The 115,343-nt window shown below is 61.6% G+C and carries 98 protein-coding genes, 4 pseudogenes and 1 riboswitch (2 of these 103 cut by a window edge); of the genes and pseudogenes, 58 read left to right on the top strand and 44 right to left on the bottom strand.

Translation table 11 applies throughout. The features are described from left to right. A protein-coding gene (locus tag BA011_RS17460; protein WP_065281388.1) for a methyl-accepting chemotaxis protein crosses the window boundary here: on the top strand, positions 1 to 6 show its 3' portion. It extends 2,517 nt beyond the left edge of the window; only the last 6 of its 2,523 coding nucleotides appear in the window; its start codon lies beyond the left edge, outside the window; it ends in the stop codon at positions 4 to 6. 224 nt (positions 7 to 230) lie between these two features. Continuing rightward, positions 231 to 1,043: a hypothetical protein gene (locus tag BA011_RS45120; protein WP_151343492.1), complete on the top strand. Its 813-nt coding sequence runs from the start codon at positions 231 to 233 to the stop codon at positions 1,041 to 1,043. 95 nt (positions 1,044 to 1,138) lie between these two features. Here the strand turns inward: BA011_RS45120 and BA011_RS17450 are convergent. From BA011_RS17450 to BA011_RS17395, 12 genes and pseudogenes are all read right to left on the bottom strand, one after another. Then, positions 1,139 to 4,284 (bottom strand): annotated as a pseudogene (locus tag BA011_RS17450) (efflux RND transporter permease subunit). Positions 4,285 to 4,325: 41 nt separating this feature from the next. Then, entirely contained in the window at positions 4,326 to 5,522 is a 1,197-nt protein-coding gene (locus BA011_RS17445; protein ID WP_065281386.1) for an efflux RND transporter periplasmic adaptor subunit, read from the bottom strand. A 226-nt stretch (positions 5,523 to 5,748) separates the two neighbouring features. Then, positions 5,749 to 6,513 carry a DUF4239 domain-containing protein gene (locus tag BA011_RS17440; protein WP_065281385.1) on the bottom strand — a complete coding sequence of 255 codons (765 nt, stop codon included), beginning with the start codon at positions 6,511 to 6,513 and terminating at the stop codon, positions 5,749 to 5,751. 130 nt (positions 6,514 to 6,643) lie between these two features. Beyond that, positions 6,644 to 7,777 carry a calcium:proton antiporter gene (locus BA011_RS17435; protein WP_065282580.1) on the bottom strand — a complete coding sequence of 378 codons (1,134 nt, stop codon included), beginning with the start codon at positions 7,775 to 7,777 and terminating at the stop codon, positions 6,644 to 6,646. Positions 7,778 to 8,013: 236 nt separating this feature from the next. Further along, positions 8,014 to 8,721, bottom strand: coding sequence for an SDR family NAD(P)-dependent oxidoreductase (locus tag BA011_RS17430; RefSeq protein ID WP_065281384.1), 708 nt, complete (start codon positions 8,719 to 8,721; stop codon positions 8,014 to 8,016). A gap of 166 nt (positions 8,722 to 8,887) precedes the next feature. Then, entirely contained in the window at positions 8,888 to 9,238 is a 351-nt protein-coding gene (locus tag BA011_RS17425; RefSeq protein WP_065281383.1) for a ribbon-helix-helix domain-containing protein, read from the bottom strand. A gap of 25 nt (positions 9,239 to 9,263) precedes the next feature. Beyond that, complete coding sequence (locus BA011_RS17420; RefSeq protein ID WP_065281382.1) at positions 9,264 to 9,860, bottom strand: DJ-1/PfpI family protein; 597 nt, start codon at positions 9,858 to 9,860, stop codon at positions 9,264 to 9,266. A 106-nt stretch (positions 9,861 to 9,966) separates the two neighbouring features. Further along, positions 9,967 to 10,359: a DUF779 domain-containing protein gene (locus BA011_RS17415; protein ID WP_065281381.1), complete on the bottom strand. Its 393-nt coding sequence runs from the start codon at positions 10,357 to 10,359 to the stop codon at positions 9,967 to 9,969. A 212-nt stretch (positions 10,360 to 10,571) separates the two neighbouring features. Continuing rightward, a complete protein-coding gene (gene adh, locus BA011_RS17410; protein WP_062945029.1) occupies positions 10,572 to 12,080 on the bottom strand; it encodes an aldehyde dehydrogenase in 1,509 nt (502 codons plus the stop codon). 157 nt (positions 12,081 to 12,237) lie between these two features. Next, entirely contained in the window at positions 12,238 to 13,197 is a 960-nt protein-coding gene (locus tag BA011_RS17405) for a helix-turn-helix domain-containing protein (RefSeq protein WP_065282579.1), read from the bottom strand. A 186-nt stretch (positions 13,198 to 13,383) separates the two neighbouring features. Continuing rightward, entirely contained in the window at positions 13,384 to 14,592 is a 1,209-nt protein-coding gene (locus BA011_RS17400; protein WP_065281380.1) for a TIGR03862 family flavoprotein, read from the bottom strand. A gap of 69 nt (positions 14,593 to 14,661) precedes the next feature. After that, positions 14,662 to 15,084, bottom strand: a complete 423-nt coding sequence (locus BA011_RS17395; protein WP_065281379.1) for a MerR family transcriptional regulator — start codon at positions 15,082 to 15,084, stop codon at positions 14,662 to 14,664. Between the two features lie 71 nt (positions 15,085 to 15,155). Between BA011_RS17395 and BA011_RS17390 the strand changes: the two genes are divergently transcribed. The 6 genes from BA011_RS17390 to BA011_RS17365 all read left to right on the top strand — a co-directional run bounded on the left by BA011_RS17390 (position 15,156) and on the right by BA011_RS17365 (position 23,478). Continuing rightward, positions 15,156 to 17,393: a heavy metal translocating P-type ATPase gene (locus BA011_RS17390; RefSeq protein ID WP_065281378.1), complete on the top strand. Its 2,238-nt coding sequence runs from the start codon at positions 15,156 to 15,158 to the stop codon at positions 17,391 to 17,393. Positions 17,394 to 17,630: 237 nt separating this feature from the next. Further along, positions 17,631 to 17,855: riboswitch (cobalamin riboswitch) on the top strand. Positions 17,856 to 18,115: 260 nt separating this feature from the next. Further along, positions 18,116 to 18,337 carry a glutaredoxin-like protein NrdH gene (gene nrdH, locus BA011_RS17385; RefSeq protein WP_017968025.1) on the top strand — a complete coding sequence of 74 codons (222 nt, stop codon included), beginning with the start codon at positions 18,116 to 18,118 and terminating at the stop codon, positions 18,335 to 18,337. A 9-nt stretch (positions 18,338 to 18,346) separates the two neighbouring features. Then, positions 18,347 to 18,751: a class Ib ribonucleoside-diphosphate reductase assembly flavoprotein NrdI gene (gene nrdI / locus BA011_RS17380; RefSeq protein WP_065281377.1), complete on the top strand. Its 405-nt coding sequence runs from the start codon at positions 18,347 to 18,349 to the stop codon at positions 18,749 to 18,751. A 101-nt stretch (positions 18,752 to 18,852) separates the two neighbouring features. After that, positions 18,853 to 20,934: a class 1b ribonucleoside-diphosphate reductase subunit alpha gene (gene nrdE / locus BA011_RS17375; protein ID WP_420493432.1), complete on the top strand. Its 2,082-nt coding sequence runs from the start codon at positions 18,853 to 18,855 to the stop codon at positions 20,932 to 20,934. 234 nt (positions 20,935 to 21,168) lie between these two features. Next, positions 21,169 to 22,143, top strand: a complete 975-nt coding sequence (gene nrdF, locus BA011_RS17370) for a class 1b ribonucleoside-diphosphate reductase subunit beta (protein ID WP_065281375.1) — start codon at positions 21,169 to 21,171, stop codon at positions 22,141 to 22,143. 102 nt (positions 22,144 to 22,245) lie between these two features. After that, positions 22,246 to 23,478: an adenylate/guanylate cyclase domain-containing protein gene (locus BA011_RS17365; RefSeq protein WP_065281374.1), complete on the top strand. Its 1,233-nt coding sequence runs from the start codon at positions 22,246 to 22,248 to the stop codon at positions 23,476 to 23,478. A gap of 18 nt (positions 23,479 to 23,496) precedes the next feature. Here the strand turns inward: BA011_RS17365 and queE are convergent, their stop codons facing one another. The 3 genes from queE to queC are packed head-to-tail and all read right to left on the bottom strand — an operon-like array spanning position 23,497 to position 25,288. Then, positions 23,497 to 24,225, bottom strand: coding sequence for a 7-carboxy-7-deazaguanine synthase QueE (gene queE / locus BA011_RS17360; protein ID WP_065281373.1), 729 nt, complete (start codon positions 24,223 to 24,225; stop codon positions 23,497 to 23,499). Next, positions 24,222 to 24,578 (bottom strand): 6-carboxytetrahydropterin synthase QueD, encoded by a 357-nt coding sequence (queD, locus tag BA011_RS17355; RefSeq protein ID WP_025396142.1) that lies wholly within the window; start codon positions 24,576 to 24,578, stop codon positions 24,222 to 24,224. Before queD ends, queE begins: the two co-directional genes overlap by 4 nt. Further along, a complete protein-coding gene (gene queC / locus BA011_RS17350) occupies positions 24,578 to 25,288 on the bottom strand; it encodes a 7-cyano-7-deazaguanine synthase QueC (RefSeq protein WP_065281372.1) in 711 nt (236 codons plus the stop codon). The genes queD and queC overlap by 1 nt, the downstream gene beginning before the upstream one ends. Positions 25,289 to 25,692: 404 nt before the next feature. On the opposite strand from queC, the gene BA011_RS17345 reads away from it, so the two are divergent. From BA011_RS17345 to BA011_RS17330, 4 genes are all read left to right on the top strand, one after another. After that, on the top strand, positions 25,693 to 26,952 hold the full coding sequence (locus BA011_RS17345) for an ABC transporter substrate-binding protein (protein ID WP_065281371.1): 1,260 nt from the start codon (positions 25,693 to 25,695) through the stop codon (positions 26,950 to 26,952). A 127-nt stretch (positions 26,953 to 27,079) separates the two neighbouring features. Next, on the top strand, positions 27,080 to 28,033 hold the full coding sequence (locus BA011_RS17340; protein WP_012759101.1) for a carbohydrate ABC transporter permease: 954 nt from the start codon (positions 27,080 to 27,082) through the stop codon (positions 28,031 to 28,033). Further along, positions 28,030 to 28,977, top strand: coding sequence for a carbohydrate ABC transporter permease (locus BA011_RS17335; RefSeq protein WP_065281370.1), 948 nt, complete (start codon positions 28,030 to 28,032; stop codon positions 28,975 to 28,977). Before BA011_RS17340 ends, BA011_RS17335 begins: the two co-directional genes overlap by 4 nt. A 3-nt stretch (positions 28,978 to 28,980) precedes the next feature. Beyond that, positions 28,981 to 30,096, top strand: a complete 1,116-nt coding sequence (locus tag BA011_RS17330; protein ID WP_065281369.1) for an ABC transporter ATP-binding protein — start codon at positions 28,981 to 28,983, stop codon at positions 30,094 to 30,096. A gap of 110 nt (positions 30,097 to 30,206) precedes the next feature. Here BA011_RS17330 and BA011_RS17325 read toward each other — a convergent pair whose 3' ends face one another. The 3 genes from BA011_RS17325 to BA011_RS17315 all read right to left on the bottom strand — a co-directional run bounded on the left by BA011_RS17325 (position 30,207) and on the right by BA011_RS17315 (position 34,568). Beyond that, the gene (locus BA011_RS17325) at positions 30,207 to 32,450 is read right to left on the bottom strand and encodes a glycoside hydrolase family 2 protein (protein WP_065281368.1); all 2,244 of its coding nucleotides are present in this window, start codon (positions 32,448 to 32,450) and stop codon (positions 30,207 to 30,209) included. A 102-nt stretch (positions 32,451 to 32,552) separates the two neighbouring features. Further along, complete coding sequence (locus BA011_RS17320; RefSeq protein ID WP_065281367.1) at positions 32,553 to 33,551, bottom strand: LacI family DNA-binding transcriptional regulator; 999 nt, start codon at positions 33,549 to 33,551, stop codon at positions 32,553 to 32,555. A gap of 9 nt (positions 33,552 to 33,560) precedes the next feature. Further along, positions 33,561 to 34,568, bottom strand: a complete 1,008-nt coding sequence (locus tag BA011_RS17315) for a Gfo/Idh/MocA family protein (protein WP_065281366.1) — start codon at positions 34,566 to 34,568, stop codon at positions 33,561 to 33,563. A gap of 203 nt (positions 34,569 to 34,771) precedes the next feature. On the opposite strand from BA011_RS17315, the gene BA011_RS17310 reads away from it, so the two are divergent. From BA011_RS17310 to BA011_RS17290, 5 genes and pseudogenes are all read left to right on the top strand, one after another. Beyond that, the gene (locus BA011_RS17310; protein ID WP_065281365.1) at positions 34,772 to 36,064 is read left to right on the top strand and encodes an ABC transporter substrate-binding protein; all 1,293 of its coding nucleotides are present in this window, start codon (positions 34,772 to 34,774) and stop codon (positions 36,062 to 36,064) included. Positions 36,065 to 36,170: 106 nt separating this feature from the next. Further along, positions 36,171 to 37,054, top strand: a pseudogene (locus BA011_RS17305) (carbohydrate ABC transporter permease). 1 nt (position 37,055) lies between these two features. Further along, positions 37,056 to 37,967 (top strand): carbohydrate ABC transporter permease, encoded by a 912-nt coding sequence (locus BA011_RS17300; RefSeq protein WP_065281363.1) that lies wholly within the window; start codon positions 37,056 to 37,058, stop codon positions 37,965 to 37,967. A 19-nt stretch (positions 37,968 to 37,986) separates the two neighbouring features. Beyond that, positions 37,987 to 39,069, top strand: coding sequence for an ABC transporter ATP-binding protein (locus tag BA011_RS17295; protein ID WP_065281362.1), 1,083 nt, complete (start codon positions 37,987 to 37,989; stop codon positions 39,067 to 39,069). A gap of 57 nt (positions 39,070 to 39,126) precedes the next feature. Next, on the top strand, positions 39,127 to 39,876 hold the full coding sequence (locus BA011_RS17290; protein ID WP_065281361.1) for a ThuA domain-containing protein: 750 nt from the start codon (positions 39,127 to 39,129) through the stop codon (positions 39,874 to 39,876). A gap of 1 nt (position 39,877) precedes the next feature. Here the strand turns inward: BA011_RS17290 and BA011_RS17285 are convergent, their stop codons facing one another. The 3 genes from BA011_RS17285 to BA011_RS17275 form a co-directional block, all read right to left on the bottom strand. Further along, positions 39,878 to 40,789: an SMP-30/gluconolactonase/LRE family protein gene (locus tag BA011_RS17285; RefSeq protein WP_065281360.1), complete on the bottom strand. Its 912-nt coding sequence runs from the start codon at positions 40,787 to 40,789 to the stop codon at positions 39,878 to 39,880. A 95-nt stretch (positions 40,790 to 40,884) separates the two neighbouring features. Then, the gene (locus BA011_RS17280) at positions 40,885 to 41,706 is read right to left on the bottom strand and encodes an SDR family oxidoreductase (protein WP_065281359.1); all 822 of its coding nucleotides are present in this window, start codon (positions 41,704 to 41,706) and stop codon (positions 40,885 to 40,887) included. 94 nt (positions 41,707 to 41,800) lie between these two features. Then, positions 41,801 to 42,988: a phytanoyl-CoA dioxygenase family protein gene (locus BA011_RS17275; protein ID WP_065281358.1), complete on the bottom strand. Its 1,188-nt coding sequence runs from the start codon at positions 42,986 to 42,988 to the stop codon at positions 41,801 to 41,803. A gap of 95 nt (positions 42,989 to 43,083) precedes the next feature. Between BA011_RS17275 and BA011_RS17270 the strand changes: the two genes are divergently transcribed. Next, positions 43,084 to 44,109: a LacI family DNA-binding transcriptional regulator gene (locus BA011_RS17270; protein ID WP_065281357.1), complete on the top strand. Its 1,026-nt coding sequence runs from the start codon at positions 43,084 to 43,086 to the stop codon at positions 44,107 to 44,109. Between the two features lie 65 nt (positions 44,110 to 44,174). Next, entirely contained in the window at positions 44,175 to 45,392 is a 1,218-nt protein-coding gene (locus tag BA011_RS17265) for an adenylate/guanylate cyclase domain-containing protein (protein ID WP_065281356.1), read from the top strand. Positions 45,393 to 45,414: 22 nt separating this feature from the next. Here BA011_RS17265 and BA011_RS17260 read toward each other — a convergent pair whose 3' ends face one another. The 4 genes from BA011_RS17260 to BA011_RS17245 all read right to left on the bottom strand — a co-directional run bounded on the left by BA011_RS17260 (position 45,415) and on the right by BA011_RS17245 (position 48,795). Continuing rightward, on the bottom strand, positions 45,415 to 46,194 hold the full coding sequence (locus BA011_RS17260) for an SDR family oxidoreductase (RefSeq protein WP_065281355.1): 780 nt from the start codon (positions 46,192 to 46,194) through the stop codon (positions 45,415 to 45,417). 81 nt (positions 46,195 to 46,275) lie between these two features. Then, on the bottom strand, positions 46,276 to 46,671 hold the full coding sequence (locus tag BA011_RS17255; protein WP_065281354.1) for a DoxX family protein: 396 nt from the start codon (positions 46,669 to 46,671) through the stop codon (positions 46,276 to 46,278). 153 nt (positions 46,672 to 46,824) lie between these two features. Continuing rightward, positions 46,825 to 47,973, bottom strand: a complete 1,149-nt coding sequence (gene dgoD / locus BA011_RS17250) for a galactonate dehydratase (RefSeq protein ID WP_065281353.1) — start codon at positions 47,971 to 47,973, stop codon at positions 46,825 to 46,827. A 66-nt stretch (positions 47,974 to 48,039) separates the two neighbouring features. Continuing rightward, positions 48,040 to 48,795, bottom strand: a complete 756-nt coding sequence (locus BA011_RS17245) for a FadR/GntR family transcriptional regulator (protein WP_065281352.1) — start codon at positions 48,793 to 48,795, stop codon at positions 48,040 to 48,042. Positions 48,796 to 49,004: 209 nt separating this feature from the next. Between BA011_RS17245 and BA011_RS17240 the strand changes: the two genes are divergently transcribed. The 10 genes from BA011_RS17240 to BA011_RS17195 all read left to right on the top strand — a co-directional run bounded on the left by BA011_RS17240 (position 49,005) and on the right by BA011_RS17195 (position 62,146). Next, entirely contained in the window at positions 49,005 to 49,988 is a 984-nt protein-coding gene (locus tag BA011_RS17240; protein WP_065281351.1) for an arabinose ABC transporter substrate-binding protein, read from the top strand. A gap of 69 nt (positions 49,989 to 50,057) precedes the next feature. After that, positions 50,058 to 51,563, top strand: coding sequence for an L-arabinose ABC transporter ATP-binding protein AraG (gene araG, locus BA011_RS17235; RefSeq protein WP_065281350.1), 1,506 nt, complete (start codon positions 50,058 to 50,060; stop codon positions 51,561 to 51,563). Between the two features lie 17 nt (positions 51,564 to 51,580). After that, positions 51,581 to 52,531, top strand: coding sequence for an L-arabinose ABC transporter permease AraH (gene araH / locus BA011_RS17230; protein WP_065281349.1), 951 nt, complete (start codon positions 51,581 to 51,583; stop codon positions 52,529 to 52,531). Continuing rightward, positions 52,528 to 53,418, top strand: a complete 891-nt coding sequence (locus tag BA011_RS17225) for an aldose 1-epimerase (RefSeq protein ID WP_065281348.1) — start codon at positions 52,528 to 52,530, stop codon at positions 53,416 to 53,418. Before araH ends, BA011_RS17225 begins: the two co-directional genes overlap by 4 nt. After that, a complete protein-coding gene (locus tag BA011_RS17220) occupies positions 53,419 to 54,198 on the top strand; it encodes an SDR family oxidoreductase (protein WP_065281347.1) in 780 nt (259 codons plus the stop codon). It abuts the gene before it with no gap. Positions 54,199 to 54,406: 208 nt separating this feature from the next. Next, complete coding sequence (locus BA011_RS17215; protein ID WP_017962203.1) at positions 54,407 to 54,838, top strand: OsmC family protein; 432 nt, start codon at positions 54,407 to 54,409, stop codon at positions 54,836 to 54,838. 212 nt (positions 54,839 to 55,050) lie between these two features. Then, the gene (locus BA011_RS17210) at positions 55,051 to 55,659 is read left to right on the top strand and encodes a TetR family transcriptional regulator (protein WP_065281346.1); all 609 of its coding nucleotides are present in this window, start codon (positions 55,051 to 55,053) and stop codon (positions 55,657 to 55,659) included. A gap of 48 nt (positions 55,660 to 55,707) precedes the next feature. Then, positions 55,708 to 56,847 (top strand): efflux RND transporter periplasmic adaptor subunit, encoded by a 1,140-nt coding sequence (locus BA011_RS17205; protein WP_065281345.1) that lies wholly within the window; start codon positions 55,708 to 55,710, stop codon positions 56,845 to 56,847. Between the two features lie 26 nt (positions 56,848 to 56,873). Then, positions 56,874 to 60,020: an efflux RND transporter permease subunit gene (locus tag BA011_RS17200; RefSeq protein ID WP_065281344.1), complete on the top strand. Its 3,147-nt coding sequence runs from the start codon at positions 56,874 to 56,876 to the stop codon at positions 60,018 to 60,020. Positions 60,021 to 60,235: 215 nt separating this feature from the next. Then, positions 60,236 to 62,146, top strand: coding sequence for a beta-N-acetylhexosaminidase (locus BA011_RS17195; RefSeq protein ID WP_065281343.1), 1,911 nt, complete (start codon positions 60,236 to 60,238; stop codon positions 62,144 to 62,146). On the opposite strand, the gene BA011_RS17190 is transcribed toward BA011_RS17195, so the two are convergent. Beyond that, positions 62,143 to 63,060 carry an ROK family protein gene (locus tag BA011_RS17190; RefSeq protein ID WP_065281342.1) on the bottom strand — a complete coding sequence of 306 codons (918 nt, stop codon included), beginning with the start codon at positions 63,058 to 63,060 and terminating at the stop codon, positions 62,143 to 62,145. The genes BA011_RS17195 and BA011_RS17190 overlap by 4 nt on opposite strands. Positions 63,061 to 63,463: 403 nt before the next feature. On the opposite strand from BA011_RS17190, the gene BA011_RS17185 reads away from it, so the two are divergent. The 9 genes and pseudogenes from BA011_RS17185 (at position 63,464) to BA011_RS17145 (ending at position 73,399) form a co-directional block, all read left to right on the top strand. Next, on the top strand, positions 63,464 to 64,042 hold the full coding sequence (locus tag BA011_RS17185; protein ID WP_186806451.1) for an exopolysaccharide biosynthesis protein: 579 nt from the start codon (positions 63,464 to 63,466) through the stop codon (positions 64,040 to 64,042). A 150-nt stretch (positions 64,043 to 64,192) separates the two neighbouring features. Further along, positions 64,193 to 65,145 (top strand): annotated as a pseudogene (locus tag BA011_RS17180) (sugar-binding transcriptional regulator). A gap of 146 nt (positions 65,146 to 65,291) precedes the next feature. Beyond that, positions 65,292 to 66,602 carry an ABC transporter substrate-binding protein gene (locus tag BA011_RS17175; RefSeq protein WP_065281340.1) on the top strand — a complete coding sequence of 437 codons (1,311 nt, stop codon included), beginning with the start codon at positions 65,292 to 65,294 and terminating at the stop codon, positions 66,600 to 66,602. 138 nt (positions 66,603 to 66,740) lie between these two features. Continuing rightward, positions 66,741 to 67,613 carry a carbohydrate ABC transporter permease gene (locus BA011_RS17170; RefSeq protein ID WP_017989489.1) on the top strand — a complete coding sequence of 291 codons (873 nt, stop codon included), beginning with the start codon at positions 66,741 to 66,743 and terminating at the stop codon, positions 67,611 to 67,613. 1 nt (position 67,614) lies between these two features. Next, positions 67,615 to 68,445, top strand: a complete 831-nt coding sequence (locus BA011_RS17165) for a carbohydrate ABC transporter permease (RefSeq protein ID WP_065281339.1) — start codon at positions 67,615 to 67,617, stop codon at positions 68,443 to 68,445. 18 nt (positions 68,446 to 68,463) lie between these two features. After that, positions 68,464 to 69,462, top strand: a complete 999-nt coding sequence (locus BA011_RS17160; RefSeq protein WP_065281338.1) for an ABC transporter ATP-binding protein — start codon at positions 68,464 to 68,466, stop codon at positions 69,460 to 69,462. Between the two features lie 86 nt (positions 69,463 to 69,548). Next, on the top strand, positions 69,549 to 71,030 hold the full coding sequence (locus BA011_RS17155; protein ID WP_065281337.1) for a mannitol dehydrogenase family protein: 1,482 nt from the start codon (positions 69,549 to 69,551) through the stop codon (positions 71,028 to 71,030). Positions 71,031 to 71,126: 96 nt separating this feature from the next. Then, positions 71,127 to 71,816, top strand: a complete 690-nt coding sequence (locus tag BA011_RS17150) for an HAD family hydrolase (protein ID WP_065281336.1) — start codon at positions 71,127 to 71,129, stop codon at positions 71,814 to 71,816. Further along, the gene (locus BA011_RS17145; RefSeq protein ID WP_065281335.1) at positions 71,816 to 73,399 is read left to right on the top strand and encodes an FGGY-family carbohydrate kinase; all 1,584 of its coding nucleotides are present in this window, start codon (positions 71,816 to 71,818) and stop codon (positions 73,397 to 73,399) included. Before BA011_RS17150 ends, BA011_RS17145 begins: the two co-directional genes overlap by 1 nt. A gap of 55 nt (positions 73,400 to 73,454) precedes the next feature. Here the strand turns inward: BA011_RS17145 and BA011_RS17140 are convergent, their stop codons facing one another. Further along, positions 73,455 to 74,309 (bottom strand): MurR/RpiR family transcriptional regulator, encoded by an 855-nt coding sequence (locus tag BA011_RS17140; RefSeq protein ID WP_065281334.1) that lies wholly within the window; start codon positions 74,307 to 74,309, stop codon positions 73,455 to 73,457. A gap of 235 nt (positions 74,310 to 74,544) precedes the next feature. Here BA011_RS17140 and BA011_RS17135 point away from each other — a divergent pair, with 235 nt between their 5' ends. Then, the gene (locus BA011_RS17135; RefSeq protein WP_065281333.1) at positions 74,545 to 75,252 is read left to right on the top strand and encodes a sulfate transporter family protein; all 708 of its coding nucleotides are present in this window, start codon (positions 74,545 to 74,547) and stop codon (positions 75,250 to 75,252) included. Between the two features lie 3 nt (positions 75,253 to 75,255). Here BA011_RS17135 and BA011_RS17130 read toward each other — a convergent pair whose 3' ends face one another. Continuing rightward, the gene (locus BA011_RS17130) at positions 75,256 to 75,681 is read right to left on the bottom strand and encodes a VOC family protein (protein ID WP_065281332.1); all 426 of its coding nucleotides are present in this window, start codon (positions 75,679 to 75,681) and stop codon (positions 75,256 to 75,258) included. Between the two features lie 82 nt (positions 75,682 to 75,763). On the opposite strand from BA011_RS17130, the gene BA011_RS17125 reads away from it, so the two are divergent. Then, positions 75,764 to 76,342 carry a TetR/AcrR family transcriptional regulator gene (locus BA011_RS17125; protein WP_065281331.1) on the top strand — a complete coding sequence of 193 codons (579 nt, stop codon included), beginning with the start codon at positions 75,764 to 75,766 and terminating at the stop codon, positions 76,340 to 76,342. On the opposite strand, the gene nth is transcribed toward BA011_RS17125, so the two are convergent. Next, positions 76,307 to 77,113 carry an endonuclease III gene (gene nth / locus BA011_RS17120; RefSeq protein WP_186806450.1) on the bottom strand — a complete coding sequence of 269 codons (807 nt, stop codon included), beginning with the start codon at positions 77,111 to 77,113 and terminating at the stop codon, positions 76,307 to 76,309. The genes BA011_RS17125 and nth overlap by 36 nt on opposite strands. Here nth and BA011_RS17115 point away from each other — a divergent pair. Continuing rightward, entirely contained in the window at positions 77,112 to 77,609 is a 498-nt protein-coding gene (locus BA011_RS17115) for a DUF2244 domain-containing protein (RefSeq protein WP_065281330.1), read from the top strand. The genes nth and BA011_RS17115 overlap by 2 nt on opposite strands. A 79-nt stretch (positions 77,610 to 77,688) precedes the next feature. Further along, on the top strand, positions 77,689 to 78,561 hold the full coding sequence (locus BA011_RS17110) for a methylated-DNA--[protein]-cysteine S-methyltransferase (RefSeq protein WP_065281329.1): 873 nt from the start codon (positions 77,689 to 77,691) through the stop codon (positions 78,559 to 78,561). 33 nt (positions 78,562 to 78,594) lie between these two features. On the opposite strand, the gene BA011_RS17105 is transcribed toward BA011_RS17110, so the two are convergent. Then, positions 78,595 to 79,620, bottom strand: a complete 1,026-nt coding sequence (locus BA011_RS17105) for a sugar-binding transcriptional regulator (protein ID WP_065281328.1) — start codon at positions 79,618 to 79,620, stop codon at positions 78,595 to 78,597. 426 nt (positions 79,621 to 80,046) lie between these two features. Between BA011_RS17105 and tal the strand changes: the two genes are divergently transcribed. The 3 genes from tal to BA011_RS17090 all read left to right on the top strand — a co-directional run bounded on the left by tal (position 80,047) and on the right by BA011_RS17090 (position 82,269). Continuing rightward, a complete protein-coding gene (gene tal / locus BA011_RS17100; RefSeq protein WP_003543075.1) occupies positions 80,047 to 81,012 on the top strand; it encodes a transaldolase in 966 nt (321 codons plus the stop codon). Positions 81,013 to 81,104: 92 nt separating this feature from the next. Beyond that, entirely contained in the window at positions 81,105 to 81,773 is a 669-nt protein-coding gene (locus BA011_RS17095) for a DUF1345 domain-containing protein (protein WP_065281327.1), read from the top strand. A 49-nt stretch (positions 81,774 to 81,822) separates the two neighbouring features. Then, a complete protein-coding gene (locus BA011_RS17090; protein ID WP_065281326.1) occupies positions 81,823 to 82,269 on the top strand; it encodes a DoxX family protein in 447 nt (148 codons plus the stop codon). A 293-nt stretch (positions 82,270 to 82,562) separates the two neighbouring features. Here BA011_RS17090 and BA011_RS17085 read toward each other — a convergent pair whose 3' ends face one another. From BA011_RS17085 to BA011_RS17055, 7 genes are all read right to left on the bottom strand, one after another. Next, positions 82,563 to 82,736 carry a DUF1328 domain-containing protein gene (locus BA011_RS17085; protein ID WP_065282577.1) on the bottom strand — a complete coding sequence of 58 codons (174 nt, stop codon included), beginning with the start codon at positions 82,734 to 82,736 and terminating at the stop codon, positions 82,563 to 82,565. A gap of 150 nt (positions 82,737 to 82,886) precedes the next feature. Then, entirely contained in the window at positions 82,887 to 84,314 is a 1,428-nt protein-coding gene (locus BA011_RS17080) for a gamma-aminobutyraldehyde dehydrogenase (RefSeq protein ID WP_065281325.1), read from the bottom strand. Positions 84,315 to 84,326: 12 nt separating this feature from the next. Next, positions 84,327 to 85,139, bottom strand: a complete 813-nt coding sequence (locus tag BA011_RS17075) for an ABC transporter permease (protein ID WP_065281324.1) — start codon at positions 85,137 to 85,139, stop codon at positions 84,327 to 84,329. After that, a complete protein-coding gene (locus BA011_RS17070; RefSeq protein WP_065281323.1) occupies positions 85,129 to 86,091 on the bottom strand; it encodes an ABC transporter permease in 963 nt (320 codons plus the stop codon). Before BA011_RS17070 ends, BA011_RS17075 begins: the two co-directional genes overlap by 11 nt. Next, positions 86,088 to 87,074, bottom strand: a complete 987-nt coding sequence (locus tag BA011_RS17065; protein ID WP_065281322.1) for an ABC transporter ATP-binding protein — start codon at positions 87,072 to 87,074, stop codon at positions 86,088 to 86,090. The genes BA011_RS17070 and BA011_RS17065 overlap by 4 nt, the downstream gene beginning before the upstream one ends. Before the next feature lie 217 nt (positions 87,075 to 87,291). Further along, positions 87,292 to 88,452, bottom strand: a complete 1,161-nt coding sequence (locus BA011_RS17060) for an ABC transporter substrate-binding protein (RefSeq protein ID WP_065282576.1) — start codon at positions 88,450 to 88,452, stop codon at positions 87,292 to 87,294. 116 nt (positions 88,453 to 88,568) lie between these two features. Continuing rightward, positions 88,569 to 89,477 carry a LysR family transcriptional regulator gene (locus BA011_RS17055; protein ID WP_065281321.1) on the bottom strand — a complete coding sequence of 303 codons (909 nt, stop codon included), beginning with the start codon at positions 89,475 to 89,477 and terminating at the stop codon, positions 88,569 to 88,571. A gap of 179 nt (positions 89,478 to 89,656) precedes the next feature. On the opposite strand from BA011_RS17055, the gene BA011_RS17050 reads away from it, so the two are divergent. Then, a complete protein-coding gene (locus BA011_RS17050) occupies positions 89,657 to 90,397 on the top strand; it encodes a hypothetical protein (RefSeq protein ID WP_065281320.1) in 741 nt (246 codons plus the stop codon). A 66-nt stretch (positions 90,398 to 90,463) separates the two neighbouring features. Here BA011_RS17050 and lysS read toward each other — a convergent pair whose 3' ends face one another. From lysS to BA011_RS17025, 5 genes are all read right to left on the bottom strand, one after another. Further along, positions 90,464 to 91,960, bottom strand: a complete 1,497-nt coding sequence (gene lysS, locus BA011_RS17045) for a lysine--tRNA ligase (protein WP_065281319.1) — start codon at positions 91,958 to 91,960, stop codon at positions 90,464 to 90,466. A gap of 22 nt (positions 91,961 to 91,982) precedes the next feature. Beyond that, positions 91,983 to 93,449: a glutamate--tRNA ligase gene (gene gltX, locus BA011_RS17040; RefSeq protein WP_065281318.1), complete on the bottom strand. Its 1,467-nt coding sequence runs from the start codon at positions 93,447 to 93,449 to the stop codon at positions 91,983 to 91,985. Positions 93,450 to 93,693: 244 nt separating this feature from the next. Then, entirely contained in the window at positions 93,694 to 94,443 is a 750-nt protein-coding gene (locus BA011_RS17035; RefSeq protein WP_025396086.1) for a TerC family protein, read from the bottom strand. A 218-nt stretch (positions 94,444 to 94,661) separates the two neighbouring features. Beyond that, positions 94,662 to 95,501, bottom strand: a complete 840-nt coding sequence (locus BA011_RS17030) for an AraC family transcriptional regulator (protein ID WP_065281317.1) — start codon at positions 95,499 to 95,501, stop codon at positions 94,662 to 94,664. A gap of 93 nt (positions 95,502 to 95,594) precedes the next feature. Beyond that, complete coding sequence (locus BA011_RS17025; protein ID WP_065281316.1) at positions 95,595 to 96,278, bottom strand: TetR/AcrR family transcriptional regulator; 684 nt, start codon at positions 96,276 to 96,278, stop codon at positions 95,595 to 95,597. A 150-nt stretch (positions 96,279 to 96,428) separates the two neighbouring features. Between BA011_RS17025 and BA011_RS17020 the strand changes: the two genes are divergently transcribed. From BA011_RS17020 to xylA, 5 genes are all read left to right on the top strand, one after another. Next, the gene (locus BA011_RS17020) at positions 96,429 to 97,640 is read left to right on the top strand and encodes an HlyD family secretion protein (protein ID WP_065281315.1); all 1,212 of its coding nucleotides are present in this window, start codon (positions 96,429 to 96,431) and stop codon (positions 97,638 to 97,640) included. 27 nt (positions 97,641 to 97,667) lie between these two features. Beyond that, positions 97,668 to 99,266, top strand: coding sequence for a DHA2 family efflux MFS transporter permease subunit (locus tag BA011_RS17015; protein ID WP_065281314.1), 1,599 nt, complete (start codon positions 97,668 to 97,670; stop codon positions 99,264 to 99,266). Between the two features lie 209 nt (positions 99,267 to 99,475). Then, entirely contained in the window at positions 99,476 to 100,501 is a 1,026-nt protein-coding gene (locus BA011_RS17010; protein WP_065281313.1) for a LacI family DNA-binding transcriptional regulator, read from the top strand. Positions 100,502 to 100,522: 21 nt separating this feature from the next. Further along, positions 100,523 to 101,977 carry a xylulokinase gene (gene xylB / locus BA011_RS17005; RefSeq protein ID WP_065281312.1) on the top strand — a complete coding sequence of 485 codons (1,455 nt, stop codon included), beginning with the start codon at positions 100,523 to 100,525 and terminating at the stop codon, positions 101,975 to 101,977. Between the two features lie 180 nt (positions 101,978 to 102,157). Beyond that, positions 102,158 to 103,468: a xylose isomerase gene (gene xylA / locus BA011_RS17000; protein WP_003552938.1), complete on the top strand. Its 1,311-nt coding sequence runs from the start codon at positions 102,158 to 102,160 to the stop codon at positions 103,466 to 103,468. Positions 103,469 to 103,545: 77 nt separating this feature from the next. Here the strand turns inward: xylA and BA011_RS16995 are convergent, their stop codons facing one another. Then, on the bottom strand, positions 103,546 to 104,577 hold the full coding sequence (locus tag BA011_RS16995; protein ID WP_003543025.1) for a LacI family DNA-binding transcriptional regulator: 1,032 nt from the start codon (positions 104,575 to 104,577) through the stop codon (positions 103,546 to 103,548). A 169-nt stretch (positions 104,578 to 104,746) separates the two neighbouring features. Between BA011_RS16995 and BA011_RS16990 the strand changes: the two genes are divergently transcribed. The 5 genes from BA011_RS16990 (at position 104,747) to BA011_RS16970 (ending at position 111,101) form a co-directional block, all read left to right on the top strand. Then, a complete protein-coding gene (locus BA011_RS16990) occupies positions 104,747 to 106,273 on the top strand; it encodes a sugar ABC transporter ATP-binding protein (RefSeq protein ID WP_065281311.1) in 1,527 nt (508 codons plus the stop codon). A gap of 78 nt (positions 106,274 to 106,351) precedes the next feature. Beyond that, entirely contained in the window at positions 106,352 to 107,356 is a 1,005-nt protein-coding gene (locus BA011_RS16985) for an ABC transporter permease (RefSeq protein WP_065281310.1), read from the top strand. Between the two features lie 112 nt (positions 107,357 to 107,468). Further along, positions 107,469 to 108,416: a substrate-binding domain-containing protein gene (locus BA011_RS16980; protein ID WP_065281309.1), complete on the top strand. Its 948-nt coding sequence runs from the start codon at positions 107,469 to 107,471 to the stop codon at positions 108,414 to 108,416. Between the two features lie 249 nt (positions 108,417 to 108,665). Beyond that, on the top strand, positions 108,666 to 109,721 hold the full coding sequence (locus tag BA011_RS16975) for a sugar phosphate isomerase/epimerase family protein (RefSeq protein WP_029871833.1): 1,056 nt from the start codon (positions 108,666 to 108,668) through the stop codon (positions 109,719 to 109,721). Between the two features lie 192 nt (positions 109,722 to 109,913). Continuing rightward, positions 109,914 to 111,101: a Gfo/Idh/MocA family protein gene (locus tag BA011_RS16970; RefSeq protein WP_003543019.1), complete on the top strand. Its 1,188-nt coding sequence runs from the start codon at positions 109,914 to 109,916 to the stop codon at positions 111,099 to 111,101. 71 nt (positions 111,102 to 111,172) lie between these two features. Here the strand turns inward: BA011_RS16970 and BA011_RS16965 are convergent. Beyond that, a pseudogene (locus tag BA011_RS16965) lies at positions 111,173 to 111,576 on the bottom strand (DoxX family protein). Positions 111,577 to 111,826: 250 nt separating this feature from the next. On the opposite strand from BA011_RS16965, the gene BA011_RS16960 reads away from it, so the two are divergent. Together BA011_RS16960 and BA011_RS16955 are read left to right on the top strand one after the other, a co-directional pair. Further along, on the top strand, positions 111,827 to 113,200 hold the full coding sequence (locus BA011_RS16960) for a GH1 family beta-glucosidase (protein WP_065281308.1): 1,374 nt from the start codon (positions 111,827 to 111,829) through the stop codon (positions 113,198 to 113,200). 202 nt (positions 113,201 to 113,402) lie between these two features. Beyond that, positions 113,403 to 115,343 carry the 5' portion of a putative bifunctional diguanylate cyclase/phosphodiesterase gene (locus BA011_RS16955; RefSeq protein ID WP_065281307.1) on the top strand. It continues 276 nt past the right edge of the window, so the window shows 1,941 of its 2,217 coding nt (coding positions 1-1,941); it begins with the start codon at positions 113,403 to 113,405; its stop codon lies off the right edge, out of view.

The raw sequence follows: 115,343 nt of genomic DNA, 5'->3' as shown, positions 1-115,343 counted from the left end.
GCATGAAGGCAGCATGTATTCGCAGAACCTGTTAACTTGCTTTGCGGTGTATGGTTTTTCAGGTGCACGATAGTTGCTAAGATAGAAATATTCTAATATACGTGGAGCCGGCGGTTTAATATTTTCGCAGTGGCAAGCAACGTCCCTCCAATTGGCGGGCGTTTATTATCCTATTCAGCAGGGCGTTCGATTTCATGAAGTAGATTAAATATTTATAGGGGGGAGGAATAATGCGAAAATGGGCATCTTCTCTGCTGACGGCTCCGCATGGACGGCGTCGTCTTCTGTTTGGTATCTCGGGATTGCCAGCGCTCTGCGCAATGGTGCTCTTTGCAGGTGTCGCGTCCGCGCAGGCGCCGACTGAAGAGCAGCGCAATGCGATCAGGGCGGAGTGCCGATCCGATTTCATAGCACAATGTTCAGGGGTGACACCGGGCGGCATCGAGGCGCTCACTTGTCTGCAACAGCATAGCGCCACGCTTTCGGCTGGTTGCCGGAAGGCGGTGTCGGCGGTGAGCAAACCCAAGTCGACATCCGCGGAGCCGGCCCCGGCGGTGCCCGCAACTACCGCGGCGACGACGCCAGCGCCAGCGCCGGCGACGGGCACACCGGTGCATCAGCCGACGCAGGCACAGCGCAACGCCGTCAAATCGGCCTGCCAACGCGATTTCATGACGCAATGCTCCGGCGTCACACCGGGCGGCACTGAGGCACTCAGCTGCCTGCAGCAGCACAATGCCGCTCTATCGGGGCCGTGTCAGCAAGCCGTTGCGGCCTTGGGAGGATCAGCGGGGGGAGGATCAGCCGGATCAACCCCAGCCACCGGCGCTGCGACGGTTGCGACCACGCCTGCTCCTCGAGCCATGATGCCGGCGTTCTCGCCGCGCGAGGAACTGATGATCCTGCGCGAAACCTGCGGATCGGATTTTCAGGCCCTATGCCGCATGGTGCCTTTGGGCGGAGGGCGGGCTATGGCTTGCTTGCGGGACAATTTGCAACGCGTGTCGCCTGCATGCCACCGGGTCCTGACCTCGGGATTATAGCGTCTGTTCGAAACTTGCGCTGTGAAGAGACCTCAACAACAACCTGCCTCCGCGCGAAACCACAGGCGATTGCGCAACAGACTGTTGCAACAGCCTTACTGAACCTTCGGCATCTCCGCCTCCGCGACGCCTGCTATCTTTGTGCGTCCTTTCCAATATTCCTCGAGGCGCTGCAACACGACGTAGAAGGACGGTACAAAGAGCACGGCGAGGCAGGTCGAGGCGATCATGCCGCTGAAGACCGATATGCCGATCGATTTGCGGGCGGATGCGCCGGCGCCCGTCGCCAGCACGAGCGGCAGGACGCCGAGGATAAAGGCGAAGGACGTCATCAGAATTGGCCGGAAACGCAAGCGGGCGGCCTCGACGGCCGCATCCAGTATTTCCATGCCTTCCGCCCGCCTTTCCCTAGCATATTCAACGATGAGGATGGCATTCTTCGATGCAAGCGCGATCAGCAGGATAAGGCCGATCTGCGTATAGAGATTGTTGGCAACGCCGGCTGCCATAAGCGCTGCCACCGTGCCGAGCAGAGCGAGCGGCACGGCGAGAAGGACTGCCAGCGGCAAGATCCAGCTTTCATACTGGCCGGCGAGCACGAAATAGACGAGGAGCATGGCAAGCGCGAAGATGAAATAGATCTGCCCGCCCACGGCCTTCTCCTGATAGGACAGCGCCGTCCATTCGAAGCCTGTACCCGGCGGTAATGTGCGATCGGCAATCTGCTCCATGACGTCGAGCGATTGGCCGGAACTGAAGCCGGCGGCAGGCCCGCCAACGATCGTTGCGGACGGGTAGAGATTGTAGAGGCCGATCAGGGAGGGGCCTTGTGTCGTCGTGACATCGACGACCGTGCCGAGCGGCACCATCGTCCCATCGCCGGCCTTGACCTTCAGGTTGCGGATGTCTTCAGCGCTGACCCGGAAATCGGAAGCGGCTTGCGCATAGACCTGGAAGGTACGGCCAAATTTGTTGAACTGGGTGACATAGCTCGATCCGACATAGCCGGAGAGAGCGGAGAAGACCTGGCCCACCGTAATTCCCAGTGTCTCCGCCTTGATCCGATCGACGGAAACGGCAAGTTGCGGCACGTTCGAGCGAAAAGGCGTGCTCAGCCTCTGCAGCGACGATTGGGCACTGCCGTTCTTGACGATCGTATCGGCAAGCGATTGCAGCAGCGGGTAGTCGGAAATGCCGTTCCTGATCTCAACCTGCATGGTAAAGCCGCTGGCATTGCCGACGCCCTGGATCGGAGGCGGCACGACCACCAGCGTCTTGGCGGCCAGCACGCTTTGCAGCGCGCCGTTCAAATGCTGGTAGATCGACAGCAGATCCTGCCCCTTTTCCTTGCCGCGCTCGTCCCAGTCCTTCAGCACGACATAGGCGACGCCGGCATTCTGCAGGCTGGCATTGTTGTCGAGAACGGAGATGCCGCTGATGGTCAGCACTTGATCGACGCCAGGCGTGGCTTCGGCGATCTTGCCGACCTCTTCCATCACCGTGTCCGTGCGCTCCTTCGATGCGCCGTCGGGCAGCTGCGCACTGATCAGCACATAGCCTTGATCCTCGATGGGCAGAAACGCAGTCGGCAGACGGGCGAGCCCCCAGACGGCGAGACCGATCAGCGCAAGTGCTGCTATGACCATGATGCCGCTGTGGCGGGTCATCGATCCGATCAGCCCGGCATAGCTGCGTTCACCCCTGTCATAGACCCTGTTGAAGCCGCGATAGAAGATGTTGCGTTTCTCGGGCGGGGCCGGCGGCCGCAGCCAAAGGGCGCATTGCGTCGGTTTCAACGTGACGGCATTGATCGCGCTGATCAGTGCCGTGGCGGCGATGACGAGCGCGAATTGCCGGTAGAGCTGTCCGGTCAGGCCGGGCAGGAAGGCGGCCGGAATGAAAACGGCCATCAGCACCAGCGTGATGCCGATGACCGGGCCGAGCAGTTCCTCCATCGCCTTTTCGGCCGCCTTTCGGCCGGACATGCCCGCCTCGATGTGTCGGGCGACCCCCTCGACGATAACGATGGCATCATCGACGACGATGCCGATGGCGAGAACGATGGCAAACAGTGTCGACAGGTTGACGGTGAAGCCCAGTGCCGCCATGGCCGCGAAGGCGCCGATGATGGTGACCGGAACTGTGGTCGCCGGCACGAGCATCGCCCGCCAATCCTGCAGGAAAACGAGAATGACGATGAGAACGAGAACGCCGGCCTCGATCAAGGTGACGTAAACTTCGTCGTGTCGAACGGCACGTGATATTCGAGGCCCGGCGGGAAGCTTTTTGAAAGCTCCTGCATTTTCGCCTTCACTGCCTGTGCCACCGCAATGGCATTCGCCTCCGGCAGCTGAAAAATGCCGATGCCGGCTGCCGGCCGGCCGTTCTGCATGAAAGACTGGCTGTAGGTCTGGGCGCCGAGTTCGACGCGGCCGATGTCGCGGATCCGCGTAACGCGGCCGCCCTGTCCGCTTTCGACCATGACGACGATGTTTTCGTAGTCGGCCGCCTCGTTCAGTCGGCCATTGACGTTCAGCGTATATTGGAAGACTTGCCCCTTCGGCACCGGCGGAATGCCGATCTGGCCGGCGGCGACCTCCTGGCTCTGCTGCTGCACGACGCTGACCACATCCTGTGGCGTCAGGCCGCGTGCCTGCAGCAGGTTCGGATCCATCCAGATGCGCATGGCATACTGGCCGGCACCGAATACGGTGACATTGCCGACACCCGGCAGGCGGGCGAGTTCATTCTGCAGATTGATGACGGCGTAGTTCGACAGGAACAGGCTGTCATAGCGGCTATCGGGCGAGGTCAGGCTGACGAAGCCGAGGATCGCCGTCGATTTCTTTTGCGTCGTCACGCCCTGAAGTTGCACTGCTTCGGGTAGCGATGACATTGCTATGGCGACGCGGTTTTGCACCAGAACCTGGGCCTGGTCCGGATCCGTTCCGATGGCAAAGGTCACGGTCAGGGAATAGGTGCCGTCGCTGGCGCTCGTCGACTGCATATAGAGCATGTCCTGCACGCCGTTGACCTGCTGCTCGATCGGCAGCGCGACGGTATCGACGAGGGTCTGGGCGCTGGCGCCCGGGAAGCGCGTCGTCACCTGCACCGTCGGCGGAACGACATTCGGATATTGCGCCACAGGCAGCTGGAACAGGGCCACCGCGCCGATGAGCACGAAAACCAACGCCAGAACATTGGCGAGTATCGGTCGCTCGATGAAGAAACGCGAGATCATGCTGTTGTCCTTAGACGTTCAGATGAAGCATGGCGGCGGATTCATTGCGTGGTGGTCTTGGCCTTGGCATCGCCGGCGGCAGCTGCCGGCGGGTTCATTTCCATCTTCTCGGGCGTGACCTTGCTGCCGGGGATGGCCTGCTGGATACCTTGCGTCACGACCCAGTCGGCCGGATCGAGGCCGGAGTCGATGACGCGGAGCGAACCTTCGCGCTGACCGGTCTTGACCTGCTTCTGCTCGACGACGTCGTCCTTGCCGAGAACGAGCAGATAGCTTCCCAGCTGGTTTGTTCCGATGGCGTCGTCGCGCACCAGCAGCGCCTTGTCGTTGTGGCCGACCGGCACCCGAACGCGCACGAAGAGACCGGGCAGCATGGCATGGTCCTTGTTGTCGAACAGGGCGCGCACCTGAAGGGTGCCTGTGGAGGCATCGAGCTGCGGCGAGACGTAATCGAGATGTCCCTTGTGCGGGTAGCCTTCCTCGGTCTGCAGGCCGAGTTCCGCCGGAATGCTTGGAAGGTCCGTCTGCTTGAAGGTGCGCCCCTGCCTTACCAGCGTTTCCTTGATCATCAGCACCTGGGTTTCGCTGACGTTGAAATAGGCATAAAGCGGATCCGTCTGAACGATGCTAGCGAGTTTGGTGGGGCCGGATACGCCGACAAGCGCGCCGATATCGACGAGGTGATCGGTGACGGTGCCGTCGAACGGGGCAAGCACCTCCGTATATCCGAGGTTGATCGTCGCGAGATCGAGATTGGCCTGGGCATTGAGGATGGACGCATTCGCCTCGTCGAGCGTTGCCTTGGCGCTGTCGACGGCAGTTTGCGTGGTGACCTGTTGCTTCGATAAATTGCGCTGCCGGTCGTATTCCTGCTGCGCGCCGACCTGAGATGCCTGTTGCGAGGCGAGGGACGCCTTCGCCTGATCCAATTGCGCCTGATAGGTGTCGCGCTCGATGCCGAAGAGCTTGGTGCCCTTCATCACCGTCATGCCGTCCTGGTAGTCGATCGATTGGACGTAGCCTTGGACGCGTGCCTCGATATCGACGGAGTTGAGCGGCGCCGTATTGCCGGTGAGTTCGAAATAGAGCGTCACCGGTTGCTGGATCGGCTGGGCGACACGAACCGGAGGTGGAGGAGGGGCAACGTAAGTATTGCCGCTTTCCTCACAACCAGCGAGAATTGCCATGCCGACGAGCACCACAGACAGGTGCAGACCCCGATACAATCTCACACGCATTGCCGCCGCCCCGATGTTTACGAGCTCTTTCAAAGGCATACAGCGTCCCTTTGCGCGTCTGAAAAGACGCGCGGCGCTGTAGTCTTCATGCGTGCCTCGGTGGAGACGACCCCTCTCCGAAAAGTTCCGGGCATGCGATATTATGTCGCGGCATTGCTAAAAATTGCAATAGCTGCTGGGGCACAATTAAACTGTGAGCTCGTCCTCGACGGATGCCATGATGCGGCTACGGTTTCCCCAGCCGTTCGATGGCAAACTGTAATGGTGCATCCGAAACACGGATCAGCCCGACATATGGGTTCGCCATGTCCGAAACCAGGAAGATGGCGCCGGCGACCGACAGGGCGCAGACGAGCAGAATTGACAGCACCGTCGGATTGGTCGGGACCTGCAGCCCGAAGGTCGCAAAGAGCAGCGAAAGCCAACAGACTAGAACGGTGAGGAAGGCCCAGGGCAAACCCTCTTTGCCGGATTCGACCAGCAGCCAGTGAGTCTCGGCCAACATGCCGCTCACTTCCAGCGCACGCGCCTGGAGAGAGTGCTGCACGGCATCCCTCGGCGCCAGGGATCGAAGGTCGGCCTGAACCGCCTCGATGTCCTGATATTCCCCCGGCGCATTGCCGGATGTTTCGTCGGTGGTCTCGGCAGTCCAGCCGCGGCTCAGCCGTTTCTCGATGAGTTCACGCAGCAATTGACGCGCCTTGTCGGTTTCCTGCCCGTATTGCGCCATGACGCGATCAAGCAGGAGTACCCGAGCCGCCGCCGTTCTCATTTCCACTTCGGCATTGTCATAGGACGACTTGGCGGATGCGATCAGAAGGCCGAGCGCCAGCGCCGACAGCGTTCCCACCACCGCAGTCGCCAGCCTGATGACGTCCTTGGATTCTGCATTGAGATGGTGATCCGGCAAGCGGCCGCGCACCACCAATCCTATCGATGTTGCCATCGACAGAAAAACAAATACAAGCCCGCCAACCAACAGTGAGCCCAAGTCCGGTCTCCGTATCGCCACGTAGGGTCCTGCAGCCACCTTGCAAGCTGTGCTGCTACCATAGCGGAAGACGGACCAAGCGCGGAACTCTTTACTTTTCTGATCTTGTGCGGCCGCAATCGAGGCGGTTTCATTGCTGGAAAATAAGCAGCACGTAAGCCAGGAAAAGCACCAGATGGACAGCGCCTTGCATGAGATGCGTGCGGCCGCTGGCAAAGGTGATGATACTGACGGCCAGAGTGAGCAGGAGCATCACCAGATCTCCATGTTCCAGGCCGAGGGTTACCGGGTGCCCGTAAAGACGGCTGATGACAAGCATTGCCGGCACGGTCAGCCCGATCGTCGACAATACCGAACCCAGGAAGATGTTGACGGCGCGCTGAAGATTGTTGGCGATGGATGCACGCACGGCGCTGATTGCCTCGGGCGTCGCGACAAGGATGGCCATGACAACACCGCCAAATGCGGTTGGGGCATGCAGGGTTTCGATAATGTAATCGATCGGCCGGGCAAGCTGTTCGACTAGAAAGACGACAGGTCCCATATAGGCGAAAAGCAGAATGGCATGAGGCCAGACCCGCCCGCGGGGAGGAGCATGTTCACCATGATGCTCGTGGCGATTGCTGTCGTCGGTGAAATAGTCCTGATGGCGGCCGGCCTGGAGAAACAGAAAAGTGGCGTAAAGGCCGACCGAGATTATGCCCAATATTAATTGCCTCGGTGCGGATGGATGCTGTCCGTCCGGGCCTGCCAGAAAAGTCGGCATCACCAGGCTCAGGGTCGCCAGCGGCACGATGACGCCGAGATAGGCGTTGGCGCCCTGCAGGTTATGCTGCTGTTCCGGTCGCCGCCACGCACCCAGCAGCAAGGACAGGCCGACCATGCCGTTCAGGATGATCATAACGACAGCAAAGAGCGTGTCGCGCGCAAGCGTGGGATTGTTCTCACCGTGGATCATGACGGCGGATATTGCCATCACCTCGATCGAGGTGATGGCAAGCGTCAGAATAAGCGTGCCGTAGGGCTCCTTCAGCCGCTCAGCCAAATGATCCGCGTGCCGCACGACCGACAGAGCGGAGCCAAGGACGGCGGCGAAGAGCCATGCGAAAACGACAGTGAACCAAAGCGGATCGGAAAGCCGGCCGAAGAGCTGTTCCTGGAAGGCAAGAAACGCCAGGCTGGTCGCGACGCTGATGCCCAGGAACCATTCCTCGCGCACCAGGCTGGTTGCGCCGACGGCGCGCACTGCCGGACCCTCCGTCATCGAAACCATCCGCCTTCTGGAAAGTGCCGCCGCAATGCGATCATCAACACCATGGTGTCCGTCCGCTGTTCTTTTGCCTGTCCCTTGAGCAGGCACAGACGACGCTGCCTCAAGGCGAACCGAAGCTCAAGTCAGATCGTAAATCACTGATTAAAACTTGTAGGGCTCTCTCGTTCATCACCCACGGATCTCGACAAGGGAGCAGTCGCCGACGGTCGATCACGCCGCGCCTTGCGTCATTCGCGGCCGGTTGCCGGGATCGCCGCGCCGGTGACGACGGCTGCGGCCGGCGAAATCAGGAAGGCGATGAGGCGGGCGATCGATTGCGGCGATACCCAGCCGTCCGTCTTCGCATCGGGCATAGCCGCGCGGTTCTCAGGCGTGTCGATCGTCCCGGGCAGGATGCAGTTGGCGGTGATGCGGTCGTCGCGGCATTCGGCAGCGATCGCCTCGGTCAGCCGGATGACGGCGGCTTTGGAGGCGGCGTAAGCGGCCTGCTTGGCGCCAGCCTTCAGGCCGGGCGCAGCAGCGACATGAACGATGCGGCCGTAGCCGGCCGCCTTCATCGTCGGGAGAACCGCGGCACTGATTGTCAGGGCAGTGCGGGCGTTTGCGGTCATCATCGTCTCCCACTGCGCGGGCGCCTCCGGCCCGACCGGCCCCATCTGGAAACCGCCGACGGTATTGACCAACGCGCTGACGCCGCCAAAGCGCTTGACGGCCCGGGCGACAGCGGCAGCGCAGGAAGCATAATCGGTGAGGTCCGTTCCCGCGATCGACAGAAACTCGGTAGAGGCAGGAAGATTGCCGGCCAAGGCTTCCAGCTCACTGCTCGAACGGTTCATGCAGACGAGTTTTGCGCCGGCGCTGGCAAGCTCGCGGACAACGGCGCTGCCGAGGTTGCCGCCGGCTCCCGTGACGATCACGACTTTCTGGTCGTTCATGGCAATCGATCTCCTGACGGTGCCCTCGTTCGAGGGTGCCGCACATTGTTGATCCAGGCTGCGCGGTAGTGCAAGCCCGCCGCCCAAGACAAGGTCAGATGTCTACGAAACGGCCCGCGGAGCGATCCGCGGGCCGTTCGTCTTTGATCGTCTGTCGGACGTGACTTCAGTGATATTTCGCCCGTTCGCGGTCGAGGATGACAGGCGCGTCGAGGCCTGAGATCGGACGGCTGACATCGGCCGGGATGTCGCCGGTGAGCTGCAGGTCGAGATAGCGGGCACAGCAGACCCGCAGGAAGGACGTGAAGTTGCCGAGATCGTGGCCGGCATCGATCGATTCATGATGCAGCCGGGTGATCAGCTGGACGACATTCATGCCGTCGCGCCGGGCGATCTCCTCAAGCTTCGCCCAAAAGAAGTTCTCCAACCTGACGCTGGTGACCATGCCGTCGATGCGCAGCGACCGGGTGGCGCTTTCCCAAAGCCGCGCATCCGCCTTGATGAAGAGTTCACACATATCGTCCTGCCCAGTGCAGCCCTCCTCAGGCGGCGTTGGTTTCGAGCAGTGCCGCGGCATCGAGCACGGCCATGAACTGGCGCAGCCACGACGGATGCGCCGGCCAGGCGGGCGCCGTGACCAGATTGCCGTCCGAGACTGCATCGCTGATTGATATGTCGGCATAAATGCCGCCGGCAAGTTCGACTTCCGGCCGACAGGCGGGATAGGCCGAGCAGGTTCGGCCCTTCAGCACACCGGCAGCGGCAAGCAGCTGGGCGCCGTGGCAGATGGCGGCAACCGGTTTTCCGGCGTCGAAGAAGTGCCGGACGGATTTGATGACATCGGCGTTGAGGCGCAGATATTCGGGCGCACGGCCGCCGGGAATGACGAGGGCATCGTAATCTTCGGCCCGCACGCTGTCGAAGGTGGCGTTCAGCGCGAAATTATGGCCGCGTTTTTCGGAATAGGTCTGGTCGCCCTCGAAATCGTGGATGGCGGTGGCGACGGTGTCGCCGGCCTTCTTGCCGGGGCAGACGGCGTCGACCGTGTAGCCGCAGGCGAGCAGCGCCTGGAACGGCACCATCGTTTCGTAATCTTCGGTGAAATCACCGGTGATCATCAGGATCTTTGAGGCTGGCATCGTTTCCTCCCTTTGAAACCAACTGGCGGAGATTAGCAAAGAGCTGCTGCGACCAGGTACTATGGGAATACTACAAGCGAAATTCGCACCCGATAAGGCAACGGCATCAGATCGCCCTGACCTTCACGTCAGGCACTGCGCAAGCCTCGCCGTCGCCGAAGAGGCGGGAACGGGTGAGAAAGCGCTTCTCGCGGCCATTGTCGAGCGAGAACATGCCGCCGCGGCCGCGCACGACGTCGATGATCAGCTGCGTATGCTTCCACGCCTCAAACTGGCTGGCGCTGATATAAACAGGCACGCCGCCGATCTCGCCGAGCTTGACGTCGCTGTCGCCGATCATGAATTCGTCAGCCGGATAACACATCGGCGAGGAGCCGTCGCAGCAGCCGCCGGACTGGTGGAAGAGGATATCGGGATGATCCCGTTTGATTTCCAAGATCAAATCGAGGGCTGCGTCGGTTGCGAGAACACGCGGTTCGCCGTTGACGGTGGTTTCCATGGTTCTTCCTCCAATTTGGAGAGGAGAATTCCCCTCCCCAACCCCTCCCCACAAGGGGGAGGGGCTAAGCTGTGGCACCGGCTCGCAAGCCAACAAGCCGGCTGCATATGCTGCGCTCAAGAGTGATACGGCGAGGGCCGCATGTTAAGCCCCTCCCCTTGTGGGGAGGGGTTGGGGAGGGGTTTGAGACCCTCCCGTCATGCCGAAGCTTCTCAGAAGAAGCCAAGGGCCTTCGGGCTGTAGCTCACCAGCATGTTCTTGGTCTGCTGGTAGTGGTCGAGCATCATCTTATGGGTCTCACGGCCGATGCCCGACTGCTTGTAGCCACCGAAGGCGGCATGGGCCGGGTAGGCGTGGTAGCAGTTGGTCCAGACGCGGCCGGCCTGGATCTCGCGGCCGAAACGGTAGCAGCGATTGGCGTCGCGGCTCCAGACACCGGCGCCGAGGCCGTAGAGCGTGTCGTTGGCGATTTCGAGCGCTTCCTTCTCGTTCTTGAAGGTCGTGACCGAAACCACCGGTCCGAAGATCTCCTCCTGGAACACACGCATCTTGTTGTGGCCCTTGAAGATCGTCGGCTTGACGTAGTAGCCGTTTGCCAGCTCGCCGCCGAGATCGTTGCGCGAGCCGCCGGTCAGCACCTCGGCGCCTTCCTGCTTGCCGATGTCGAGATAGGCGAGGATCTTTTCCAGCTGCTCGCTAGAGGCCTGGGCGCCGATCATCGTCGCGGTATCGAGCGGGTTGCCCTGCTTGATCGCCTCGACGCGTTTGACGGCCTTTTCCATGAAGCGGTCGTAGATCGATTCCTGGACGAGGGCGCGGCTCGGGCAGGTGCAGACTTCGCCCTGGTTGAGGGCAAACATCGCAAAGCCTTCGAGCGCCTTGTCGAGGAAGTCGTCGTCTTCGGCCATCACATCGGCGAAGAAGATGTTCGGCGATTTACCGCCGAGCTCCAGCGTCACCGGAATGAGGTTCTGGCTGGCATATTGCATGATCAACCGGCCTGTCGTCGTCTCGCCGGTGAAGGCGATCTTGGCGACGCGCTGGCTGGTCGCCAGCGGCTTGCCGGCTTCGAGGCCGAAACCGTTGACGATGTTGAGCACGCCGGGTGGCAGGAGATCGCCGACGAGTTCGGCCCAGAGCAGGATCGAGGCCGGTGTCTGCTCGGCGGGCTTGAGCACGACGCAGTTGCCGGCGGCAAGTGCGGGCGCCAGCTTCCAGGTGGCCATCAGGATCGGGAAGTTCCACGGAATGATCTGGCCGACGACGCCGAGCGGCTCATGGAAGTGATAGGCGACGGTATCGTGGTCGATTTCGCCGATCGAACCTTCCTGGGCGCGGATGCAGGAGGCGAAGTAGCGGAAGTGGTCGATCGCCAGCGGAATGTCGGCCGCCATGGTTTCGCGGATCGGTTTGCCGTTGTCCCAGGTCTCGGCCTGGGCGAGCAATTCCAGCTTGTCTTCCATGCGCTGGGCGATCTTCATGAGGATATTGGAGCGCTCGGCAGCGGAGGTGCGGCCCCATTTTTCCTTCGCCGCATGGGCGGCGTCGAGCGCGAGATTGATGTCCTTTTCATTGGAGCGGGGAATGTCGCATAGTTTGCCGCCGGTGACGGGTGTCAGGTTTTCGAAGTATTTTCCCTCGACCGGCTCGCGCCATTCGCCGCCGATATAGTTGCCGTATTTCAGCTTGAACGGCGACTCGACGATTTTCTGATGAAGCATGTCATCCTCCCTTGATGATCCAGGTTCCCAAGCGAACCAGTGGGAGGAAAATGTGCATGTTTTGGCGGAGTGGATAGGGCTGGTCTTCCATACCGCAGTGCACAGTGTCGCAGACCTGCGACAGCATCGCTTCACGATTGCGGGCGGCGAACCTTGATCAGTGGAGATCGAGCTTTTTCATCTTCCTGTGCAGTGTGGCGCGGCTGATGCCGAGGGTGATCGCCGCCTGCGAGACATTGCCGCCGGCACGCGACAGCGCCCGAAGCAGGGCCGCCTTTTCCGCCTCGACCATCTCGTCCTGCTGGGCGACGCCAGCCTCGTGCAGGGCATCGGCGGCGGGAATGCCTGCGGCGATGCGCCTGTCGTCGAGCTGCAGCGCGATGCGGGCGGCGCGCGTCGCACCGAGCACCAGATCGTGCCTGTCGACGGCAAGCAGGGCGGCGGCGGAATTGGCGCCGGCCGGGACCATTAGGAAACGGGCGCCAGCAAAGGCTGAGCGGAAAAGATTGAGCTCGATGCGCATTGCCGCATCGCGGACGGTCTGCGTCAGGATCGCCAGCGTCATCTCGTTGACGTCTTCGCGGCATGTGGAGATGTCGAGGGCTGCTGCCACCCGACCACGATGATCGCGGATCGGCGCGGTCGTGCAGCTCAGGCTGGTATTCGAGCTGAAAAAATGCTGATCGCGGAAGATGGCGACGGCACGCTCGTCGGCAAGTGCGGTGCCGATGCCGTTGGTGCCGATGCTGGCCTCGGTCCAGACCGAGCCGGTCCAGAGGCCGAGTTCACGGAATTCCTTGTCGTCGCCGGCAGCCCCACGGCGCTCCAGCGCGATGCCGTTCTTGTCGGTCAGAAGCAGGCAGCAGCCCGCCCTGCCAACGGTGGTAAAGAGACGATCGAGCTCATCCGTCGCGCTGGCAATCAGCTGTTCCGACTGCTCGCGCGCACGGCGGAATTCCTGGTCGGTGAGGCGCAGCGGCGTGCGTTCATCCTCGGGGGCAAGCTGGTGCATGGTCATGCATCGCCGCCATGAGGCAACGACAGGAGAACTGGCTGCCGCAGAATCGCGCTGGGCAGACGTGTAGACGCGCTCGGCATGCGCTGAGTGTTCGTGCATCGGCTCCTCCCACCGAAGTTCAGCATAGTCTGATGGAAAAGCGGCCGGTTTGCAATTGCGCGCCTCGCCGGCCATCCTCCCCTTCGCCCCAAGCGATCAGGGCACGATGCTGAAAAGCGTCAACGATCTCTGCATCACATCATGCGCCATTTCATTGATCTAGATCCGGTTTGAGATCATCGGCGCCTAGCGCGCCAGCCAGGCCTCGATGCCGCCCGCGGCGGCCCGGCCGGTCGCAAGGCAGGCGGTGAGGAGATAACCGCCGGTCGGCGCTTCCCAGTCGATCATCTCACCGGCGACGAAAGTGCCGGGCAGTGCCTTCAACATGTAGTTGTCGTCGATGCCGCTCCAGCAGATGCCGCCGGCCGAGGAGATCGCCTCGCCGATCGGCCGGGTTTCGATCACCGGCACCGGCAGCGCCTTGATCATGCCGGCGAGACGCTCGGGATCGGTGCGGTCGCGCTCGGGAGTAAGTTCGCGCAGCAGCGCCGCCTTGACGCCGTCGAGGCCGGCGCCCTTGCGCAGGCGGTTTGAAAAGCTCGATTTGGCGTCCTGCCGCGCAAGGTCGCGGCTCAGCCTCTCGATGGTGCGGCCGGGTGCGAGGTCGAGCGTCAGGACGGCGCTGCCATGGTTCAGCAGCCGGTCGCGCAACGCGGCCGTATGGGTATAGACGAGGCTGCCTTCGATGCCGCTGCCGGTGATGACGAATTCGCCGGGAAACGTGCCGGCCTCGGACGTGGCGGTGACTGATTTTGCCGGCTCGCCGGCGAAACGCTCGCTGAAGTTGCCGCTCCATCCGACGACGAAGCCGCAATTGGCGGGTTGAAAAGTATCAATTTCCACACCCCTGGCGGCCAGCCGGGGCACCCAGGCAGCATCGGAGCCGAGGCGCGGCCAGCTTGCGCCGCCGAGCGCCAGCAGGGCCGCGTCGCAATGGACGATGCTGCGCCCTTCGGGCGTTTCGAAAACATAGCCATCTTCGGCAAAACCGGTCCAGCGGTGGCGGGTGCGCAGGGTGGCGCCCTGCGTCTCCAGTCGCTTGAGCCAGGCGCGCAGCAGAGGTGAGGCCTTCATCACCTTCGGGAAAACCCGGCCGGACGAGCCGACGAAAGTCTCGGTCCCGAGCCCTGCTGCCCAATCCCTGATGTCATCAGGGGTAAAGGCATCAAGAGAGGGGCGTAGATGGGCGGAAGCCGCGCCGAAGCGTGTGGTGAAACGGGCGTAATCCTCGGAATGGGTAATGTTGAGACCGGATTTGCCGGCTAGCAGGAACTTGCGGGCAAAGGTCGGCATGGCGTCGTAGACCGTTACCGCGTGACCGGAACGGGACAGCAGTTCGGCAGCCGCGAGACCCGCCGGGCCGCCGCCGATGATTGCGATCTGCTTCTGGTTCATGGATGTCTTCGCCCGATTCTCTCTGCATGCAGTTTTGGCGCGGGCATGGATTGCCTGCAAGGGTAGAGATCAGTGTTGCGGATGCGTGCACTGGCCGTGGTCGGCGAGAACCTCGATGACGCGGCATTGGTCGACGCGGCCGTGGCCGCAGCCTTCCACCATGGTTTCCAGCTCGGCCTTCAGCGCCATCAGGCTGCGGATGCGCTGCTCGACCTCGACGAGGCGGGCCTTGGCGATGGCGTCGGCCGAGGCGCAGGACTGGTGCGGATCATCCTGCAGGGTCAGCAGCGTGCGGATCGCGTCGATCTCGAAGCCGAGTTCGCGGGCGTGGCGGATGAAGGCGAGGCGGCTGATATCGGCGGGCTCGAAGGAGCGCTGGTTGCCCTCGCTGCGGCTCGGGGCAACGAGCAGGCCAATGCTTTCATAGTAGCGCACCGTCGGCACCTTGACGCCGCTCTGGCGGGCGGCTTCACCAATGGTGATCTTTTTCATGATTTTCCTCTTGCACCTCTAGTCGCTAGAGGATGTAGGAGGGATGCTTCTGTTTGACAAGGAAGCGGATCATGGCTGAGAGCGAGACACGATACCGGGTTGGCGGCATGGATTGCGCCTCCTGCGCAACCAAGATCGGTTCGGCGGTCAGACGCGTGGCGGGTGTCGCCGATGTTTCCGTCTCGGTGATGGCGGGCACGATGACCGTCCGGCACGATGGCAGCAGCGATCTCAAGGTGATCGAGAAGAAGGTGACGGGGCTCGGCTATTCCGTCGCGCCGCTTGCCGGAACCGCTGCGCCTGCGCGTACCCAGGGCTCGCAGCATCGTCACGACCATGGACATGATCACCGCGATCACGCGGGCCATAGTAATGACCTCGACCATACTGACGATCGTGGCGAGAAGGAAATCGAGGGGTTGCAAGGGCACGATAATGCGCAGATGGCCGGTCCCTGGTGGCAGAGCAGGAAGGGCCGGCTGACCATCCTTTCGGGTGCGGCACTCGTTGCCGCCTATGCCGTCGGCCATCTCGTGCCGGCGATTGCATCCTATGCCTTCATCGTCGCCATGCTGATCGGGCTGGTGCCGATCGCTCGGCGCGCCGTCATGGCCGCCTTCTCAGGCACACCGTTTTCGATCGAGATGCTGATGACGATCGCCGCCGTCGGCGCCGTCATCATCAATGCCGGCGAAGAGGCGGCAACCGTCGTGTTTCTGTTCCTCGTCGGCGAGCTGCTGGAAGGGGTGGCGGCGGGCAAGGCGCGCGAAAGCATCCAGTCGCTGATGGGTCTGGTGCCGAAGAATGCGCTGCTCGAAGACAATGGCCAGACGCGGGAAGTGCCGGCAGAAAGCCTTGCCGTTGGCGCCATCATCATGGTTCGCCCTGGCGACCGTATCTCTGCGGACGGCATCATCATCTCAGGCGAGAGCGCGATCGACGAGGCGCCGGTGACGGGTGAGAGCACGCCGGTGCGCAAGGGCGTCGATGCCGTCGTTTTTGCCGGCACGGTCAATGGCGATGCGGTGCTGAGGGTTCGCGTCACGGCGGCTGCCGCCGACAATACCATCGCCCGCGTCGTCAAGCTGGTGGAGGAGGCGCAGGAATCGAAGGCGCCGACCGAACGTTTCATCGATCGGTTCTCGCGCTATTACACGCCCGGCGTGGTCGTGGTCGCAGCGCTCGTCGCGGTCGTTCCGCCGCTGCTGTTCGCCGGGCCGTGGGGCGAATGGATCTATAAGGGCCTTGCCATCCTTTTGATCGGCTGCCCCTGCGCGCTCGTCATTTCGACGCCGGCGGCAATCGCCGCTTCGCTTTCGGCAGGGGCGCGGCGCGGCCTCTTGATGAAGGGCGGCGCTGTGCTGGAAACGCTCGGCAAGGTGACGATGGTCGCCTTCGACAAGACAGGCACGCTGACAGAAGGCAAGCCTCAGGTGACCGACATCATTTCCTTTGGCCTGAGCGAGGCGCAGGTGCTGTCGCGCGCCGCGGTGCTGGAGCAGGGTTCCAGCCATCCGCTGGCGCTGGCGATCCTCAACCGCGCCAAGGCGGACGGCGCTCCCGTGCCGCCGGCCTTCGAGCTGGAAGCGCTGCCGGGCAAGGGTGTCAGCGGCAAGGTCGGTGGTGAGACGCTGGATCTGCTGTCGCCGCCTGCCGCCCGCGAGCGCGGGACGCTCAGCGCGGAACAGGATGCACGCATCGCGGCGCTGAACGACGAGGGCAAGAGCGTGTCGGTGCTGCTCGTCAACGGTGTTGTGGCCGGCCTGATCGCCATGCGCGACGAGCCGCGCGAGGATGCCGAGGCCGGGCTCGCTGCCCTCAAATCAGCAGGCGTCAAGGCGATGATGTTGACCGGCGACAACAAGCGGACGGCGGCAGCCGTTGCCGGCATGCTCGGCATCGACTGGCGCGGGGAGATGATGCCGGAGGACAAGCAGCGGGTCGTCGGCGAATTGAAGCGCCAGGGCTTCATCGTCGCCAAGGTCGGCGACGGCATCAACGATGCTCCGGCACTGGCAGCGGCCGATATCGGCATCGCCATGGGCGGCGGCACTGATGTGGCGCTGGAGACGGCGGATGCCGCCGTGCTGCACGGACGCGTTGGCGACGTGGCGCGGATGATCGAACTTTCCAAACGCACGATGCGCAACATCCTGCAGAATATCACCATCGCACTCGGGCTGAAGGCGGTGTTTCTGGTGACGACGATCATAGGCATCACCGGGCTCTGGCCGGCGATCCTCGCCGATACCGGCGCCACCGTGCTGGTGACGATCAACGCGCTGCGGCTGCTTCGGATAAAGATATAACATTCCTACTTCCTCCCTCCGGCGTTCGTCACCGGGGGATGTCCTATCGACGATTCGGGCCTGATCTTGAATCGAAACGCGGACCGGCCATAGGGTCGGCTCTCTTCGTCGGGGCTTTCTCCACAGCCTGCTTTCCTTAAGCTTTCGTTATCCATGTTTTTCACAGGAACGTAGCGATTTCAAACCTGTCGTAACGCAATGCACAAACCATCCGTTGACGCGAATTTGGATTGGCGTACTATATCTAGTGTTCGAGGTTCCATCGATTCGTAGGGATCGATGGCTAAGACGGGAATTCGGTGCGTTTCGCCATCATGGCGCGGCAATGCCGGAGCTGCCCCCGCAACTGTAAGCGGCGAGCAACTGTCCGATTTCAGGTCACTGGAGCATGATGCTCCGGGAAGGCTGGGCAGGAGCTTTGACCCGTGAGCCAGGAGACCTGCCTCGAACGAAACGTCCACGGGCGGGGTGTCCGGAAGGTCGCGTTGCATGGCTGCGGGGAATCTCCGCATCGCGTTTCGCAGGCCGAGCCTCCGCATAAGCCACTTCGGGGTGAAGTCATGTCAGTATCTCAGTTCAGGCCGCCACCCGTGCTAGGTAGAGGGCGGAGTATGCCCAGCGGCTAAACAGCCGCATAGCTCACATCACCGGAGACTTTCCACGGATGTCGACAGATTTCCGATCGATGTTCTGTGCCCAATCGCGTCGTCACGAGGAATATCATGACCATTACCGTCTACAGCAAGCCTGCCTGCGTCCAGTGCACTGCCACTTACCGCGCCCTCGACCGCCTGGGCGTGGATTATGACATCGTCGATATCTCTGAGGATGCCGAAGCGCTCGATCGCGTCCGCAGCCTCGGCTACATGCAGGCGCCCGTCGTCATCGCCGGCGAGCAGCATTGGGCGGGCTTCCGTCCCGACATGATCAGCGCGCTTTCCTGAGGAAAAGCGATGGGTCTGATCGTCTATTATTCCAGCCGATCCGAGAACACCCATCGGTTCGTCGCCAAGCTCGGACTGCGCGCGGCGCGCATTCCGCCAAGTGGCGCAGACGCGTTCCATATCCGCGAACCCTTCGTGCTGATCGTGCCGACTTATAGCGGCGACGGCGGCAAGGGTGCCGTTCCCAAGCAGGTGATCCGTTTCCTCAACGATGCGGAAAACCGAGGACACATCCGCGGCGTGATCGCTGCGGGCAACAGCAATTTCGGCGAGACATACGGGCTCGCCGGCGACGTGATCTCAATGAAGTGCCAGGTGCCTTACCTCTACAGGTTTGAGCTGCTGGGCACAGAAGCGGATGTCGCCAACGTCAAACACGGAATGGAACGGTTTTGGACACGGGAACAAATCTGACGCGGGATGCGGGCGCAAAACCGCATCACACTGTTGCTCATCCTGTCGTGGAAAGGCCGCTGAAGGCAGCCGAAACGCTCGACTATCACGCGCTGAATGCGATGCTGAACCTCTATGACGATGAGGGGCGGATCCAGCTCGACAAGGATCGAATGGCCGCCAAGCAATATTTCCTCCAGCATGTGAACCAGAACACGGTGTTCTTTCACAATCTGAGGGAAAAGCTCGATTACCTCGTGACCGAGGGCTATTACGAGCAGGAGGTTCTCGACCAGTATTCCTTCAATTTCGTGCGGGATTTGTTCGACCAGGCCTATGCCAGGAAATTCCGTTTCCCGACCTTCCTTGGCGCCTTCAAATATTACACCAGCTATACGCTGAAGACTTTCGACGGAAAGCGCTATCTCGAGCGCTACGAGGACCGCATCTGCATGGTAGCGCTTGCCCTCGCGCGCGGCGACGAGGCCCTTGCCCGCGACATGGTCGACGAGATCATTTCCGGCCGTTTCCAGCCGGCAACGCCGACCTTCCTCAACGCCGGCAAGAAGCAGCGCGGCGAACTGGTTTCCTGCTTCCTGCTGCGCGTCGAGGACAATATGGAATCGATCGGCCGGTCGATCAATTCGGCGTTGCAATTGTCAAAGCGCGGGGGCGGCGTGGCACTGTCGCTGACGAATATCCGCGAGGCGGGCGCGCCGATCAAGCATATCGAGAACCAATCCTCGGGCATCATCCCCGTGATGAAGCTGCTCGAAGACAGTTTCTCCTATGCCAACCAGCTCGGGGCGCGGCAGGGGGCGGGTGCCGTCTATCTCAATGCCCATCATCCCGATATCATGCGCTTCCTCGACACCAAGCGCGAAAATGCCGACGAGAAGATCCGCATCAAGACACTGTCGCTCGGCGTCGTCGTGCCCGACATCACCTTCGAACTCGCCAAGAACAACGAGGATATGTACCTGTTCTCGCCCTATGATGTGGAGCGCGTCTATGGCGTGCCTTTCACCGAGATTTCGGTGACGGAAAAGTACCGCGAGATGGCTGATGACGCCCGCATCTCCAAGAAGAAGATCAAGGCGCGCGAATTCTTCCAGGTGCTTGCCGAAATCCAGTTCGAGAGCGGCTATCCCTACATCATGTTCGAGGACACGGTGAACCGGGCGAACCCGATCGCCGGGCGCATCTCGATGAGCAATCTCTGCTCGGAAATCTTGCAGGTGAGCGAGGCAAGCGAATATCATGACGACCTTTCCTACAAACATCTCGGCAAGGACATTTCCTGCAATCTCGGCTCGCTGAACATCGCCGCGGCAATGGATTCGGCCGATTTCGGCAAGACGATCGAAACCTCGATCCGGGCGCTGACAGCCGTTTCCGATATGAGCCACATCTCCTCGGTTCCTTCGATCGAGAAGGGCAATGACGAGAGCCATGCGATCGGCCTCGGCCAGATGAACCTGCACGGTTACGTCGCCCGCGAACGCATCTTCTACGGCTCCGAGGAAGGCGTCGATTTCACCAATATCTATTTCTACACGGTGACCTATCACGCGATCCGCGCCTCGAACCTGCTGGCGGTCGAACGCGGCACAAGCTTCAAGGGCTTCGAGGACTCGAAATATGCCTCCGGCGAATATTTCGACAAATATACCGGCCGGCTCTGGGAGCCGGCGACGGAGACGGTGAGGGCGCTGTTCGAGACGTCAGGCATTCACATTCCGACGCAGGAAGATTGGGCCGCGTTGAAGAAGGCGGTGATGGCCTCCGGCCTCTATAACCAGAACCTGCAGGCGGTGCCGCCGACAGGCTCGATCTCCTATATCAATCACTCGACCTCCTCGATCCATCCGATCGTCTCGAAGATCGAGATTCGCAAGGAAGGCAAGATCGGCCGCGTCTATTATCCGGCGCCGTTCATGACCAACGACAATCTCGACTATTATCAGGATGCCTACGAAATCGGTCCGGAGAAGATCATCGACACTTATGCGGCGGCGACCCAGCATGTCGACCAGGGCCTGTCGCTGACCTTGTTCTTCCGCGACACGGCAACGACGCGCGACATCAACAAGGCGCAGATCCATGCCTGGAAGAAGGGCATCAAGACGATCTACTACATCCGCCTTCGCCAGATGGCGCTCTCCGGCACCGAGGTGCAGGGCTGCGTTTCCTGTACGCTGTAATTTGATATTTCGCTCCGGAGCATTTGCCCCTCACCCTAACCCTCTCCCAGTTCTGACGGGGAGAGGGGACTTGCCACACGAACCGGCAATAAAGGCGGAAAAGGGTGCGGCATATCCCCTTCGCCCCGCTGGTGGGGTCCGAAGGACGGGTCGAGACCAGTGGCTCGACCCAGGCAACGGGGCCGGCAGGCGGATGAGGGGCAACTCTGGACACATTTCTCAAGAGGGAACACAATGAACATGCAATTGAAGCCCGCCTCCCGCGTGCGCGCCATCAACTGGAACCGCATCGAGGACGAGAAGGATCTCGAAGTCTGGAATCGGCTCACCGGCAATTTCTGGCTTCCGGAAAAGGTGCCGCTTTCCAACGACATTCCCTCCTGGGCAACGCTGACGGCCGCCGAGCAGCACCTGACCATCCGTGTCTTCACCGGATTGACGCTGCTCGACACGATCCAGAACGGCGTCGGTTCCATCCGGCTGATGGAGGATGCGGTGACGCCGCATGAGGAGGCGGTGCTTTCCAACGTCTCCTTCATGGAGGCTGTGCATGCCCGCTCCTATTCCTCGATCTTCTCGACGCTGTGTTCGACGCCCGATGTCGACGATGCCTATCGCTGGTCGGAGGAGAACGAATTCCTGCAGCGGAAATCGGCGCTGATCATGGAGCGGTATCGCTCCGGCGACCCGTTGAAGAAGAAGGTTGCAAGCGTTTTCCTCGAAAGCTTCCTGTTCTATTCCGGCTTCTACCTGCCGATGTACTGGTCGAGCCGGGCCAAGCTCACCAATACGGCCGATATGATCCGGCTGATCATCCGCGACGAAGCGGTGCACGGCTATTATATCGGCTACAAATTCCAGCGCGGGCTGGAACGCCTCGGCGACGAGCGGAAGCAGGAGATCAAGGATTTCGCCTTCGAGCTGCTGCTCGAGCTCTATGACAACGAGGCAAAATATACCGAAGCGCTCTATGACGGTGTCGGGCTGACCGAGGACGTCAAGAAATTCCTGCACTACAATGCCAACAAGGCGCTGATGAACCTCGGCTATGAGGCGCTGTTCCCGGCAGAGGCTTGCAAGGTCAATCCGGCGATCCTGTCAGCGCTTTCGCCGAATGCCGACGAGAACCACGATTTCTTCTCCGGTTCCGGTTCCTCCTATGTCATCGGCAAGGCTGTCGCGACCGAGGATGAGGATTGGGATTTCTGAGGTTTTATCGAAGTCTGCCCCTTATCATTTGCTTCCCTGTCGCCCACATTCAGCGGAACTGAATTCGATCCTCGCCGATGACGCGGCGTCGCGGAGTTTTTGATGTCGTCTTTTCCAACCAAGGCCGGGACTGCCGTCGAAGCGGACGAAGGCGTCTGGCCGATCCGCAGAAGACGGATTCTCGACTGGCTGGTGAACGAGACGCGTGGCGAGCGTTTCATCGACAACATCCTGGTGGAAATGTGCGAGAAGCTGCTTTCGGCTGGTGTGCCGGTGGCGCGGGCAACCTTGCATTTCAGGACGAACCATCCGCAATGGGTCGGTGCCCGCCTCCTCTGGGAGGAGGGGCTCGCTGAGGCGAAGATCAATACATTTGCCTACGGTGTCGAGAACACGCCGGAATTCCAGCACAGCCCGATCAACGCGATCCATAGTGGTGTAGAGGAGGTGCGCAAACGACTGGAAGGTGCCGCCGACGAGGACCAGTATCCACTCTTTCAAGAACTGCGGGACGACGGGCTGACGGAGTATATCGCCTGGCCGCTCGAACATACCTTCGGCAAACGCCACGTCGTGACATTTTCCACCAACCGGCCGGGCGGTTTTGCGAGCGAGCACGTCGATTTCCTGCGCGATCTGTTGCCGGCCCTGACCCTCGTCAGCGAAATCAGGCTGAAGAATATCATGGCGCGCACGCTGCTGCAGACCTATGTGGGGCCGCATGCGAGCGAACAGATCCTGTCGGGCGTCACGACGCGCGGCAGCGGCGCGACCGTTGGCGCGGCGATCATGATCTGCGACCTGCGCGACTTTACCGCAATCTCCGATCTCTGGCCGCGCGACGACGTCATCCATCTGCTCAACGACTATTTCGACGCCATGTCCGACCCGATCGAACGGCATGGCGGAGAGATCCTGAAGTTCATGGGCGACGGATTGCTGGCGATCTTCCCGTTAGCCAAGGAAACCGCCTGCCTCGATCTGCTGCAGGCGATCCGCGAAGGGCAGACATTGATGGCTGAGCTGAATGAGCAGCACGTGCGCATGGGGCGCGAACCGCTGCGTTATGGCGTCGGCGTGCATGTCGGCGACGTGATGTACGGCAATATCGGCTCGCGTCGGCGGCTGGATTTCACCGTCATCGGCCCGGCGGTCAATGTCGCCTCGCGGCTGGAAAGCCTGACCAAGGAGGTCAAGCGTCCGGTGCTCCTGTCGCGGGCCTTCGTCGAAATGGCGGGCTGCGCGAAAGATATGGACAGTCTCGGCACCTTCCCGCTGCGTGGGCTTGGGGAGCCCGTCGATGTTTTTGCCTTTCCGGAGCGTGTTGCTGCATAATTTTCAGTGCAGGCGAACTCATACTCCTCGTTTGTTTCCCCAGAGCAGCACGTGCAATTGCGGTAGTACGCGGACTTCAAACCATTGGTCGGCCGTCACCCTTTCGACAAGCCAATGCATCCGATCCATCACGCCGTCGATATCAATGCGAGCGTCATCGTTATCGGGTGGCGGCGGCGTGTGATTGCCCGGCTGAAGGAACAACGGAATTTGGGGATAGCGCTGACCCGCCCGTTGGGCGAATGCGTAGTCGGATTCGTCGAAGACGACGATCTTCAATGCGACCTCCGGTCCGCCGGCCGCCAGTTGAAGGCAGTTATCGACCTGATCCCAATCCGTCAGCATGCCGCTTGATGGCGGTTTGGGGCTGATGACCAGGGTGTCGAGATCGCGAAACCAGCCCTGGGCGACGCTCCCCTGTGTCTCCAGGGCAAAGCGATATCCTTGGGAATGACCAAGCTCGATAAGCGGCCTTAAGGGCTGGATTGCCGGATTGCCTCCGGAAAGGGAAACCGTCAGCGGCTTGCCTCCGGAGAGTTTCATGACCTCGTGCCAGATTGCCTCAGTGGACATGGGAATCCATTGATCCCGGAAGGCGCTGTCGACTGCGTGAAGGCTGTCGCACCAGGAGCACCGATAATCACAGCCGCCTGTCCTCACGAACACCGTCGGCAGCCCGATCAAGGCGCCTTCACCCTGTATGGTCGGGCCAAAGATCTCGCTGACGCGAATGGTTCCGCCACTCACGGCCTGTACTCCGCCCAGGTTTTCGGCGTCTCGCTGACGCGAACGGATGATGTCTCCGGGAAGCGCTGCTTGCACCAGTCGTAGAAGTGCCTTGCCAGGAACTCGGAGGTGACTTTCGAATGACCGAAGACGTCGTTCAGGTGACGATGATCGAAAGTTTCGTCGATATAGCGCTTGAGCGGCGAGAGGTCGTGATAGTCACGAACGAAGCCGTCGTCATTCAGGCTTTCCGCAGCCAACTCGACGACGACGATGTAGTTGTGACCGTGGAGCCGGGCACATTGATGCTCGGCCGGCAGGTGATCCAATTGATGGGAGGCGGAGAGATGAAACTCCTTGGTGATGCGATACATCAACGCACCTCCGTGGCCGAGTGTCGCGACACGGCCGCCTTCCAGAAATCCCGGTCTTCGTACTCCGTGGGATCGGGAACGCCGGCAAGATCGAACGCTTCGCGACGTTCCACGCAGGTACCGCAGCGCCCACAGTGGAGCTTGCCGCCTTTGTAGCAGGACCAGGTTTCCGAGAACGGCGTGCCGTGTTTTTCGCCGTCAACCACGATCGCCGCTTTAGGAACATCGACATAGGGTGCAAGCAGTTTCACGCTGGCATAACCTTCCAGCGCTTCGTTCTGCATGCGCTGGAAGGCCTCGATGAAGCCCGGCCGGCAGTCCGGGTAGATGAAGTGGTCGCCGCCGTGCACGGCGACGGCAACGGCATCTGCTTTTTGCGCGGCCGCCAAACCGAACGCGATAGCCAGCATGATGGCATTGCGGTTGGGCACGACGGTGGCCTTCATGGTCTCCTCGGCGTAGTGGCCATCCGGAACCTCGACATTGTCAGTCAGGGCCGATCCGCTGAGATAGCCGCCGATACTGGAGATGTCGATGACATGATGGGGAACGGAGAGCCGAGCGGCACAGCTGGCGGCGAAGTCGAGTTCCTTGCGATGCCGTTGGCCGTAGTCGAAGGAGACGAGACCGATAAGCTGTTTTTCCGCGGCTACCTTGTGGGCAAGCGAAACGGAGTCCAGTCCGCCGGAGCAGACGACGATGGTTTTCATATTTTGGATCCCTTGTTTTGACCGGGTGGGCTGCGACCGGATTACGCGGTGCTTCTAAGACAAATCACGGGTCATGCAAACAGTTTTAAAATGTCGGCCATCACAGCCGAGCGGCTACCCGACCGGAAAGTTGATCTGCGGTGACAGCAGGAGCTGCAGATCCTCGGCCTCCGGATCGTTGCCGTCGTTCCGTTAGCAATCCAAAAATTCGTATGAAATTCAAGCGGATGTCCTAGTAGTCATATTTTTCTCGGGAGTCGAGAAAGGACTTGACGGCAGAAGGCTTATAACGCTTTAAATTGTTAACCGCGCGGAGGAGCGCGGCCGCGTGTTGCCCACTGCAAGGTGGTAAACATCGGGCGGCGGGGAGGGTCCTGCCGCCGATTTTCAATGGGAGGAAATTCATGCGCAAGTTTTTGAGCTCGGCAGCTGTTGCTGTCGTGATGATGGCTGGCCTCAGTGCGGCCCACGCCGCTGACGTGAAGGAAGTGCAGATGCTGCACTGGTGGACGTCAGGCGGCGAGGCAGCGGCACTGAACGTATTGAAGGAGGATCTTTCCAAGGAAGGTTTTGCCTGGAAGGATGTTCCGGTTGCCGGCGGTGGCGGCGATGCGGCGATGACGGCGCTGAAGGCGATGGTGGCGGCAGGCACCTATCCGACGGCCTCGCAGATGCTCGGCTATACCGTGCTCGATTATGCTCAGGCCGGCGTCATGGGCGACCTGACGGAGACGGCCAAGAAGGAAGGCTGGGACAAGTCGGTTCCGGCGGCCCTGCAGAAGTTCTCGGTCTATGACGGCAAGTGGGTTGCAGCCCCGGTCAACGTCCACTCGGTCAACTGGCTGTGGATCAACAAGGCGGTGATGGACAAGATCGGCGGCACTCAGCCGAAGACCTTCGAGGAGCTGATCGCGCTGCTCGACAAGGCCAAGGCTGCCGGCGTCATCCCGCTGGCACTCGGCGGCCAGAACTGGCAGGAAGCGACGATGTTCGATTCCATCGTGCTGTCGACCGGCGGGCCGGAGTTCTACAAGAAGGCCTTCAACGACCTCGACGATGAATCGCTGAAGTCCGACACGATGAAGAAGTCCTTCGATAATCTGGCGACGATCATCAAATATGTCGACCCGAACTTCTCGGGCCGCGACTGGAATCTGGCGACCGCCATGGTCATCAAGGGTGACGCGCTGTTGCAGGTGATGGGCGACTGGGCCAAGGGGGAATTCGTCGCCGCCAAGAAGACGCCGGACACCGACTTCCTGTGCTACCGCTTCCCGGGCACCGACGGCAGCGTGGTCTACAACTCCGACATGTTCGGCATGTTCAACGTCCCCGACGACCGCAAGGCGGCCCAGGTGGCGCTGGCAACGGCAACGCTGTCGAAGAGCTTCCAGTCGGCCTTCAACGTCGTCAAGGGTTCGGTGCCGGCCCGTACCGACGTTCCCGATACCGACTTCGATGCCTGCGGCAAGAAGGGTATCGCCGATCTGAAGGCAGCCAACGAAGGCGGCACGCTGTTCGGCTCGCTGGCGCAAGGTTACGGCGCACCGCCTGCCATCGCCAATGCCTATAAGGATGTCGTCTCGAAGTTCGTCCATGGCCAGATCAAGACCTCCGACGAAGCCGTCAAGCAGCTCGTCCAGGCGATCGACGACGCCCGCTGAGACCATTTGTGATGACAATGCTTCCCCGCCTGCTGGCGGGGAAGCTTCAGGCTCCGCGCCGATCATGCAGGGATGATCATGCAGGGCCGATTGCCCGGACGATTATGCAGGCAGGAGATGACATTCCATGAGCACTGTTGCGACCACCGATCCGGTTCTGACACCGAGGCAATCGACGGGGATCTCGTTGAGGGGGCGGCTGCAGGATGCGCTGCCGAAGATCGTGCTGGCGCCGAGCTTCGTCATCACCATCATCTTCGTCTACGGCTTCATCGTCTGGACGGCCTATCTGTCGTTCACCAATTCCAAGACCTTTCCCTCCTATGCGCTGACCGGAGCACGCGCCTATCAGCGGCTGTGGCGCTGGACCTTCGAGAGCGATCCGCCGTCGTCCTGGTATACCTCGATCACCAACATGGCGATCTTCGGCTTCCTCTATATCGGCATCTGCCTGGCACTCGGTCTGTTCCTCGCCATCCTGCTCGACCAGAAGATCCGCGGCGAGAGCGTGTTGCGGCCGATCTTCCTCTATCCGATGGCGCTCTCCTTCATCGTCACAGGCGTTGCCTGGAAATGGTTCCTCGATCCCGGCCTCGGGCTGGAACAGACGCTGCATCATTTTGGCTGGACCAGCTTCCACTTCGACTGGATCAAGAACAAGGACTTCGTCATCTACACCGTCGTCATCGCCGGTGTCTGGCAGGCGTCCGGCTTCGTCATGGCGATGTTCCTGGCGGGACTGCGCGGCATCGACGGCGAGATCATGAAGGCCGCCCAGATCGATGGCGCTTCTGCCTTCCAGCTCTATCGGCGCATCGTCATTCCGCTGCTGCGGCCGATCTTTCTCTCCGCCTTCATCGTGCTCGCCCATATGGCGATCAAGTCCTACGACCTGGTGGTGGCGCTGACCTCGGGCGGCCCCGGCGGCTCGGCCTGGCTGCCGTCCAATTTCATGTATGAATACACCTTCAAGCGCAACGAGATGGCCGTCGGCTCGGCCAGCGCCATCATCATGCTGATGACGATCTCGGCGATCATCGTTCCCTATCTCTATTCCGAACTGAAGGAGAAGGCGCGATGAGTGCGATCTTCTCACCGACAGCCGACAGGGCGCAGAACAGCAACAACACCCGCTGGATCGGCCGCACCGTCATCTACGGCCTGCTGCTGATCTTTGCCGTCCTTTATCTGATGCCGCTCTTCGTCATGCTGACCACCTCGTTCAAGACCATGGACGAGATCCAGAACGGCAACATGCTGGCGCTGCCGCAAGCGCCGACCTTCGATCCCTGGATCAAGGCCTGGGGCGAGACCTGCGTCGGGCTCACCTGCGCCGGCATCAAGGGCTACTTCTGGAACTCGATCAAGATGGTGGTGCCGGCAGTGGCGATCTCCACCATTATGGGCGCGCTCAACGGTTATGTGCTGACCAAATGGCGCTTTCCCGGCCATACGCTGGTGTTCGGGCTGATGCTGTTTGCCTGCTTCATTCCGTTCCAGTCGGTGCTGTTGCCGATGGCAACGATCCTCGGCTCGCTCGGCCGCTTCGGCATGACGCTGCAGAATGCCACGGGCCTGAGCTTCGGCTTCGGCAATCCGACGGTCAATCTGGTCTTCGTGCATGTCGTCTATGGCCTCGGCTTCACGACGCTGTTCTTCCGCAACTTCTACGAGGCCTTTCCGACCGAGCTGGTGCGGGCCGCCCAGGTCGATGGCGCCAGCTTCTTCCAGATCTTCCGGCGCATCATGCTGCCGAACTCGTTGCCGATCATCGTCGTCACCGTCATCTACCAGTTCACCAATATCTGGAACGACTTCCTGTTTGCGTCTGCCTATGCCGGCACCGGTGAATCGATGCCGATGACGGTGGCGCTGAACAATGTCGTCAACACCTCGACGGGCGTCGTCGAATACAATGTCAACATGGCGGCGGCGATGATCGCCGCCGTGCCGACGCTCATCGTCTATATCCTCGCCGGCCGCTACTTCGTGCGCGGTCTGATGGCGGGCGCTGTCAAAGGGTAATCCATGGCCTTCCTCGAAATCTCCGGTCTCAAAAAACGCTTCGGCGCCGTCGACATTCTCAAGGGGATCGACCTCGAACTCGAAAAGGGCGGCTTTCTCGTGCTGGTCGGCCCGTCCGGCTGCGGCAAGTCCACCCTGCTCAACACCATTGCCGGGCTGGAGACGATCACCTCTGGCGATATCAGGATCGACGGGCGCGATATCAGCGGCCTGCATCCCTCCAAGCGCGACATCGCCATGGTGTTCCAGTCCTATGCGCTCTATCCGAACATGACGGTGGCGGGCAACATCGCCTTCGGCATGGAGATCCGCGGCGTTCCGAAGGAGGAGCGTGCCAGGGCGATTGCCCAGGTCTCCGACATGCTGCAGATCGGCCATCTGCTCGACCGCAAGCCGAGCCAGCTCTCCGGCGGCCAGCGCCAGCGTGTCGCCATGGGGAGAGCGCTGGTGCGCAATCCGCAGGTCTTCCTGTTCGACGAGCCGCTCTCCAACCTCGATGCCAAGCTGCGCGTCGACATGCGCACCGAGATCAAGCGGCTGCATCAGCGCATGGGCACCACCTTCGTCTATGTCACCCATGACCAGATCGAGGCGATGACGCTGGCGACCAAGATCGCCGTGCTGAAGGACGGCGTGCTGCAGCAGTTCGGCACGCCGGCCGAGATCTATAACAGCCCGTCCAATATCTTCGTCGCCGACTTCATGGGATCGCCGGCGATGAACCTCTTGAACGCCACGGTCGAAAACGGCGCCGGCGGGCTGGAAGTCTCGCTGGAGCGGCCGAATGCTGCCCCGCTGAGATTGCCCGTCATCTCAGGCAATGACGGCCTGACCGCCTATACCGGCAGACAGGTGATCTTCGGCATCCGCCCGGAGGCGCTGACCGATCCCGATGGCGCCGACCGCAAGGCGCGCTCGCTGACCGAGGGTGATTGCCTGATCGAGGTGGTGGAACCGGCCGGCTCCGACACCTTCGCCGTCACCAAGCTCGGCGGCAAATCCGTCGTCGCCCGCCTGCGCGCCGATACCGGCATCGCTCCAGGACAAAACACCCGCCTTGCCTTCAATCTCGACAAGGCGGTGTTCTTCGATCCCAATAGCCAAGCGCGGATCGCTTGACGACCGTTAGAGCGCCGCGCGTCTCGAAAGATGCGCTAAGGACGCTCTAACACTTTGAGTTTGCGCATAATTCCTTTCCGAAAATCGATTTCGATTTTCGGGGTTATGCGCTAGGCAGCCGTCACGCCGAGCGTCACCGGCGCGAAACGCGTGGAAACCGCTTCGACGGTGATCTCGCCGGTGAACCCCGTCGCCTCCAGCCAGAAGCCGGCGGTGCCGCCCTGCAGTGGCACATTGGTCGGGCCGACGATCTTTGCCGGGCCATGAACCTTCAGCGAAATACTGTCGTTCATGAAGGGCAGGCGCTGGCCGCGCTGGTCGAGGGCGCGGATGACGACGCGCGTGCTGTCGCGTTCACGGGCTTTCAACGTCGAGCTATCGGCAACCACTTCCAGGGTCGTCGGCAACGGATCGGCTGCCAGCGTCAGGCTGGCCACCGGCTCGCCGCCGATATAACCGGTGAAGGTGCCGTCGATCCATTCGAGACCCCAGGTGCCAAGCTCATCGGCGGTAAAGTGCCGATGGTCGAGTACGACCGGCGGATGCGGCAGATGCGGGTAGTTCTCGCGGTCCGGACCGATGCGCTTGCTAAGCGAGCCATATTGCAGCTCCACCTCGTCGCAGTTGGTCAGGATGATCAGCGGCAGCACGCCGCCGATATTGCGTTCGCCGCGCGCCCAGAAGGTCGCCGGCTTCATGACGATCTCCTCGGAAGGGTCGCACTGGCTGATATAGGCATAGGCCGCAAATTTCGGCTCGCGGAACATGTCCATGACGCCGTGATAGCAAATGCGGTCGCCGGAGCCGAAATCCTTGTGGGTGTTGTAATCGAACATGCACCAGCCGATGGCGCCGGAGATATCGGGATCGCCATAGGCGGCATTCAGCACTTCCAGGTGACGGCGCACATGCTCGGCCTGACGCTGCTCCTGGTCATAAATCTTCGTCGGGTGCATGTGGCCGTTGAACTCGGTGATGAGGTACGGCACCTTGTGCGACAGTCCGGTATTTTCCTGCTGGGCGCGCAGTGCGGTGCGCGGGCGGTTGGCGCCCGGCAGTTCCTCGTTGCCGAGGATGAAGTCGTTCATCGTATAGACGTCTTCGAGCAGTTCGCTCTCGGTGAGATAACGGACGCCACCGGTCTGGCGGGTGCTGTCGAGTTCGCGGGCCAACCGATTGGTCTCGGCGTAGAAATCGTGATTATCCTGCGATTCGTTGATGCGCACGCCCCAGATGATGATCGAGGGATGGTTCCAGTCGCGCTCGATCATGCGGCGGACGTTTTCGATCGATTCCTGTTGCCAGTCGGCATCGCCGATATGCTGCCAGCCCGGGATCTCCTCGAAAACCAGCAGACCGATAGCGTCGCATCGGTCGAGGAACCATTTCGACTGCGGATAATGCGAGGTGCGGACGATATTGCACTTCAGCACCGTCTTCATGATGTCGGCGTCGCGCTCCTGGGCGGAGCGGCCGGCGGCATAACCGATATAGGGGAAGGCCTGGTGGCGGTTGAGGCCGCGCAGCTTCAGCGGCTTGCCGTTGAGGAGAAAACCTTCCGGCGTGAATTCGGCGGTGCGGAAGCCGAACCTGGTCGAGACACGGTCGGAGCCGTGTTCGGTCCTGAGCTCGACGGTGACGTCATAGAGCGTGGGATCGGTGATGTCCCAGAGGGCGATGCCGGTGAGGCCGCCAAAGGAGAGCGTGGTGCGGCTGCCGATCGTTTCGGTCGCGGCGGTGGCGACCACCGTGCCGTCGGCCTGCTTCAGCGTGGCGGTGACGGTCGCCGAGAAGCTGCGGCCCTCGGGATTGGCGATGTCGACGCGTATGGTCGCCGATTTCTCAGGGCGGAGAACGTCTGTGGTTTCGATCTTGAGATTGCGGATCGAGACCGGGTCGGTGACCTTCAGCCAGACATCGCGGTAGATGCCGGCATAGGTCAGATAATCGATGCGGCCGCCGAAAGGCGGAATGTCGGGGTTTTCGCTGCCGTCGATCTTGACGGTGACGAGGTTCTCGCCCTTGACGAGCTTGCCGGTGAGGCGGGCCTCGAAGGGGGTGTAGCCGTCCTTGTGGGCAATGATTTCTTCGCCGTTCAGATAGACGACACTGTCGGCCATGGCGGCGTCGAAGACGAGCGAAACCTCGCGGCCCTCGAATTCTGGCAGCCAGCGCAGCACCTTCTGATAGGTGAAGGCGCGCTGATAACTGGTCTCGTCGAAATAGCTGAAGGGCAGTTCGACGGCGGTATGCGGCAGGCTGACCGACTTGGCCGCATCGAAAGCTTCGAGCAAACGCTGGCCGAAGCCCTCGTGGAAACTCCAGCCTTCATTGAAGGAAACGACGGAACGCATTTCAGGCTCTCCCGGTTCCGGCATCAGGGACGGTGCGGCGCCTTTCGGCGCGTGAAAATTGAGTCATCGTATTCCTCCTTGATGCAATGGGTATGCGAGCTGTCAGGCGGTCGAGCCCCAGCGGGCAGTGCAGGTGAGCGTGATGCTGTGCGGGCCTTCGATCTCGGCGTCATGGCGTTCGATCAATTCGACGACGGCATCGATGAAGGCGACGTGGTCGAGGCTCAGCGTGGTGAGGTCGTTGCAATCCCAGGCGGCCATGGCGATGCCGTCCTGGCCGACGATGGCGATATCATCAGGCGTGTTCTTGCCGAGCACCCGCCGGGCCGCATCGCGTGCGCCGATCGCCATGACGTCGTTGCCGCAGATGATGGCGTCGACCTTGTCCCGGTGCAGCAGCAGCACAGCTTCCTTGAAGCCGGAATCATAGGAGTAGTCACCGAAGGCCTGCGCCTCGAAGGCGAGGCCGCGCCTGGTTAGCGCATCGGCGAACCATTTGCGCCTGAGCTTGTCGATCCAGCTGGAATTGGTGCCGGAGAGGTAGGCGAAGCGCTTCTTACCGTCGCGGACGATCTTGTCGATGATCTCGTCGGCGGCCTCAGCGCCTTCGATGCGGATGCTGGAGACGTTTTCGTTGTCGAGCGGTTCGAAGGAGACGATGATCGGCTTCGTCGTGTGGAAGATATCGACGGCATCTTGCATCGACACCATGTCGGAGAAGACGACGACGTGATCGACCTGATAGGTGGAGGCAAGGCGCATCAGCTGCAGCCGGTCGGAATGATCGGCGCAGCAGAGGATGATCGGCAGCAATTGTCTTGCCTGCAGGCGGTGGACGAGAAGCTGTTGTTCCTCGGCCTCGCAAGGGTTGCCGATCGCATTGACGACCAGGGCGACGAGCCGCGAGCGCTGGTTGTTCAGCGAGCGGGCGATCGCGTTCGGCTGGTAGCCATGTTCACGGGCGACGGCGAGGATGCGGTCGCGGGTGGCGCTGCCGATGCGTGAATCCGGCGAGAAGGCGCGGGAAATGGTGGCGGAGGAGACGCCGGCGAGTTTCGCCAGTTCCTTCGAAGTGATCCGCCGTCTGTTCATTCCGCTCATCTTCAGCGCCTATTGGGCGACGATCCTGACGGAAGCGCCGTCGGCCGCTGCCGATTCCTTAATTGCATCCCATAGCCTAGCGAATCTGAGGCCCATTTCAACGGAGCCGGAGTTTTCCATCTTTCCCTCGCGAATGGCGAGGAAATTCTTCATCGGGTTGCCGAGAATCTCGGCTTCCTCGCGCGGCTCGGCGGTACGGCCGACACTGATCTCGCGCCAGCCGCCCCAGGCGTCGATGCGCACGATCGCCTTCGAATAGAAGAAGGTGATGTAGGAGGCGCAGCCCGGAGGGCCTTCGCCGGCGGCCGTCAGTGTCACCAGCGCGCCGTTCTTCAGCCGGGCGGAGACGGCGGTGGCAATATCGACCTGTCTGCCGTGATTGTTCATATAGGCCGAGACGCTGTCGAAATCGGAATTGGCGAGCAGGCAGACGGTGTTCATCATATGGGCGCCGGTATCGAACATGAAGCCGCCGCCGGAGATGTCAGGCTGCTGCTTCCAGTGGCCGTCATAATTGGACGACCAGCTTTCCCAGATCATGCCCGATATGGCGATCAGCTCGCCGAATTCGCCGGCGAGCGCCCGCCGGCGCGTGTCGAGCACCAGCGGCGACAGGCCGCCCTGGAAGGCGGTGACGATGGTGACGCCGCTCTTTTTCTGTGCGGCGATCAGCCTCTCGGCCTCAGCAACCGTCGTCACCATCGGCTTTTCCAGGAAGAGGTCGAGGCCGGCCTCGGCGACGGTGGTTGCCTGCTCGGCATGGAAGGCGTGCGGGGTCGAGACGTAGACGATGTCGAGTTCGCCCCGGCATTCGGCAAGCATCTGGCGATAATCCTCGAAGCCCTTCGGTTCGGGTGCGCCGGCGGCGAGGCAGACGTCGATCAGGCGCTGGCGCGACGCCGCCGTGGTGTCGGCGAGTGAAGCAAATTCGATCTCCGGCATCTTGACCCAGCTCTCGGCATATTCCGCCGCCTTCAAGCCAGCGCCGATGACGCCGAGGCGCAATTTCCTAGTCATGAAAATTCCTCCCTGAATATACTGTGCACACGATTACACAAACGGTATGGTGATAGCAATATATAAATAAATAAGTAAAATCAGCATATTAAAACTTGAGCGCGAATCTTTTAAAAAACCGTCTTGTCAGTATTTGGAATGCGTGTACATTTTCACGACCGGTGCTGGAGGGCGCCGTGTCTCTACAAAAGGGAGGACTTCCGTTGAAGAAAATGGTTCTTGGCGGCCTATGCGCCATTCTGCTGAGCGCGGTTTCGACGCTGGCACAGGCAGAAACAATCCGAATTGCAAATCATGGTCAGGCCGGCATCGATGCGATGAAGTCGACGGTCGAGCGGATCGAAAAGAAATATGGCGTCACCGTCGAGGTCATCGAATATCCGGCACCCGACAAGGATTATCTGACCAAGCTCCTGACCGAGCTCGGCGCCGGCAACGCGCCCGACCTGTTCTCCATCCCGACGACGGCTGCCGTCGCCGACATGGTGGAAGCCGGTTACCTCGCGCCTGTTACCAAGGAGTTCAAGGCCTGGGACGGCTACGCCAACCTTTATGACGTCGCCAAGGAGCTTGCCGTCAGCCCGGATGGCGAAACCTATGTGATGCCGTTCATGCTCGGCATTCAGGAAATCTATTACCGCAAGGACGTTCTCGAAAAAGCCGGCATCTCCACCGAGCAGCCGAAGACCTGGCAGGAACTTCTCGACCGCGCGGCCGAGATCAAGCAGAAGACCGGCGCCTACGGCCTACTCTTTCCGGCCGGCGTTTCCTGGGGAAGCGGCGCCTTCGACGAAGGCTTCCAGCACCTGCTCGTCGGTTCCAAGACGCCGCAGCTGGTCGATGCCGACGGCAAGCTCGATCTGAATGGCGAAGGCATCAAGGATGTCTTCAACGTCTACAAGGAACTGATCGACAAGGATCTGATGCCGACGCAGCCGTTGCTCGGGCCCGAGCCCTGGGTCGTGCCGAAGTACCAGATGTTCCCGGAAGGCAAGCTCGCCGCGACCACCTGCGGCTCCTGGTGCTATATTTTCGATTGGGGTCGCGAAAGCAAGAACCCGATCCCTGACGTGACGAAGGTGGTCGGCACCTGGACGGTTCCCGGCCAGAGCAGCGGCCAGTATGTGCTTGCCAATCTCGCTGCGCCGTGGGCCGTCAATTCCAAGTCAGACAATACGGAACTGGCGATCAAGGCGCTGATGGAGATCGGCTCGATCGAGACGCAGGTTTCCTACGCCGCCCGCATCGGCAACATCCCGGCCAGCAAGGATGCGGCTGACAATGCCGAGTTCCAGAAGCTGACGGAACTGGTTCCGATCCATGCCGCGGCCGGGAACGGCGTCTTCCTGAAGCAGGCCTCCGGTTTCGGTACGGTCTCGGAAGGTGTCGCGCGCGCCACCGAAGCGCTGCTGCGCAAGGAAACCGATGCCGCCGGCGCCCAGAAGATCCTTGTCGACTACGTCAAGGAAACGCTCGGCGACGACATGGTCAAGTAAGCTCCGGCACCCTCTCTTCCGCCACGACGGGGACGCGGCGCCAACGCCCGCGTCTTCCCACTTTCATTCGATAAGCCGGTTCCATCGATAAGGTTTGTGAGCTTCCATGGCCCGAAACTCTCATGAAAAGCGCGCCGAGCGGCAATGGCTGCTGATCTGCCCTCGCTGGTGCTGCTTCTGGCCTTCGTCATCTATCCGGCCCTCTATTCGATCTATCTGAGCTTCACCAACGAGGCGCTGACCGGGGCCGCGGCCCTTCGGCCCCGTTTCGTTGGTTTCAGGAATTACACGCGGCTTTTCAACGACGCGAAGTTCTGGAATTCGCTGCTCGTCACCTTCGTCTTCGTCATCGGTTCGGCGGTGATCGGCCAGTTCGTGTTCGGCCTGATCTCGGCAATTGCGCTGCGCCGACCGATCCGCTTTCGGCGGGTGTTTTCGTCGATCATCCTGTTGCCGAATGCAGCCCCTGAGGTCGTCGCCGGTTTCATGTGGATCTCGATGCTGGCAGGCGGCGACAATGCCACACTCAGCCGCATCGTCAGTTTTTTCGGCATCACGCCGGCCGACTGGCTGCAGGTCTTCCCGCTGTCGATGATCATCGTCGTCAACACCTGGCGCGGCATCGCCACGGCGATGATCCTGCTGACGGCCGGCCTCAGCACCATTCCAGCGGAGATCTACGAGGCGGCGCGCATGGACGGCGCCACCCCGTCGCAGATGTTCCGCCGCATCACCCTGCCGCTGATGATGCCGACGATCCTGCTCTATATGCTGATCTCGGCTGTCTCCACCATCGCCGTCTTCGGCCTCGTCTATGCGCTGACGCGCGGCGGGCCGGGCGGGGCGACCGAGGTCGTCAGCATCTATATCTACAACCAGTCCTTCACGTCGTTCCAGCTGGGTTATGGTGCTGCGGTCGCCGTCGTCGCGCTCGTCATCTCGCTGATATTAGGCATCGCCTATGTCCGGGCTATGAAGGTGGAGGTTTGACATGGCCGTCGTTTCCCCAAGCGAAACTGCAAACAAGGGTCGATCCGATCTCATCGCCTATGCGATCCTGTCGCTGATCTCGATCTTCTGCGCGATACCCTTTTTCTGGGTGCTGATCGCCTCGTTCGACGGCAATGCCCAGCTCTTCCTGCGCTGGCCGGAACAGTGGACCTTCGCCAACTATATCAGGGTTTTTACCAAGGAGGACGGGGCGAAGTGGCTGTTCAACTCGCTCTTCGTGGTCGCTAGCGCGACGCTGCTCGTCATGGTGCTTTCGGGGCTCGGCGGTTATGCGCTGTCGCGCACCCGGGCATGGTGGAAGCTACCCTTCCTCTACGCAATCCTGCTCATCCGCGTGCTGCCGCCGACCGCACTTATCGTGCCGCTCTACAAGTTCCTGCTGACGCTGAACAATGCGGAGGCGGCGCTGCTGCGGCCGATCTTCGGCAGCTATACCCGCGACATCATGCGCTGGACCGGCTTCATCGACGGGTATCTCGGGCTGATCTTGGTGCTTGCGACAATGCAATTGCCGCTGGCGCTCTGGATCATGAAGACCTTCTTCGACGGGCTGCCGAAGGACTACGAGGAGGCGGCGCTGATGGATGGGGCGACACTCATCCAGCGCATCCGCCGGGTGTTGATCCCGCTGGCGCTGCCCGGGCTTGCCGCTGCCGGGCTGTTCGCCTTCATGTCGGCCTGGGGCGATTTCCTGCTGCCGCTGATCTTCCTGTCGTCGCCGGAGCTGCAGACGCTGCCGCTCGGTCTTTTCCGCGCCTTCCTGCGCATCAACGAGATCGATTACGGCCTGCTGACGGCGCTGGCATTCATCTATCTGCTGCCCGCCGTCGTCGCCTTCGGTTTTGCGCGGCGCTTCCTCGTCCAGACGTTTTCGGGCGGCGTGAAGGGCTGAGATCAAGAAAGAGAAACAGATGATCAATCTCAGAAACGTTCGCAAATTCTACGGCGCGCTCGAGGTCATCAAGGGCGTCGACATCACCGTGGAAGATGGCGAATTCGCGGTTTTCGTCGGTCCGTCCGGCTGCGGCAAGTCCACGCTGCTGCGGATGATCGCCGGCCTCGAAGGCATCGACGACGGTGACCTCATCCTCAACGGCAAGCGCATCAACGACGTACCGCCTGACAAGCGCGGCATCGCCATGGTATTCCAGTCCTATGCACTCTATCCGCATATGAGCGTTGCCGAAAATATCGGCTTCTCGCTCAGCCTGAAGAAGGTCCCGGAGGCGGAGATCCGCCGGCAGGTGGAGGGTGTCGCCGAAATCCTGCAGCTTACCGACTATCTCGACCGCCGCCCGGCCGCCCTTTCCGGCGGCCAACGCCAGCGCGTGGCGATCGGCCGCGCCATCATCAAGAAGCCGGCGCTGATCCTGTTCGACGAGCCGCTGTCGAACCTCGATTCGGCGCTGCGCGTGCAGATGCGCGCCGAGCTGCAGCGCCTGCATCGTGAGCTGAAAGCGACGGTCGTCTACGTCACCCACGACCAGGTGGAGGCGATGACGATGGCGGACCGCATCGTCGTGCTGAACAAGGGCGTGGTGGCACAAGAGGGTGCGCCGATGTCGCTCTACCATGCGCCGGACAACGAATTCGTCGCGACCTTCATCGGCTCGCCGAAGATGAACGTCATTCCCGTCACGATAACGCGGCCCGCGGCCGGCAAGGTGCATCTCGACAGTCCGATCGGGCTTTCGCTCGATCTCGCCGATGCCAACGGCGCGGTGCCGCAGGGCGAGGCCAAGCTCGGTATCCGGCCGGAGCATCTGAAGATCGCAGCCGAGGGCCAGGACCACTTTACCGCCGAAGTCGTCATCGTCGAGCGCCTCGGCGTCGAGACCTACATGACCGTCGGCTCGCAGGAGCAGCCGATCGTCGTGCGCGCCGAGGGCGATATCGCGGTGCGGCCGGGTGATCGCGTGTCGCTGACGGCCGATCCCGCCGCCTGCCATCTGTTCGATTCCGCCGGCCGGGTCATTCGTCCGGCAACCGCCTGACAATTTTGCCCGACACATCAAGACCTAAACATCAAAGCCTAGACATTGAGGAATGCCATGACAATCAAGGTCACCATCTGGAACGAGGGACGCCACGAGCAGCTCCACAGGCAAGTTCAGGAGATCTACCCTGATCGTATCGACGGAGCGATCGCGTCAGGCATTGCCCATGCCGATTTCGAAATTCGCCGCGGCACGCTGGATGATCCGGATGAAGGGCTGCCGGATTCCGTGCTCAATGATACCGACGTGCTGCTCTGGTGGGGGCATATGGCGCATGAGGAAGTCAGCGACGGGCTGATCGACCGCGTGCAGCAGCGCGTGCTGAAGGGCATGGGCCTGCTGGTCCTGCATTCCGGCCATCATTCCAAGCTCTTCCGCCGGCTGATGGGCACCAATGCCAACCTGTCCTGGCGCGAGACGCCTGATGGCGACCTGGAGCGCGTCTGGGTGGTCAATCCCTCGCATCCGATCGCCGAGGGGCTGCCGCCCTATTTCGAGGTCAATGCCTCGGAAATGTATGGCGAGCCCTTCGGTATTCCGCAGCCGGACGAGCTGGTGTTCATTTCCTGGTATTCCGGCGGCGAAGTGTTCCGCAGCGGCTGCACCTTCCAGCGCGGGCGTGGGCGCATCTTCTTTTTCAGCCCCGGCCACGAGACCTACCCGATCTATCACGACAAGACCGTGCATAAGGTGATCTCGAACGGCATCCGCTGGGCGCGGCAGAAACACACCGATGGCCGCATCCTGGAAAACTGGCACCGGGCCGAGCCGCTGCACGGCCGCCCCGATAGAGCGAAGGCCTGATCTATGGATATTGTGCGCCGGTCGTCTTGATATAAATCGAATAGACCGAACGCGTCGCGGTGATGAAGAGCCGGTTTTTCTTGGGGCCGCCGAAGGTGAGGTTGGACACCGTCTGCGGCACCCTGATCTTGCCGAGCAGCGTTCCTTCGGGCGAAAAGCAGTGCACGCCGTCGGAGGCACTCGTCCAGAGATTGCCGGCGACATCGAAACGGAAGCCGTCGGGATGGCCGACATCGAGGCTGCAGAAATAGCGGCTGTTCGCGAGCCGTTCGCCGTCGATGACGTCGAAAACGCGGATATGGCGCGGCACTTCATGTTTTGCGGAGCCGGAATCGGCAATATAGAGTTTCGTCTCGTCGGGCGAGAAGGCAAGGCCGTTCGGCTGGATGAAATCCTCGACGACGGCGTCGACCGCGCCGCTTACGGGGTCGATCCGGTAGACATTGCGCGTCGGCTGCTCGGGCTCGGCCTTGTGGCCCTCGTAATCCGACAGGATGCCGTAGGTCGGATCGGTGAACCAGACCCCGCCGTCGGAGTGCACGACGACGTCGTTCGGCGAGTTCAGCCGCTTGCCCTGGTAGCTGTCGGCGAGAACGGTGATGGTGCCGTCCGTCTCGGTGCGGGTGACACGGCGGCCGCCATGTTCGCAGGAGACCAGCCGGCCCTGCCGATCGCGGGTATTGCCGTTGACGTAGTTGGAGGGCGAGCGGAAGACGGAGATCGTACCATCCGGTGTCCAGCGCATCATGCGTTCATTCGGGATATCGCTCCAGAGAAGGCAGTTCAGGTCGGAAAACCAGACCGGACCTTCCGTCCAGCGGCAGCCGGAATAAAGCTCCTCGAGGCCGGCGCTGCCGATGACCATTGCACCGAAGCGTTCGTCGCGGATCTCATAAATCGGATTGTCGCCCATGCCAGTTTCCTCCCTGAATGCTGCGGTTCTTTTCCTAGCGGCAAAAAGCTGGAGGTACCAGAGCCCGGCGATGGAAATGCCGGGCTCCGGTTTCGTCAGAGGGCGGCGACCGGATGCGGCGAGCCGTCATAAGCGCCCCAGATCGACTGGTCGAAGCAGATGACCGAGCCGGTCATCAGGCCGGATTCGGAAGACGACAGGTAAGCGCAGGCGCGCGCCACCTCGTGCGGATCGACGAGACGGCCGAAGGGCTGGCTTGCCGCCGCCTTCTCCAGCCAGTCGGCGGGGGCATCGTGATATTCGCGCTGAATGCGGTCCTCACCTTCGGAGGCCATCCAGCCGATGTTCAGACCATTGACGCGGATGCGGTTGCGCAGGAGCGCATAAGCGGTGTTCTTCGTCAGCGTTTCCAGCGCGCCCTTGGAGGCACAATAGGCGGCGATGAAGGGCTGGCCGGCTTTGGCCGACATCGAGCCGATGTTGACGATGGTGCCCTCGATCTTTTCCCGGCGCATGACCTTTATCGCTTCCTGCATCAGGAAAAACGGCGCGCGCACATTGACGGCGAACATGGCGTCGAAGAGCTCCGGGCTGGTATCGAGAATGGTGCCGCGATCGGTGATGGCGGCGGCGTTGACCAGCGCGTCGACGCGGCCGAAGGTCTCGTCACAGGCGCGCACGACATGCTGTGCATCCTCGACCTTGCCGAGGTCGGCTTTGACGTAGACGATCCTGGCGCCGGTAGCAGCCGAAATCTCCGCCGCCTTTGCCTTACCTTTGGCTTCGTTGCGGCCGCAGATGACGATGCCTTCCGCGCCGCGTTCGGCGAAGAGGCGGGCGATGGTCGCGCCCAATCCTTGCGTGCCGCCGGTGACAATGGCGATCTTGCCGTCGAGGCGGCCGTGGTCTGTGCTCATGTGGTTCCTCCCATTGTGATGATGTGCGAATAGCCTCCCGCGGGGGCAGGAGGCTTTTATGTCCGTGCGGATGTAAGAGGCTCAGGCTTCCAAATCAGCTCAGCTTCTTGCCCGCCTGCTCGGCAAGTGCTGTCGTAAAGGCTGCATCGCTCCAGCCTTCCCGCAACGCCTCGTGCATCAGTTGCGCTTGTGTTTTCGGCGCCAGTCCGCCGAGCGGCGGGTCGCGGTCGAGGTTCGTCGGGAAGGAGTAGCCCTCGGCGCAGGCGGCGACGGCGTTGGCGATTTCGTCAGGCGAGAGCCTTCCCTGCAAGGCCTTCAAGGCGGGAAACAGCCTGGCGCTCATCCTCTCGCGGTTGACGGTTTCCATTGCCCGGCCGAAGGCGGAGGAGACCTGCAGGAGGTTGGCGACACGTTTGATGTCGGCCGAGCGGTTGGTGCCGGCGGCGTGGAAGAGGGCGGGATTGAAGAAGACAACGTCGCCTTTTTCGAGCGGCAACTGGACATGGTTGGTCTCAAAATAATCCCGGAACTCCTGCCGCTTCAGCGCGAGATAGCCCGGCACATAGGTCTGGCTGTGCGGCAGGAAGAGCGTCGGGCCGCTTTCGAGCGGCATATCGCAATGGGCGACCGCACCCTGCAATGTCAGCACCGGCGAGAGCCGATGCACATGTGCCGGGAACTGCTCGATCACCTTTGAGGACTGAAAGCCGAGATGGTAGTCGCGGTGCGCCGACTGCGCCGAACCGCCCGGATTGACGCGGTTGACCTGCGCCGTCATCTGGTAGCTCGGGCCGAGCCAGGCTTCGCTTGCCAGCGCGACTATGGCGTTGCCGTAATATTCGGCGAAATTTGCCGGATCGGCGAGGCAATGTTTTTCCAGCGAATTCCAGATACGGTCGTTGGCGCCAGGCTTGGCGAAGTGGTCGCCACCGCCGGTCGAGGTGCGGTGCTGTTCCTCGATGATCGCATCGAAGATCGTGCTGGCGCGGTCGACGATGCCGGTGTCTTCGTAAGCGCGCTTGAACACGACGACACCAGGACCCTCGCCGAAGGCCTCGCAGATTTCCGCCAACACGGCGCGTCGGCCTTCTGGCGTTGCAGCCGCCGTCATCACCTTGCGGCTATCATAGATCAGCACGTTTTTTTCGACCGCAGACGCCGCGGGGTAATCGGCAAGCGCTGTCGTCTTTTCCGCAAGGGCGCGAAACTCATCGAGATCGCAGGCGTCTTCGCTCAGCCAGACGCGGTCGGCGCGCAGTTTCTGCTGGTTGTCGGTTTTCATGGCGGGCTCCTCCCTCTTTCCAATGGAGGCACTATACGCCGCGATGCCAGGTGATATAGATCAGAAATCCATCAAAAAACCATCAGGCCGATCGCATGGCGCACCTCTTTCTCGTCAAGGACATTGCCTTCCAGGCAGGGCTCAGCACCGCGACCGTCGACCGGGTGCTGAACGGCAGACCGGGCGTGCGCCGGCAGACCGAGATGCGGGTGAAGGCGGCGATCGCGGAACTGGAGAAGCAGCAGGCCGGGGCGATGGGCAGCGGCCGCATGCTGGCTATCGATATCGTCATGGAGACGCCGCAGCGTTTCAGCGATGCGGTGCGGGCCGCCTTCGAGGCGGAGATGGCGACCTTCCTGCCGGGCGTTTTCCGCTGCCGGTTCCATTTTACCGAGGTGATGAAGCCGGCCGAGCTGGTGCAGCTTCTCGATCGCATCCGGCTGCGCGGCACGCACGGCATCGTGCTCAAGGCGCCTGACGTCGCCGAGGTGGCCGCCGCCGTCGCGCGGGCGGATGCGGCCGGCATTCCCGTCGTGACGCTGGTGACCGACCTGCCGAATTCGGCACGCATTGCCTATGCCGGCGCCGACAACCGGGCGGCGGGAGAGACCGCCGCCTATCTGATAGGCGAATTCCTCGGGGCTGGCGGCGGCAAGGTGCTGGTGACGCTGTCGAGCGGACGCTTCCGTGGCGAGGAGGAGCGCGAAATCGGCTTTCGCCGCGTCATCCGCGCCCGTTATCCCGATATCGGCATTACCGAAATCAGCGAGGGGCACGGCACCGATGCGGCTACGGGAACGCTTGCCGCGGCAGCGCTTGCGGCCGACCCTGCCATCAACGCCGTCTATTCGATCGGCGGCGGCAACCGGGCGGTGCTTGCGGCCTTCGACATGGCCAAACGTCCCGTGCGCGTTTTCGTCGCCCATGATCTCGATGCCGATAATCGCGCCCTGCTTGCGGCGCGTCGGATCGGCTTCGTGCTGCATCATGATCTCAGAACCGATGCGCGTTCGGCCTTCCGGGCGATCATGAGCCGGGCGACCGCCTTGCCGCGCGCGGTTACGCCCTCGCTTTCAACAGTCGAAATCGTCACGCCCTACAATATGCCCGCGGCCGATTGAGCCAATTGACTTTCCTTCGATGCCGAATTCGGGCTACAGCTTTGATAGGAGCGAAGGTGAGCGGCATGGATTACAGCGACGTCAGCACGATTGCAGCCTGGGTGACCGAGCAGGGACTGAAGGGTGTTTCCGAATCCGAGCTCATGACCGGCTTCTGCTCGGCTTGCCGGGATGCCGGCCTTCCGCTCGACCGCGGCCTGGCGCTGATGGATACGCTGCATCCGGTGCATGAGGGCCGCGCCTTCCGCTGGGACAGTATCGAGGAGATCCAGGCCGAGTTCGAATATGGTCCGACGATTTCGGGGGAAGCGGCGTCGAACTGGCAGCGTTCGGCCTTCTATCATCTTTGGTCTCGCAACGAGCGGGAGATACGCCGGCGTCTCGGTTTCGGCGATCCGATCGATTTCTCCATGCTCGATACGATTGCCGAAGCCGGCCACACGGATTTCGTGGCGATGATGCATCGTTTTTCCGAGGCCGGCACGATCGGCGAGATGGATTGCTTCTTCTCGCATTTCGCGACCAAACATCCGGACGGCTTTTCCGATCACGACCTCGCCATCCTGCGCAAGCTGGTGCCGGTGCTGGGGCTGGCGATCAAATGTATTGCGCTCGGGCGTATCGCTCGCACCATCGCGGAGGTCTATCTCGGCGAGGACGCCGCGCGCCAGGTGATGGAAGGCAAGATCAGCCGCGGCAAATCGGAGCGGATTTCCGCGGCACTCTGGTTTTCCGACCTGCTGAACTACACCAAAATTTCCGACAGCGTGCCGCCGGAGGAGATCATCCCGCTGCTCAACGATTACAGCGAGGCGGTGATCACGGCGATCCACGAGTCCGGCGGCAATGTGCTGAAGCTGATCGGCGACGGTGTGCTCGCCATCTTCAAAGGCGAGGTGCCGGCCGAAACGTGTCGTGCGGCGCTGAGCGCCGAGTCGCTGCTGAGGGAAAAGCTAATCACGCTGAATGCGGCGCGCGCGGCCGACGGCCGGGCGACGACCGACGTCTATATCGGCCTGCATATCGGTGATGTCTTCTACGGTAATATTGGCAGCCAGGACCGGCTCGACTTCACTGTCATCGGTCCTGCCGTCAACGAGGTCAGCCGGATCGCCTCGATGTGTCGTTCCGTCGATCTCAATCTCTTGATCTCCTCCGATTTTGCCGCAGCCATACCGGAGGAAGAGCGCACCGCGCTCGCCTGCGTCGGACGTTATGCCCTGCGTGGCGTTCAGCGTGCGCAGGAACTCTATACGCTCGATAGCGCCCGGCTGAACGGCTGATACGCCGCGAGACGTTCAAGGGTCATCGCAACAAGCCTTGGCCGCCGTCGATCCAGATCGGTGTACCGGTGATGTGTCGGGCGCGGTCGGAGGCAAGGAAGAGGATGGATTCGGCAACATCCTCGCTCTTGCCCGCCTTTCCGCCGGCAATAGGGATGTCGCCCTCAGGCCAGATGACCGGAACCTCCGTCTCCTCGCGATGGCGGCTGTCGGTATTGGCGCTGATATTGGTCTCGATCTCGCCGGGGCAGACGGCATTGACGCGGATCCCATGCCGACCGAGTTCTAGGGCAAGCTGCTGGACCATGGCGACCTGGCCCGCCTTGGTTGCGGTATAGGCGGTGGCGCCCGGCGTGGTGAAGGTGCGGGTGCCGTTGATCGACGAAACGACGACGATCGAACCGCCGCGACGCTTCAGATGCGGAACCGTCAGATGCAGGGTCAGATAGGTGCCGCGGAGATTGACGGCGATGGTCTTGTCCCATTCTTCCGGTTTCAGATCGTCGATTGGCGCCCAAACACCGTTGATCCCAGCGTTGGCGACAACGATGTCGAGGCCGCCGAAGGTGTCGGTCAGTTGCGCTACCGCGCCCCGCATTTGCGCTTCGTCGCTGGTGTCTGCCGTCAACGCGATCGACCCGCCGCCGGCGGCCTTGATCTCGGCGCAGGTTTTTTCGACCTCGTCGGCGGTGCGGCTCAATGCTGCGACGTTTGCACCCTCGGCAGCGAGCCGCAACGCGGCCGCTTTGCCGATGCCGGAACCGGCGCCTGTTACCAATGCGATCTTTCCCTTCAGCTCCATGGATGGGCCCTCCTTGCCGTTTTGCCGGTAAGCCAACTGTTCGGCGTGGCAGTTGGTTCCGGAAGAGGCGGGTCGCCGCGATTATCTTAGAAGCGGTTGCTTCAACGCCCATCTCTCCGGTCCGTGGACGGCGGCAAAGAGCAGACCGGCGAGGAAGGTAAAGTGATCGATGAAGAAGCCGAATTCGGCCTGGTTTTGTTGCCAATGGGACAGGCCATGGAAGGCGAAAGCGAGGAAGATCACATAGATGGCTGCGAGCAGGCTAGCCTCGGTGAAGAAGGCCCCTGATATAAAGGCGAGCGCCAGCGCGATCTCGAAAAAGGCGGCGACCCAGGTAAGAAATGTCGCCATCGGAAAGCCGGCAGCGGCGATATAGCCCGCTGTTGCGCCGATATCGGCGAATTTGAAGCCGGCGGCCATGAAGAAGACGAAGCTGAAGATGATGCGGGCGACGATGATTGCGATTGCTCTGGCCATGCCGAAATCTCCTCTTTGAGCTTCCACTATGACGGACGAGATCCCCGACATCCTACACGGCGAATGAAAAAGGGCCGCCTGCGCGACCCCATCACTTTGAATTGCGCATAATCCTTTCCGAAAGTCGATTTCGATTTTCGAGGTTATGCGCTCTCACCATTCGGCGAAGCTGCCGTCGGCATGCCGCCAGATCGGGTTGCGCCAGCGGTGGCCCTCCTTGGCGCGTTCGATGACATAGGCCTCGTCGACCTCGATGCCGAGCCCCGGCCCCTGCGGGATCGAGACGAAACCATCGGCATATTGGAACACCTCCTTGTTGGAGATGTAGTCGAGGATGTCGTTGCCGGTGTTGTAATGGATGCCGAGGCTCTGTTCCTGGATGAAGGCATTGTAGCTGATGGCATCGACTTGCAGGCAGGCGGCAAGCGCGATCGGACCCAGCGGGCAATGCGGCGCCAGCGCCACGTCATAGGCTTCGGCCATTGCCGCGATCTTGCGGCATTCGGTGATGCCGCCGGCATGGGAGAGATCCGGCTGGATGATGTCGACGTAGCCGTCCGAAAGGACCTGCTTGAAGTCCCAGCGCGAAAAGAGCCGCTCGCCGAGTGCGATCGGCGTGGAGGTATGATTGACGATATCGCGCAGGGCTTCCTTGTTTTCGGAAAGCACCGGCTCTTCAATGAACATCAGCTTGTAGGGATCGAGCTCCTTGGCGAGAACCTTGGCCATTGGCTTGTGGACGCGGCCGTGGAAATCGACGCCGATGCCGATATGGGGACCGATCGCCTCGCGGATGATGGCGATGGTCTCGACCGCCTTTTCCACCTTCTCATTGGTGTCGACGATCTGCATTTCCTCGCAGCCGTTGAGCTTGATCGCCTTGAAGCCGCGGGCGACCACCTCCTTGGCATTGTTGGCGACATCCGAGGGACGGTCGCCGCCGATCCAGGAATAGACCTTGATACGATCACGAAGCTGGCCGCCGAGCAGAGAATGGATCGGCTGGCCGAGCGCCTTGCCCTTGATGTCCCACAGCGCCTGGTCGATGCCCGAGATCGCGCTCATGTGGGCGGCGCCGCCGCGATAGAAGCCGCCGCGATACATCACGGTCCAGTGGTCCTCGATCAGGAAAGGATCCTTACCGATCAGGTAGTCTTCCAGCTCATGGACGGCGGCCTGAACGGTGAGCGCACGGCCTTCGACGACCGGCTCGCCCCAGCCGACGATGCCTTCATCGGTCTCGACCTTCAAAAACAGCCAGCGCGGGGGAACGATATAGGTGGTGAGTTTGGTGATCTTCATCGCTGTTCTTTCAGTCTCTTCCCGGGTTTGCGATCGGCGGCGCGTCCGCAGATTTGTCGTAATCGGTCATTTCGTTCTGCCGATCGCTTTTTCGGCGGCGGCAAGATCGCGCACCGCTAAATCGAGCATGCGGTTGGCGCATTCGCGGGCGGCCGCCTTGTCGCGCATGCGCAGGGCCTCGACCAGCTGGCCGTGAACGAGCACAGCATCCTCGCGATTCTCGACGCCGATATTGGAGGCATGCAGCGCATATTTCAGCGCCGCGTGAATGGCGCTCGACAGGCGGCGGAAAACCTGATTGTGGCTGGCGGTGAGCAGCACCGTGTGGAACATGACATCGGCATCGGTGAAGCTTTCCGGGTCGCGGGCGCTGTCGCGCATCTGCCGCCAGGCATTGTCGAGATCGGCGATCTCCTGGGCGCTGGCGCGCTCGGCGGCATATTCGGCGGCTGCCGGCTCGATGGTGCGGCGGGCTTCGAGAATGCAGCCGAGCAGGTCGAAATCCTTGATATAGGGACCCATCCATTCAAGCACGTCGGCGTCGAGGATATTCCAGTCATCCTTGTCGCAGACGGTGGTTCCGATGCGCGGCTTGCCGCGGACAAGGCCTTTGGATTCCAGCACTTTCAGCGATTCGCGAATGACGGTGCGGCTGACGCCGTAGAGTTCGCAGAGATCGTTTTCGCGGGGCAGCGGCGAGCCCGCTGGATAGCGGTCCGCACAGATATCCTGAGCAATCGCCGCCGTGACGTTGCGGCGTACGCGCGGGCGGCGCTCGATGCGGCGGCTTTCGGCCCCGCTCTGTCGCTCGATTGTTTCCAACTCACCTCTCCGCTCTGTCTCGCGTAGGCAACCGAACCTGATTATCCGAATTCGATCCGCTTTGCGACGCTTCCTCCCGGCACCTCGTCAATAATCCTATTATTCCAATCATCATACATTGGCAATTGACTGGTATGATGATTTATCATAATTCAGTGGACGTTGCCTGGGAGGCAGCTGCTCGGTTTTTGAAAGTTAGGGAGAGAGACATGCGCTTGTTCAAAGCAGCCATTTTGGCTGGCACTTTCGCCATTCTGGCAGCCGGCTCGGCATTTTCCGCGGACGTCAAGATAGGGTTCATCGTCAAGCAGCCTGAGGAGCCGTGGTTCCAGGACGAATGGAAATTCGCCGACCAGGCCGCCAAGGAAAAAGGCTTCACCGTCGTCAAGATCGGCGCCGAAGATGGCGAGAAGGTCCAGTCGGCGATCGATAATCTCGGCGCCCAGGGTGCGCAGGGCTTTATCATCTGCACGCCTGACGTCAAACTCGGCCCCGGCATCGTCGCCAAGGCCGAAGCCAACCAGCTGAAGCTGATGACGGTCGACGACCGCCTCGTCAGCGCCGACGGCAAGCCGCTGGAAGAGGTGCCGCATATGGGCATTTCAGCCACCAAGATCGGCGAGACCGTCGGCCAGGCGATCGTCGACGAAATCAAGAAGCGCGGCTGGGTCATGAAGAATGTCGGCGCCGTGCGGGTCTCCTACGACCAACTGCCAACGGCCGTCGACCGCGTCGAAGGTGCGATCTCGGTGCTGAAGTCCGCCGGCTTCCCGGCCGAAAACATCTATGACGCGCCGCAGGCGAAAACGGATACGGAAGCGGCGCTCAACGCGGCGACCACCGTTCTCAACAAACATGCCGACGTGAAATACTGGGTCGCCTTCGGCCTCAACGACGAAGCCGTCCTCGGCGCCGTCCGTGCTTCTGAATCGGTCGGCATTCCGGCGGCCAACGTCATCGGCGTCGGCATTGGCGGCGCGGAATCGGCGATCAACGAGTTCAAGAAGCCGGCGGCGACGGGCTTCTTCGGGACCGTCATCATCTCGCCGAAGCGTCACGGCTATGAGACGGCGCTCAACATGTACGACTGGATCGCCAACGACAAGGAGCCGGCAAAGCTGACGCTGACCTCCGGTTCCCTGGCGCTGCGCGACGATTACGAAAAGGTCCGCAAGGACCTTGGCATCGAGTGATCGTCCTTCCAAGATCATATCGTCCGGCGGCCGCTCAGCGTGCCGCCGGTCTTTCTCGACGGAGCGATGATGGCTTTCCTCGAATTCAGCAATATCTCCAAGGGTTATCCCGGCGTGCAGGCGCTGGCGAACGTGTCCTTCACCGTCGAGAAGGGCGCCGTCCACGGCCTGATGGGCGAAAACGGCGCCGGTAAATCGACGCTGATCCGGGTGCTATCAGGCGATCAGGCCGCCGATGGCGGCAACATCCTCATCGACGGCGAGGAGCAGAAATACGGGTCCGTCCGCGACGCCTTCCATGCCGGCGTCATCGTCATCCATCAGGAACTGCAGCTCGTTTCGGAGTTGACGGTCGCCGAAAATCTCTGGCTCGGACGCTTTCCCGCCAAGGGCGGCATCATCCATTCGAAGGCGCTGACCGAGACGGTGCGGTCGAAGCTCCGGGAGATCGGCATCGATGTCGATCCGTCGGCCAAGGTCGCCTCGCTTTCGATCGGTGCGCGACAGATGGTCGAGATCGCCAAGGCCGTCATGCTCGATGCACGGGTGATTGCGCTCGACGAGCCGACCTCCTCGCTTTCCTCCCGCGAAAGCGAAATCCTGTTTTCCCTGATCGACAGGCTGAAGACGAAGGGAACGGTCATTCTCTACGTCTCGCATCGTCTCGACGAGATCTTCCGTCTTTGCGACAGCCTGACGGTGCTGCGCGACGGCAAGCTCGCGGCCCACCATCCCGACATCGCCGAAACCACGCGCGAGCAGATCATCTCGGAAATGGTCGGACGCGAGATCAGCAATGTCTGGGGATGGCGCGAACGTCCGCTCGGCGGCATCCGGCTGGAGGTCAAGGGCCTGTCGGGGCCGAGGCTGCGCCATCCGATCAGCTTTTCCGTCCGCCAGGGCGAGATTCTCGGCTTCTTCGGTCTAATCGGCGCCGGCCGCAGCGAGATGGCGCGGCTGCTTTACGGCGCCGATGCCAGGCATCAGGGCCAGGTCACGATCGACGGCGTTGCCGTTTCGCCAAACAATCCGAAAGCGGCGATCAATGCCGGCATGGTGCTTTGCCCCGAGGACCGCAAGTTCGACGGCATCATCCAAGGGCGATCAATCGAGGAGAATATCGCGATCTCATCGCGCCGGCATTTTTCGCCTTTCGGCATTCTGAGCCCGAGACGAGAGGCGGCGCTGGCAGATCGCTTCATCGCCAAGCTTCGAGTGCGGACGCCGTCGCGCAAGCAGGACATCATCAATCTCTCCGGCGGCAACCAGCAAAAGGTCATTCTCGGCCGCTGGCTGTCCGAGCAGGGGATCAAGGTTCTCGTTATCGACGAGCCGACGCGCGGCATCGATGTCGGAGCGAAATCGGAAATCTATGAAATCCTCTACGAGCTTGCGGCCGGCGGCATGGCGATCGTGGTGATATCAAGCGAGTTGCCCGAAGTCATGGGCATCTCCGATCGCATCATGGTGATGTGCCAGGGCAGGGTGGCGGCCAATGTCGCCCGCCAGGATTTCGACGAGCGCGGCATCCTGACGGCAGCGCTTCCCGACAAGAATGCCGCAGGCACCCGTTAGGACCAGGAATACGGACGATGATTTCGTTGAAAAAAATTCTTCTCGGCGAACAGGGGCTGGTGGTGATCTTTGCTGCCGCCTTCGTGATCGTCTCGCTCTTCGTTCCGAACTTTCTAACCGAGCGAAACATGCTGGGGCTGCTGCAGTCGGTCGTCACGATCGGCATCGTCGCCTGCACGATGATGTTCTGCCTGGCATCGCGCGATTTCGACCTTTCGGTCGGATCGATCGTCGCCTTCTCCGGCATGATCGCGGTGATGGTCTCGAATGCGACAGGCTCCATCCCCGTCGGGCTGCTCGCCGCCCTGCTGTGCGGCGCCGTCGTCGGTTTCGTCAATGGTATCGTCATTGCGCGGTTTCGCATCAATGCGCTGATCACCACGCTTGCGACCATGCAGATCGTCCGCGGGCTGGCTCTGATCGCCTCCGATGGCCGGGCCGTCGGCATCAATGATCCCGATTTCTACCAGCTTGCCCTGTCGCGATTTCTCACCGTGCCGACGCCCATCTGGATCATGCTGATCCTTTTCATTCTCTTCGGTTTCGTGCTCAATCGCACCGTCTTCGGCAAGAACACGCTGGCGATCGGCGGAAATCCCGAGGCCTCGCGGCTTGCCGGCGTCAATGTCGTCAATATGCGGGTCTGGATCTTTGCGCTGCAGGGGCTTGTCTGCGGCATTGCCGGAATTCTGCTTGCCTCCCGCATCACCTCCGGCCAGCCGAATGCCGCGACAGGGCTTGAGCTTTCGGTGATTTCGGCCTGCGTTCTCGGCGGCGTTTCGCTGGCCGGCGGCCGGGCGGCGATGAGCGGCGTCATCGTCGGCGTGCTGATCATGGGCATCGCCGAAAACGTCATGAACCTCTTGAATATCCAGGCGTTCTATCAGTATGTGGTCCGTGGGCTGATCCTGCTGATCGCAGTGTTGCTCGACAATTTGAGGTCTTCGGCTGCGGGACGGCGCGGATGAACCAGGGACAAGCCGGCGATGACATCGAACTGAGGCACGGCGATCTCGCCGTCCGGGTCAGCCGTCGGGGTGCGGCCGTCACCGCCGCGACCTATCGAGGCGTGCCCTTTCTCGTGGCGGCCGGCGGCCCTGAAGGAATGATGGCGAATTTCGCGATGGTGCCGTTCGGCAACCGCGTGGAAGGCAATATCATGTCCTTTGCCGGACGCGACTATGCCTTCCAGCCGAATACTTCCGATCCGCTCTATCGGCACGGCGACGGCTGGCTCAGCCTCTGGCAGCTTGAAGATGTCAGCGCGGAGCATGCGCAGTTCTGCTTTTCCCGGAGCGCCGACGGGGTTTCACCCTATGCCTATCTCACCCGGCAGGAGATCCGTCTCGTCGGCGATGCTCTGGTGCTGACACTTTCCGTGGAAAACCGCGGCGAAGCGGCTCTTCCTTTCGGGCTCGGTCAACATCCCTTCTTCGCGCGCACACCAAAGACGCGACTGACGATTGCGGCTGATCGTTATTGGAGCGAGCGGCCGGATCATCTGCCAGAGATGCCTGGCCCTGTGCCGGACTATCTCGATTTCAGATCCGAAAAGCTCTTGCCGCAGAGATGGATGAACAATGCCTTCGAGGGCTGGAATGGGCGGGCTGCGATCGTCTGGCCGGAACTTGGAATTCAGGCGGCGTTGGAAGCCGGCGGTGCGCTCGATCGCTTCATGCTGTATATGCCGGTCAACCGGAGCGATTTCTTCTGCCTCGAGCCGATGAGCCACCTGCCGAACGGCCACCACCTTCCCGATTTCGGTGGACTCACGCCGCTTGCGCCGGGTGAGGCGCTTGCCGGCACGGTGACGATCCTGATGTCGGCGCTGCCGGTTCAATCGGAGGAGGGATAAATGGGCGGCCGTCTGCGGGGCAAGAACATCCTGATAACAGGTGCTGCGCAGGGTATCGGCCTTGCGATCGCAAAGGCTTTCATGCGGGAGGATGCCGCCGTCTTTCTCGTCGATCGCGATGCAGCGCTGCTGGCGCGGGCGGCGAAAGAGCTTCAGAGCAGCGGTGACCGGCTTGGTTATCTGCCGGCCGATATTACCGATGCCGGAACGATCACGACATTGGTCGCTCAGGCGAATGAAGAAATCGGACAGCTGAACGCGCTCGTCAACAATGCCGGGGTGAATGTCTTTTCAGAGCCGCTCGAGACGACGGACGAGGAATGGAACCGCTGCTTCGACATCAATCTGAAGGGCGCATGGAATTGCTGTAGGGCGGTGCTGCCGGGCCTCATCGAGCAGGGCGGCGGCGTCATCCTCAACATCGCCTCGACGCACGCTTTCACCATCATCCCGCACACATTTCCCTATCCGCTGGCAAAACACGCCCTGCTCGGAATGACGAAGTCCTTAGGGCTCGAATATGCCGCCCGCAATATCCGCGTCAACGCGCTGGCGCCGGGTTATGTCTCGACGCAGAAGGTGATCGACTACTGGAACAGCTTTCCCGATCCGGAGGCGGCTAAGGCCGAGACGATGAAGCTGCATCCCGGCGGACGCATCGCGACGCCGGAGGAGATCGCCATGGCGGCCGTGTTCATGATCTCCGACGAATGCCCGTTCATCAATGCCACCTGCCTGACGATCGACGGCGGCCTCAGCGTGCTGCAGCATCCCGCCTGAAGGGCTTCGATCCCGCTATTTTTACAAGCCTGTCGTCTTCTCGGGATAGAGCATTATATTGCCCATCGGGAAGGCTATCTGATCTCCCGCAGGCACGGAGCGGCGGCCTGCCGCTTTCTGCAAACAGTTGGAGCATGATGTTGTCCGAAAACCGCGCACACTTTTCGGCATCATGCTCTGAAAGCACAATCGAAAACAGGAGGACGGCATGCAGATCAATCGCACGGCTTCGGCCCATTGGACCGGTGGCCTCAAGGACGGCAAAGGCCTGATCTCGACGCAGAGCGGCGCCCTGAAGGACTATCCCTACGGCTTTGCAAGCCGCTTCGAAGGCATCCCCGGCACCAACCCGGAAGAGCTGATAGGTGCCGCCCATGCCGGCTGCTTCACGATGGCGCTGTCGTTGATCCTCGGTGAAGCCGGCTTTACCGCCGAGCATATGGAAACCTCCGCCAAGGTGACGCTCGAAAGCGTCGAGGGCGGCTTTGCCATCACCGCCATCCATCTCTCGCTCTCCGGCCGTATTCCCGGGGCCGATGAAGCGACCTTCACCGAACTTGCCAACAAGGCGAAAGCCGGCTGCCCGGTTTCCAAGGCTCTCGCCTCCGTTCCGATCACGCTCGACGTCAAGGTCGTCTGACTCGTCACTCCATGAACGAAGTGCCGCGGCGCTTTCCATTTGGTGCACCCATTGTCGGCGTTCCCTATTCCGGCTCGAGTTGTTGCTTCCGCCGGACTGCGCTCGTTGCGCAAAGCCTTATGCTACGCTACAGCCTGTTGACAAATAACGCCTGATATTTTACGACTGACGAAATTCGAAAATCGTCAGTCGTAATTCAGGTCCCGAAACTTATGAACGACATCGCGGAAAATACGCTGGACATCGCGCGGCAGGAGAATGTCACGCGCATTCTCGATGCGGCCGAGCGGCTGTTTCGGCACTATGGCTACAGCAAGACAACCGTGGCCGACATTGCCCGCGATCTCGGCATGTCGCCGGCCAATATTTATCGTTTCTTCGCCTCCAAAGTCGAAATTCACCAGGCGCTCTGCGGGCGCATGCTCGCGACTGCCTATCAAATCGCCTACGACATCCGCCATCAGCCGATCAGCGCCAGCGAGCGGCTGCGCCGCTATGTCGAGACCCAGCATCAGTTGACGCTCGATCTGATGCTGGACGAGATGAAGGTACACGAGATGATCGTCGTCGCCATCGAGCGCGACTGGCATGTCATCGAAAAACACATGGATCGCGTTCATGACCTGATCGCCGAAATCATCGCCGAAGGCATTGCAGCCGGGGAATTTGCCGAGCAGGACCCGGTCGTTGCCTCACGCTGCTTCGGCGCGGCGACGAACACACTCTGCCATCCGCAGATGGTGGCGCAATGTCTTGCCAAAACCAACCGCGCGAGCGTCGACGAACTGATCAATTACGTGATCAGGGCGCTGAAGAAATAATGGGCGGCAGAGGCCGCCGAAACCCCAAACGATCCAGGAGTGCGGAAGATGTTTTCGCTCGAGACCCTCAGCCATCGCATGCCGTCCGTCGCCAGTCTCGTGCTCTTCGGCGCCATCGGCATCGGCGTTTCCGCCTGCTCGGAAGAGAAGGCTGAGGTCAAGCAGGTCATCCGGCCGGTGAAGGTCGTCGAGATCGCCAAGGCCGGCGACACCCGCAAGCTCGACTATTCGGGCTCGGTCAAGGCGCGCACGGAGATGAACCTCGGATTTCGCGTCGCCGGCAAGATCACCGAACGCCTCGTCGATATCGGCGACAAGGTGAAGCCGGGCGACGTGCTCGCTCGGATGGACTCCATCGATTACCAGCTGGCGGTCAAGACGGCGGAAGCCAATCTCGCAGCCGCTGAAAAAGGCGTCGAAACCGCGGATCTCGTGAACAAGCGCAATCAGCAGCTGTTCGACAAGAATGTTTCGCCGAAATCCCAGCTCGAGCAAGCATCGCTCAGTTACGATCAGGCCGTTTCAAGCCGCGATGCCGCCGTCTCGGCGCTCGATCAGGCGAAGAACCAGGTGAGTTATGCAGAGCTGAAGGCCGACCACAACGGGATTGTCACGACGATCAATGCCGATGTCGGCCAGGTCGTTGCATCGGGCACTCCCGTCGTCGCCGTTGCCGTCGACGGCGAAAAGGAAGTGCAGATTGCGGTTCCGGAAAACGACATTGCCGAATTCAAGCCGGGCAAGACAGTCAAGGCCAGCTTCTGGGCCGACGACAGGCTGGTGCTCGACGGCAAGGTGCGCGAGGTTTCCGGCAGCGCCGACCAGCAGTCGCGTACCTTTGCGGTTCGGGTGAGCCTGCCGAACGATCCGCAGGTGTTGCTCGGCATGACGGCGACGATCGAGGCCGATGTCAGCAACGGCAACAGCTATGTCTCGATCCCGCTCAGCGCCCTGGCTGAAAAGGACGGTAAGCAGATGGTCTGGACCGTCGACCGCGACACGGCGACTGTGCATGGCCGCGACATCAAGGTGGCCGATTTCACCGGCGACGGCGTGCATGTGACCGAGGGTCTCGATACCGGCGATCTCGTCGTTTCGGCCGGCACGCAGTTCATGAGCGAAAACCTGAAGGTGAAGGTGCCGGACCAGCAGTCGGCCCTGGCTGCCACGGACCAGACTGTCCGCTGAACGCGCGATAAAGAGAGAACAGGACCATGGACGCCACCACCACCGAAAAGCGGCCCTTCAATCTGTCGCGCTGGGCGATCGGACATCCGAGCATCGCCCGCTTCCTCTTCGGGCTGATCATCATTACCGGCGTGCTCGGCCTGATGCGCATGGGCCAGCGCGAGGATCCCGAATTCACCTTCCGCGTCATGGTCGTTCAGGCGATCTGGCCGGGTGCTTCCATCCAGGAAATGGAAGATCAGGTCGTCAACAAGATCGAGCGCAAGCTGCAGGAAACGCCGCATATCGACTGGGTCAAGTCCTATACGCGGGCAGGCAGCGCGATCATCACTCTACAGGTCAAGGGCGACACGAATTCGCAAGAGGTGGCGGATGCCTTCTACCAGGTACGCAAGAAGGTTGGCGACATCTCCAACGAGCTGCCGCAGGGCCTGCTCGGCCCCTATTTCAACGACGAGTTCGGCGATACTTTCATCACGCTGCATTCGATCAGCGGCGACGGTTATTCCTATCCGGAACTGAAGAAATTCGCGATCCAGGCGCGCGACATGCTGCTGACGACGCCGGGCGTCGAGAAAGCCGTCATCATCGGCGACCAGCCTGAGAAGATCTATATCGACGTCTCATCCAAGGCGCTCGCCGAGCGCGGCCTGACGATCCTCGATCTGCAGAACGCCATCAAGGGCCAGAACAATGTCGATCCGGCCGGCTCGGTTGATACCGGCCTGCGCTCGGTGCGCATATCGGTCGAAGGCGACGTGAAGAAGGCAGCCGATATCCGCGAACTCAGCCTTCGCGCCGGAGGCCAGGTGACGCGCCTCGGCGATATCGCCACCGTCAGTTCCGGGCTCGAAGATCCCTACCAGCGCAAGTACCGTTTCAACGGCCACGACAGCGTTCAGGTCGGCGTCGTGATGGCCAAGGGCTTCAATGTGACCGATGTCGGCAAGGGCGTGGAGACGACCTATCAGCGCTTCGAGGAGGCGCTGCCCTATGGCGTCGCCGTCGATCAGATCGCCAACCAGCCCGACGTGGTGACGGATGCGGTCAGCGAATTCATGCATGCGCTCGGCGAAGCTCTCATCATCGTGCTGGTCGTCTCCTTCGTGTCGATCGGCTGGCGATCGGGCCTCGTCATCGCCATCGCCATTCCACTGGTGCTCGCCGCCACCTTTGCGCTGATGTACGAACTCGGCATCGACCTGCAGCGCATCTCGCTCGGCGCGCTGATCATCGCGCTCGGCCTGCTCGTCGACGATGCAATGATCGTCGTCGAGATGATGGAGCGAAAGCTGGAGGAGGGGCTCGTCAAGATCGAGGCGGCAAGCTTCGCCTATTCCTCGACCGCCTTCCCGATGCTGACGGGTACGCTGATCACCACGGCCGGCTTCATTCCGGTCGGCTTCGCCGCCTCGACGGCCGGCGAATATGTGCGGTCGCTGTTCTACGTCGTCGGCATCGCGCTTGTCACCTCGTGGTTCGTCGCCGTCTACTTCACTCCGTGGCTCGGCTATATGATCCTCAAGCAGCGCCATCACGCCGGCAAGCATCACGACGCCTTCGACACCGGCTTCTACCGTCGGCTGCGGGGCACGGTCGGCTGGGCGGTGCGCCACCGGGTCATCGTGCTGCTGCTGACGCTCGGCACCTTCGTCACCAGCCTCTGGGCCTTCCAGTTCATTCCGCAGAATTTTTTCCCACAATCATCGCGGCCGGAAATCCTCGTCGATCTCTGGCTGCCCGAGGGCACCAGCATCAAGGAAGTCGAGGTGCAGGCAAAGGCGCTGGAAGCCAAGATGATGGATGATACCGACAAGCGGTTCATCGCCACCTATATCGGCGAAGGCGCGCCACGCTTCTTCCTGCCGCTCGACCAGCAGCTGCGTAATCCGAACTTCGCCCAGCTGCTCGTCATGGCCAATGACGAACCGGCACGCGAGCGGCTGATCGTCAAGCTGCGGACGATCCTTGCGGAAGACTTCCCCGACATTCGCGGCAAGGTCGACCGCCTCTTCCTCGGTCCGCCGACCGGCTGGCCGGTGCAGATGCGGGTCATGGGGCCTGACCGCCAGGAAGTCAGGGAGATCGCCGATCAGGTAAAGGCACGCTTCCAGGCCAATCCCATGCTCGGCGCCATCCATGACGACTGGCTGGAAGAGGTGCCGGGAATGAAGCTGGTGATCGACCAGGACCGCGCCCGAGCACTCGGCGTCACGTCGCAGCGCGTGCGCCAGATGCTGCAGACCGCCATGTCGGGGGCTGCGCTCGACGATTTCCGCGATGGTGAGGAGACGGTCTCGATCGTCGCCCGCGAGCCGGATGCCAGCCGCTCGCTGCTGTCGGCGGTCAACTCGGTCTATGTGCCGACGGATTTCGGCGGCTTCGTGCCTGTCTCGCAGGTCGCCAAGGTCGTGCCCGTCATGGAGCAGGGCATCGAATGGCGGCGCAATCGCCTGCCGACGATCACCGTGCGCGCCACGCTGCCTGACGATGTGCAGCCGAACGACGTGGTAATGAAGATGTATGCCGACATGAAGGACCTGCGCGACAGCCTGCCTGCCGGCTACAATGTCGAGATCCAGGGCGGCGCCGAAGATGCGGCGGAAAGCCAGATGTCGATCGCCGCCAAGGCGCCGATCATGCTCGCCGTCATCATCGTGCTGTTGATGATACAGCTGCAGCATTTCGGCAAGGCGATGCTGGTGCTCGCCACCGGTCCGCTCGGGATCATCGGTGCTGCTGCCGCATTGCTGATCAGCGGCGCGCCCTTCGGCTTCGTGGCGATCCTCGGCGTCATCGCGCTGCTCGGCATCATCATGCGCAACTCGATCATCCTGGTCGATCAGATCGACCAGGATATCAAGGCCGGCATGCACCGGCAGGAGGCGATCGTCGGCGCGGCCGTGCGGCGTTTCCGGCCGATCATGCTGACGGCGCTGACGGCAGTGCTGGCGCTGATCCCGATCTCGCGCGGTGTCTTCTGGGGTCCGCTTGCCTACGCGATGATGGGCGGCATCCTGGTTGCGACCGTGCTTACCATTCTGGTTCTGCCCGCCGGTTACGCCCTTTTCTTCGGCCGGGAGCCGAAGGCTAAGGACGAGCCAGGCCAGCATGCCGACGCCATCCAGGAAGAGGCGGATGACAGACATCCGCCGGCGTTGGCAGCAGAGTGAGGACGGCGCGGCGAAAGCCGCGCCGTTTTCCTTGCAAGTGACAGCTTCCTCATCAAAGTGCGTCACTGCCTACAGCGCCGCGCAGTCTTTACTGCCTGCTCCGTCTTGGAGTTGCGCGCCGATTTCCATTGCCGCCTCGAAAAAGCTAAGCTGCGAAAGCATGCCGGGAGACCAACCGCGATCCCGGCCACTCAGCGACGAGGCAGCGCACGACCATGGCCGATTATCATCTGGAAGCAAGCTGGAGCCCGATCGAGGGCAGTTTCGGGCGCCTCACCTTCACGCTTTTCAATCTTTCGACCGAGCCGCTGTCTGGCTTCTCGCTCGGCTATACGTCAGAGACGCGGGTTGCCGACAAACATGTCTGCGATGGCGGCAGCCTCAAGCGGCAGGTCGCGCATTTCCATGAATTCCTGCCGCCTGAAGACCTGAGCGTGCCGCCCGGCGGGCGCTGGCGGTTCAGCGTCGAGGGGCTGACCAGGGAGCCGAAACATATGACATCAGGCGTCAAGTCGGCCTATCTGACACTTGGCGACGGACGCCACGTTTCTGTTGGTTTCGGCGATCTCGTGCTCGAAGGCCGGGATGGCGGCGTGGCGCCGCCGCTTCTGCCGCCGGGCCGGGCCGAGGAACCTTATTCGCTGCTGCCCTGGCCGCTGGCGCTCGGGCTGAAGGCGGGAGAGCTGCCGGTCGTCCTCTATCCGGCCGTGCGGACGCGGCCCGATGCGGTCAAGGCGCTCTCGCTGGTTCTTGCGCTTTACCAACGGCTCTACCTGGCCGACGACGTGCCGTTTTCCCTCAGTGCCGTCGAAGGCGGGCGGGCTATTCGTTTCGTCACCGAATCGTCGATCGCCGCCTTTGCCTATGAATTGCGTTTTACGGCGCATGAGATCGTGCTTTCCAGTGCGGATGCCGCCGGGCGGCATTACGGGCTGATCAGCCTGGCGCAACTGCTCCACGGCGCCCGCGCCGATCGCGAACGCTTCAAATTCCCCAGTTTCGGCACGGTCGCCGACCAGCCGCGTTATGACTGGCGCGGCTGCCATCTCGATGTGTCCAGGCAGTTCTATCCGGTGGCGGACGTCGTGCGGCTGATCGATATTCTCGCCTGGAACAAGCTCAACATCTTCCACTGGCATCTGACGGATGACGAAGCATGGCGGCTGGAGATCAAGGCCTATCCCGCGCTGACGGAGATCGGCGCCCGGCGCGGGCCGGATGAAGTGCTCGTGCCGCAGCTTGGCGACGGGGCGCAAACGCGCGCCGGCCACTACACCCAGGAGGACGCCAAGCGGATCGTTGCGCATGCAGCCTCGCTGCATATCGAAGTGGTGCCGGAAATCGATATTCCGGGCCACAGCATGGCGACGCTGTTCTCACTGCCCGAGCTCGTCGACGGGCAGGAGGCGCCGGACAGCTACCGCTCGGTGCAGGGTTATCCGAACAACGCCCTCAATCCGGCGGTGGAATTCACCTATGAATTTCTCGGCAAGGTGTTCGACGAGATGGTGACCCTGTTTCCCGGCGAATATCTCCATATCGGCGGCGACGAAGTGGCGCATGGCTCCTGGCTTTCCTCGCCGCTTTGCAAGGCACTGATGGAGCGGGAGAACCTGGCCGGCACCGCCGAGCTGCAATCCTATTTCCTGAAACGTATCAAAGCCATGCTGTCGGAGCGCGGCAGGAAACTCGTCGGCTGGAACGAGGTCTCGCATGGCGGCGGCGTCGACCGCGACGGCACGCTGCTGATGGCCTGGGAAAGGTCCGAGGTCGGCATCGAGCTCGCGCAGGAGGGCTATGACGTGGTAATGACGCCGGGGCAGGCCTACTATCTCGACATGGCGCAGGCAGAGGCCTGGGCCGAGCCCGGCGCCAGCTGGGCGGGCTACGCACCGCCGGAACATACCTACGCTTACGAGGCCGAGGGCGAGCTGCCGGAGGCGCTGCAGGAGAAGATGCGCGGCATCCAGGCCTGCATCTGGACCGAGAACTTCCTTTCCCGCGCCTATTTCAACCGGCTGGTTTTTCCGCGGCTCCCGGCAATCGCCGAGGCTGCCTGGACGCCTTCTGCACGCAAGGACTGGAATCGGTTCGCCGCGATCGTCCGGATGTGGCCGGTGCTTTAAAGAGCCGCTGCTTCCGCCTTCAGCCCCAAAAGTGCCGCGCCGATCAGGCCGGGTTCGATGCGGCATTCGCTGCGCACCACCAGCGGGCGGTCGAACTTGCGCAGGATGCGGGCGCGCACGGCGCGGTCGAGCTCGGCAAGCAGCGGCTCCACATTGGAAAGCCCGCCGCCGACCGGCACGATGGTCGCGCCGGTGATGTTGATCGTCAGCGCTAAGGGCGAGGCGACGAGATCGACATAGACGTCGATCGTCCGTGTCGTCTTCTCCTCTCCATGGCGCCACTGGGCGATGATCTCCTCGCTGGCAAGGTCGAGATCGTGCAGCGTCTTGTGCAGGCGCTCCAGGCCGCGGGCGCCGCCCACGGTGTCGACGCAGCCCTTCTGGCCGCAGCCGCAGGCATAGGCGGGAATGGCGACGGGCGGATTGCCGGCCGCAGATGCGATGATCGGCCCGTGACCCCATTCGCCGGCAAAGCCGCCGGCCTCGTTGACGAGGCGTCCGTCGGCGACCAGGCCGCCGCCGACGCCGGTGCCGAGGATGGCGCCGAAGACGATGCGGTGGCCGCGGCCGGCGCCGAGACCGGCTTCGGCCATCGCGAAACAATCGGCGTCGTTGGCGATCAGCACCGGCAGGCCGAGCTCGGCTTCGAGGTCGGCTGCGAGCGTGCGGCCGTGGATGCAGGGAATGTTGGCGCAGATCAGGCGCTGCGTATCGGGATCGACGACGCCGGCGATGGAAAGGACGATGCGGCTCGGCTGCTCACCGGTTTCGGCGATGATGCCGCGCAGGGTCTCGACGAAAGCGGCAAAATCATCCCTGGGCGTCGGGCGGCGGCCGAGCGGAAGGATGTCTGTCTCGGAGCGGGCGATGCCGCCCTTGATGGCGGTGCCGCCGATGTCGAATGAAATGATCATTGCCACCCTGCCGTTTCTCTGGTCTCCCAGCGTCTGCTTGCATTGTTGGCGGGGAATTTCAAGCGCTCATTCGGCGGTGGTGCCGCCGGCCTTAGGGTCGTGCCGTGTGGCATCCCCTCTGTTCTGCTTGATATCTCTGCCACAGGTGGGGAGATGGGATAGGCGGGACGGGTTTCCGTCTTCCATCCGTGATGGCAAGACGTTAGAGAAGTCCGGTGAGCCCAAGCCCATCGGCTCGGATCGCAGCCGCAATTTCTAACCCCGCAAGTCATTCAATTGGCATATTGCATCGCCAAAATCCGGCCCTACACTTTCATCAACTGCCGGACCCACGACCATCGATACGAGAGAAAACAGTACCATCCGAAGAGCACGTCCCAAAGGCCGCCGCCTCTCATCCATTTTGCGGCAGATGGCCGCCGATCAGAGCCGCGAACGGATCTCGATCGGCGATCTGTTCAACACGATGGGCGACAGGGCGATCAGCGCGTTGATGCTGATCTTCGCGCTGCCGAACGCCTTTCCCACTCCGCCAGGCACCTCGGCCGTGCTCGGCGCGCCATTGGTCTTCCTGGCAGCACAACTGACCTTCGGGCTGAAACCCTGGCTACCGAAGGTGATAGCCAACCGTTCGATGCGGCGGGAGGATTTCGAGACCATTGTCGGCCGCATCCACCGCTGGCTCGCCTGGGCCGAGCGCATGCTGAAGCCGAGGCTTGCGATCTTCGCCGAGCCGCCGGCGGAATATCTTGCCGGGGCGGCATGCCTGCTGCTGTCGATCGTGCTGCTGCTGCCGGTCCCGCTCGGCAACATCCTGCCGGCGGCCACGATCTCGGTCTTCGCTTTCGGCATATTGGGCCGTGACGGGCTCTTCGCGCTCATCGGCTTCGTGATGACGGCCGTGTCGCTTATCGTTGCCGGCGGGGTGATTTACGGTCTGGTGAAGGCGGCGATCTATCTCGTCGTGCAATGGTTTGCCTAAACTGAGTTTGCTTGAGTGATGGCGGTTATTTGGCCGACCTCTTTGCAACAGGCTCGACATTTGCCGGAATTTTGTTTTGATCTGGCGCGATACAGACTCAAATCATGTTCGGCGGCGGCACGCCGGCTCATTTTGCGCGGTAGGCAATAGATGGTAAAAAGATCCGAGACCCCTGCACGGCTCGACGATGCGGCGCGTGCCGGCTGGCTCTATTACGTCGCCGGGCGTACGCAGGATGAAATCGCCGCTGCGATGGGCATCTCGCGGCAATCGGCGCAGCGGCTGGTGTCGCTGGCGGTCGCCGAGCGCCTGATCAAGGTGCGGCTCGATCATCCGATCGCCGCCTGCCTGGAGCTCGGCAGTCAGTTGCGGCGGAAATTCGGGCTGAAACATGTGGAGGTGGTGCCGAGCGATCCCGCATCGTCGTCGACCACGGTCGGTATCGCCGAGGCGGCCGCTGCCGAGATCGAGCGGTGGCTGAAACGGCCGGAGCCGATCGTACTCGCCATCGGGACCGGCCGCACGCTGAAGGCGGCCGTCGACCAGCTGCCGGCGATCGAATGTCCCAATCACCGCATCGTTTCGCTGACCGGCAATATCGCCCCGGACGGATCGGCCGCCTATTACAACGTCATTTTCAGCATGGCCGATGCGGTGAAGGCGCGGCATTATCCGATGCCGTTGCCGGTGCTCGTCACCTCGGCGGAGGAGCGGGAGCTGCTGCATGGCCAACAGCTGGTGCGCTCGACGCTTAACATGAGCGCGCAAGCCGATGTCACCTTCGTCGGCATCGGCGAGCTCGGCATCGATGGGCCGCTCTGCGTCGACGGTTTTCTGGAGAAGGACGAGATGATGGAGCTGATGCGCGGGGCGCCGTCGGCGAAATCTGCGGCTGGATCTTCGATGTCGAAGGCAGGTTGATCGACAACCCGATCAACGAGCGCGTCGCGTCGGCGCCGATCCCGTCCCGCGACGCGTCGGTGGTCATTGGGTTGGCCAAGGGCAAGCGTAAATTCAAGGCGATCAGAGCTGCCGTTGTCGGCCATCAAATCAACGCTCTGATCACCGACGAAGAGACTGCCGAGTTTTTGCTCAAGAACTGAGCAAAAAATATTATATTTAAATCAATATGATAACCGTTGCCTTCGGCACTGCAGCAACGATTGCCGATTGACATTCTTTGTTGTTTATTGAGTAATTGCCCATGAGCGAAGCGAATGCTCACACCCCATCTTCTGGGAGGAAGATTATGACATTGAGAACTTTTTTGCTGGGCGCCTGCTCAGCACTGGCGTTTGCCGGTATGGCTTCGGCCGAAACGCTGACAATCGCAACCGTGAACAACGGCGACATGATCCGGATGCAGAAGCTGACGGATGATTTCAAGGCGAAGAATCCCGGTATCGACCTTGAATGGGTCACCCTGGAAGAGAACGTACTGCGCCAGAAGGTTACGACCGACATCGCGACCAAGGGTGGCCAGTACGACGTCTTGACGATCGGCACTTATGAAGTTCCGATCTGGGCAAAGCAGGGCTGGCTGGTGCCGCTCGACAATCTCGGCGCCAATTACGACGTCGACGACCTGCTGCCGGCGATCCGCAGCGGCCTGACCATGGACGGCAAGCTTTATGCGGCGCCGTTTTACGGCGAAAGCTCGATGGTCATGTACCGCAAGGATCTGTTCGACGCCGCCGGCCTGAAAATGCCGGACGCCCCGACCTGGGACTTCATTGCCGACGCTGCCCGCAAGATCACCGACAAGGACAAGGAAGTCTACGGCATCTGCCTGCGCGGCAAGGCCGGCTGGGGCGAGAACATGGCTTTCCTGACGGCGATGTCCAACTCCTTCGGCGCCCGCTGGTTCGATGAAAACTGGAAGCCGCAGTTCGATCAGCCCGAATGGAAGGATACGCTCGACTTCTACGTCAAGCTGATGAAGGATGCCGGCCCTCCGGGCGCTTCCTCCAACGGCTTCAACGAGAACCTGGCGCTCTTCCAAACCGGCAAATGCGGCATGTGGATCGACGCCACCGTTGCCGCATCCTTCGTCAGCAACCCGAAGGAATCGACCGTCGCCGACAAGGTCGGCTTTGCGCTGGCTCCGGACAAGGGTCTCGGCAAGCGCGGCAACTGGCTGTGGGCCTGGAGCCTCGCCATCCCCGCAGGTTCGCAAAAGGCCGAAGCCGCCGAGAAGTTTGTCGCCTGGGCCACGAGCAAGGATTACAGCAACCTCGTTGCCGAGAAGGACGGCTGGCTGAATGCACCTCCGGGCACCCGCGCCTCGCTCTATGCGAATGCGGAATACCAGAAGGCCGCTCCGTTTGCGAAGATGACGCTCGACAGCATCAACTCCGCAGATCCGACCAAGCCGACTGTCAAGCCGGTTCCCTATGTTGGCGTCCAGTTCGTGGCGATCCCGGAATTCCAGGGCATCGGCACGGCGATCGGCCAGCAGTTCTCGGCAGCTCTTGCCGGACAGCTTTCGGTCGACCAGGCGCTGCAGAGCGCACAGCAGCTGGCCACCCGCGAAATGACCAAGGCCGGCTACATTAAGTAAAGCCTCCCGAGCAAGAGGCGGATCCTTGACGATCCGCCCCTCTGGGCCGCCGATTGCCCGAACTGCATCGGCGGCCTCCTTTTTCAGATAAAGCTGCCTTGCGGCCGCTCCCCGCTTCAGTCCAGATCGGTGATTGCCATGGCAACGTTACATACCCGCTCTTCCGCGCGCCTGATGATTGCGCCCTCCGTGCTGCTCCTCTTTGCATGGATGATCGTCCCGCTGGCGATGACGATCTACTTCTCGCTGCTGAACTACAATCTGCTCAGCCCCGGCATGGAAAGCTTCGTCGGTTTTCTGAACTATCAGTACTTCCTGACGGATCCGGCCTTCTTCGCCGCGCTGATCAACACGCTGCTGCTTGTCGCCGGCGTGTTGTTGATCACCGTTATCGGCGGCATCGCCTTTGCGCTGCTGCTCGACCAGCCGATGTACGGCCAGGGCATTGTGCGCATCCTGGTGATTGCGCCGTTCTTCGTCATGCCGACGGTGGCAGCGCTGGTCTGGAAGAACATGTTCATGAACCCGGTCAACGGGTTGTTTGCCCATCTTGCCAAGGCGCTCGGCCTGCAGCCCATCGACTGGCTGGCCAATGCGCCGCTGTTTTCCGTCATTCTGATCGTCGCCTGGCAATGGCTGCCCTTTGCCACCCTCATCATGCTGACCGCGCTGCAGTCGCTCGACGAGGAGCAGAAGGAAGCCTCCGAGATGGACGGCGCCGGGCCGATCTCGAAGTTCATCTACATCATCCTGCCGCACATGGCGCGTGCCATCACCGTGGTGATCCTGATCCAGACGATCTTCCTGCTTTCGGTCTTTGCCGAAATCCTCGTCACCACCAATGGCGGGCCGGGCACCGACAGCACCAACCTCACCTATCTCGTCTATGCCCAGGCGCTGCTGCAGTTCGATATCGGCGGGGCATCGGCCGGCGGGATCGTGGCTGTTATCCTCGCCAATATCGTCGCGATCTTCCTCGTGCGCCTCGTCGGCAAGAATCTGGAGGCTTGAGATGGCCAGAAAAGTCACAACCAAGCGCAAGCTCATCGTCACCGCGATCGCCTGGACGCTCGGCATCCTGATCTTCTTCCCGATTCTCTGGACGTTTCTCACCAGCTTCAAGTCGGAAGCCAACGCCATCGCCTCGCCGCCGCAGTTCCTGTTCTTCCACTGGACGACGGAGAACTACGCGGAGGTGCAGAGCCGGTCGAACTATCTCGGCCACTTCATGAACTCGGTGATCATCTCCTTCGGCTCGACGCTGATCGGCCTGATCATCGCCATTCCTGCCGCCTGGGCGATGGCGTTTTCGCCGACTAAGCGGACCAAGGACGTGCTGATGTGGATGCTGTCGACCAAGATGATGCCGCCGGTCGGCGCACTGATCCCGATCTATCTGATGTTCCGCAATTTCGGCCTGCTCGACACGCGCACCGGCCTGGTGATCGTGCTGACGCTGATCAACCTGCCGATCATCGTCTGGATGCTCTACACCTACTTCAAGGAAATCCCCGGCGAGATCCTCGAGGCGGCGCGCATGGATGGGGCGTCGCTGATGAAGGAGATCGTTTACGTGCTGACACCGATGGCCGTGCCCGGCATTGCCTCGACGCTGCTCTTGAACATCATCCTTGCCTGGAACGAGGCGTTCTGGACGCTCAACCTCACCGCCTCGAAGGCGGCGCCGCTGACGGCCTTCATCGCCTCCTATTCCAGCCCCGAAGGCCTGTTTTACGCCAAGCTCTCGGCGGCATCGACGATGGCGATCGCGCCGATCCTTATCCTTGGCTGGTTCAGCCAGAAGCAACTCGTCCGCGGCCTGACCTTCGGCGCTGTGAAATAACATAAAAGGGAGAGAAACATGGGCAGCATTACCCTTCAGAAGGTTTCCAAGGTCTTCGGCGAAGCCAAGGTCATCCCTTCGATCGATCTCGACATCAAGGACGGCGAGTTCGTCGTCTTCGTCGGCCCGTCGGGCTGCGGCAAGTCCACGTTGCTCCGGCTGATCGCCGGGCTCGAGGACGTCTCCGGCGGCAAGATCGTCATCGACGGCAGGGACGCCACCGAAAAGGCGCCGTCCGAGCGCGGCCTTGCCATGGTGTTCCAGTCCTATGCGCTTTATCCGCATATGAGCGTGCGCAACAACATCGCCTTCCCGCTGAAGATGGCGGGTATCGACAAGGCGGAGATCGACCGCAAGGTGAGCGATGCCGCCCGGGTGCTTAATCTCACCGACTATCTCGAGCGCAAGCCGCGCCAGCTGTCCGGCGGCCAACGCCAGCGTGTCGCGATCGGCCGCGCCATCGTGCGCCAGCCTTCCGCCTTCCTGTTCGACGAACCGCTGTCGAACCTCGATGCCGCGCTGCGCGTCAACATGCGCCTCGAAATCAGCGAGTTGCACCAGCAGTTGAAGACGACGATGGTCTACGTCACCCACGACCAGGTCGAGGCGATGACCATGGCCGACAAGATCGTCGTCCTGAACAGGGGCAATATCGAGCAGGTCGGATCGCCGCTCGAGCTCTACAGCCGCCCCCGCAACCTGTTCGTCGCCGGCTTCATCGGATCGCCGAAGATGAACCTCATCACCGGCCAAAATGCCGCCGCGCTCAACGCTCATACCATCGGCGTCCGGCCCGAACATGTGCTGCTGTCGATGGAAAGCGGCGACTGGAAGGGCAGGGTCGTGGTCGCCGAACATCTCGGTTCCGACACCTTCCTGCATATCGATGCCGATGGCATCGGCATGCTGACGGCGCGCGGCAGCGGTGATTTCGCCGCCAAAGCGGGCGATACGGTCTTCCTGACACCGGACCGTTCGCGTATTCATAAATTCAACGAAGGCGGTCTTGCTATCTGAGGCCAGCCGGCCGGGCCGGAGGGCAGGCATGCGAGCCGGACGATGGCGCCCGGCCGTCTCGGCAAGACCTTCAAGAGGACTGAAACATGACGTGCAAACTATCGCTGGCAACGCTTTCGGATGTGGCGCGCACTGCTGCCAGCCCTGGATATGACAGGGCGTCGCTGAAAGCCGGCATCGTGCACTTCGGCGTCGGCAATTTCCACCGTGCCCATCAGGCGATCTATCTCGACGATCTCTTCAACGCGGGCACGGATCACGACTGGGCGATCGTCGGCGCCGGCGTGCTGCCGTCGGATGCCGCGATGCGCGAAAAGCTTGCGGCGCAGGATTTCCTGACGACGGTGGTCGAGCAGGACAACAACAAGACGGCGGCACGCGTCACCGCACCGATGATCGACATCCTGCCGGTCGGCGATGCCGCTGCGGTCGTCGCCAGGCTTGCCGATCCCGAAATCCGCATCGTTTCGATGACGATCACCGAGGGCGGTTATTTCATCGATGCATCAGGTACGTTCAATCCTGCCCATCCGGCGATCGCCGCAGACGGAGAGAATCCCAACGCGCCGAAGACGGTGTTCGGCCTGATCGTTGCCGGCCTGAAGGCGCGCAAGGACAAGGGCATCGGCCCCTTCACCGTCATGTCCTGCGACAACATTCCCCATAATGGCATCGTCACCGCCAATGCCGTCGTCGGCACGGCGGCACTTTCGGACCCTGCCTTTGCCGACTGGATCCGGGCGAATGTCGCCTTCCCGAATGCCATGGTCGACCGCATCACGCCAGCGACCAGCCAGCGCGAGGTCGATTTCCTCCGGGACAATTTCCAGATCGAGGACAATTGGCCGGTCTATTGCGAAGAATTCAAGCAATGGGTGCTCGAGGATAAGTTCACCGCCGGCCGGCCGGCGCTGGAAAAGGTCGGCGTCACCTTCGTTGCCGATGTTACGCCTTACGAGCACATGAAGATCCGCATCCTCAACGGCGGGCATGCCGCGATCGCCTATCCGGCGGCGCTGATGGACATTCATTTCGTTCATGATTCCATGGAAGACCCGTTGATCCGCGCCTTCCTCGCCAAGCTCGAGAAAGACGAGATCATTCCGATCGTGCCGCCGGTGCCGAACACGTCGCTGACGGATTATTTCGCGTTGATCGAACATCGCCTGCTCAACCCGAAAATAGCCGACACCATTCCTCGTCTGGCGCAGGACGGCTCGAACCGCCAACCGAAATTCATCCTGCCGTCGACGCTCGACAATCTGCGTCAGGGCAGGGACGTCGTCGGTCTGGCGCTGGTTTCAGCACTCTGGTGCCGTTATTTCGCCGGCAAGACCGACAGCGGCAAGGATATCGTCTTCAACGACGCGAGCGCAGAGCGCCTGCATGCGGCAGCGCTGAAAGCCAAGGACGATCCGTCGGCCTTCCTCGTCTTCGACGATATTTTCGGCGAAGTGGCGAAGTCCGAACTTTTCCGCAAGCGTTTCGCCCATGCTCTCAAAACCCTGTGGGAAAAAGGCACGCGGGAGACGCTACAGCTCTATCTCGACGGCAAGCTCGCAGTGTAAGGAATTTGGTGGCGGTCTCTACTGCCGCCATTCATCCGGCCTTGCGAGTGAAGCGGGACGGTAACGCGTCCGAATTGAACTCAGGTTGGGTCTTGCATGGCTGATGCTGAAACACGGCTGGTGATCTTCGATTGCGATGGCGTACTCGTCGACAGCGAGCCGATCTCGATCAGCGTGCTCGTCGGGGCGATGAACGATCTCGGCGTCTCGATCACCGAGGACCAGGCCTATGAGCGTTTTCTCGGCCGTAGCCTGTCGACCCTCATCGATACGCTGGAAACCGAATTCAACGTCCATGCCGACGAGGAATTCCTCGAGCGTATCCGCATCGAACTCTACGCCCGTTTTCGCACGGAACTGAAGCCGATCGACGGTATCGCCGCGGCGATCGACGGGCTGGGCGTTCGCTGCTGCGTTGCCTCGTCCAGCCAGATGGAGCGAATCCGGCTGTCGCTGTCGGTGACCGGGCTTCTCGACAGGCTGCCCGACATCTTCAGCGCAACGATGGTCAAGCGCGGCAAGCCGGCGCCTGATCTCTTCCTGCATGCGGCGCGTGAAATGCAGGTCGAGCCGGCTCATTGCCTTGTCGTCGAAGACAGCCCGGCCGGCATTGCCGCCGCCAAGGCGGCAGGCATGACGGTCTTTGCCTTCACCGGCGGATCACACGCCAATTTCAACGGATATCGTGCCGAACTCGACCGCCTTTCGCCTGATGTGGTGTTTGACGCCATGCCGGATTTGATACACCTTGTCCGCAACCATAAGCTGGACGGGACCAAGACTTGATGCGTGATCATGTGGTTGCGGTGGATATCGGCACGGGCAGCGCGCGCGCCGGCGTCTTCGATGCACGCGGCCGTCTGCTTGCCAAGGCCGAGCATCCGATCGCGATGAACCGGCCGCGCGAAAACCATGCCGAGCATGATTCCGAAGACATCTGGTCGGCCGCCTGCACGGCGGTGCGCAGAGCGATGGAGCAATCCGGCATCGCCGCCGCCTCGGTCGGAGCGATCGGCTTCGACGCCACCTGTTCGCTCGTCGTCCGTGATCTCGAGGGTCGGCAGCTCAGCGTTTCCACAGGCGGCGAGAGGCGTTTCGACACGATCGTCTGGCTCGATCACCGGGCGCTGAAGGAAGCCGATTTCTGCACGGCGACGGGGCATAGGGTGCTCGAACATTCCGGCCAGGTGATGTCGCCGGAAATGGAAATGCCAAAGCTGATGTGGCTGAAGAAGAAGCTGCCCGCCACATGGGAAAAGGCCGGCTACTTCTTCGATCTCGCCGATTTCATGACGTGGAAATCGACCGGATCGTCCGCCCGTTCGCGTTGCACGCTGACGGCGAAATGGAACTATCTCGCCCATCTCGAAAAGGGCTGGCAGCAAGACTTCCTGGAGCGGATCGGCCTCGAGGATCTTCGGACGCGCGGCCATCTGCCGGATGAGACCACGCCTGTCGGAGACAGCGTCGGCCGGCTGACCGAGGAAGCGGCGGAAGCGCTGGGGCTGACGACGGATTGCCGTGTCGCTGCTGGGATGATCGACGCCTATGCCGGCGCACTCGGCGCGCTCGGCGGCTATGCCGCAGATCCTGTCAAACGCGAGCACCAACTGGCGCTGATTGCCGGCACGTCGAGTTGCATCGTTACCTTCTCGCGGGAGCGCAAGCCGAGCCATGGCATGTGGGGCCCCTACTACGAGGCTGTCTTCCCGCAATCCTGGTTGGTGGAGGCCGGGCAATCGGCGACCGGCGCGCTGCTCGACCACATCGTGCGCATGCATGCGGCCGGCGGTGAGCCGACGGCGGCGCTGCATCAGAGGATCGTCGCGCGCATCGCCGAATTGCGGGCCGAGGAGGGCGATGCCTTCGGTGCGCGGATCTTCGTGCTGCCGGATTTCCATGGCAATCGTTCGCCGCTCGCCGATCCCCATGCGGTCGGCGTCGTCAGCGGACTGACGCTCGATACGTCCTTCGACGGGCTCTGCGCGCTCTATTGGCGGTCTGCGGTGGGGATTGCGCTCGGCATCCGCCATATCCTGGAAATGATGAAGGAATACGGCTACATGACCGATACGCTTCATATCGCCGGCGGGCACGTGAAAAACCCGGTGCTGATGGAGCTTTATAGCGATGCGACCGGCTGCAAGGTCGTGGTGCCGAAGATGAACGAGGCGGTGCTGCTCGGCACGGCGATCGCAGCATCCGTCGCCTGCGGCTTGTACAAGGATCTGGCGGCGGCCGGCGAGGCGATGTATCCGGGCGCCGACGAACGGCTTCCCGACACGGCGAAGCAGGCGCTCTACGACCGCGACTACCGTCGCCTTCTCGCCATGCACCGGCACCGCGCCGAATTGGAAACGATGCAATAGATTTTGGTTTCACGCATATTGTTGTCGCAAAACCGGCCGTTTTGGGCGACATGCTTTAGTGACTGGCGGTCTCGCCGAGGACGGTCGCGAATTCCATCATGCGGCGGCGGCGAAGTGCCGCCTCCTCTCCGACTTGGAGGATGACGGATTCCGACAGGCAATCGAGCAGCGCGATCAGCGGCGGAAGATTGTCGAGATCGGGGGCGCGCGCGGGCGGCAAGGACAGCATGACGTTCGACTGGTCCGCCATCCAGTCCGCCTGCTGCGGCGAAATGAGTACCACCTTATAGCCGTAGCGCCGCGCCGTTCTGGCAAGCAGCCGTGCCTTGGCGAAGCGGCGGCAATCGATGATGACGAGCAGCGCGTCGTCGACCGCCAGCCGTGCGAAAAGCTCCGCGAAACGATTGTCGGCGGCGTCCAGCGTGCGCACGCCGTCGCGGGCTTGTGTCAGCCGCTGGCAGAAATGATTGGCCAGGCTTGCGAGCCGCGCATGAGTGGCGATCGACACTTCGCGGGCGGTGCTGATCAGGCCGACGGCTTCCGACCAGTGCGGCTGCGCCGTCAGATGATAGATATGATGGAGGGCCTGGATCTGTTCGGCAACCAGAACGGCGAGCGGTTTGCCCGCCGCGGCGTCGGCATGCAGCTCGCTCATGGCGCTCTGCAATTGCGCCGGCGATGTCGTCACGGTCTCGCGAATCTCCACCTTGACGCTGTCCAATCCCTGATAGCCGAGCGAGCGCAGGAAGCGCCCGACGGTCATCGGCGAGAGATCCAGCCTGTCGGCAACGGACGCAGCCGTCTCGAACGGCAGGTCGTTCAGATGTTCGGTGAAATATTTCGCGATACGTCGCTCGGCCGGTGTGCCGGTTTTTGCGTATTGCCTGAGTTTTTGCACAAAGTCTTCCACGTCAGCCTCCCCGTCTTCCTCAGAGGCGTTCCGTGGATGCGCTGTTGCGACCCCTTGTCTTGGCAACTATTTCGGAAGCTGCTTCTCAGGCCCGTGCGTATTTCATATGTGTCACAATATTATATTAGTATTTAGTTTTCGACAAGTTTTCTATTACTGAATGCAATTTTATTCTCTCTTGTCGGTGGCCTCCATCTTTCCTACATCTTCGGCGCAACCCGGAGACGCCTGAGACATGATTCTTGACGCCGCTCGACTTTCGCTCGCCAATCTGTTCGCATCGGAAACGCGTTCTGTCTTCTGGAAGGTGCTCGGCCTGACGATCCTCGTGCTTGTCAGCCTCTGGTTCGCGCTGCGCGGAGCCTTCATGACCTTTCTCTTTCCCTGGCTGACGAGCTTCTTTCCCGATATGCCGGATTGGGCGGGGTGGTTCGCTCTCATCTTCGCAATTCTTGCCGGTATCGGCCTTGCCCTCATGCTGGCGTTGCTGCTGTCGCCGGTGACGGCGCTGATCGCCGGCCTGTTTCTCGACGACGTCGCCGATGTCATCGAAAAGCGCGACTATCCCAAGGACACGCCGGGCACCGCCATGCCGCTCGGTCCGGCGATGGCAAGCTCGATCAAGTTCCTCGGTGTGGTGATTCTCGGCAATATAGTGGCATTGCTGTTGCTGTTCATCCCCGGCGTCAATCTGGTCGCGTTCTTTCTGGTGAACGGCTATCTGCTCGGACGGGAATTTTTCGAATTCGCCGCCATGCGCTTCCGTTCGCCGGATGAGGCGCGGCTCTTTCGCGCCAAGCATGCCTCCACCGTCTTTCTCGGCGGGCTGATGATCGCCCTTTTCCTGGCGATCCCGATCGTCAATCTTCTGACGCCGCTTTTTGCCGCCGGCATGATGGTGCATCTGCACAAGCTGGTCTCCGCTAAGGATCCCGGGTTGTGAGGCTCAAGCGGGCAGGGCGGAGGCGTCATACATCGCCGCGAATTCGGCGCTCGGCGGGATCGGCTTGATGATGTCGATCAGCACGCCGTTTGGATCGGCGGTGATGAAATGCCGCTGGCCGAAATCCTCGTCGCGGATTTCTCTCAGAATTGGCAGGCCGGCGCTCCGGCAGGCTGCATAGATCCCATCGACATCGCCGACCTCGAAATTGAGGAGCAGGCCGGACACCCTGCCGCGGGCTGTGGCCGGGATGGTCTCGTGGCTGCCGTCAAGGATGGCAAGCGCGATATGCTCCTCCTCTGCCGATTGCAGGTGAACATACCAGTCGCTTTCGAACAGAGCTTTGAAGCCGAAATGCGTGCAATAAAAGCTGGCGGTGCCGGCAACGTCGTCGGTCATGATGACAGGATAATAGCTCGTCGATTTCATCTCGTTTTCCTCCTTTTTTTACATACAATCTGTATGTTTTTATCTCTTAACATACATTCTGTTTGTATGTAAAGAGATGAGCATGAGCCGCAGCAATCGCGAGAGAACGGAGCAGACGAGACAGGCACTGATCGATGCCGGTCGACGTCTCTTCGTCGAGAAAGGCTATGCAGAAACCGCGACGCCGGAGATCGTCACGGCGGCGGGAGTGACGCGTGGCGCGCTCTATCATCACTTTGAAGACAAGAAGGCGCTGTTTCGCGCAGTCATCGAATGCGAGGCGCGCGCGGTGGCCGCTGCGATCGAGGCGCGCTCGGCGTCCTACGACGCGCCGCGTGCCATGCTATTCGCCGGTGCCTCGGCCTATTTCGATGCGATGATGGCGCAAGGGCGCACGCGGCTGCTGCTGATCGAGGCACCTGCCGTTCTCGGCCCGCTGGCGAGTGCGACAATCGATGCGGAGAATGCGGAAGCGACGCTGCGGACAGGGCTTGCAGCGATGCTTCCAGAGGCCGGCGCTATGCTCGAACCGCTGACGTCGCTGCTATCGGCGGCCTTCGATCGCGCGGCGATCGCGATCGAGGCGGGCGCCGAAAGGCGGTATTACGAGCAGACGATCGCTGTCCTACTCGACGGCCTCGCCGATCACCTGCGGCGGTAGCTCGACGAGCGGTGCCGGCACATCCCAGCTCTTCTCGGGCGATTTGCAGAGATCGGCGATGACGCAGCGCTCGCATTCGGGCCGGCGCGCCTTGCAGGTATAGCGGCCGTGCAGGATCAGCCAGTGATGCGCATGATAGAGGTAATGTTTCGGGATCACCTTCATCAGGCGTTCCTCGACCTCGTCAGGTGTCTTGCCGGGGGCGAGCCTGATGCGATTGGCGATACGGAAGATGTGCGTGTCGACGGCCATCGTCGCCTGGCCGAAGGCCATGGAAAGCACGACATTGGCGGTCTTGCGGCCGACGCCTGGCAATCTCACCAGTTCGTCGCGCGTCTCCGGCACCTTGCCGCCGAACTGGTCGACCAGCATCTGCGAGAGCGCGATGACGTTTTTTGCCTTGTTGCGGTAGAGGCCGATCGTCCTGATGTGGTCGCGCAGCCGCTCTTCACCGAGGTCGAGCATCTTTTCCGGCGTATCGGCAATCTTGAAGAGCGCGCGCGTCGCCTTGTTGACGCCAACATCGGTCGCTTGCGCCGAAAGTGCCACGGCGACGACGAGCGTGAAGGGGTTGGTGTGCTCGAGTTCGCCTTTCGGTTCCGGCCGCTGTACCGAGAAGCGGCGGAAGATCTCCTCGCGGTCGGCCGGCGAATAGGCCGTGCGCACCGCCCCCGCCGGTTTGCGGCGGGCGATCACATTCGCGTCCTGCGGCGTCTTGGTAACGGATTTGAGTTTCGGATTCGCCATGGAAACTCTATAATCGGCAGCCATGATGGAAAGCAACGCCGACAGCTTCAATGAGCAGCCTGTTTTCGCTGCCGAGCTCTTTCCCCACCGGTCGCTCGGCCGCCGGGGCTTCAAGGTGCTGCTTATCCTATCCGGTGCCGTCTGCCTGCTTTACGGCACGTTCTTCATCGCGACGGGAGCCTGGCCGATCGGCTTGTTCTTCGGACTGGATTTCCTGCTTCTCTACGGCGCCTTCTGGCTGAATTACCGATCCGGGAAAGCGCGCGAACAGGTGACGGTATCGCGCACGGACGTGTCGGTGCGCAAGTTTGCGCCCTCGGGACGGATGGTGGAGCATCATTTCAATCCGTTCTGGACGCGCTTCCTCGTTCGCCGGCACCAGGAGATCGGCATCCTTTCCATGCATATCTTCGGCGAAGGCCGGCGCACGGATATCGGCTCCTTCCTCAATCCCGATGATCGCGAAAGCTTCGCCAAGGCCTTCAAGGGGGCGCTGGCGACGGTCAAGCAGCGGATCTGAACCTATCCGGCGGATGCGCAAGAATCGGGTGGTTTGCTCATCCCCACTTGACTATCTCCTTGTTACAAGGAGAAAGACCATGAATATGATTGTCAACCTGCAGACAGACATCACGCCTGACGGCCCTGATTATGACATTGTCCGTCGGGTGATCGAACTCATCACCGAGGATTACCGTGACCAGCCTTCGCTGGAGGCGATCGCGGCGCGGCTCAACCAGTCGCCGACCCAGCTTCAGAAGACCTTCACCCGCTGGGCAGGCCTGTCGCCCAAGGGCTTCCTGCAAGCGGTGACGCTGGATCACGCCAAGCGGCTGCTGCGCAAGGAAGACATGCCGCTGCTCGAGACCTCGATCGAGGTCGGCCTCTCCGGGCCGAGCCGCTTGCATGATCTCTTCGTCACGCATGAGGCGATGTCGCCCGGCGAATGGAAGGCCAAGGGCGGCGGTCTCATCATCCGCTACGGCTTCCACATCTGCCCCTTCGGCGTGGCGCTGATCATGGTGACCGATCGCGGCCTTGCCGGCCTTGCCTTCAGCGATTCCGGCGACGAGAGGGCCTGCCTCGAGGATATGACCTGCCGCTGGCCGAACGCCGAATATGTCGAAGACCTGCAGGCGACGATCCCCTATGCAGCCCGCATCTTCGAGCCTGGCAAATGGTCCTCGGAGCAGCCGCTGCGTGTCGTGCTGATCGGCACGGACTTCCAGGTGCGCGTCTGGCAGAGCCTGCTGAAAATCCCGTTCGGCAAGGCCGTCACCTATTCCGATATCGCCAACGATATCGGCAGCCCGACGGCGCAGCGCGCCGTGGGTGCGGCGGTCGGTGCAAACCCGATCTCCTTCGTGGTGCCCTGCCATCGGGCGCTCGGCAAGAACGGGGCGCTGACGGGCTACCATTGGGGCCTCACCCGCAAGCGGGCGATGCTCGGCTGGGAATCGGCGCACGCCTGAGGGATTTCCAGGACGGAGCGGCGTGGTCGCCGCTCATCGCTCCGGCACTTCTCCCCGCTGGGGAGAAGAGACGGGCGGCGAGGCTTCTGCCAATTCCAGCAATGCGCGTGCAGCACTTTCATCGGTGATCAGCGTGTTGCAGCCGATGCGCTTGATCGTCGCACGGATCGCCACGGCCCGATGGGCGCCGCCAGAGGAGAGCACGATATGCTTGGCCTCCTTCAGCGTGTCGAGATCGACGGACATGACGCGCCGATTGATCGAGTGGTCGACCGAATTGCCATCCTTGTCGAGGAAGTTGAACATCGTGTCGCAGACACAGCCGGCATCGATCAGTTCCTGCAGCTCGGCCTTCGAGATCCAGCCCTCCGACAGCGAGGTCGAATGCGGGCCGATATCGCCGCAGCTGACGATCGCCAGATCGAGGTTCTCGGCCAGACGATAGATCGTATCCAGTCCGCATTTCTCAATCAGATTGCGCTTGGTCTCGATGGAGTCGACGAGAAGCGGCGCCAGGAACATGTAGCATTCGGCGCCGAGCTGGTTTGCCAGCCGCCATGTGTAATCGATCGGGTTCGTCTGGTGCACTGCAACGATGCCGCCCAAGAGCGAGACGACCTTGCAATTGGCGCGGCGCGGCGGCCGGAAGCTCGACAGCGAGGCGGTCATGGTGCGGCCCCAGCCGACGCCGATGGTGTAATCGTCGGGGATGGCTTCGGAGAGGAACTGGCCAAGCGCCAGACCGACATTCCTGGCCAGTGAATTGACGTCACCATTGGTCGGCGCGGGGACGACGATCGCCTCGTCGAGGCCGTAGGCGTGCTCCAGCTTCACCGAAAGTTCAACGCAGTCGCCGATGGAATCGTTGATCCAGATCTGGACTTCGCTGCGTTTCATTGCCTCGTCGAGCAGGCGGATGACGGTGGTGCGACTGATGCCGAGCTGTTCGGCGACGTCCTTCTGGGTCAGGCCCTCGTTGTAATAGAGCCATGCCGCCCTGAGCCGCAGCGAGGATGCCTCCGAATAGGCCGTGTGCGTGCCGCGTTTGAGCTTGACCACATCTCCTCCGCACGATTTCCTGCCCTAAATCCCTGATGGGATGAAAGGCCTTAGCGACGCTTTTATTGCCGGGGATAATGACGGGTGTGACACTTATGTCAATTGAAATGCACAAATGTCCTTGACTTTTCGTAAGGCGAATGGCGATAGTCCGGGTGACACACGTCGTTCTTGTCCGTCCGAGGAGGACATAGTGCGGGCATGCCGAAAGTCACGACCGGCCTTCCAGCCGCAAGCGGTATCGCTTGCGTGCGAGCAGCCGTTCGTTCGCGGCCGGAACACGGCCACTGTCCTTCACGTTTATGAATCATCCGTGACGGATGCGCGCATTTTCGCCTGCAGCATGCAAACAACCTGTCGGTAGATCACCTTTGCCCGGCGGAACGCGCGCCGGTCGCAGCCCAAGTTCAACAAGGATTATTGACCATGACATCCAAGCTTGACCAACTTCGCGAGATTACCACCGTGGTCGCCGATACCGGCGACATCGAAGCCGTCGCCCGCCTGAAGCCGGTCGATTGCACGACGAACCCGAGCATCGTGCTCAAGGCTCTCGGCACGCCGATGTTCGCCGACGCCATCAAGGAAGCCGTCGCCTGGGGCAAAAAGCAGGGCGGCAATCCCGAAGCCGTTTCTTCCGCCGTCGCCGATCGTCTCGCCATCTCCGTCGGCGCAGCCCTGGTGAAGCTCGTCCCGGGCCGCGTCTCGACCGAAGTCGACGCCGATCTTTCCTTCGATACCGAGGCTTCGCTTGCCAAGGCGCGCGCAATCATTGCCGCCTACAAGGATCGCGGCATCGGCCAGGACCGAATCCTCATCAAGCTCGCTTCCACCTGGGAAGGCATCCGCGCCGCGGAAGTGCTGCAGAAGGAAGGCATTGACTGCAACCTGACGCTTCTTTTCAGCAAGGCCCAGGCGATCGCTTGCGCCGACGCCAAAGTGTTCCTGATCTCGCCCTTCGTCGGCCGCATCCTCGACTGGTACAAGAAGTCGACCGGCAAGGACTACACGGCCGAGGAAGATCCGGGCGTCATCTCCGTCCGTGAAATCTACAACTACTACAAGGCGAACGACATCAAGACGATCGTCATGGGCGCCTCCTTCCGCAGCGCCGGCGAAATCGAAGCACTTGCCGGCTGCGACCGCCTGACCATCAGCCCGAACCTGCTCGACGAGCTGGCCAAGGATGAAGGCAAGCTGGAGCGCAAGCTCTCGCCGGAGAGCCGCAAGCCGGACCCGAAGGTCTCGGTCGACGAGAAGACCTTCCGCTGGATGATGAACGAAGACGCGATGGCGACGGAAAAACTCGCCGAAGGCATCCGCGCCTTCGCCAAGGATCTCGGAACGCTGCGCACCATGGTGCAGAAGGAACTGCAGCTCGCCGCCGCCTGATAAGGCCCGGCCACTATCGAAGGCGCGGCTGCCGGCTGGCAGGCGCGCCTTTTTCATGCTGTTATCAAGGGCATATGCTGTCGGAGACCGAAATGGCGGATGAGGAACGGGCAAATTCGCTTGCGGCATATGCCTATAAGCATGCGAGCTTCATCATCGCCGTTCTCGCCGGACTGGTGGGCTTCTTGGCTGTGACCTCGCGTGAAGTCAGCGCCGGCAACATCTTGTTCGGCTGGAATGTCAGCGCCGGCGTTTTTGTCGCGCTCAGCTGGCGCAAGATGCTGCGGGCGACGGTTGAAGGCATCCGGAAACGCTCGGCGGATCTCGATTTCTCCGACACCGTCCTGCTGGCTCTTTCGATCGGTGCCGCACTTGCCAGCATCGCCGGGATCGGCCTCGAGCTTCATTCGATCAAGGAGGCGGCGCCTGACGTCGCGTTGGCGCGGGCAGGTGTCGCGGTTCTGACGATCCTGATCTCCTGGATCTTCCTGCACACACTCTTCACCATCCACTATGCCCATTATTTCTATGGCGGGGCGGACGAGGAGGGCGGTCTCAACTTTCCCGACGGGATCGAAGAGCCCGGCTATTGGGATTTCCTCTATTTCTCTTTCACCATCGGCGTTGCCGCGCAGACGGCGGATGTCGCGGTCAGTTCGACCAGCATGCGCAAGTTGACGCTGCTGCATGCCGTGCTGTCGTTCCTGTTCAACACGACGATCCTGGCACTTGCGATCAATGTCGGGGCGAGCCTGCTATAATGCGCCTTGCCATGAGCGGGCTAACCACCTGCTCTTCAAGCCGGAGGGTATGATGGAAAGCGCCTCAAGCCGGCCCCGACTGGCCGATCTCATTCTCCTCCTCGGCAGGCTTCTGCTGTCGCTGATCTTCCTGCACGAAGGTTGGTCGCTCGCGGCAGATATCACGGCGACCATCGACATTTTCGCAAAACTGGGGTTATCGGCGCCGGTCGCGCTTGCCACCATTGCCCTTCAGATCGGCGCCGGCCTTTCTATCGCGACAGGCTTCTTCAGCCGGCTTGGCGCACTGGCACTGGCACTTTTCTGCCTGGCGACCGCCTTGCTCTTCCACACGAATTTTGCGAGCCAGAACGAGTTGTTGCATTTCGAGAAGGACCTGGCGATTGCCGGCGGCATGTTCGTGCTCGCGGCTTCGGGTGCGGGATCGATATCGATCGACAGGCTGCTGAGAAAGCGGACCGGCATGCATCCCTGGCTCCGGGCGGTCTTGTCGTGAATATGCACCGCGGTCAGGTTACCTTGGCGAGAGAACGAATGACGATGGCATATGGAATATCCGGGATCAAACGGGGCGCCACCCGTTACCGGAAGGCCGAGTAGAAGGGCGAGGGGCCGCGCCGCCTATCTCCACCTCTCTGATTTGTGTGTCGAAAAGGGCCGAAAAAGCGTCGCGATCTCTTACACTCGCTTGCGACGTTCAGGTCTTCACTTTCCACATGTCGTGTTCGCAAAACCGCCCCACAGTTTTGCGCGACATGCTTCAGGCTGCGCGCCGCGGTTCGCAACGGCTCACAAAATCGCTTGGCCGGCCATCAGCGCAAGCACAAGGAAGATCAGGAAGATTACCAGCGCGATGCCGAAGAGAACGCGTGCGATCGTCGCAGTCGCTGCGGAGACGCCTGAGAAACCGAAGAAGCCGGCGATGATTGAAATCACCAAAAATATCAGAGCCCATTTCAGCATGACATCATCCTTTGCGTTTGCTTGGGAAAGACGCGGCAACCGGGAAAATGTTCCAGATCGCTTGAATGGAATGGCGATCTCTAGGGAGCACCCTCCCGGTGCTACCGATGGGCATTGCGTCGAATTTCGTACCCTTGCCTTTCCCGCCGGTTAGCCGTGATTGATCATCACGTGGCGTACGGCGGTATAATCCTCCAGCGCGTAGACCGACATGTCCTTGCCGTAGCCTGACTGTTTGAGGCCGCCATGCGGCATCTCGTTGGTGAGCATGAAATGCGTGTTGATCCAGGTGCAGCCATATTGCAGGCGGGCGGCGGTCTTCATGCCGCGGCCGATATCTTTGGTCCAGACGGAGGAGGCCAGGCCGTAGTCGCTGTCGTTTGCCCAGGCAACGGCTTCGTCGGCATCGGAAAAGCGGGTGACCGAGACGACCGGGCCGAAGACTTCGCGGCGGACGATCTCATCGTCCTGGAGGGCGCCCGCAATGACAGTCGGCGTGAAGAAGAAGCCCTTGTCGCCGGAAACCTTGCCGCCGGCGGTGATCTCCATGTGCTTGTGTTCGGAAGCACGGGCGACGAAGCTTTCCACGCGGTCGCGCTGGCGCTTGGAGATCAGCGGACCGATCTCGTTTTCGGTATCGTCGGCCTGGTTGAAGCGGATGCTCGAGACGGCCGAGGAGAGATCGGCGACAAAATTATCGTAGACCCTGGCATCGGCATAGATGCGGCAGGCAGCGGTGCAGTCCTGACCGGCATTGTAATAGCCGAAGGTGCGGATGCCTGCGACGACCGCATCGATATCGGCATCATCAAAGACAATGACCGGGGCCTTGCCGCCGAGTTCCAGGTGGGTGCGCTTGACCGTCTTGGCCGCGGCCTGCAGCACCTTCTTGCCGGTTGCCACATCGCCGGTGATCGAGACCATGCCGATCCTGGCGTGATTAATCAGGGCGTTGCCGACACTTTCACCACGGCCGAGGATGACGTTGACGACGCCTTCGGGAAGGATTTCGGAGAGCAGCTTCGCCATCTTCAACGCCGTCAGCGGCGTCTGCTCCGAAGGCTTGAAGACGACGGTATTGCCGCCGGCAATGGCTGGCGCCAGCTTCCAGGCCATCATCATCAGCGGATAGTTCCACGGCGCGATCGAGCCGACAATGCCGATCGGATCGCGGCGGATCATCGAGGTGTGGCCGGGCAGATATTCGCCGGCCGCCGGTGTGTGCAGGTTGCGCACGGCGCCGGCGAAGAAGCGATAACAATCGACGATAGCCGGGATCTCGTCGTTCAGCACGGCATTGATCGGCTTGCCGCAATTCAAAGCCTCCAGTGTGGCGAAGCCGGCGGCATCCTTCTCGATCGCATCGGCGATCTTCAGCAGGTAGCCGGAACGTTCGCCGGGTGTCGTCTGCGACCAGCTTGTGAAGGCTTTTTCGGCGGCATCGACGGCGGCGTCGACCTGGGAGAGCGAGGCTTCGGCAAGGTCGATCACCGTCTCGCCCGTCTTCGGGTTCAGAATGTGCTCTTCCGTCTCCGTGCCTTTTTCAAAGCGGGAACCGATCAGCATTTGGATATCCATGATGTTCTCCCTTTATTTGCCGGCGCCGGCGATCTGGTCGCCATCGCGGGTGAGGTAATAGGCTGCCAGGATCGGCAGGAAGGTGACGAGCACCACGACCATAGCGACCACATTGGTGACAGGGCGCTGGCGCGGGCGGATGAGTTCTTCGAGCATCCAGATCGGCAAGGTCGATTGCTGGCCGCCGGTGAAGGTGGTGACGATGACCTCGTCGAAGGAAAGCGCGAAGGCAAGCATGCCGCCGGCAAGAAGGGCGGTGCCGATATTCGGCAGGATGACATGACGGAAGGTCTGAAAGCCGTCAGCGCCGAGATCCATCGAGGCCTCGATCAGCGAGCCGGAGGTGCGGCGGAAGCGGGCGACCGCATTGTTGTAGACGACCGCGACGCAGAAGGTGGCGTGACCGAGCACGATGGTCCAGACCGAAAACGGGATATCGAACAGGCTGAAGGCGGATCGGAGCGCAATGCCGGTGATGATGCCGGGAAGGGCGATCGGCAGGATGACCAGCAGCGAGATCGCCTCGCGGCCGAAGAACTTCGTCTGGCTGACGGCCGCCGCACAGAGCGTGCCGAGGACCAGCGCGATCGCCGTGGCGATGACGGCGACCTGCACGGAAAGGCTGAGCGCCGACCAGACGTCCGGCCGGTTCCAGGCGACGGCAAACCATTGCAGGGTCAGCCCGGGCGGCGGCCATTGATAGCTCTTTTCCTCCGTCGTGAAGGCATAGACGAAGATCAGCAGGATCGGCAGGTGCAGGAAGAGCAGTCCGGCGGCTGCGGCGATTTTCAGGGGCAGCGGCGATCTCTTGAGGTCAGAGCGCATCGAAAGCCCCCAATTTCCTGGCGAGCGACAGATAAAGCGCCATGATGACGATCGGCACGACGGAGAAGGCGGCGGCGAGCGGCACATTGCCGGCCGTTCCCTGCTGGGCATAGACCGCCTGGCCGATGAAGAGCCTGGACGAGCCGATGATCTGCGGGATGATGTAATCACCCAATGTCAGCGAGAAGGTGAAGATCGAACCAGCGACGATGCCGGGGAGCGCTAAGGGCAGGAGCACGGTGCGGAAGGTCTGGCGCGGCGTGGCGCCGAGATCCGCCGAGGCCTCGATCAGGTTGCCGGGCACACGCTCGAGGGCCGCCTGCGTCGGCAGGATCATGTAGGGAAGCCAGATATAGACGAAGACGATGAAGGTGCCGAGGTAACTCACCGAAAGCGAATTGCCGCCAATCATGGGCAGGTTCAGGGTCGCGTCAAGCAGCCAGGAGAGATGGAGCTTCTCGAAGATCCAGGTGAGGATGCCTTCCTTGGCGAGGATCAGCTTCCAGGCGTAGATCTTGACGAGATAGCTCGACCAGAGCGGCAGCATGACGCCGAGATAGAAGAGCGCCTTCCATTTGCCTTGCGCATAACGCGCCGCATAGTAAGCGATCGGGAAGCCGATCAGGGCGGCAGCGAGGGTGACCAGCGCCGACATCACGAGGGTACGGATGATGATATCGAAATTCGCAGGATTCAGCAGCTGGGCATAGGTCGAGAGGGTGAATTCGGTATTCACCAGCCCGGAGAAATCGTCGATCGAGAAGAAGCTCTGCAGAAGCAGGGCGATCAATGAGCCGATATAGATGATGCCGAGCCAGAGCAGCGGCGGTGTCAGCATCAGGAAGAGCAGCAGCTTCGGGTGCCGCCAGAAGGCATCCGACAGTTGGCCGAAGAAACCGCCGCGGCCCGGAAGGATCGAAGTCTTGCCGCCTGTGATGGTGAGCGCCGTCATGCCGCGTCATCCATGTAGTGGATATCGGCCGGCTGCCAGGCGAGGCGGATGCGGGCGCCGAGATCCGGCACAGGCGCGCCCGCCGGCAGCATGACGTGCAGCCGGCTGCCCTTGAGATCGACGCTGAGGCGCGTGGCGGCGCCAAGGAAGCTTGCATTTTCGACTTTTGCCTCGACGCCGTCGCTTGCCAGCCGGATCGCCTCGGGGCGCAGGCTCGCCCAGCGCTTCTCGCCGCCGAGCGAGGCCATCAGATCAGGCGCGATGACGTTCGACGAGCCAACGAAATCGGCGACGAAACGGGTCTTCGGGCAGCGGTAGATATCCTGCGGCGTGCCCTGTTGGACGATATTGCCATCGTTGAAGACGGCGACGCGGTCGGCCATGGACAGCGCCTCGCCCTGATCGTGGGTGACGAAGACGAAGGTGATGCCGAGCGCGCGCTGCAGGCTCTTCAATTCTTCCTGCATTTGCTCGCGCAGCTTCAGATCGAGCGCGCCGAGCGGCTCGTCGAGCAACAGCACCTTCGGCTTGTTGACCAGCGCGCGAGCGAGTGCCACGCGCTGCCGTTGACCGCCGGACAGCTGGCCGGGGCGGCGGGCGCCGTAGCCCGGCAGCTTGACGAGCTCGAGGGCATCGCCTGCCGCCTTCATCCGCTCCGCCTTGCCGACGCCCTTGACCATCAGCCCATAGGCAACATTGTCGAGGATATTGAGATGCGGAAAGAGCGCGTAGTCCTGGAACACGGTGTTGACGTTGCGGCGATAGGGCGGAACGCCGTCAGCCGTCTCGCCGAAGATCTGGATATGGCCCCCGGTCGGCTGTTCGAAGCCGGCGATCAATCGCAGGCACGTCGTCTTGCCGGAGCCGGATGGCCCGAGCATGGCAAAGAATTCGCCGGGCGCGATCTCGAGATCGACGCCGTCGACGGCGCGAACCTGGCCGAAATGGCGCGATACCTGCTGGAAGCGGACGGCTGACGTCATGGGGGCTCCGGGTCTTGTGTGTTCAAAGAGGGCTCGGTCTTGGCCAACAAGGACCCCGCCCCAAAACCCCTCCCCACAAGGGGGAGGGGCTTAACCTGCCGTACCCTTTCGCAAATACCTTGGTGTTTCGGCAGAATTCGGCGGTGCCACTCAAGGCCCCTCCCCCTTGTGGGGAGGGGTTGGAGAGGGGGACTTTACCCCAGCGGACCGGCCCGGTTCATCGCCCGCCGATCACGCCGATATAATCCGACACCCAGCGATGATAGGGCACGCATTCACTCTGCGTCGTGCATTTGGCGACCGGGGTTTTCCAGAACTTGATCTTGTCGAAGTGATCGAAGCCGTTGGTGGCGCAGCCGCTATCACCCATCAGCTCGTTGCCCTTGCAGGCGGCGGGAACCGAGGGCACGGCGCCGAACCAGGCGGCGGCGTCGCCCTGGACCTTCGCCTTCAGCGAATGCTCCATCCACATATAGGCGCAGTTCGGATGTTCACTGTCGGCGTGCAGCATGGTGCTGTCGGCCCAGCCGGTGACGCCTTCATCCGGGAAGGTGGAGGCAATCTTCTGCTTGTCGGCCTGCAGCAGGTTCACCTGAAAAGGCCAGGAGCCGGAGGCGACGACGCCTTCGTTCTTGAAGTCGTCGATCTGGATCATCGCGTCGTGCCAGTAGCGGGAGACGAGCTTGCGCTGGCCGCGCAACAGGTCGAGGGCGGCCTTGTACTGGTCCTCGGTCAGTTCGTAGGGGTCCTTGATGCCGAGATCCGGCTTGTGGGCCATCAGATACATGGCGGCATCGGCGATGTAGATCGCGCCGTCATAGGCCTGGACGCGGCCCTTGTTCGATTTGCCGTCGGGCAGTGTCTGCTCCTCGAAGACGACGTTCCAGCTGGTCGGCGCCTTGTCCTTGAAGGCATCGGTATTGTACATCAGCACGTTCGGCCCCCAGAGATAGGGCACGCCGTAGTGCACGCCGCCGACCGTATACCACGGTCCGTTCTGCAGGCGCTCGTCGACGGTCTTGAAGCTCGGGATCAGATCGGTGTTGATCGGCTGGACACGCTTGCCGGCGATGAGGCGGAGCGAGGCGTCGCCCGATGCCGTGACGAGATCAAAGCCGCCTTCGTTCATCAGCGACACCATTTCATCGGAGGTGGCGGCGGTCTTGACGGATACCTTGCAGCCGGTCTCCTTTTCGAAATCGGTGACCCAGTCGTAGTTCTTGTCGGTTTCGCCGCGTTCGATATAGCCGGCCCAGGCGACGATGCTGACCGCACCTTCGCCCTTGCCCAAGGCCTTCAGCGGTTCGGCGGCGATTCCCTGGGTCGCGAAGCTCAGGCAGGCGAGCGCTGCCGTGCAGGATTTCAACAGATTCGTCATCATCCGTCTCCCGGTTTGCCACTTTTGTGGCGGTTTGTTCCCGGATGAAAAGGTGACGCGAAAAAGCCGCTTTCGCAAATTCATTTATCAGAAAGGCGGTATCGGAAATTCCGATATCAGCGGATACGCCCGGAGCGCAAGCTTTCGGCGATGCCGACGAAATCGCGCGCCGCCTGCGGCAGGCTGGAGCCCTTGCGCCAGACCATGCCGACCTGGACGACCGGCAGCGATCCCGAGACGTCGCGGCTCTCGATGCGGTCGCCTTCCAGCGACCATGGTCGGTAGACGAGATCGGGAAGCAGGGCTACGCCGGCGCCTGTTGCAACCAGGCTGCGCACCGCCTCCACCGAGCGGGTGCGGAAGGCGACATGCGGGCGGGCGCCGAGCGCTGAGAGCAGCTTGCCGGTATTCTCCTCGATTTCGTCGACCGTCAGCATGATCAGCGGTTCGCGGGCGATGTCGGCGACCGAGATGATGTCGGCCGACACCAGCGGATGGCCCATCGGCAGCCATAGTCGATAGGGCGAGGTTTCGAGGATTTCCGCCTGCAGCGCCATGCGGTCGCGCAGGTTTGATATCACCATCACGGCGACATCCAGTTCGCCGCCGACCAGGAGATGTTCGAGGTAACCGCCATTGTCCTCGATGGCGCTGACCTCGATGCCGGGACAGGCGCGACGGTATCGCGCCAGGAGATCGGAGAGCACATAGCCGGCGACAAGCGAGGTGACGCCGATGTTCAGCGTGCCGGAAAGCGCGCTTTGCTGGCCGGAAAAGCTGGTCCGTGCGTCGGAGACGGAGGCCAGGATCTTCGTCGCATGACGCAAGAACTGGTGTCCGTTATGGGTGATTGTCAGGCCGCGCGGATGGCGCTCGAAGAGTTCGACGCCGAGGTCGCTTTCGAGCTCCTTCAGCGCTTCCGTCACCGAGGATTGCGAGATCGAAAGGTTCTGCGCGGCTCGCGTCACCGAACCCTGTTCAGCGACGGCGACGAAGTATTGAACCTGGCGAAGCGTGAAGGCCATGGGGTTTTAGAGCATGGCGGAACGGGCCGTGGCAAGCGGTCCGAAAAAGCGGACCTTTTTTGGTATTTTCCTAAAATGGAGCGCGCTTCGCATGCCCACTTAAACTTTCGGAAACGTCATTTCCTTAGCGTTCTCTGCACTTGTCCTGCGTTGGAGTTTCAGATGGCGGAGCAGTTGGCGTGAAGGCCTTACTGCGCATATTCCGGCCTTCCCGGAAATTGGCAATCATCATCGGTGGAGTCGCTCTTCTCGCGGGCGTTTCCGGCGGTGCGGCTGTCTATGTCGGCAAGGACAGGCTGATCGGTGCAACTGGTGGCGGCTACGGGCTCGAATGCAGCGACGTCAACCTGGTGACGATCAGGAAGCAGGATCACGTCTGGGTGCGCAAATACATCAAGACCGAACCGACCGACGGGATGACGCGCGTCAAGACCGCCCTTCGTGTCGCTCAGGCGGTTTATGCCGCGCAGAAGCCGGATCTGGTGCAGGTGGTGGTGCTCGACGAAAACGGACCGACGATACGCGCCGATATTCGCGGCCGGGCGATCGGCGCCGATGTCGTCTATATCCCGCATCCCGACAAGACCGTTCCGGGCCTCGACGACAAGTCCTATACAGCGCGCTACTACGACGGCAAGGCCAGCGAAAACGGGCTGTTCTTCGGCGAGCGGATAGAAATGCCGTTCGACGAGATCGCCATGATCAGCGCCGCTTTCAAGGATCCCGAGGATTGCGTCGACCCGGTCGCGGTTGCCTCGACCAAAAGCGAGGAAAAGGGCAAGAAGGCCGCAGGCGGCGGGCATGGCGCAGCGCCGGCAGCAGAAAGCGAAGCCGCGCCGGCTGCAGGCGGCCACGGCGCAGATGCGGTCGCAGAGGCGCCGGCCGAAGAGCCGCCGGCTGAAGCCGCCAAGACCCACTGAACAGCGGGCATGAAAAAGCGGAGCGCCGGGAGGCACTCCGCTTGGCATTTTCGACCTGTCTTCCGGTCAGTCGGCCTTGCTGCGGCGGGCCGGGAAGAGGATGACGTCGCGGATCGACGGGGCATTGGTCAGCAGCATGATGAGACGGTCGACACCGATGCCGAGGCCACCTGCCGGCGGCATGCCCTGGTCGATCGCGTCGAGGAATTCCTCGTCCAGCTGCTTTTCCTTTTCGCCGCGGGCATGCGCCTGTTCGAGCTGCTCGACCATGCGGCGGCGCTGCTCTTCGGGGTCGTTGAGTTCCGAAAAGGCGTTGCCGAGTTCCCAGGCGTTGCAGTAGGTCTCGAAGCGCTCGACCAGGCGCGGCTCGCCCGGCACTTCCTTGGCGAAGGGCGAAATATCCTTCGGGAAATGCGTGACATGCGACGGCTGGATCAGGGTGGATTCAACCTTTTCCTCGAAGACGAAGGCGAGGCATTCGCCCCAGGTCCAATCCTTCTCGACCGCAAAACCGGCAGCCTTGGCGGCGGCGCGGGCCTCTTCATCGGTCTTGATGGCGCGGAAATCGATGCCGGTCGCTTCCTTGACGGCGTCGGGCATCGGCACGCGCTTGAACGGGCCCTTGAAGGACATGGTCTTGTCGCCGAAGGGGAATTCCGTCGTGCCGTGAATGGAGAGCGCCAAGCTTTCGAACAGCCGCTCGACGAGGTCCATGATGTCCTCGTAATCGGCATAGGCCCAGTAACACTCCATCATGGTGAATTCGGGATTGTGCCGGGTGGAGACGCCTTCGTTACGGAAGTTCCGGTTGATCTCGAAGACCTTGTCGGTCAGCCCCGAAACCAGCGTACGCTTCAGGAACAGTTCCGGCGCGATGCGCAGGTACATGTCGAGCTTCAACGTGTTGTGATGCGTCTTGAACGGCTCGGCGGTGGCGCCGCCATAGACCGAATGCAGCATCGGCGTCTCGACTTCCATGAAGCCGTCATTTTCCATGAAGCGGCGGATGCCGGAGAGGATCTTCGAGCGCTGCTGGAAGCGGAGCTTCGAATCCTCGTTGGTCATGATGTCGAGGTGGCGCTTGCGGTAGCGCAGTTCGATATCGGAGAGGCCATGCCACTTCTCGGGCATCGGCAGCAGCGACTTGGTCAGCATGGTGATCGTCTGCGCGTTGATCGTCAGCTCGCCACGCTTGGTGCGGCGCACGATGCCGGTGACGCCGATGATGTCGCCGATGTCGATCATCGGCAGCAGCGCACGGGCTTCTTCCGGGGTCGTGTCCTTGTGACTGAAAATCTGGATCTTGCCGCCGGCATCGTGGATGTCCATGAACATGCCGGAGTTGCGCGACGAGTAGACGCGGCCGGCGACGGTGACGACATCCTGCGTCTCGACGTCAGGTTCCAGGTTCCCATATTTCGCGATGAGCTCGGCATTGGTCATCGTGCGGTGGAAATGCGCCGGATAGACCTCGCCGATCTGCTCGCGCAACAGCTTCAGCTTCTGGGCGCGCACTTCCGTCGCGTCGGAGGAAAGGGTGTTTTCAGTCTTGTTGTCAGCCACTGTCGAAATCCTCTGACTATTCTTACTTCGAGCCGACGAGGGCGGCGACCGCCTGCGAGGCGAGCTTCAGGCGCTGACGCACGACGGACCGGCCGAGGATCGCCATGGAATCGAAGAGCGGCAGCGAGCGCGACGAGCCGGAGACGGCGACAAAGAGCGGCGAGACCACGACCTTCAGCTTCTTGCCCATGCGGTCGGCGATCGCGCGCAGCTCCGCCTCGATCGTCTCGACATTCCATTCCAGGATCTTTTCGAGATCCGGCTGGACGGTGTTGAGGATCTCCAGGATCTCTTCCGGCGGCGACTTGATCTTCGCGAAGTCGGAAGGCTGCAGGCCAAGATCGGACTTCAGCAGGAAGCCGGCAAGATCGGGCAGTTCGCCGAGCTTGGAAATGCGCGTCTGCGACAGGCGCAGACCTTCCTTCAGTCGGTCGTTTTCCATCGCCCAAGTCAGCACACGCGCCTGGAATTCCTCTTCCGACAGTTTCTCGCGGATCCAGCGGCCGTTCAGCCAGTCGAGCTTCTGAATGTCAAAGATCGCGCCAGCCTTGGAGAGGTTCTCCGGATCGAACTTCTCGGAGAGAGCATCCATATCAAGCAGCTCTTCGCCTTCGGCAATCTGCATGAAGAACAGGCCGAGGAAGTTCATCAGCGCTTCAGGGATATAGCCGAGCGCGGAGTAATAGGAGATCGAGGTCGGGTTCTTGCGCTTCGACAGCTTCGACTTGTCGGCATTGCGCATCAGCGACAGATGCATGAAGACCGGCTGGTCCCAGCCGAAATAGCGATAGAGCAGGATGTGCTTCGGCACCGAAGCCAGCCATTCCTCGCCGCGCGCCACATGGGTGATCTTCATCAGATGGTCGTCGATGACGTTAGCCATATGATAGGTCGGCATGCCGTCGGCCTTGACGAGGACCTGCATGTCGACGGAATCCCAGGGAATGGAAACCTCGCCGTAAACGCCGTCCGTGAAGTCGCACGAGCCTTCGGCCGGGATCTTCATGCGAATGACGGTCGTCTCGCCGGCGGCCATGCGCGAGGTGACTTCCTCGGCCGCAAGATTCAGGCAGAGGCCGTCATATTTTGGTGGCTTGCCGGCGGCACGCTGGGTTTCGCGCATCTGTTCCAGCCGCGCGGGCGTGCAGAAACAGCGGAAGGCATGGCCCTTGTCCAGCAATTCCTGTGCATAGGGCTGGTACATCGGCTTGCGATCGGACTGGCGATAGGGGCCGTAGGGACCGCCGATATCAGGGCCTTCCTTCCATTCCAGCCCGCACCACTTCAGTGCGTCCAACACCTTCGTTTCGAATTCCGGGGTCGAGCGGGTCGCATCGGTATCCTCGATACGCAGGATGAACTCGCCGCCGTGCTTCTTGGCGAAAAGGTAGTTGAAGAGAGCGATGTAAGCGGTGCCGACATGCGGCTCGCCGGTCGGCGAGGGAGCGATGCGGACGCGGACGCCGGTGGCTGTCCCGGAAACTGTCATTGTGTGTGCCCGTCAATGAATGCCGGACGGCTTTCATGGAAAGCGACGTTCGGCCGGAAGGATGCAGATAGCTTCATCGGCAAACCGGCCGGAAAAGGGCATGCGCCCGCACTATCCGCCGATCGTCCGTTCGGCTGGCCTTAGGCCATATTCAACCGGGCGCGTCAAGAAAAACCACGCCTGCGAAGGCCTGATGGCAGTGCGTGAGGGCACGCCGGTTCCGCCGCGCCCTCCTGTCCAAGCCTCAATGCGCGGCGTCGCGTTTGCGCTTGCGGGCGTTGCGCGCGAACATGTTCAGCACCTCGACCAGCGCCGAGAAGGCCATGGCGGCGTAGACGTAGCCCTTCGGCACATGGAAGCCCATGCCTTCGGCGATCAGCGTCGTACCGATCATCAGCAGGAAGGCGAGCGCCAGCATGACGATCGTCGGGTTCCTTTCGATGAAGTTGGCAAGCGGCGTCGCGGCAACAAGCATGACGGTGACGGCGGCAACGACGGCGACCACCATGATCGGCAGATGCGGCGTCATGCCGACGGCGGTGATGATGCTGTCGACGGAGAAGACGAGGTCGAGCAGCAGGATCTGGCCGATGGCCGATGCAAAGCCTGTCGTGGCCGAACTTGCGATGAAGTCCTCGCCGTGATCTTCCGGATCGACGCTGTGGTGGATTTCCTTGGTGGCCTTCCAGACGAGAAACAGACCGCCGGCAATCAGGATCAGATCCTTCCAGGAGAAGCCGTGGCCGAAGGCTTCAAACAGCGGTTCGGTCAGCTGCACGATCCAGGCGATGGTGCCGAGCAGGACGAGACGCATGACGAGCGCAAGACCGATACCGATCTTGCGGGCCTTCTCGCGGTGCTCGGGCGGCAGTTTGTTGGTGAGAATGGAAATGAAGATCAGGTTGTCGATACCGAGAACGACTTCCATCACCACCAGCGTGATGAGCGCCACCCAGGCGGCCGGATCCTGAATGAGCGTCATGATTTCCTGCATCAGCATATATCCCCTTTGCGTCACATGAGTAGTAACGCCCGCTATGTAATGTCGCCGGCCTGCCAGGCAAGCGCCGCAAGGGGGTATACGAAACCGATGTGACTTTTATTCCCTAGAACAGGATGATTTAAGGCCGGGTCGACCTTCAATTTGAATCCTGTTCCAGATTAAAGAGTTAGAGCATGATGTCGTCCGAAAACCGCTCACACTTTTCGGCATCATGCTCTGACCGGCAACCAGATTTCGGTGACGCCCATGCCGGTATAGGGGTCGAAGCGCTCGTCGTAGCGTTCGAACATGTCGGGTGTCTCGCCGTGCTCCAGGCCTGAGGTTGGCCACCAGGCGCCAAATATCCGGTTCATGGTCGCCGGAATGCCGGAGACATGGCCGCGATGGGCAAAGACGACGTAACGCTGGCCCGGAAGCTTGAGCGGTGCAAAATCCGCCGGCAGATCGCCGGCATCGGAAATTTCGACCGCGGCCATATAGCGGAATTTCTCCGCTTCACCGTCGATATGGGTGCAGATGCCATAGGCGACATTGCCTTTCTGGCCGGAGATATGACCGAAATGGGCGTTGAATTTCTGCCAGAGAGAGGGAATGGCGGCATTGCCGCCATAGGGGTAGGTCTCCTGCAAGCCGGCAAACAGCATCGGTTGGAGGGTTTCGAAACGGGGCGGTTCGAGGTCGTTGAGGTGGGTGGGGTCCATTCTGATCGGCTCCAGCAAGACAAGGTTACGGGCGTGCCCCTGTCTGCGCACCGCATCCGGCGTCATGCCGAACTGGTCGCGGAAGGCACGGGTGAAGGCTTCGTGCGAGCCGTAGCCGGCGCAAAGCGCAACCTCGAGAATGGTGGATGAGCCGCCGACCAGTGTGGGCGCGGCGCGGCTGAGGCGGCGCCCTCTTATATAGCCGCTGATCGAGTGACCGGTGACGAGCCCGAAGACGCGCGACAGATGGTAGCGCGACAATCCGGCTGCTTCCGATATCTCTTCCAGCGATATATCGCTTTCGAAATGGCTCTCGATGAACCAGATCGCCCGTCCGACGGCGCTCATCCTCATTCTCCTGGTTGCAGCTTCTTCCTTAGAGGAAGGCCGGCAGCCGGATTTGATCGCTATTGCGGGATTTTGGCCGATGGAGCGCGGCGGTCAAGGGTGCGTCTCGTGCCGGCGCACGCCGTAGGCGGCCATGAAGACCCGGATCGCGCCGCGGATGACGCGCTCGATTTCGTCACGCGACGGCGGCTCTTCCATGCTTCCGAACAGGCGCAGCTTGAAGAAACTACCGCTGGCGAGATCGAGGAACTGGCCGGCGGCGAGATCGATGTCGTCGATCTCAAGTGTGCCTTCGGCGATATGGCGTTCCAGGAAGTCGCGCATGATGGTGCGCAGATTGACCGGCCCCTTGAAGAAGCGTTGACAGAGCACCGGCATGCGGTCGCGAACGCCGAGAACGGTGCGCATCGCGCTGATGACCTTTTCATCGGTCATATGGGTAACGAAGCTTATCCCGAATTCGTACAGGCCGGCTTCGGGATCGTCATGTTCGGCAAGGGCCGTGCGCACGGCCGCCACGAAGGCGGCGCGCTCGGTCTCGATCATCGCCGAAAACAGGTCTTCCTTGTTGGTGAAATAAACGTAGAGCGTTCCCTTGGAGACTCCAGCCTCGCGGGTCACGTCATTCATGCTGGCGGCGTCGAAGCCCATCTTCATGAAAACGCGCTTGGCGCCGGCGAGGATTTGCTGGCGCTTGGCCGGATCTTCGCCTGCGGCAAATCGGCCTCCGGCCGCGGGAGGACTGAATACGGCGGCGTGGTCGGGTGTCAGCGTCATGTCCTCTTAAGTGTGTTGACGGTTTCGGATGTTCTTTAAAAGAAATCGAACCGATAGGTTCTACGCTCTTGATATGACGATAAAACAGGTTTAAGTCAACTGAACCGAACCGTTCAGTTCGATTACTTACTCCAGATCGGTGAAGTGGCCATGTCGAGCAACCAGAAGAGCAACGTCGCGCGTATCGTCAGCGAAAACGCCGGAACCGAAGAGGTAAAGGCCGAGGTCGCGGCCGTAGAAGCTCCGACGGCGGAAGCCCGCGAAGTTCCCTCTGCTCCCGCGCAGTCGGCGCCGGCTTCGGTCACCGCACCCGCGGTTGCGAAGAAGCGCCGCGGCCTTGTGCTACCGATCGTCGTGCTCGCCCTTCTCGCGGGCGGCAGCTGGTATGGTTACGAATGGTGGACGAACGGCCGCTTCATGGTGTCGACCGACGACGCCTATATCGAGGGCGATATCGCAACGATTTCGCCGAAGGTCACGGGCTACGTCGCGAAGGTGAACGTTGTCGCCAACCAGGAAGTCAAAGCGGGCGACGTGCTTGCCACGCTTGATAACGGCGACTATCAAAACGCCCTCGACTTGGCCCAGGCCCAGATCGTCACCGAACAGCTTTCGCTGCAGCGTATCGACGCGCAGATCGAAGGCGCGAATGCGAGCCTCGTGCAGGCGCAGGCGCAGAAGGTGGCACTCGAAGCGGCCGTTCGCGGTGCCGAGATCACCCAGAAGCGCCAGAGCGACCTTCAGGCGAAGTCGGTCGGCACCGCCGCCGATCTCGACAACGCCAATATCGCCCTCGACCAGGCCAAGGCCAATCTTGCCGGCGGCGACGCCAACATCACCGCGGCACAGGCCAACATCACCATCCTCCAGGCCCAGCGGAAGGAAGCCGAAGGCTCGGTCCGTTCGCTTGAGATCTCGCGCGACAAGGCCCTCCGTGACCTTTCCTTCACCGTGCTCAAGGCGCCTTATGACGGGATTGTCGGCAACCGCTCCGTCCAGGAAGGCGACCTCGTCTCTCCCGGCCAGCGCCTGATGGCGCTCGTTCCGGTGCGACAACTCTATATCGACGCCAATTTCAAGGAAACGCAGATCCAGCATCTGGTGCCGGGCTCGAAAGTCAACGTCCATGTCGATGCCTATGACGACCATCCGATCGTCGGCACCGTCGAATCGATCTCGCCGGCTTCCGGCTCGGTCTTTTCGCTGCTGCCGCCGGAAAACGCCACCGGCAACTTCACCAAGGTGATCCAGCGCGTGCCGGTGCGCATCGCGCTGCCGCAGGATGCGCTCGACAGCGGCCGTCTGCGCGCGGGGCTGAGCGTCGTCGTCGACGTCGACACCCGTACGGCGCCGAGCAAGTAAGCCTTCAGGAAAGGCAGAGGTGATCTGATGGCCGGGAGCGCGACAGCAACGGCGGGAACGATTCCGACGGCACCCGCCAATGCCGACGAGCGCATGGATCCGAAGAAGCTCATCGCCTTCTTCGCGATGGTGCTCGGCATGTTCATGTCGATCCTCGACATCCAGATCGTCTCGGCCTCGCTCGCGGAGATCCAGGCCGGCCTTTCGGCCGGTAGCGACGAGATCGGCTGGGTGCAGACGTCCTATCTGATCGCCGAAGTGATCATGATCCCGCTTTCGGGCACGCTGGCGCGCATCATCTCGACGCGTTATCTTTTCGCGATCTCGGCCGCCGGCTTCACCATGGCGAGCGCGCTTGCCGCGACCGCGACGAATATCGACCAGATGATCGTCTACCGGGTCATCCAGGGCTTCATCGGCGGCGGCATGATCCCGTCGGTCTTCGCGGCCGCCTTCACCATCTTCCCGCCGTCGAAGCGCAGCATCGTCTCGCCGATCATCGGCTTGATCGCCACGCTGGCGCCGACCATCGGCCCGACCGTCGGCGGCTATCTCAGCCACGCCTTCTCCTGGCACTGGCTGTTCCTCGTCAATATCATTCCGGGCATCATCGTCACGATCGTCACCTGGAACTTCATCGATTTCGACAAGCCGGAACTGTCGCTCTTCAAGAAGTTCGACTGGTGGGGGCTGATCTCGATGGGCGTCTTCCTCGGCGGGCTGGAATATGTGCTCGAAGAGGGCAATTCCAACGACTGGTTCAACGACAGCTACATCACCATCGCGGCCGTCGCTTCCGGCGCTGCAGCCATCGTCTTCTTCTATCGCGCCTTCACTGTGGATTTCCCCGTCGTCGACCTCAAGGCCTTTGCGAACCGGAATTTCTCCTTCGGCTCGGTGTTTTCCTTCGTCATGGGCATCGGCCTCTATGGTCTCACCTATATCTATCCGGTCTATCTCGGGCGCATCCGCGGCTATGATTCACTGATGATCGGTGAGACGATGTTCGTCTCGGGGCTTGCGATGTTCCTCACCGCGCCCATCGCCGGACGGCTGTCGACCAAGATGGACCTGCGCCTGATGATGGTGATCGGCTTCGTCAGCTTCGCCGCCGGCACTTTCATCATGATGCATCTGACAGCGGATTGGGATTTCTACGAACTCTTCATTCCGCAGATCCTGCGCGGCTTCGGGCTGATGATGTGCATGGTGCCGATCAACAACATCGCGCTCGGCACGATGCCGCCCTCGCGCATCCGCGGCGCGTCCGGCCTGTTCAACCTGACCAGAAACCTCGGCGGCGCCGTCGGCCTCGCGGTCATCAACACCGTGCTCACCAACCGGCAGGACGTGCACTACGAGCGGCTGCGGGAGAATATGGACTGGGGCAATCCGGCGGCGATCGACCAGATGAACAACATGGCCGCCAACTTCAACACCTATGGCATGGATGGCGCCTCGGTCGCGATCAAGCAGATGGTCGGCCTTGCCACCAAACAGGCGATCATTCTTTCCTTCAGTGACGTGTTCCTGATCCTGACCGCACTCTTCCTTGCCATGATCCTCGGCGTCGCCATGATCAAGAAACCCGCGCCGCAAGGCGGGGGAGGCGGTGGCGGCCACTGACCTCCGGCCTGCCGCCCCTTGAAAAGGCCCTCTTCGGAGGGCCTTTTTGTTGCTGTTTTCCGGCCGCTGTGTCATCACGCGGATGATCGCCGGCCGGATCGGTCCGAAGCGAGCAGGAAATGCCGGGAAAACGATGCGGAAACCAGCCCGTTCGATTTTTTGATTTACGTACATCAAAATTGGCGCTAATGGTCTCGTCAGGAGGAATGATGAGGCCAACCGTTCACGATATCGCCGCCGCCGCCGGTGTCAGTCTCGCGACTGTCGACCGGGTTCTCAACCAGCGCCCCGGTGTGCGCCACGTCACGCGGGAAAAGGTCGAGACCGCGATCCGCGAGCTCGGTTATGTCAGAGACGTCGCCGCCGCCAATCTTGCCAAGGGGCGCACCTATCCGCTGGTTTTCATCCTGCCGGCCAGCGACAATTCCTTCATGCACGGTCTCAACGCCGAGATTCGGCAGGCGGTACTCCGCTCGTCGGCCGAACGCACCGATATCCGTACCATTGAGGTGCCGGCCTTCGATCCCGCCGGCCTCGTCTCCGTGCTCGAAGGTCTTTCCCGGGAAAAGCCTTGTGGCATCGCGCTGGTTGCGACCGATGCGCCTGAGGTGCGCGCCGCCGTCGACCGGCTGGTGCGCGAGCGCTTTCCCATCGTCACCCTGGTGTCCGATCTCACGGGCTCGCTACGCCATCACTATGCCGGCGTCGACAATATCGCCGCCGGCCGCACGGCCGCCCGCCTACTCGGGCGATTCCTCGGGCCGCGAAAGGGCGAAATCGCCGTGCTCGCCGGCTCCATGCTGGTGCGCGACCATCGCGAGCGGCTAGAGGGTTTTAGCGCAGTCATGGCCGAGGAGTTTCCTGATCTGGCGATCCTGCCGGTTCTCGAAGGCCGCGACGACCCCGAGGTCGCCCATATGCTCGTTGCCGACGCGCTCTCTAGACATGCCGGCATCATCGGCGTCTACAGCCTCGGCGCCGGCAATCGCGGCTTGATCCGGGCGCTGAAGGAGAAGGCCGTCGACCGCATACTGACCGTGATTGCCCACGAACTGACCGCCCATACGCGCGCAGCACTCATCGACAACACGATCGATGCGATCCTCAATCAGGATGCCGGCCATGAGGTGCGCAGCGCGATCCGCGTGCTGAAAGCCAAGGCGGACGGGCTTGCCGTCATCGAAGCGCAGGAGCGCATCCGCCTCGACATATTTCTGAAGGACAATCTGCCGTAACGGCAAAGGGAGAAATACCACATGTATCTGGGTCTCGATCTCGGAACCTCCGGCGTCAAGGCGATGCTGATCGACGGTGATCAGAAGATCGTCGGTTCGGCCAACGGTTCGCTCGACGTCTCACGTCCGCATTCCGGCTGGTCGGAGCAGGAGCCGGCCCACTGGGTGCGCGCCACGGAGGAGGCTGTCGCCGGTCTCAAGGCAAAACATCCGAAGGAGTTGGCCGCGGTCAAGGGCATCGGCCTTTCCGGGCAGATGCACGGCGCAACGCTCATCGATGCCACCGACAAGGTCTTGCGCCCGTGCATCCTCTGGAACGACACGCGCAGCTATGTCGAGGCCGCGGCACTTGATGCCGATCCGCGCTTTCGCGCGCTCACCGGCAACATCGTCTTCCCCGGCTTTACAGCGCCGAAGCTCGCCTGGATCGAGAAGCATGAGCCCGATGTCTTCGCCAAGATCGCCAAGGTGCTCTTGCCGAAGGACTACCTGCGTCTCTGGCTGACCGGCGACTATATCTCGGAAATGTCGGATTCGGCCGGTACCTCCTGGCTCGACACCGGCAAGCGCGCATGGTCGTCCGAACTGCTCGCCGCCACCAACCTTTCCGAGGCGCAGATGCCGACGCTCGTCGAAGGCACCGAGCAGGCCGGCAAGCTGCGGTCCGAACTGGCGGCGCAATGGGGTATATCAGGTGATGTCGTCGTTGCCGGCGGTGCCGGCGACAACGCGGCCTCGGCCTGCGGCATGGGCACGGTCAGCGATGGCGCCGCCTTCGTCTCGCTCGGCACATCAGGCGTGCTTTTCGCTGCCAACGGTTCCTATTTGCCGAAGCCAGAAAGCGCCGTGCATGCCTTCTGCCACGCGCTGCCGAACACGTGGCACCAGATGGGCGTCATCCTATCGGCGACCGATGCGCTGAACTGGCATTCCGGCGTGACCGGCAAGTCGGCCGCCGATCTCACCGGCGAACTCGGCGAGACGCTGAAGGCGCCTACCGGCGTCACTTTCCTGCCCTATCTCTCCGGCGAGCGCACGCCGCACAATGATGCCGTCATCCGCGGCGCCTTCATCGGCCTTGAACATGAAAGCAGCCGTGTCGTTCTCACTCAAGCGGTGCTCGAAGGCGTCGCGTTCGCCATTCGCGATAATCTCGAAGCGCTGCGTTCGGCCGGCACCGGCATCTCCCGGGTCACGGCAATCGGCGGCGGTTCGCGCTCGCGTTACTGGCTGGCGTCGATCGCGACCGCGCTCGGCGTTCCCGTCGACCTGCCGGCCGACGGCGATTTCGGCGCGGCCTTCGGCGCTGCCCGCCTCGGCCTGATCGCGGCAACGGGCGCGGATCCGATCACGGTCTGCACGCCGCCGGTGACGGCGGGCACGATCGAGCCGGTGGCGTCGTTGAGCGGTGCTTATGAGGATGCTTACGGGCGCTACCGTGCGCTCTACCCTGCGATCAAGTCGCTGGCGCATTGAAAACTGGTGCCAGCGGCCCCCTCATCCGCCTGCCGGCACCTTCTCCCTGCTGGGGAGAAGAGACTCGCGGCCGCGCCTCATTCTCTTCTCCCCTCGGGGAGAAGGTGGCCCGAAGGGTCGGATGAGGGGGCTGCACGGCACTGACGACAAGCCTGAGATACAAACCCAAGGAGAACCAAAATGAGCACCGGATTTTTCGGCGATATCCAGAAAGTGAAATACGAAGGCCCGGACAGCACCAACCCGCTGGCCTTCCGTCATTACCAGCCGGACGAGATCGTCATGGGCAAGCGCATGGAAGACCATCTGCGCTTTGCTGTGGCCTACTGGCACACCTTCACCTGGCCGGGCGGCGATCCCTTCGGCGGGCAGACCTTCCTGCGTCCCTGGTTCGAGGACACGATGAAGGCCGCCAAGCTCAAGGCCGACGTCGCCTTCGAATTCTTCTCGCTGCTCGGCTCGCCCTATTACTGCTTCCATGACGCCGACGTGCGTCCGGAAGGCAAGACTTTTGCCGAGAACACGAAAAACCTCAACGAGATCGTCGATTATTTCGCCGAGAAGCAGGCTGCAACCGGCACCAAGCTGCTCTGGGGCACGGCGAACCTCTTCTCCCACCGCCGCTATATGTCGGGCGCTGCGACCAATCCGGATCCTGACGTCTTCGCTTTCGCAGCCGCGACGGTAAAGACCTGCATCGACGCCACGCAGAAGCTCGGCGGCGAAAACTACGTGCTGTGGGGCGGGCGCGAAGGTTACGAGACGCTGCTCAACACCGATATCGGCCGTGAGCTCGACCAGCTCGGCCGCTTCCTCAACCTCGTCGTCGAATACAAGCACAAGATCGGCTACAAGGGCACGATCCTGATCGAGCCGAAGCCGCAGGAGCCGACCAAGCACCAGTATGATTACGACGTCGCGACCGTCTATGGCTTCCTCAAGAAGCATGGCCTTGAAAACGAGGTGAAGCTCAATATCGAGCAGGGCCACGCGATCCTTGCCGGCCACTCCTTCGAGCACGAGCTGGCGCTTGCCAATGCGCTCGGCATCTTCGGCTCGATCGACATGAACCGCAACGACTACCAGTCCGGCTGGGATACCGACCAGTTCCCGAACAATGTTCCCGAAATGGCGCTCGCCTACTACCACGTTCTGGCAGGCGGCGGCTTCAAGACCGGCGGCACCAACTTCGACTCGAAGCTGCGCCGTCAGTCTCTCGACCCGGCGGACCTGCTGATCGGCCATATCGGCGGCATGGATTGCTGCGCCCGCGGCCTGAAGGCCGCTGCCAAGATGATCGAGGACAAGGCTCTGTCGCAGCCGCTCGCCGATCGTTATGCCGGCTGGGAATCCGCCGAGGCGCAGAAGCTCTTCCGCGGCGAGTATTCGCTGGATGAGATCACCCACTATGTCGAGAGCCACGACGTCAACCCGCAGCCAAGGTCGGGCAAGCAGGAATTGCTTGAGAACGTCGTCAATCGTTACGTTTGATAAGGCGCGCCGGCGGCCATTGGTCGCCGGCGCAATTTTGCCGGCTAAATGCACCTTAAGCGCTCAGTGATACGGGTTCAACGTTTCGACCAGTTTCGCGACGGTGCCGAGACGGAGTTTCGAACCACCAGATCCGGCCGCAGCAGGATTTCCGTTTCGGTCGGCCGGCCATCGGACAGAAGTTCCAGCAGCAGCGCCATTGCCTGCTTGCCGATTGCCGTTCTCGGCTGGCGGATCGTGGTCAGCGGTGGGGATATGAAGACGGCCTGCGGCACGTCGTCGAAACCCGTCACCGAGAAATCCCGCGGAATGTCGTAGCCTCGCGCGCCGAGCCCGACCATGACGCCGATCGCCGTCTGGTCGTTCACGCACATGAAGGCGGTTGGAAGCGTGTCGCGCATGAAAAGCTGTTCGACCGCATGCCGCCCGCTTTCGATCGTGCCGTCGCCTTCGAGCACGATCCTGGTGTCGGGCGGGATGCCTGCGGCGTCGAGACCGGCATCGTAACCCATGCGGCGCCTGGTATAGGCAAGCCGGGTGCGCGAATCGCCGATGAAGGCGATCTTGCGATGCCCTTCGGCCAGCAGCAGATCCACCGCTTTGCGAGCGCCCTCGGTATCATCGACGCCGACATAGGGAATGCCGCCGTTAAAGACGGGCTCGAAAACGCCGACGCTCGGCGGCAGCCGCGCGGTCATGGTCTGATGCCCGAAGGGCAAGATGCCGGTGAAGAGGATCAATCCGGCCGCCTGGTTGGAATTGAAGAATTTCAGATATTCCAGGCCGCGCTGGGCATCGTTCTGAGTGTGGCCGATCAGGATGCCGTAGCCGTGTGCGCGCGCTTCGTTCTCCAGCCCGACCAGAATGTTGGAGAAATTGGGATCGCCGATATCGGGCGCCACCACAAGGATCATGTTGGAGCGGCCGAGCCTCAGGCTGCGCGCCATGGCATTGGTCGTATAGCCGGTGATGGCGATCGCCTGGTTGACCTTGAGGCGGGTGGAGTTGGCGACCTTCTCCGGCATGTGGATTGCCCGGGAAACCGTCGCGATGGAGACCTCGGCGATCCGGGCGACGTCTTCGATGGTTGCGGGCGTGGAATTCGACACTTGGCTCTGCCTTGGGGCTTCTTCGCCGCGACACTACACAGACTTGTCGAGAGGTCAAAGGCAGGCTTCAACTGATCTGTGTAAATCAACGATGTAAACCTTTACACGATGTATGTAAAGGTTTACATGCGGCTCCAGAGCGGATGGGATGCCGCTTTGGGAGGACCGGATGACTGTGGAAGCTGCCGCCACCGCACCCGTGGTGCTGTCCGCCAGGCGCATATGCAAATCCTTCAGTGGAGTGCAGGTCCTCTTCAGCGTGAACTTCGATCTCCGCGCCGGCGAAATCCATGCGCTCATGGGTGAAAATGGCGCCGGCAAATCCACGCTTGTCAAAGTTTTGTCCGGGTTCGAACAGCCGAGTTCCGGCGAGATCCTGCTCGACGGCAAGCCGGTCGCGCTGCCGCCCAATGGCGCCGCCGAGGCGCTCGGCATCGTCATCATTCACCAAGAATTCAACCTCGCCGAACATCTGACCGTGACGGAGAGCCTTTTTCTCGGGCGCGAAGTTACGCGCTTCGGCGTGCTCGACCGCAAATATATGCGGTCGGAGACACGCAAGGTTCTCGATGTGCTCGGTTCGCATGTTGATGAGAATGCGCTGATCAGCACGCTTTCCATCGCCGACAAGCAGATGGTCGAAATCGCCAAGGCAATCAGCCGCGATGCGCGGGTGGTGTTCATGGACGAACCGACCGCAGTGCTGTCGAGTGAAGAGACCAACATGCTGTTCAAGCAGGTTCGCAAGCTTCGCGACCAGGGTACCAGCTTCGTCTTCGTGTCCCACAAACTCGACGAAGTGATGGAGTTGACCGACCGGGTCACCGTCCTTCGCGATGGCCAATGGATCAAGACTTCGCCGACATCCGTTCTGGACGGGGAATCAATCGCGCAGCTGATGGTCGGCCGCGAACTCTCCAGCCTCTATCCCGCCAAGGTCGAGCCTGATGTCGACGAGGAAATTGTCCTCAAGGTCGCGTCGTTGTCCACGGGCTATGTGAAGGACGCGAGCTTCGAGGTGCGCAAGGGCGAGATCATCGGTTTTTCAGGCATGATCGGCTCCGGCCGCACCGAGCTGATGGAAGCGATCGCCGGGTTGCGGACCCGTCTCGAGGGTGAGGTGGTCATCAAGGGCGAAACGGTTCCCTCCGGCGACGTCCATGCCGCCAATCGCTGCGGCCTCGCCTATATGACCAAGGACCGCAAGTCGAAAGGCCTGCTGCTGCGCTCCGGCATGGTGACCAATCTGACACTGCAATCGCTCGGAAGGCACGCTCGCCACGGCTATCTCAGCCCGGGCAGCGAGGCGGCCGCGATGGCAAAGGCCAAGCGCCGCTTCGATATCAGGGTTCGCGACGGCAATATCGTCGCCGGCCGGATGTCGGGGGGGAACCAGCAGAAGCTGCTGCTCGCCAAGGTCATGGAGACCGAACCTCAGATCATTATCATCGATGAGCCGACGCGCGGCATCGATGTCGGCACCAAGCAGCAGATCTATCATTTCATCTCGGCACTCGCCCGGGACGGCCGGTCGATCATCGTCGTGTCGTCGGAAATGCCGGAGGTCATCGGCCTCTGCACGAGAGTGGCGGTGATGCGCGAAGGGCATATTGTCGGCGTGCTCGAGGGCGAGGAGATTTCCGAGCAGGAGATCATGCGTTACGCCGCCGGGCTCAAGAAGAAGGCGGCCGCCTGAGGGCTGAAGCAAGGCTTTGCCGATCAGGGCGACAGATAAGATTCCCAGAAAATATGGGACGGGAGGTTGGTTTTGGAAATGAGTGTCAACGAGGAGACCAGGGAAATCCGGCGCCGATCCTGGCGGGATGTCGACCTGCGTGCGGTCGCGCCCTTCGTCGCCCTGGCGTTGCTGCTGATCGTCGGAGCCCTGGTCAACCCTAATTTCATCGGCATCACCAACCTTGCCAATGTCGCGACGCGCAGCGCCTTCATCGCCATTATCGCGGTCGGTGCGACCTTCGTGATATCAGCGGGGGATCTCGATCTGTCGGTAGGCTCGATGGTGGCCTTCGTCGCCAGCCTGATGATCCTGCTGATGAATTCGGGCGCCATCGAAAATCCGGCTTTGATGCTGGTGGTCGCGGTCGTCTTCACCATGGTTGCCGGCGCACTCTGCGGCCTGGCGAACGGCCTGATCACGACGGTCGGCAGGATCGAGCCCTTCATCGCGACGCTCGGCACGATGGGCATCTATCGCGGCCTGACGACGTGGCTGTCGCAGGGCGGCGCGATCACGCTTCGCTCCGCCGATATCCAGACGCTCTATCGCCCTGCTTATTTCGGCAGTATCGCCGGCATACCGGTGCCGATCGTGGTGATCCTGGCGGTGACGGCGGTTGCTGCCTTCATCCTCTATCGCACCCGTTACGGGCGCCACGTCGTCGCGGTCGGATCAAACAGCGATGTCGCCCGCTATTCGGGCATCGCGGTCAACCGTGTGCGGACGATCGCCTTCGTCATACAGGGATTGTGCGTCGCCATTGCCGTGCTGCTCTACGTTCCCCGTCTTGGCTCGACCTCGGCGACGACCGGTATTCTGTGGGAACTGCAGGCGATCACCGCCGTCGTCGTCGGCGGCACGGCGCTCAAGGGTGGCGCGGGCAGGGTCTGGGGCACGATCTGCGGCGCCTTCATTCTTGAATTGGTCGGCAACATCATGCTGCTTTCGAATTTCATCAGCGAGTATCTGATCGGCGCCATCCAGGGTGCGATCATCATCATCGCCATGTTCGTCCAGCGCTCGCTGGTGCGCAAATCATAAATTGGCAAATCTTGAATTGACCGGGCTTACAATTGGCCCGGGCTACAATTGATCGGGCTTACAGGGCGTCCGGTCCCGTATGGAAGTCCCTGAACTATTGGGAGGAAATAGCATGCGTAAATTGATGTTGGGCCTGGCGGTTGCGGCGGTGACGTTCGCCGGCGCCGCTCACGCCCAGGACAAGAAATTCACGATCGGCGTATCCATTCCAGCCGCCGACCACGGTTGGACGTCGGGCGTCGTGTTCCATGCCGAACGCGTCGCAAAGCTGCTGATGGCCGAACATCCCGGTCTCAACGTCATCGTCAAGACCTCGCCGGACGCCGCCAGCCAGGCCAACGCCGTGCAGGATCTCGATACGCAAGGCATCGACGCCCTCGTCATCCTGCCGTCGGATCCGGATCCGCTCGTCAACGCCATCAAGGAAGTCAAGGCCAAGGGCAAGTTCGTCGCCCTCGTCGACCGCGCGCCGAGCAATAACGACAATTCCGTGCGCGACCTCTATGTCGCCGGCAACAACCCGGCTCTCGGCGAAGTCGCCGGCAAGTACATCAAGGACACGACGCCGGACGCCGAAGTCGTCATCATCCGCGGTCTGCCGATCCCGATCGATCAGCAGCGCCAGGACGGCTTCGACAAGGGCATTGCCGGCTCGAACGTCAAGGTTCTCGACCGCCAGTACGGCAACTGGAACCGCGACGATGCCTTCAAGGTCATGCAGGACTACCTGACCAAGTACCAGAAGATCGACGTCGTATGGTGCCAGGATGACGACATGGCCGTCGGCGTTCTGCAGGCGATCGAGCAGGCCAAGCGCACCGACATCAAGTATGTCGTCGCCGGTGCCGGCTCCAAGGACATGGTCAAGAAGGTCATGGACGGCGACAAGCTGATCCCGGTCGACGTTCTCTATCCGCCGGCAATGGTCGGGACGGCGATGGAGCTGACGGCTGCGGCCCTCTACGATCAGGTGCCGGTTCATGGCAGCTACATTCTCGATGCGACGCTCATCACCAAGGAGAATGCCAAGGACTTCTATTTCCCGGACTCGCCGTTCTGATCCATCGACTTGAGACATGCGCCCATTCGAAAGGATGGGCGCATTTTTTATGCTTCCATACAGCGGCTGGCCGAAAATGCTGCACGTACCTCTTGCCCGCCAAAGCCCATCATGATTAGCTCGCAGCCATATCGCATCTGGCCTCGCGCCAAATTCGACGCAAGGGCGAGGAGGCGCCTTGCTCCCGCCAAATAGCGTGCTACAACACTTCAGAAACGTTTACGGTCGATATTCAGGGAGGAATCTGACATGAAGACGATCAAGGGCCCCGGCCTTTTCCTTGGCCAGTTCGCGGGCGATACCGCTCCTTTCAATTCGTGGGACGCCATCACCAAATGGGCGGCCGACATCGGTTACAAGGGCGTCCAGGTGCCGACCTGGGCCAGCCAGCTGATTGATCTCAAAAAGGCTGCCACATCCAAGGCCTATTGCGACGAATTCGCCGGCAAGGCTCGCGAAAACGGCATCGAGATCACCGAACTCTCCACCCATCTGCAAGGCCAGCTCGTCGCCGTTCACCCGGCCTATGACGAAGCCTTCGACGGGTTTGCTGCACCGGAGGTGCGCGGCAATCCGAAAGCGCGTCAGGAATGGGCGGTCGAGCAGGTCAAGATGGCGCTGACCGCATCCAAGAACCTCGGGCTTACGGCGCATGCGACCTTCTCCGGCGCGCTTGCCTGGCCCTTCATCTATCCCTGGCCGCAGCGTCCTGCCGGTCTGGTCGAGACTGCCTTCGACGAACTCGCCCGCCGCTGGACGCCGATCCTCAACCATGCGGACGAGAACGGTATCGACGTCTGCTACGAGATCCACCCGGGCGAGGACCTGCATGACGGCATCACCTTCGAGATGTTCCTGGAGCGGGTGAAGAACCATCCGCGCGCCAACATGCTCTACGATCCCTCGCACTATGTCCTGCAGTGCCTCGATTATCTCGACAATATCGACATCTATAAGGACCGCATCAAGATGTTCCACGTAAAGGATGCGGAGTTCAATCCGACCGGGCGCCAGGGCGTCTACGGCGGCTATCAGGGCTGGGTCGAACGTGCCGGCCGGTTCCGTTCGCTCGGCGACGGCCAGGTCGATTTCGGCGCGGTGTTTTCGAAGATGACGGCGAATAATTTCGACGGCTGGGCCGTGGTCGAATGGGAATGCGCGCTGAAGCATCCGGAAGACGGCGCCCGCGAAGGCGCCGAATTCGTTGCCGCCCATATCATCCGCGTCACCGAGAAAGCTTTCGACGATTTCGCGGGCAGCGGCACAGACCAGGCGGCCAACCGGCGAATGCTGGGGCTTTCCTAAATCAGTTCATATTGGTTGGTTGCCCCTCACCCTAACCCTCTCCCCGTAAACGGGGCGAGGGGACTTGCCCGACCAAGCGTCGAGAGCGGAAAAGACGCTGCGGCATACACCTTCTCCCCGCGAGCAGGGAGAAGGTGGCGGCAGCCGGATGAGGGGCATATCCGCGCCAAGTTCAAATTTCAGGAGGAATCAATGGCAATCGAAGCATCATCCGAACAGACACGCGAGCCGCGCATCCGGCTCGGCATGGTGGGCGGCGGCGCGGGCGCGTTTATCGGCGCGGTGCACCGTATAGCGGCACGCATCGACGATCAGTACGATCTCATTGCCGGCGCGCTGTCGGCTTCGCCCGAAAAGGCGATCGCATCCGGCCGCGACCTCGGCCTCGATCCGTCGCGGACCTATTCCAGCTATCGCGAGATGGCGATCCGCGAGGCGAAGCTGAAAAACGGCATCGAGGCGGTGGCGATCGTCACGCCGAACCATGTGCATTACGATGCGGCCAAAGAATTCCTCAAGCGCGGCATCCACGTCATCTGCGACAAGCCGCTGACGTCCAACCTTGCCGATGCGAAGAAGCTGAAGAAGATCGCCGACGAGAGCGGCGCGCTGTTCGTGCTGACGCATAATTACACCGGCTATCCGATGGTCCGCCAGGCGCGCGAGATGATCGCGAACGGCGAACTCGGCGACATCCGCGTCGTCCAGGCCGAATATCCGCAGGACTGGCTCACGGAAGCGGTCGAGCAAACCGGCCAGAAGCAGGCCGCCTGGCGCACCGATCCGGCACAGTCCGGCGTCGGCGGCTCGACCGGCGATATCGGCACGCATGCCTATAATCTCGCCGCCTTCATCACCGGCCTGGAACTCGACAGCCTCGCCGCCGATCTCGACAGCTTCGTTCCGGGCCGCCGGCTGGACGACAACGCCCATGTCATGCTGCGCTTCAAGGCGAAGGGCTCTGAGAAGCCGGCCAAGGGAATGCTCTGGTGCAGCCAGGTGGCGCCCGGCCATGAAAATGGTCTGATGGTCCGCGTCTACGGCACCAAGGGCGGGCTGGAATGGACCCAGAAGGACCCGAACTACTTGTGGTACACGCCTTTCGGCGAGCCGAAGCGGCTGATCACCCGGGGTGGCGCCGGTTCAGGCGCGGCTGCCGGCCGTGTCACGCGCGTGCCATCCGGGCATCCGGAAGGTTATCTCGAAGCCTTTGCGACGATCTACACCGAAGCCGCGCATGCGATCAACGCCCGCAAGAAGGGCAAGGCCGTGGACAAGGCAGTGGTCTACCCCACCGTCGATGACGGCGTGAAGGGTGTGGCTTTCGTCGAAGCCTGCGTCGCGTCTTCGAAGAAGAACGGCGCCTGGGTCAAGGTCTGAATTACCGATCTGGATTGCGCCATGAAAGCGCCGAGGCGGGGTCAAGCCGCCTCGGCATTTTGTATATTTGGTCAGGCAGTAGCAGTGCGCCCGCGCTTGAGCAGATTGTCGACGCTCAACGGTCCGGCACCTGCCGCCACCAGATAAAGAAACACGAAGCAGAACAGGATCGCCGCGACGCCGCCGTTCTGAGCTGGATAGATGCCCTTCGACGCATGCCCGATGAAATAGGCGAAGGCCATGAGGCCCGAGAGCACGAAGGCTGCGATACGGGTCTGGAATCCACCAGGACCAGGAAGCCAAAGGTGAGTTCCAGCAACCCGGCAATCCAGGAGAGCGAGCCCGCGGGCGGCACGCTTGCCGCAGCCGGAAAGTGCAGGATTTTCTGTGTTCCGTAGCTGAAAAGCACGAGTGACGAGACAATGCGCAATAGGCTCAGCAGATGAGGCTGCAGCGAATGGACCGAAGAGAGCATTGGATCCCTTTCATATTTGTGATGCCATTTCCCGTGTAAGGATCGCGGTCTCAACGGCCAAGTCACGACTGCTGACATTGTTGTTATGAGGGCGGCTGCGCGGTGGGGGAGGGGCGGCTGCAGCGGCGTTGCAGCTGTCCTGTTTTTCCTCCTGCAACGTTGCAGTTTTTCTCGCCGCCAGCCTGTACTTTGCCCGCAGGCTTGGCTAAATCCGGCGCAAACGGCTGAACCTGAGAGATAGGATTTACAGATGATCGATCCGAAGAAACTCGCAGAGCGCTTTCCCGGCGACTTCACCTTCGGCGTTGCCACCGCCGCCTTCCAGATCGAAGGTGCCAGCAAGACCGATGGCCGCAAGCCATCCATCTGGGATGCTTTCTGCAATATGCCCGGCCGCGTCCATAATCGCGATAACGGCGACGTTGCCTGCGACCACTACAATCGCCTGGAGCAGGACCTCGATCTCATCAAGGAGATGGGTGTCGAAGCCTACAGGTTCTCGATCGCCTGGCCGCGCATTATCCCCGACGGTACGGGTCCGGTGAACGAGGCCGGCCTCGATTTCTACGACCGGCTGGTCGACGGCTGCAAGGCGCGGGGCATCAAGTCCTTCGCGACGCTCTACCATTGGGACCTGCCTCTGTTGCTCGCCGGCGAGGGCGGCTGGACTGCGCGCTCGACCGCCTACGCCTATCAGCGCTACGCCAAGACGGTGATGAACCGCTTGGGGGATCGTCTTGACAGTGTCGCCACCTTCAACGAGCCCTGGTGCATCGTCTGGCTCAGCCACCTCTACGGCATTCATGCTCCTGGCGAGCGCAACATGCAGGCCGCCCTTCACGCAATGCATTACATGAACCTGGCACACGGCCTCGGCGTCGAGGCGATTCGCTCGGAAGCCCCCAATGTGCCGGTCGGCCTCGTGCTCAATGCCGCCTCGATCATTCCCGGCTCCGACAGCCCGGCCGATCGCGCCGCCGCCGAGCGTGCACATCAGTTCCACAACGGCGCTTTCTTCGACCCCGTCTTCAAGGGCGAGTATCCCAAGGAATTCGTCGAAGCGCTCGGCGATCGCATGCCCGTCATCGAGGATGGCGATCTGAAACTCATCAGCCAGAAACTCGACTGGTGGGGCCTGAACTATTATAAGCCCGAGCGGGTCACCGACGATGCCGAACGCAAGGGCGATTTTCCCTGGACGGTGGAAGCGCCGCCGGCAAGCGACGTCAAGACCGATATCGGCTGGGAAATCTATGCGCCGGGCCTGAAGCTCTCGGTCGAGGACCTTTACCGGCGCTACGACCTGCCGGAATGCTACATCACCGAGAACGGCGCCTGCGACAATACCGATGTCGTCGACGGCGCGGTCGACGATGTGATGCGTCTCGACTATCTCGGCGATCACCTCGACGTCGTGGCCGGCCTCATAAAGGACGGCTATCCCCTGCGCGGCTATTTCGCCTGGAGCTTGATGGACAATTTCGAATGGGCGGAAGGCTACCGCATGCGATTCGGCCTCGTGCATGTCGATTATCAGACCCAGTTGCGCACGATGAAGATGAGCGGCAAATGGTATCGCCAACTTGCGGCTCAATTCCCGAAGGGCAATTACCAAGCGAGTTAGCGCGATTACTCCGGCGGGCACCTGATCCAGGGGGGCCTTTGAACTTGACCTTGCGGCGGCACGGCAAGCTGACGCTGCTTGCCGTCAATTTCGCGACAGCCGTCGGCACGGACAAAAATCGATCGTCAGACACCTGCAGCAGGCGGTTGTTTAAACGTTTTTGAACCCTTGGCTGGCAAAGTTCACCGGTCAGGGAGCCGTTATGCAGGCAGTCGGGAAGTCGCAGAGCAAGGGATCGGGAATAGGCCGTCACATTACCGTCACCGGCGTACTTTTCTCCTTCGCAGTCATCGTCGCCGTCGTCACCATCATGGTGCTGACGGCGCTCGAACGCGTGACCGAAAATGCCAATCTCCTGGATGACGAGCGCTCGCGCGAAACGACGATCGGCGCGGTGAAGACTTTCGAGGATCAGCTCGGCGCGACGCTCGACGATTATGCCGCCTGGGACGATGCCGCCGCCAACGTCTATGCGCCGGACGGTATGGCCTGGACGGTGAGCAATTACGGCGAGATGTCGGTCAACAGCTCGCTGTTCGACATGGCGATCGTCATCGATGACGAGAAGAAGGCGATCATGGCCTATCGCGACGGCAAACCGATGGAGGAGCCGCTCGCGGATTTCTTTGCGCCGTCGCTCTGGATCCTGCTCGATAGGGTGAAGGCGGGCGGCACGGCCGATCGTCCTCAGGCGGTCGGTTTCGTCACCACCAAGCGCGGCATTGCCGCTGTCGGCGTGGCATTGGTGCGGGAAAAGTCCGGTGCGCTGGATGCGCCCGCCGGCCAGCGCCGCTATCTTGTTTTCGCCCGCCATCTCGATGACGATAGAGTGACCGCGCTCGGCGAGACCTATGTCATCGGCGGGCTGAGGCTGGCGCCGCCGAGTTTTGCTGCCGACTATCGCGTACCCATCGTCGATCCGACGGGGGCAACGCTCGGCAAGCTCGTCTGGACCTCGCGTTCACCGGGCGATATCGCCTATGCGCAGGTGCGGCCGATGGTCATCCAGGCGCTCGGCCTCGTCGGATTGTTCTTCGTGGTGCTGCTGGTCATCGGCTGGCTTGCCGGCCGCCGCCTGAAGGCAGAGGAAGGCAGCGCCCGCGAGGAGGCGTTGCGCGACAGGCTGAGCGGCCTTTCCAATCGCGACGGTCTCGGGCTCGCCGTCGATCGTTTTGTCCTCGAGGCATGCCAGGCCAAGCGCAACGTGCTGCTCCTCTATCTCGATCTTGATGGCTTCAAGGAAGTCAATGACAGTTATGGCCACGGCACCGGCGACCAGTTGATCCGTGCGGTCGCGGCCGGGCTCGATGTGCTCATTCCGCAGGGTGCGGTTCTCGCCCGTATCGGCGGCGATGAATTTGCGATCGCCTTTCTCTCCGACAGCGAGAATGCCGCCGCCCTGCAGCTGGCCGAGCAGATCCTCGATTTTCTGGTCGAGCCGCTGGAGATCGGCCGCCGCGTGGTCGTCGTCGGAGCCAGTATCGGCATCGCCATGTCGCCTATGGGTGCGGTCGAGCGTGAAGAGCTGGTGCGCCGCTCCGACCTTGCCATGTACAAGGCGAAGGAGGCCGGCCGCGCGCGGATGATGCTCTATGATCCGTCGATGGATGCGGATCGGGAGCAGCGTAATGCGTTGGAGCTCGATCTTCGTATCGCCATCGAAAGCGGTGACCTGACGCTTGCCTACCAGCCGCTGATCGATGCGGCGACGCATGCGATGATCGGCGTCGAAGCGCTGGTGCGCTGGAACCGTCCAGGCCATGGCCCTGTTTCGCCCGAGCTGTTCATCCCGATCGCCGAAACCAGCGGCCTCATCGAATCGCTCGGCTTGTTCGTGCTGCGCAAGGCCTGCGAGACGGCCAAGCAATGGCCGGAACTCAACGTCTCCGTCAACGTCTCGCCCGGCCAGTTCCGCAATCCGGCCTTTACCGACTATGTGCGCTACGTGCTGAAGCAGACGGAGATCGAGGCCGGCCGCATCACGCTTGAGATCACCGAAGGCTACATGATCCAGAATCCGCAGCGCACCCGCCAGTCGATCGAACGGCTGAAGGGGCTGGGGGTCAAGGTGGCGCTCGATGATTTCGGCTCCGGCTTCTCCTCGATCGGCTATCTCAGGCAGTTCGGCTTCGACCGCATCAAG

Source organism: Rhizobium leguminosarum, from assembly GCF_001679785.1.
Taxonomy (GTDB): Bacteria; Pseudomonadota; Alphaproteobacteria; order Rhizobiales; family Rhizobiaceae; genus Rhizobium; species Rhizobium leguminosarum_R.
This window is presented reverse-complemented; position numbering and strand designations above follow the sequence as displayed.

What these genes read in the sequence shown, in the direction of transcription:
- BA011_RS17130 (WP_065281332.1), bottom strand. Translation starts at nt 75,681, where the DNA reads ATGAAATCGACGAGCTATTATCCTGTCATCATGACCGACGACGTTGCC.
- BA011_RS17030 (WP_065281317.1), bottom strand. Translation starts at nt 95,501, where the DNA reads ATGAGCGCCGTCGGACGGGCGATCTGGTTCATCGAGAGCCATTTCGAA.
- BA011_RS16975 (WP_029871833.1), top strand. Translation starts at nt 108,666, where the DNA reads ATGAAGACGATCAAGGGCCCCGGCCTTTTCCTTGGCCAGTTCGCGGGC.
- queC (WP_065281372.1), bottom strand. Translation starts at nt 25,288, where the DNA reads ATGAAAACCATCGTCGTCTGCTCCGGCGGACTGGACTCCGTTTCGCTT.
- BA011_RS17190 (WP_065281342.1), bottom strand. Translation starts at nt 63,060, where the DNA reads ATGATCATTTCATTCGACATCGGCGGCACCGCCATCAAGGGCGGCATC.
- BA011_RS17270 (WP_065281357.1), top strand. Translation starts at nt 43,084, where the DNA reads ATGGCGCACCTCTTTCTCGTCAAGGACATTGCCTTCCAGGCAGGGCTC.
- BA011_RS17430 (WP_065281384.1), bottom strand. Translation starts at nt 8,721, where the DNA reads ATGAACGACCAGAAAGTCGTGATCGTCACGGGAGCCGGCGGCAACCTC.
- BA011_RS17240 (WP_065281351.1), top strand. Translation starts at nt 49,005, where the DNA reads ATGCGCTTGTTCAAAGCAGCCATTTTGGCTGGCACTTTCGCCATTCTG.
- BA011_RS17300 (WP_065281363.1), top strand. Translation starts at nt 37,056, where the DNA reads ATGGCCGTCGTTTCCCCAAGCGAAACTGCAAACAAGGGTCGATCCGAT.
- BA011_RS17340 (WP_012759101.1), top strand. Translation starts at nt 27,080, where the DNA reads ATGAGCACTGTTGCGACCACCGATCCGGTTCTGACACCGAGGCAATCG.
- BA011_RS17260 (WP_065281355.1), bottom strand. Translation starts at nt 46,194, where the DNA reads ATGGAGCTGAAGGGAAAGATCGCATTGGTAACAGGCGCCGGTTCCGGC.
- BA011_RS17055 (WP_065281321.1), bottom strand. Translation starts at nt 89,477, where the DNA reads ATGGCCTTCACGCTTCGCCAGGTTCAATACTTCGTCGCCGTCGCTGAA.
- BA011_RS17445 (WP_065281386.1), bottom strand. Translation starts at nt 5,522, where the DNA reads ATGCGTGTGAGATTGTATCGGGGTCTGCACCTGTCTGTGGTGCTCGTC.
- BA011_RS17145 (WP_065281335.1), top strand. Translation starts at nt 71,816, where the DNA reads ATGCGTGATCATGTGGTTGCGGTGGATATCGGCACGGGCAGCGCGCGC.
- BA011_RS17135 (WP_065281333.1), top strand. Translation starts at nt 74,545, where the DNA reads ATGATTCTTGACGCCGCTCGACTTTCGCTCGCCAATCTGTTCGCATCG.
- BA011_RS17225 (WP_065281348.1), top strand. Translation starts at nt 52,528, where the DNA reads ATGAACCAGGGACAAGCCGGCGATGACATCGAACTGAGGCACGGCGAT.
- nrdH (WP_017968025.1), top strand. Translation starts at nt 18,116, where the DNA reads ATGACCATTACCGTCTACAGCAAGCCTGCCTGCGTCCAGTGCACTGCC.
- nrdI (WP_065281377.1), top strand. Translation starts at nt 18,347, where the DNA reads ATGGGTCTGATCGTCTATTATTCCAGCCGATCCGAGAACACCCATCGG.
- BA011_RS17215 (WP_017962203.1), top strand. Translation starts at nt 54,407, where the DNA reads ATGCAGATCAATCGCACGGCTTCGGCCCATTGGACCGGTGGCCTCAAG.
- BA011_RS17175 (WP_065281340.1), top strand. Translation starts at nt 65,292, where the DNA reads ATGACATTGAGAACTTTTTTGCTGGGCGCCTGCTCAGCACTGGCGTTT.
- BA011_RS16970 (WP_003543019.1), top strand. Translation starts at nt 109,914, where the DNA reads ATGGCAATCGAAGCATCATCCGAACAGACACGCGAGCCGCGCATCCGG.
- BA011_RS17420 (WP_065281382.1), bottom strand. Translation starts at nt 9,860, where the DNA reads ATGCCAGCCTCAAAGATCCTGATGATCACCGGTGATTTCACCGAAGAT.
- BA011_RS17200 (WP_065281344.1), top strand. Translation starts at nt 56,874, where the DNA reads ATGGACGCCACCACCACCGAAAAGCGGCCCTTCAATCTGTCGCGCTGG.
- nrdF (WP_065281375.1), top strand. Translation starts at nt 21,169, where the DNA reads ATGAACATGCAATTGAAGCCCGCCTCCCGCGTGCGCGCCATCAACTGG.
- tal (WP_003543075.1), top strand. Translation starts at nt 80,047, where the DNA reads ATGACATCCAAGCTTGACCAACTTCGCGAGATTACCACCGTGGTCGCC.
- xylA (WP_003552938.1), top strand. Translation starts at nt 102,158, where the DNA reads ATGAGCACCGGATTTTTCGGCGATATCCAGAAAGTGAAATACGAAGGC.
- BA011_RS17060 (WP_065282576.1), bottom strand. Translation starts at nt 88,452, where the DNA reads ATGACGAATCTGTTGAAATCCTGCACGGCAGCGCTCGCCTGCCTGAGC.
- BA011_RS17155 (WP_065281337.1), top strand. Translation starts at nt 69,549, where the DNA reads ATGACGTGCAAACTATCGCTGGCAACGCTTTCGGATGTGGCGCGCACT.
- BA011_RS17090 (WP_065281326.1), top strand. Translation starts at nt 81,823, where the DNA reads ATGATGGAAAGCGCCTCAAGCCGGCCCCGACTGGCCGATCTCATTCTC.
- BA011_RS17015 (WP_065281314.1), top strand. Translation starts at nt 97,668, where the DNA reads ATGGCCGGGAGCGCGACAGCAACGGCGGGAACGATTCCGACGGCACCC.
- BA011_RS17025 (WP_065281316.1), bottom strand. Translation starts at nt 96,278, where the DNA reads ATGACGCTGACACCCGACCACGCCGCCGTATTCAGTCCTCCCGCGGCC.
- BA011_RS17020 (WP_065281315.1), top strand. Translation starts at nt 96,429, where the DNA reads ATGTCGAGCAACCAGAAGAGCAACGTCGCGCGTATCGTCAGCGAAAAC.
- BA011_RS17400 (WP_065281380.1), bottom strand. Translation starts at nt 14,592, where the DNA reads ATGAACCAGAAGCAGATCGCAATCATCGGCGGCGGCCCGGCGGGTCTC.
- BA011_RS17085 (WP_065282577.1), bottom strand. Translation starts at nt 82,736, where the DNA reads ATGCTGAAATGGGCTCTGATATTTTTGGTGATTTCAATCATCGCCGGC.
- araH (WP_065281349.1), top strand. Translation starts at nt 51,581, where the DNA reads ATGATTTCGTTGAAAAAAATTCTTCTCGGCGAACAGGGGCTGGTGGTG.
- adh (WP_062945029.1), bottom strand. Translation starts at nt 12,080, where the DNA reads ATGCTTCATCAGAAAATCGTCGAGTCGCCGTTCAAGCTGAAATACGGC.
- BA011_RS17320 (WP_065281367.1), bottom strand. Translation starts at nt 33,551, where the DNA reads ATGAGCGGAATGAACAGACGGCGGATCACTTCGAAGGAACTGGCGAAA.
- BA011_RS17285 (WP_065281360.1), bottom strand. Translation starts at nt 40,789, where the DNA reads ATGGGCGACAATCCGATTTATGAGATCCGCGACGAACGCTTCGGTGCA.
- nth (WP_186806450.1), bottom strand. Translation starts at nt 77,113, where the DNA reads ATGGCTGCCGATTATAGAGTTTCCATGGCGAATCCGAAACTCAAATCC.
- BA011_RS17150 (WP_065281336.1), top strand. Translation starts at nt 71,127, where the DNA reads ATGGCTGATGCTGAAACACGGCTGGTGATCTTCGATTGCGATGGCGTA.
- BA011_RS17205 (WP_065281345.1), top strand. Translation starts at nt 55,708, where the DNA reads ATGTTTTCGCTCGAGACCCTCAGCCATCGCATGCCGTCCGTCGCCAGT.
- BA011_RS17435 (WP_065282580.1), bottom strand. Translation starts at nt 7,777, where the DNA reads ATGACGGAGGGTCCGGCAGTGCGCGCCGTCGGCGCAACCAGCCTGGTG.
- BA011_RS17295 (WP_065281362.1), top strand. Translation starts at nt 37,987, where the DNA reads ATGATCAATCTCAGAAACGTTCGCAAATTCTACGGCGCGCTCGAGGTC.
- BA011_RS17265 (WP_065281356.1), top strand. Translation starts at nt 44,175, where the DNA reads ATGGATTACAGCGACGTCAGCACGATTGCAGCCTGGGTGACCGAGCAG.
- BA011_RS17390 (WP_065281378.1), top strand. Translation starts at nt 15,156, where the DNA reads ATGGCTGAGAGCGAGACACGATACCGGGTTGGCGGCATGGATTGCGCC.
- BA011_RS17095 (WP_065281327.1), top strand. Translation starts at nt 81,105, where the DNA reads ATGGCGGATGAGGAACGGGCAAATTCGCTTGCGGCATATGCCTATAAG.
- BA011_RS45120 (WP_151343492.1), top strand. Translation starts at nt 231, where the DNA reads ATGCGAAAATGGGCATCTTCTCTGCTGACGGCTCCGCATGGACGGCGT.
- BA011_RS17405 (WP_065282579.1), bottom strand. Translation starts at nt 13,197, where the DNA reads ATGCACGAACACTCAGCGCATGCCGAGCGCGTCTACACGTCTGCCCAG.
- BA011_RS16990 (WP_065281311.1), top strand. Translation starts at nt 104,747, where the DNA reads ATGACTGTGGAAGCTGCCGCCACCGCACCCGTGGTGCTGTCCGCCAGG.
- BA011_RS17110 (WP_065281329.1), top strand. Translation starts at nt 77,689, where the DNA reads ATGAATATGATTGTCAACCTGCAGACAGACATCACGCCTGACGGCCCT.
- nrdE (WP_420493432.1), top strand. Translation starts at nt 18,853, where the DNA reads ATGCTGAACCTCTATGACGATGAGGGGCGGATCCAGCTCGACAAGGAT.
- BA011_RS17395 (WP_065281379.1), bottom strand. Translation starts at nt 15,084, where the DNA reads ATGAAAAAGATCACCATTGGTGAAGCCGCCCGCCAGAGCGGCGTCAAG.
- BA011_RS17325 (WP_065281368.1), bottom strand. Translation starts at nt 32,450, where the DNA reads ATGCGTTCCGTCGTTTCCTTCAATGAAGGCTGGAGTTTCCACGAGGGC.
- BA011_RS17210 (WP_065281346.1), top strand. Translation starts at nt 55,051, where the DNA reads ATGAACGACATCGCGGAAAATACGCTGGACATCGCGCGGCAGGAGAAT.
- BA011_RS17075 (WP_065281324.1), bottom strand. Translation starts at nt 85,139, where the DNA reads ATGCGCTCTGACCTCAAGAGATCGCCGCTGCCCCTGAAAATCGCCGCA.
- BA011_RS17220 (WP_065281347.1), top strand. Translation starts at nt 53,419, where the DNA reads ATGGGCGGCCGTCTGCGGGGCAAGAACATCCTGATAACAGGTGCTGCG.
- BA011_RS17315 (WP_065281366.1), bottom strand. Translation starts at nt 34,568, where the DNA reads ATGACTAGGAAATTGCGCCTCGGCGTCATCGGCGCTGGCTTGAAGGCG.
- BA011_RS17035 (WP_025396086.1), bottom strand. Translation starts at nt 94,443, where the DNA reads ATGCAGGAAATCATGACGCTCATTCAGGATCCGGCCGCCTGGGTGGCG.
- BA011_RS17415 (WP_065281381.1), bottom strand. Translation starts at nt 10,359, where the DNA reads ATGGAAACCACCGTCAACGGCGAACCGCGTGTTCTCGCAACCGACGCA.
- BA011_RS17280 (WP_065281359.1), bottom strand. Translation starts at nt 41,706, where the DNA reads ATGAGCACAGACCACGGCCGCCTCGACGGCAAGATCGCCATTGTCACC.
- BA011_RS17070 (WP_065281323.1), bottom strand. Translation starts at nt 86,091, where the DNA reads ATGACGGCGCTCACCATCACAGGCGGCAAGACTTCGATCCTTCCGGGC.
- queD (WP_025396142.1), bottom strand. Translation starts at nt 24,578, where the DNA reads ATGTATCGCATCACCAAGGAGTTTCATCTCTCCGCCTCCCATCAATTG.
- BA011_RS17365 (WP_065281374.1), top strand. Translation starts at nt 22,246, where the DNA reads ATGTCGTCTTTTCCAACCAAGGCCGGGACTGCCGTCGAAGCGGACGAA.
- BA011_RS17275 (WP_065281358.1), bottom strand. Translation starts at nt 42,988, where the DNA reads ATGAAAACCGACAACCAGCAGAAACTGCGCGCCGACCGCGTCTGGCTG.
- BA011_RS16985 (WP_065281310.1), top strand. Translation starts at nt 106,352, where the DNA reads ATGAGTGTCAACGAGGAGACCAGGGAAATCCGGCGCCGATCCTGGCGG.
- BA011_RS17125 (WP_065281331.1), top strand. Translation starts at nt 75,764, where the DNA reads ATGAGCCGCAGCAATCGCGAGAGAACGGAGCAGACGAGACAGGCACTG.
- BA011_RS16980 (WP_065281309.1), top strand. Translation starts at nt 107,469, where the DNA reads ATGCGTAAATTGATGTTGGGCCTGGCGGTTGCGGCGGTGACGTTCGCC.
- BA011_RS17065 (WP_065281322.1), bottom strand. Translation starts at nt 87,074, where the DNA reads ATGACGTCAGCCGTCCGCTTCCAGCAGGTATCGCGCCATTTCGGCCAG.
- BA011_RS17170 (WP_017989489.1), top strand. Translation starts at nt 66,741, where the DNA reads ATGGCAACGTTACATACCCGCTCTTCCGCGCGCCTGATGATTGCGCCC.
- dgoD (WP_065281353.1), bottom strand. Translation starts at nt 47,973, where the DNA reads ATGAAGATCACCAAACTCACCACCTATATCGTTCCCCCGCGCTGGCTG.
- BA011_RS17195 (WP_065281343.1), top strand. Translation starts at nt 60,236, where the DNA reads ATGGCCGATTATCATCTGGAAGCAAGCTGGAGCCCGATCGAGGGCAGT.
- BA011_RS17335 (WP_065281370.1), top strand. Translation starts at nt 28,030, where the DNA reads ATGAGTGCGATCTTCTCACCGACAGCCGACAGGGCGCAGAACAGCAAC.
- gltX (WP_065281318.1), bottom strand. Translation starts at nt 93,449, where the DNA reads ATGACAGTTTCCGGGACAGCCACCGGCGTCCGCGTCCGCATCGCTCCC.
- BA011_RS17160 (WP_065281338.1), top strand. Translation starts at nt 68,464, where the DNA reads ATGGGCAGCATTACCCTTCAGAAGGTTTCCAAGGTCTTCGGCGAAGCC.
- BA011_RS17115 (WP_065281330.1), top strand. Translation starts at nt 77,112, where the DNA reads ATGATGGAAAGCAACGCCGACAGCTTCAATGAGCAGCCTGTTTTCGCT.
- BA011_RS17290 (WP_065281361.1), top strand. Translation starts at nt 39,127, where the DNA reads ATGACAATCAAGGTCACCATCTGGAACGAGGGACGCCACGAGCAGCTC.
- BA011_RS17255 (WP_065281354.1), bottom strand. Translation starts at nt 46,671, where the DNA reads ATGGCCAGAGCAATCGCAATCATCGTCGCCCGCATCATCTTCAGCTTC.
- BA011_RS17345 (WP_065281371.1), top strand. Translation starts at nt 25,693, where the DNA reads ATGCGCAAGTTTTTGAGCTCGGCAGCTGTTGCTGTCGTGATGATGGCT.
- BA011_RS17080 (WP_065281325.1), bottom strand. Translation starts at nt 84,314, where the DNA reads ATGGATATCCAAATGCTGATCGGTTCCCGCTTTGAAAAAGGCACGGAG.
- BA011_RS17010 (WP_065281313.1), top strand. Translation starts at nt 99,476, where the DNA reads ATGAGGCCAACCGTTCACGATATCGCCGCCGCCGCCGGTGTCAGTCTC.
- BA011_RS17425 (WP_065281383.1), bottom strand. Translation starts at nt 9,238, where the DNA reads ATGTGTGAACTCTTCATCAAGGCGGATGCGCGGCTTTGGGAAAGCGCC.
- araG (WP_065281350.1), top strand. Translation starts at nt 50,058, where the DNA reads ATGGCTTTCCTCGAATTCAGCAATATCTCCAAGGGTTATCCCGGCGTG.
- BA011_RS17165 (WP_065281339.1), top strand. Translation starts at nt 67,615, where the DNA reads ATGGCCAGAAAAGTCACAACCAAGCGCAAGCTCATCGTCACCGCGATC.
- BA011_RS16960 (WP_065281308.1), top strand. Translation starts at nt 111,827, where the DNA reads ATGATCGATCCGAAGAAACTCGCAGAGCGCTTTCCCGGCGACTTCACC.
- BA011_RS17330 (WP_065281369.1), top strand. Translation starts at nt 28,981, where the DNA reads ATGGCCTTCCTCGAAATCTCCGGTCTCAAAAAACGCTTCGGCGCCGTC.
- xylB (WP_065281312.1), top strand. Translation starts at nt 100,523, where the DNA reads ATGTATCTGGGTCTCGATCTCGGAACCTCCGGCGTCAAGGCGATGCTG.